This is a genomic window from Metabacillus niabensis (assembly GCF_020524345.1).
Taxonomy (GTDB): domain Bacteria; phylum Bacillota; class Bacilli; order Bacillales; family Bacillaceae; genus Metabacillus; species Metabacillus niabensis_B.
The window spans coordinates 57,672-173,014 of sequence record NZ_JAIVLH010000004.1 but is presented as its reverse complement, the minus strand read 5'-3'; the positions used below and the strand labels follow the sequence as shown (position 1 = coordinate 173,014).

Annotated in this window: 114 protein-coding genes, 3 pseudogenes and 1 riboswitch (1 of these 118 only partly in view); of the genes and pseudogenes, 25 read left to right on the top strand and 92 right to left on the bottom strand. The window is 35.8% G+C overall.

Going from position 1 to position 115,343, the window contains the following annotated elements; all coding sequences use genetic code 11:
• The 4 genes from LC095_RS07095 to LC095_RS07080 form a co-directional block, all read right to left on the bottom strand.
• Nucleotides 1-577, bottom strand: the beginning of a protein-coding gene (locus LC095_RS07095; protein ID WP_226527501.1) for a sugar efflux transporter. It extends 632 nt beyond the left edge of the window; the window shows 577 of its 1,209 coding nt (coding positions 1-577); the start codon lies at nt 575-577; its stop codon lies beyond the left edge, outside the window.
• Between the two features lie 228 nt (nt 578-805).
• Nucleotides 806-1,468: a DUF421 domain-containing protein gene (locus tag LC095_RS07090; protein WP_226527500.1), complete on the bottom strand. Its 663-nt coding sequence runs from the start codon at nt 1,466-1,468 to the stop codon at nt 806-808.
• 176 nt (nt 1,469-1,644) lie between these two features.
• The gene (locus LC095_RS07085; RefSeq protein ID WP_226527499.1) at nt 1,645-2,646 is read right to left on the bottom strand and encodes an LLM class flavin-dependent oxidoreductase; all 1,002 of its coding nucleotides are present in this window, start codon (nt 2,644-2,646) and stop codon (nt 1,645-1,647) included.
• A 167-nt stretch (nt 2,647-2,813) separates the two neighbouring features.
• Nucleotides 2,814-4,013: a phosphoglycerate dehydrogenase gene (locus tag LC095_RS07080; RefSeq protein ID WP_226527498.1), complete on the bottom strand. Its 1,200-nt coding sequence runs from the start codon at nt 4,011-4,013 to the stop codon at nt 2,814-2,816.
• Between the two features lie 132 nt (nt 4,014-4,145).
• Nucleotides 4,146-4,224, bottom strand: a riboswitch (ZMP/ZTP riboswitch).
• A 419-nt stretch (nt 4,225-4,643) separates the two neighbouring features.
• On the opposite strand from LC095_RS07080, the gene LC095_RS07075 reads away from it, so the two are divergent.
• Nucleotides 4,644-5,372: a DsbA family oxidoreductase gene (locus LC095_RS07075; protein ID WP_226527497.1), complete on the top strand. Its 729-nt coding sequence runs from the start codon at nt 4,644-4,646 to the stop codon at nt 5,370-5,372.
• Nucleotides 5,373-5,405: 33 nt separating this feature from the next.
• Here LC095_RS07075 and LC095_RS07070 read toward each other — a convergent pair whose 3' ends face one another.
• Both LC095_RS07070 and LC095_RS07065 read right to left on the bottom strand, forming a co-directional pair.
• Nucleotides 5,406-5,864 carry a hypothetical protein gene (locus LC095_RS07070; protein ID WP_226527496.1) on the bottom strand — a complete coding sequence of 153 codons (459 nt, stop codon included), beginning with the start codon at nt 5,862-5,864 and terminating at the stop codon, nt 5,406-5,408.
• Nucleotides 5,865-6,086: 222 nt separating this feature from the next.
• Nucleotides 6,087-7,193 (bottom strand): HD-GYP domain-containing protein, encoded by a 1,107-nt coding sequence (locus tag LC095_RS07065; protein ID WP_226527495.1) that lies wholly within the window; start codon nt 7,191-7,193, stop codon nt 6,087-6,089.
• 314 nt (nt 7,194-7,507) lie between these two features.
• Here LC095_RS07065 and LC095_RS07060 point away from each other — a divergent pair, with 314 nt between their 5' ends.
• On the top strand, nt 7,508-7,732 hold the full coding sequence (locus tag LC095_RS07060) for an HPr family phosphocarrier protein (RefSeq protein ID WP_026560063.1): 225 nt from the start codon (nt 7,508-7,510) through the stop codon (nt 7,730-7,732).
• Between the two features lie 80 nt (nt 7,733-7,812).
• Here the strand turns inward: LC095_RS07060 and LC095_RS07055 are convergent, their stop codons facing one another.
• The 5 genes and pseudogenes from LC095_RS07055 to LC095_RS07035 form a co-directional block, all read right to left on the bottom strand.
• Nucleotides 7,813-7,962, bottom strand: coding sequence for a hypothetical protein (locus LC095_RS07055; RefSeq protein ID WP_226527494.1), 150 nt, complete (start codon nt 7,960-7,962; stop codon nt 7,813-7,815).
• A 79-nt stretch (nt 7,963-8,041) separates the two neighbouring features.
• A pseudogene (locus tag LC095_RS07050) lies at nt 8,042-8,904 on the bottom strand (manganese catalase family protein).
• Nucleotides 8,905-9,045: 141 nt separating this feature from the next.
• Entirely contained in the window at nt 9,046-9,258 is a 213-nt protein-coding gene (locus LC095_RS07045) for a YozQ family protein (RefSeq protein WP_226527493.1), read from the bottom strand.
• A 116-nt stretch (nt 9,259-9,374) separates the two neighbouring features.
• A complete protein-coding gene (locus LC095_RS07040) occupies nt 9,375-9,668 on the bottom strand; it encodes a spore coat protein (RefSeq protein WP_226527492.1) in 294 nt (97 codons plus the stop codon).
• Between the two features lie 19 nt (nt 9,669-9,687).
• Nucleotides 9,688-9,891 (bottom strand): hypothetical protein, encoded by a 204-nt coding sequence (locus tag LC095_RS07035; protein WP_078431131.1) that lies wholly within the window; start codon nt 9,889-9,891, stop codon nt 9,688-9,690.
• Nucleotides 9,892-10,033: 142 nt separating this feature from the next.
• Here LC095_RS07035 and LC095_RS07030 point away from each other — a divergent pair, with 142 nt between their 5' ends.
• Entirely contained in the window at nt 10,034-10,477 is a 444-nt protein-coding gene (locus LC095_RS07030; RefSeq protein WP_226527491.1) for a DUF2512 family protein, read from the top strand.
• A 34-nt stretch (nt 10,478-10,511) separates the two neighbouring features.
• Here the strand turns inward: LC095_RS07030 and LC095_RS07025 are convergent, their stop codons facing one another.
• Nucleotides 10,512-10,706 carry a spore germination protein gene (locus tag LC095_RS07025; protein WP_226527490.1) on the bottom strand — a complete coding sequence of 65 codons (195 nt, stop codon included), beginning with the start codon at nt 10,704-10,706 and terminating at the stop codon, nt 10,512-10,514.
• A gap of 310 nt (nt 10,707-11,016) precedes the next feature.
• On the opposite strand from LC095_RS07025, the gene cyoE reads away from it, so the two are divergent.
• Complete coding sequence (cyoE, locus tag LC095_RS07020; RefSeq protein WP_226527489.1) at nt 11,017-11,928, top strand: heme o synthase; 912 nt, start codon at nt 11,017-11,019, stop codon at nt 11,926-11,928.
• 100 nt (nt 11,929-12,028) lie between these two features.
• Here cyoE and LC095_RS07015 read toward each other — a convergent pair whose 3' ends face one another.
• The 5 genes from LC095_RS07015 to LC095_RS06995 form a co-directional block, all read right to left on the bottom strand.
• On the bottom strand, nt 12,029-12,595 hold the full coding sequence (locus tag LC095_RS07015; protein ID WP_226527488.1) for a histidine phosphatase family protein: 567 nt from the start codon (nt 12,593-12,595) through the stop codon (nt 12,029-12,031).
• Between the two features lie 119 nt (nt 12,596-12,714).
• Entirely contained in the window at nt 12,715-13,128 is a 414-nt protein-coding gene (locus LC095_RS07010) for a GNAT family N-acetyltransferase (RefSeq protein WP_226527487.1), read from the bottom strand.
• Between the two features lie 144 nt (nt 13,129-13,272).
• Complete coding sequence (locus LC095_RS07005) at nt 13,273-13,470, bottom strand: hypothetical protein (RefSeq protein ID WP_226527486.1); 198 nt, start codon at nt 13,468-13,470, stop codon at nt 13,273-13,275.
• 98 nt (nt 13,471-13,568) lie between these two features.
• Nucleotides 13,569-14,393, bottom strand: coding sequence for a sugar phosphate isomerase/epimerase family protein (locus LC095_RS07000; RefSeq protein ID WP_226527485.1), 825 nt, complete (start codon nt 14,391-14,393; stop codon nt 13,569-13,571).
• A gap of 95 nt (nt 14,394-14,488) precedes the next feature.
• On the bottom strand, nt 14,489-14,938 hold the full coding sequence (locus LC095_RS06995; protein ID WP_226527484.1) for a hypothetical protein: 450 nt from the start codon (nt 14,936-14,938) through the stop codon (nt 14,489-14,491).
• 233 nt (nt 14,939-15,171) lie between these two features.
• On the opposite strand from LC095_RS06995, the gene LC095_RS06990 reads away from it, so the two are divergent.
• On the top strand, nt 15,172-16,011 hold the full coding sequence (locus LC095_RS06990; RefSeq protein WP_226527483.1) for a DUF2935 domain-containing protein: 840 nt from the start codon (nt 15,172-15,174) through the stop codon (nt 16,009-16,011).
• 67 nt (nt 16,012-16,078) lie between these two features.
• Here LC095_RS06990 and gntK read toward each other — a convergent pair whose 3' ends face one another.
• The 3 genes from gntK to gnd all read right to left on the bottom strand — a co-directional run bounded on the left by gntK (nt 16,079) and on the right by gnd (nt 20,022).
• Complete coding sequence (gntK, locus tag LC095_RS06985; RefSeq protein ID WP_226527599.1) at nt 16,079-17,620, bottom strand: gluconokinase; 1,542 nt, start codon at nt 17,618-17,620, stop codon at nt 16,079-16,081.
• Between the two features lie 56 nt (nt 17,621-17,676).
• Entirely contained in the window at nt 17,677-19,020 is a 1,344-nt protein-coding gene (locus LC095_RS06980; RefSeq protein WP_216773962.1) for a GntP family permease, read from the bottom strand.
• Nucleotides 19,021-19,125: 105 nt separating this feature from the next.
• Entirely contained in the window at nt 19,126-20,022 is an 897-nt protein-coding gene (gnd, locus tag LC095_RS06975) for a phosphogluconate dehydrogenase (NAD(+)-dependent, decarboxylating) (RefSeq protein WP_226527482.1), read from the bottom strand.
• A gap of 151 nt (nt 20,023-20,173) precedes the next feature.
• Between gnd and LC095_RS06970 the strand changes: the two genes are divergently transcribed.
• The gene (locus tag LC095_RS06970; protein WP_226527481.1) at nt 20,174-21,028 is read left to right on the top strand and encodes a MurR/RpiR family transcriptional regulator; all 855 of its coding nucleotides are present in this window, start codon (nt 20,174-20,176) and stop codon (nt 21,026-21,028) included.
• 43 nt (nt 21,029-21,071) lie between these two features.
• Here the strand turns inward: LC095_RS06970 and pepF are convergent, their stop codons facing one another.
• Nucleotides 21,072-22,868, bottom strand: coding sequence for an oligoendopeptidase F (gene pepF / locus LC095_RS06965; RefSeq protein WP_226527480.1), 1,797 nt, complete (start codon nt 22,866-22,868; stop codon nt 21,072-21,074).
• A gap of 346 nt (nt 22,869-23,214) precedes the next feature.
• Between pepF and LC095_RS06960 the strand changes: the two genes are divergently transcribed.
• The gene (locus tag LC095_RS06960) at nt 23,215-24,579 is read left to right on the top strand and encodes an MATE family efflux transporter (protein WP_226527479.1); all 1,365 of its coding nucleotides are present in this window, start codon (nt 23,215-23,217) and stop codon (nt 24,577-24,579) included.
• 454 nt (nt 24,580-25,033) lie between these two features.
• Here the strand turns inward: LC095_RS06960 and LC095_RS06955 are convergent, their stop codons facing one another.
• The 7 genes from LC095_RS06955 to LC095_RS06925 form a co-directional block, all read right to left on the bottom strand.
• Nucleotides 25,034-25,816, bottom strand: coding sequence for an enoyl-CoA hydratase (locus tag LC095_RS06955; protein ID WP_226527478.1), 783 nt, complete (start codon nt 25,814-25,816; stop codon nt 25,034-25,036).
• Nucleotides 25,817-25,830: 14 nt separating this feature from the next.
• Nucleotides 25,831-27,171 (bottom strand): acetyl-CoA carboxylase biotin carboxylase subunit, encoded by a 1,341-nt coding sequence (locus tag LC095_RS06950; protein WP_226527477.1) that lies wholly within the window; start codon nt 27,169-27,171, stop codon nt 25,831-25,833.
• Nucleotides 27,172-27,200: 29 nt separating this feature from the next.
• Nucleotides 27,201-28,340, bottom strand: coding sequence for an acyl-CoA dehydrogenase (locus tag LC095_RS06945; protein ID WP_226527476.1), 1,140 nt, complete (start codon nt 28,338-28,340; stop codon nt 27,201-27,203).
• A gap of 30 nt (nt 28,341-28,370) precedes the next feature.
• Entirely contained in the window at nt 28,371-29,900 is a 1,530-nt protein-coding gene (locus LC095_RS06940) for an acyl-CoA carboxylase subunit beta (protein ID WP_226527475.1), read from the bottom strand.
• 30 nt (nt 29,901-29,930) lie between these two features.
• Entirely contained in the window at nt 29,931-30,827 is an 897-nt protein-coding gene (locus LC095_RS06935; protein ID WP_226527474.1) for a hydroxymethylglutaryl-CoA lyase, read from the bottom strand.
• 15 nt (nt 30,828-30,842) lie between these two features.
• Nucleotides 30,843-31,055, bottom strand: a complete 213-nt coding sequence (locus tag LC095_RS06930) for an acetyl-CoA carboxylase biotin carboxyl carrier protein subunit (RefSeq protein ID WP_226527473.1) — start codon at nt 31,053-31,055, stop codon at nt 30,843-30,845.
• A 400-nt stretch (nt 31,056-31,455) separates the two neighbouring features.
• A complete protein-coding gene (locus tag LC095_RS06925) occupies nt 31,456-31,908 on the bottom strand; it encodes a YueI family protein (RefSeq protein WP_226527472.1) in 453 nt (150 codons plus the stop codon).
• A gap of 196 nt (nt 31,909-32,104) precedes the next feature.
• Here LC095_RS06925 and LC095_RS06920 point away from each other — a divergent pair, with 196 nt between their 5' ends.
• Nucleotides 32,105-32,809: a DUF421 domain-containing protein gene (locus LC095_RS06920; RefSeq protein ID WP_226527471.1), complete on the top strand. Its 705-nt coding sequence runs from the start codon at nt 32,105-32,107 to the stop codon at nt 32,807-32,809.
• A 211-nt stretch (nt 32,810-33,020) separates the two neighbouring features.
• Here LC095_RS06920 and LC095_RS06915 read toward each other — a convergent pair whose 3' ends face one another.
• The 5 genes from LC095_RS06915 to LC095_RS06895 form a co-directional block, all read right to left on the bottom strand.
• Nucleotides 33,021-34,040 (bottom strand): MupG family TIM beta-alpha barrel fold protein, encoded by a 1,020-nt coding sequence (locus LC095_RS06915; protein WP_226527470.1) that lies wholly within the window; start codon nt 34,038-34,040, stop codon nt 33,021-33,023.
• Nucleotides 34,037-35,398, bottom strand: coding sequence for a PTS transporter subunit EIIC (locus LC095_RS06910; RefSeq protein ID WP_226527469.1), 1,362 nt, complete (start codon nt 35,396-35,398; stop codon nt 34,037-34,039). The genes LC095_RS06915 and LC095_RS06910 overlap by 4 nt, the downstream gene beginning before the upstream one ends.
• A gap of 100 nt (nt 35,399-35,498) precedes the next feature.
• The gene (locus LC095_RS06905) at nt 35,499-36,353 is read right to left on the bottom strand and encodes a MurR/RpiR family transcriptional regulator (RefSeq protein ID WP_226527468.1); all 855 of its coding nucleotides are present in this window, start codon (nt 36,351-36,353) and stop codon (nt 35,499-35,501) included.
• A 15-nt stretch (nt 36,354-36,368) separates the two neighbouring features.
• Nucleotides 36,369-37,274 carry an N-acetylmuramic acid 6-phosphate etherase gene (gene murQ, locus LC095_RS06900; protein WP_413467465.1) on the bottom strand — a complete coding sequence of 302 codons (906 nt, stop codon included), beginning with the start codon at nt 37,272-37,274 and terminating at the stop codon, nt 36,369-36,371.
• A 119-nt stretch (nt 37,275-37,393) separates the two neighbouring features.
• Nucleotides 37,394-38,251 carry a Cof-type HAD-IIB family hydrolase gene (locus tag LC095_RS06895; protein WP_226527466.1) on the bottom strand — a complete coding sequence of 286 codons (858 nt, stop codon included), beginning with the start codon at nt 38,249-38,251 and terminating at the stop codon, nt 37,394-37,396.
• A gap of 171 nt (nt 38,252-38,422) precedes the next feature.
• On the opposite strand from LC095_RS06895, the gene glcD reads away from it, so the two are divergent.
• Nucleotides 38,423-39,835, top strand: a complete 1,413-nt coding sequence (glcD, locus tag LC095_RS06890; RefSeq protein ID WP_226527465.1) for a glycolate oxidase subunit GlcD — start codon at nt 38,423-38,425, stop codon at nt 39,833-39,835.
• Nucleotides 39,832-41,166, top strand: a complete 1,335-nt coding sequence (locus LC095_RS06885) for a (Fe-S)-binding protein (RefSeq protein ID WP_226527464.1) — start codon at nt 39,832-39,834, stop codon at nt 41,164-41,166. The genes glcD and LC095_RS06885 overlap by 4 nt, the downstream gene beginning before the upstream one ends.
• Nucleotides 41,167-41,514: 348 nt before the next feature.
• On the opposite strand, the gene LC095_RS06880 is transcribed toward LC095_RS06885, so the two are convergent.
• The 13 genes from LC095_RS06880 to LC095_RS06820 all read right to left on the bottom strand — a co-directional run bounded on the left by LC095_RS06880 (nt 41,515) and on the right by LC095_RS06820 (nt 55,651).
• Nucleotides 41,515-41,706 carry a hypothetical protein gene (locus LC095_RS06880; RefSeq protein WP_226527463.1) on the bottom strand — a complete coding sequence of 64 codons (192 nt, stop codon included), beginning with the start codon at nt 41,704-41,706 and terminating at the stop codon, nt 41,515-41,517.
• A 168-nt stretch (nt 41,707-41,874) separates the two neighbouring features.
• Nucleotides 41,875-43,113: a multi antimicrobial extrusion protein MatE gene (locus tag LC095_RS06875; RefSeq protein ID WP_226527462.1), complete on the bottom strand. Its 1,239-nt coding sequence runs from the start codon at nt 43,111-43,113 to the stop codon at nt 41,875-41,877.
• 302 nt (nt 43,114-43,415) lie between these two features.
• On the bottom strand, nt 43,416-44,504 hold the full coding sequence (locus LC095_RS06870; protein WP_226527461.1) for a Gfo/Idh/MocA family protein: 1,089 nt from the start codon (nt 44,502-44,504) through the stop codon (nt 43,416-43,418).
• Complete coding sequence (locus tag LC095_RS06865; RefSeq protein ID WP_226527460.1) at nt 44,501-45,487, bottom strand: Gfo/Idh/MocA family protein; 987 nt, start codon at nt 45,485-45,487, stop codon at nt 44,501-44,503. The genes LC095_RS06870 and LC095_RS06865 overlap by 4 nt, the downstream gene beginning before the upstream one ends.
• Nucleotides 45,488-45,502: 15 nt before the next feature.
• A complete protein-coding gene (locus tag LC095_RS06860; RefSeq protein ID WP_226527459.1) occupies nt 45,503-46,612 on the bottom strand; it encodes a Gfo/Idh/MocA family protein in 1,110 nt (369 codons plus the stop codon).
• A 20-nt stretch (nt 46,613-46,632) separates the two neighbouring features.
• Nucleotides 46,633-47,517 (bottom strand): sugar phosphate isomerase/epimerase family protein, encoded by an 885-nt coding sequence (locus LC095_RS06855; RefSeq protein ID WP_226527458.1) that lies wholly within the window; start codon nt 47,515-47,517, stop codon nt 46,633-46,635.
• Between the two features lie 25 nt (nt 47,518-47,542).
• On the bottom strand, nt 47,543-48,376 hold the full coding sequence (locus LC095_RS06850) for a carbohydrate ABC transporter permease (RefSeq protein WP_226527457.1): 834 nt from the start codon (nt 48,374-48,376) through the stop codon (nt 47,543-47,545).
• Nucleotides 48,377-48,387: 11 nt separating this feature from the next.
• Nucleotides 48,388-49,338, bottom strand: coding sequence for a carbohydrate ABC transporter permease (locus tag LC095_RS06845; protein ID WP_413467464.1), 951 nt, complete (start codon nt 49,336-49,338; stop codon nt 48,388-48,390).
• Between the two features lie 56 nt (nt 49,339-49,394).
• Complete coding sequence (locus LC095_RS06840; RefSeq protein ID WP_226527456.1) at nt 49,395-50,696, bottom strand: ABC transporter substrate-binding protein; 1,302 nt, start codon at nt 50,694-50,696, stop codon at nt 49,395-49,397.
• A gap of 291 nt (nt 50,697-50,987) precedes the next feature.
• Entirely contained in the window at nt 50,988-52,139 is a 1,152-nt protein-coding gene (locus LC095_RS06835; protein WP_226527455.1) for a GntR family transcriptional regulator, read from the bottom strand.
• A gap of 178 nt (nt 52,140-52,317) precedes the next feature.
• Nucleotides 52,318-53,310, bottom strand: coding sequence for a Gfo/Idh/MocA family protein (locus LC095_RS06830; protein WP_226527454.1), 993 nt, complete (start codon nt 53,308-53,310; stop codon nt 52,318-52,320).
• A gap of 210 nt (nt 53,311-53,520) precedes the next feature.
• Entirely contained in the window at nt 53,521-54,666 is a 1,146-nt protein-coding gene (locus LC095_RS06825) for a M20 family metallopeptidase (protein ID WP_226527453.1), read from the bottom strand.
• Between the two features lie 70 nt (nt 54,667-54,736).
• Nucleotides 54,737-55,651 (bottom strand): AEC family transporter, encoded by a 915-nt coding sequence (locus LC095_RS06820; RefSeq protein ID WP_226527452.1) that lies wholly within the window; start codon nt 55,649-55,651, stop codon nt 54,737-54,739.
• A gap of 177 nt (nt 55,652-55,828) precedes the next feature.
• On the opposite strand from LC095_RS06820, the gene LC095_RS06815 reads away from it, so the two are divergent.
• A complete protein-coding gene (locus LC095_RS06815; RefSeq protein WP_226527451.1) occupies nt 55,829-56,143 on the top strand; it encodes a pyrimidine/purine nucleoside phosphorylase in 315 nt (104 codons plus the stop codon).
• 71 nt (nt 56,144-56,214) lie between these two features.
• On the opposite strand, the gene LC095_RS06810 is transcribed toward LC095_RS06815, so the two are convergent.
• The 4 genes from LC095_RS06810 to LC095_RS06795 all read right to left on the bottom strand — a co-directional run bounded on the left by LC095_RS06810 (nt 56,215) and on the right by LC095_RS06795 (nt 59,237).
• Entirely contained in the window at nt 56,215-56,802 is a 588-nt protein-coding gene (locus LC095_RS06810; protein WP_226527450.1) for a branched-chain amino acid aminotransferase, read from the bottom strand.
• A gap of 60 nt (nt 56,803-56,862) precedes the next feature.
• Nucleotides 56,863-57,618, bottom strand: a complete 756-nt coding sequence (locus LC095_RS06805; RefSeq protein ID WP_226527449.1) for an exodeoxyribonuclease III — start codon at nt 57,616-57,618, stop codon at nt 56,863-56,865.
• A 105-nt stretch (nt 57,619-57,723) separates the two neighbouring features.
• Complete coding sequence (locus LC095_RS06800) at nt 57,724-58,287, bottom strand: cysteine dioxygenase (RefSeq protein WP_226527448.1); 564 nt, start codon at nt 58,285-58,287, stop codon at nt 57,724-57,726.
• A 68-nt stretch (nt 58,288-58,355) separates the two neighbouring features.
• Nucleotides 58,356-59,237 carry a DMT family transporter gene (locus LC095_RS06795; protein WP_264195949.1) on the bottom strand — a complete coding sequence of 294 codons (882 nt, stop codon included), beginning with the start codon at nt 59,235-59,237 and terminating at the stop codon, nt 58,356-58,358.
• 186 nt (nt 59,238-59,423) lie between these two features.
• On the opposite strand from LC095_RS06795, the gene LC095_RS06790 reads away from it, so the two are divergent.
• On the top strand, nt 59,424-60,320 hold the full coding sequence (locus tag LC095_RS06790; RefSeq protein WP_226527446.1) for an MBL fold metallo-hydrolase: 897 nt from the start codon (nt 59,424-59,426) through the stop codon (nt 60,318-60,320).
• Between the two features lie 37 nt (nt 60,321-60,357).
• On the opposite strand, the gene LC095_RS06785 is transcribed toward LC095_RS06790, so the two are convergent.
• Nucleotides 60,358-60,627, bottom strand: a complete 270-nt coding sequence (locus tag LC095_RS06785; protein ID WP_216773991.1) for a DUF1292 domain-containing protein — start codon at nt 60,625-60,627, stop codon at nt 60,358-60,360.
• A gap of 144 nt (nt 60,628-60,771) precedes the next feature.
• Between LC095_RS06785 and LC095_RS06780 the strand changes: the two genes are divergently transcribed.
• Nucleotides 60,772-61,458: an SIMPL domain-containing protein gene (locus LC095_RS06780; protein WP_226527445.1), complete on the top strand. Its 687-nt coding sequence runs from the start codon at nt 60,772-60,774 to the stop codon at nt 61,456-61,458.
• A gap of 180 nt (nt 61,459-61,638) precedes the next feature.
• Here LC095_RS06780 and LC095_RS06775 read toward each other — a convergent pair whose 3' ends face one another.
• On the bottom strand, nt 61,639-62,736 hold the full coding sequence (locus LC095_RS06775; protein WP_226527444.1) for a PRK06851 family protein: 1,098 nt from the start codon (nt 62,734-62,736) through the stop codon (nt 61,639-61,641).
• Between the two features lie 145 nt (nt 62,737-62,881).
• Here LC095_RS06775 and LC095_RS06770 point away from each other — a divergent pair, with 145 nt between their 5' ends.
• Complete coding sequence (locus tag LC095_RS06770) at nt 62,882-63,187, top strand: hypothetical protein (protein WP_226527443.1); 306 nt, start codon at nt 62,882-62,884, stop codon at nt 63,185-63,187.
• A 49-nt stretch (nt 63,188-63,236) separates the two neighbouring features.
• Here the strand turns inward: LC095_RS06770 and fabF are convergent, their stop codons facing one another.
• On the bottom strand, nt 63,237-64,478 hold the full coding sequence (gene fabF / locus LC095_RS06765; RefSeq protein ID WP_226527597.1) for a beta-ketoacyl-ACP synthase II: 1,242 nt from the start codon (nt 64,476-64,478) through the stop codon (nt 63,237-63,239).
• Nucleotides 64,479-64,708: 230 nt separating this feature from the next.
• Nucleotides 64,709-65,146 (bottom strand): DUF6376 family protein, encoded by a 438-nt coding sequence (locus tag LC095_RS06760; RefSeq protein WP_226527442.1) that lies wholly within the window; start codon nt 65,144-65,146, stop codon nt 64,709-64,711.
• Nucleotides 65,147-65,922: 776 nt separating this feature from the next.
• On the opposite strand from LC095_RS06760, the gene LC095_RS06755 reads away from it, so the two are divergent.
• Nucleotides 65,923-66,360 carry a MarR family winged helix-turn-helix transcriptional regulator gene (locus LC095_RS06755; protein WP_226527441.1) on the top strand — a complete coding sequence of 146 codons (438 nt, stop codon included), beginning with the start codon at nt 65,923-65,925 and terminating at the stop codon, nt 66,358-66,360.
• A gap of 55 nt (nt 66,361-66,415) precedes the next feature.
• On the opposite strand, the gene LC095_RS06750 is transcribed toward LC095_RS06755, so the two are convergent.
• Nucleotides 66,416-67,366 carry a diguanylate cyclase domain-containing protein gene (locus LC095_RS06750; protein ID WP_226527440.1) on the bottom strand — a complete coding sequence of 317 codons (951 nt, stop codon included), beginning with the start codon at nt 67,364-67,366 and terminating at the stop codon, nt 66,416-66,418.
• Nucleotides 67,367-67,513: 147 nt separating this feature from the next.
• Nucleotides 67,514-69,589: a glycosyl hydrolase 115 family protein gene (locus tag LC095_RS06745; protein ID WP_226527439.1), complete on the bottom strand. Its 2,076-nt coding sequence runs from the start codon at nt 69,587-69,589 to the stop codon at nt 67,514-67,516.
• A gap of 367 nt (nt 69,590-69,956) precedes the next feature.
• Between LC095_RS06745 and LC095_RS06740 the strand changes: the two genes are divergently transcribed.
• Nucleotides 69,957-70,175 (top strand): hypothetical protein, encoded by a 219-nt coding sequence (locus LC095_RS06740; RefSeq protein WP_078431178.1) that lies wholly within the window; start codon nt 69,957-69,959, stop codon nt 70,173-70,175.
• Between the two features lie 37 nt (nt 70,176-70,212).
• Here LC095_RS06740 and LC095_RS06735 read toward each other — a convergent pair whose 3' ends face one another.
• The 3 genes from LC095_RS06735 to LC095_RS06725 all read right to left on the bottom strand — a co-directional run bounded on the left by LC095_RS06735 (nt 70,213) and on the right by LC095_RS06725 (nt 74,624).
• On the bottom strand, nt 70,213-72,573 hold the full coding sequence (locus tag LC095_RS06735) for an FdhF/YdeP family oxidoreductase (protein WP_226527438.1): 2,361 nt from the start codon (nt 72,571-72,573) through the stop codon (nt 70,213-70,215).
• A gap of 350 nt (nt 72,574-72,923) precedes the next feature.
• Complete coding sequence (locus tag LC095_RS06730) at nt 72,924-73,283, bottom strand: DUF2294 domain-containing protein (protein ID WP_026560116.1); 360 nt, start codon at nt 73,281-73,283, stop codon at nt 72,924-72,926.
• Nucleotides 73,284-73,355: 72 nt separating this feature from the next.
• Nucleotides 73,356-74,624, bottom strand: a complete 1,269-nt coding sequence (locus LC095_RS06725; protein ID WP_226527437.1) for an OFA family MFS transporter — start codon at nt 74,622-74,624, stop codon at nt 73,356-73,358.
• A gap of 487 nt (nt 74,625-75,111) precedes the next feature.
• Here LC095_RS06725 and fdhD point away from each other — a divergent pair, with 487 nt between their 5' ends.
• From fdhD to LC095_RS06710, 3 genes are read left to right on the top strand one after another with little or no spacing between them, the layout of a single operon-like run.
• Complete coding sequence (fdhD, locus tag LC095_RS06720; protein WP_226527436.1) at nt 75,112-75,903, top strand: formate dehydrogenase accessory sulfurtransferase FdhD; 792 nt, start codon at nt 75,112-75,114, stop codon at nt 75,901-75,903.
• On the top strand, nt 75,866-76,942 hold the full coding sequence (gene moaA / locus LC095_RS06715) for a GTP 3',8-cyclase MoaA (RefSeq protein WP_413467463.1): 1,077 nt from the start codon (nt 75,866-75,868) through the stop codon (nt 76,940-76,942). Before fdhD ends, moaA begins: the two co-directional genes overlap by 38 nt.
• Before the next feature lie 9 nt (nt 76,943-76,951).
• Nucleotides 76,952-77,182, top strand: a complete 231-nt coding sequence (locus LC095_RS06710) for a group-specific protein (protein ID WP_226527434.1) — start codon at nt 76,952-76,954, stop codon at nt 77,180-77,182.
• Between the two features lie 64 nt (nt 77,183-77,246).
• Here LC095_RS06710 and LC095_RS06705 read toward each other — a convergent pair whose 3' ends face one another.
• Complete coding sequence (locus tag LC095_RS06705) at nt 77,247-77,765, bottom strand: DoxX family protein (protein WP_226527433.1); 519 nt, start codon at nt 77,763-77,765, stop codon at nt 77,247-77,249.
• A 293-nt stretch (nt 77,766-78,058) separates the two neighbouring features.
• Here LC095_RS06705 and LC095_RS06700 point away from each other — a divergent pair, with 293 nt between their 5' ends.
• The gene (locus LC095_RS06700; RefSeq protein ID WP_226527432.1) at nt 78,059-78,592 is read left to right on the top strand and encodes a YceI family protein; all 534 of its coding nucleotides are present in this window, start codon (nt 78,059-78,061) and stop codon (nt 78,590-78,592) included.
• A 37-nt stretch (nt 78,593-78,629) separates the two neighbouring features.
• Here LC095_RS06700 and speD read toward each other — a convergent pair whose 3' ends face one another.
• The 4 genes from speD to LC095_RS06680 all read right to left on the bottom strand — a co-directional run bounded on the left by speD (nt 78,630) and on the right by LC095_RS06680 (nt 81,980).
• Nucleotides 78,630-79,436 carry an adenosylmethionine decarboxylase gene (gene speD, locus LC095_RS06695; protein WP_226527431.1) on the bottom strand — a complete coding sequence of 269 codons (807 nt, stop codon included), beginning with the start codon at nt 79,434-79,436 and terminating at the stop codon, nt 78,630-78,632.
• Nucleotides 79,437-79,562: 126 nt separating this feature from the next.
• The gene (locus LC095_RS06690) at nt 79,563-80,207 is read right to left on the bottom strand and encodes an SDR family oxidoreductase (protein WP_226527430.1); all 645 of its coding nucleotides are present in this window, start codon (nt 80,205-80,207) and stop codon (nt 79,563-79,565) included.
• A 66-nt stretch (nt 80,208-80,273) separates the two neighbouring features.
• The gene (gene dacB / locus LC095_RS06685) at nt 80,274-81,749 is read right to left on the bottom strand and encodes a D-alanyl-D-alanine carboxypeptidase/D-alanyl-D-alanine-endopeptidase (protein ID WP_226527429.1); all 1,476 of its coding nucleotides are present in this window, start codon (nt 81,747-81,749) and stop codon (nt 80,274-80,276) included.
• A 129-nt stretch (nt 81,750-81,878) separates the two neighbouring features.
• Complete coding sequence (locus LC095_RS06680; RefSeq protein WP_084042975.1) at nt 81,879-81,980, bottom strand: YjcZ family sporulation protein; 102 nt, start codon at nt 81,978-81,980, stop codon at nt 81,879-81,881.
• A gap of 142 nt (nt 81,981-82,122) precedes the next feature.
• Between LC095_RS06680 and LC095_RS06675 the strand changes: the two genes are divergently transcribed.
• The gene (locus LC095_RS06675; RefSeq protein ID WP_226527428.1) at nt 82,123-82,791 is read left to right on the top strand and encodes an SOS response-associated peptidase; all 669 of its coding nucleotides are present in this window, start codon (nt 82,123-82,125) and stop codon (nt 82,789-82,791) included.
• Between the two features lie 63 nt (nt 82,792-82,854).
• Here LC095_RS06675 and LC095_RS06670 read toward each other — a convergent pair whose 3' ends face one another.
• The 7 genes and pseudogenes from LC095_RS06670 to LC095_RS06640 form a co-directional block, all read right to left on the bottom strand.
• Nucleotides 82,855-83,466, bottom strand: coding sequence for an alpha/beta hydrolase (locus LC095_RS06670; RefSeq protein WP_226527427.1), 612 nt, complete (start codon nt 83,464-83,466; stop codon nt 82,855-82,857).
• 18 nt (nt 83,467-83,484) lie between these two features.
• Nucleotides 83,485-84,465 (bottom strand): ring-cleaving dioxygenase, encoded by a 981-nt coding sequence (locus LC095_RS06665; protein WP_226527426.1) that lies wholly within the window; start codon nt 84,463-84,465, stop codon nt 83,485-83,487.
• 141 nt (nt 84,466-84,606) lie between these two features.
• On the bottom strand, nt 84,607-84,999 hold the full coding sequence (locus LC095_RS06660) for a hypothetical protein (protein WP_226527425.1): 393 nt from the start codon (nt 84,997-84,999) through the stop codon (nt 84,607-84,609).
• A gap of 19 nt (nt 85,000-85,018) precedes the next feature.
• Nucleotides 85,019-85,609 (bottom strand): spore coat protein, encoded by a 591-nt coding sequence (locus LC095_RS06655; protein ID WP_226527424.1) that lies wholly within the window; start codon nt 85,607-85,609, stop codon nt 85,019-85,021.
• 197 nt (nt 85,610-85,806) lie between these two features.
• On the bottom strand, nt 85,807-86,091 hold the full coding sequence (locus LC095_RS06650; RefSeq protein WP_226527423.1) for a hypothetical protein: 285 nt from the start codon (nt 86,089-86,091) through the stop codon (nt 85,807-85,809).
• A gap of 73 nt (nt 86,092-86,164) precedes the next feature.
• Nucleotides 86,165-86,776 carry a YitT family protein gene (locus tag LC095_RS06645; protein WP_226527422.1) on the bottom strand — a complete coding sequence of 204 codons (612 nt, stop codon included), beginning with the start codon at nt 86,774-86,776 and terminating at the stop codon, nt 86,165-86,167.
• Between the two features lie 188 nt (nt 86,777-86,964).
• A pseudogene (locus tag LC095_RS06640) lies at nt 86,965-87,595 on the bottom strand (peptidylprolyl isomerase).
• Nucleotides 87,596-87,711: 116 nt separating this feature from the next.
• Between LC095_RS06640 and LC095_RS06635 the strand changes: the two are divergent.
• Together LC095_RS06635 and LC095_RS06630 are read left to right on the top strand one after the other, a co-directional pair.
• Nucleotides 87,712-89,622: a DUF294 nucleotidyltransferase-like domain-containing protein gene (locus LC095_RS06635; protein WP_226527596.1), complete on the top strand. Its 1,911-nt coding sequence runs from the start codon at nt 87,712-87,714 to the stop codon at nt 89,620-89,622.
• Nucleotides 89,623-89,627: 5 nt separating this feature from the next.
• The gene (locus LC095_RS06630) at nt 89,628-90,329 is read left to right on the top strand and encodes a PolC-type DNA polymerase III (RefSeq protein ID WP_226527421.1); all 702 of its coding nucleotides are present in this window, start codon (nt 89,628-89,630) and stop codon (nt 90,327-90,329) included.
• 33 nt (nt 90,330-90,362) lie between these two features.
• On the opposite strand, the gene LC095_RS06625 is transcribed toward LC095_RS06630, so the two are convergent.
• Nucleotides 90,363-90,617, bottom strand: a complete 255-nt coding sequence (locus tag LC095_RS06625; protein ID WP_226527420.1) for a hypothetical protein — start codon at nt 90,615-90,617, stop codon at nt 90,363-90,365.
• Nucleotides 90,618-90,860: 243 nt separating this feature from the next.
• On the opposite strand from LC095_RS06625, the gene LC095_RS06620 reads away from it, so the two are divergent.
• Nucleotides 90,861-91,853 carry a hypothetical protein gene (locus LC095_RS06620; protein WP_226527419.1) on the top strand — a complete coding sequence of 331 codons (993 nt, stop codon included), beginning with the start codon at nt 90,861-90,863 and terminating at the stop codon, nt 91,851-91,853.
• 56 nt (nt 91,854-91,909) lie between these two features.
• On the opposite strand, the gene LC095_RS06615 is transcribed toward LC095_RS06620, so the two are convergent.
• The 19 genes and pseudogenes from LC095_RS06615 to LC095_RS06525 form a co-directional block, all read right to left on the bottom strand.
• A complete protein-coding gene (locus LC095_RS06615) occupies nt 91,910-93,970 on the bottom strand; it encodes a heavy metal translocating P-type ATPase (RefSeq protein ID WP_226527595.1) in 2,061 nt (686 codons plus the stop codon).
• Between the two features lie 22 nt (nt 93,971-93,992).
• Nucleotides 93,993-94,319, bottom strand: a complete 327-nt coding sequence (locus tag LC095_RS06610; protein ID WP_226527418.1) for an ArsR/SmtB family transcription factor — start codon at nt 94,317-94,319, stop codon at nt 93,993-93,995.
• Between the two features lie 120 nt (nt 94,320-94,439).
• Complete coding sequence (locus LC095_RS06605; protein ID WP_226527417.1) at nt 94,440-96,683, bottom strand: DEAD/DEAH box helicase; 2,244 nt, start codon at nt 96,681-96,683, stop codon at nt 94,440-94,442.
• Nucleotides 96,684-96,818: 135 nt separating this feature from the next.
• On the bottom strand, nt 96,819-97,187 hold the full coding sequence (locus LC095_RS06600; protein WP_226527416.1) for a hypothetical protein: 369 nt from the start codon (nt 97,185-97,187) through the stop codon (nt 96,819-96,821).
• Between the two features lie 142 nt (nt 97,188-97,329).
• Nucleotides 97,330-98,121, bottom strand: a complete 792-nt coding sequence (locus LC095_RS06595; protein WP_226527415.1) for an HAD family hydrolase — start codon at nt 98,119-98,121, stop codon at nt 97,330-97,332.
• A gap of 199 nt (nt 98,122-98,320) precedes the next feature.
• Nucleotides 98,321-98,827 carry a 2-oxo-4-hydroxy-4-carboxy-5-ureidoimidazoline decarboxylase gene (uraD, locus tag LC095_RS06590; RefSeq protein WP_226527414.1) on the bottom strand — a complete coding sequence of 169 codons (507 nt, stop codon included), beginning with the start codon at nt 98,825-98,827 and terminating at the stop codon, nt 98,321-98,323.
• 40 nt (nt 98,828-98,867) lie between these two features.
• Nucleotides 98,868-99,356, bottom strand: coding sequence for a (2Fe-2S)-binding protein (locus LC095_RS06585; RefSeq protein ID WP_226527594.1), 489 nt, complete (start codon nt 99,354-99,356; stop codon nt 98,868-98,870).
• A 22-nt stretch (nt 99,357-99,378) separates the two neighbouring features.
• The gene (pucD, locus tag LC095_RS06580; protein ID WP_226527413.1) at nt 99,379-101,664 is read right to left on the bottom strand and encodes a xanthine dehydrogenase subunit D; all 2,286 of its coding nucleotides are present in this window, start codon (nt 101,662-101,664) and stop codon (nt 99,379-99,381) included.
• Nucleotides 101,651-102,538: an FAD binding domain-containing protein gene (locus LC095_RS06575; protein WP_226527412.1), complete on the bottom strand. Its 888-nt coding sequence runs from the start codon at nt 102,536-102,538 to the stop codon at nt 101,651-101,653. Before LC095_RS06575 ends, pucD begins: the two co-directional genes overlap by 14 nt.
• Nucleotides 102,535-103,161, bottom strand: coding sequence for a nucleotidyltransferase family protein (locus tag LC095_RS06570; protein ID WP_226527411.1), 627 nt, complete (start codon nt 103,159-103,161; stop codon nt 102,535-102,537). Before LC095_RS06570 ends, LC095_RS06575 begins: the two co-directional genes overlap by 4 nt.
• Entirely contained in the window at nt 103,148-104,158 is a 1,011-nt protein-coding gene (locus LC095_RS06565; RefSeq protein WP_226527410.1) for an XdhC family protein, read from the bottom strand. The genes LC095_RS06570 and LC095_RS06565 overlap by 14 nt, the downstream gene beginning before the upstream one ends.
• Before the next feature lie 279 nt (nt 104,159-104,437).
• Nucleotides 104,438-105,262, bottom strand: coding sequence for a Cof-type HAD-IIB family hydrolase (locus LC095_RS06560; protein ID WP_226527409.1), 825 nt, complete (start codon nt 105,260-105,262; stop codon nt 104,438-104,440).
• Between the two features lie 149 nt (nt 105,263-105,411).
• Nucleotides 105,412-106,329 (bottom strand): VanW family protein, encoded by a 918-nt coding sequence (locus LC095_RS06555; RefSeq protein ID WP_226527408.1) that lies wholly within the window; start codon nt 106,327-106,329, stop codon nt 105,412-105,414.
• A gap of 395 nt (nt 106,330-106,724) precedes the next feature.
• Entirely contained in the window at nt 106,725-107,798 is a 1,074-nt protein-coding gene (locus LC095_RS06550; protein ID WP_226527407.1) for a branched-chain amino acid aminotransferase, read from the bottom strand.
• Between the two features lie 304 nt (nt 107,799-108,102).
• On the bottom strand, nt 108,103-109,848 hold the full coding sequence (locus LC095_RS06545; protein ID WP_226527593.1) for a choice-of-anchor I family protein: 1,746 nt from the start codon (nt 109,846-109,848) through the stop codon (nt 108,103-108,105).
• A gap of 5 nt (nt 109,849-109,853) precedes the next feature.
• Complete coding sequence (locus tag LC095_RS06540; RefSeq protein ID WP_226527406.1) at nt 109,854-110,156, bottom strand: hypothetical protein; 303 nt, start codon at nt 110,154-110,156, stop codon at nt 109,854-109,856.
• Nucleotides 110,157-110,822: 666 nt separating this feature from the next.
• Nucleotides 110,823-111,252, bottom strand: a pseudogene (locus LC095_RS06535) (cell wall hydrolase).
• Between the two features lie 133 nt (nt 111,253-111,385).
• Nucleotides 111,386-111,706: a MerR family transcriptional regulator gene (locus LC095_RS06530; RefSeq protein ID WP_026560788.1), complete on the bottom strand. Its 321-nt coding sequence runs from the start codon at nt 111,704-111,706 to the stop codon at nt 111,386-111,388.
• Between the two features lie 510 nt (nt 111,707-112,216).
• Nucleotides 112,217-113,398: an MFS transporter gene (locus tag LC095_RS06525; protein ID WP_226527405.1), complete on the bottom strand. Its 1,182-nt coding sequence runs from the start codon at nt 113,396-113,398 to the stop codon at nt 112,217-112,219.
• A gap of 174 nt (nt 113,399-113,572) precedes the next feature.
• Here LC095_RS06525 and LC095_RS06520 point away from each other — a divergent pair, with 174 nt between their 5' ends.
• On the top strand, nt 113,573-114,415 hold the full coding sequence (locus LC095_RS06520; protein WP_226527404.1) for a deoxyribonuclease IV: 843 nt from the start codon (nt 113,573-113,575) through the stop codon (nt 114,413-114,415).
• A gap of 126 nt (nt 114,416-114,541) precedes the next feature.
• Here the strand turns inward: LC095_RS06520 and LC095_RS06515 are convergent, their stop codons facing one another.
• Nucleotides 114,542-115,261 (bottom strand): metallophosphoesterase family protein, encoded by a 720-nt coding sequence (locus LC095_RS06515; RefSeq protein WP_226527403.1) that lies wholly within the window; start codon nt 115,259-115,261, stop codon nt 114,542-114,544.
• Between the last annotated feature and the right edge of the window lie 82 nt (nt 115,262-115,343).

Sequence of the window (115,343 nt, the reverse complement as noted above, 5' to 3'; positions counted from 1 at the left end):
GAAGAAACAGAAAAACCAAAGTGGCCACAGTAAGGAAAATAAAGGCTGTTACCATAAAGAGTCCATCATATCCAAAAGCAGATAAAAGAACGGTCCCCCCTAATGGGCCTATAAGAAATCCAAGTGATACAAGAGAACGCAATGTTGACATTGCGAATGTTTTGTCTTCGGATTTACTGGAATTAGCCGATTCCTGTGCATAAGCATAGATTTGCGGCATCGCTGCTGCCCCAATCCCATTAAAGGTCGTCATAACAAGTAACAATACAAGGAAATGGTTGAAAACTAAGTAAGAAGCATAACCTAATGCAGACGATAACATAGCTATAATAATAATCATTTTACGATCCAAACCGCTATCTGAGCGTTTGGCTATAAACGAGTTTACCAGTATACCTCCTAACGATGTTATCGCCATAAAAACACCAAATGCTCCGGCACTAATGCCTACATCTTCTGTTAAATACAAAGATACATATGGTAAAGTAATAGAAATTCCTATACCAACTAACAGCATGCAAATAACGAATAAACGATACCCTTTGATTTCGAAGAGTTTGATCATTCTGGACAACACAATATACGGCCTCCTTCATAACATAAAAATTTTGTATGTATAAGTCTTACCTATTCACTTATTCAATTTAACTATCTTCATTATGGGCCAATTGATAAACTAACTGTTATCTCATTCCTATCAAATCATTGCCTTTTTCTGCTAATCTAAATAGTTAAACTGAAATGAAAAAAGCATGGAAATGACCATAGATTCCATGCTTAAATATCCTATATTCATTTCCATTCATTACATAATTCGTTTCTTAATGATCAACTTTTTTGTCTTCTCATTCACATAAGCATAAAAAATATCTTTTTCTGTTAGGTTTTGCTCTTTTAATTTATTTTTCAACCATTCCTTGGTTTTTCCCAATAATTTTAAATTACGTACCTGGATTCTCCTATCGACAATGACGGAAATCGGTAATCCTTCATCTTCAATTGGTAGGTTCATGTGTCGCACCGTTAATGGTGTATTTTCTGGTTTTGCTATGACACTAATTTCTCCGATCGGCTCCAATATTGCATAATCGATATCGGAAACCTTTGGGAAACCCTGACTTCTTAAGATAGATAATATTTGCGCAATGGATAGTCTTGATTTTTCAATATTGTCCTCCACAAACTCACCATGCTTAATTAAAATGGTAGGTTCACCTAAAAAAAATCGGTTTCCCCATTGCCATAATGTAAGCTTTGAGAATAAGATATGAATCAAAACCAGAATCGCCAGAGCATAAACTGTCGGAAGAAACTCTGTGCTTATAAGAGGTTCTGATGCTACTGTACCAACAATAATGATTGCCACTAAATCATAAGGTGTCATTTGAATAATCGTTGATTTTCCCATTAACCTCATGATCATTATCGTTAGAAGATAGAGAACAAAAATCTTGAGGAGCAATCCCATTCTGTTCACCTCAACCTATTTTTTTCTATTTTCCCCACTTCTTTCCCATTTATGCTGGATTGGAATTACACAATATAAATAATAGTGAAATTCATTATGTCTATTATTCACGAAAAAAACCCTTAAATGTACGGGGTTTGTCCAACATTTAAGGGAAAGATCAATTATGTTCTATTTTATTTTCCATCTACAACTTCTTTTAATATTTCGTAAGATCGTTTTTGTTTTTCCGGATCATAAATGTATGATACTGCCATAATTTCATCAACGTTATATTTTTCTTGGAAACTTGTTAACTGGTCTTTAATTGATTCTTTGGAACCTAATAATGTAACACTTGACATTGAAAGTGACATTTCTTTTTCATGTGGTTGCCAAATCCCCTCCATGCTTTCTACTGGAGGACGTAATGGACTTTGTGTTCCCCTTACGACATTTAAGAAGAATTGCTGCATGGTTGTTTGTTCTCTTCTTGCTTCTTCATCACTTTCAGCCGCAATGACATTTAGGCAAACCATCATATATGGTTTTTCTAGATATTCAGATGGTTGGAAGCGGCTACGGTAAATTGAGATCGCTTCTTCCATATATCGTGGAGCAAAATGGGAAGCAAACACATACGGTAAGCCCAACTTTGCCGCTAAATATGCTGAGTCTGTTGATGAGCCGAGAATATAAATTGGTATATTTGTTCCAACTCCAGGAAATGCCTTCACATATTCTTGTTTTTCGATCGGTCCGAAAAATGTGAGCAATGCATTCACATCGTCAGGAAATGTGTAAACAGAATCGTTCTGTGTACGTCTTAATGCACTTGCCGTCATCATATCAGTACCCGGTGCACGACCAAGTCCAAGGTCCAGACGATTTGGATAGATTGTTGCCATTGTTCCGAATTGCTCGGCCACAACTAATGGTGAATGATTTGGCAGCATAATTCCACCAGATCCCACCCGAATTTTATTTGTATGCTCTAACGTATGTTTCATTAAAATTGAGGTTGCTGAACTTACCAAAGTTGATGTATTATGATGCTCAGCAATCCAATAACGAGAATACCCCATTGCTTCAGTAGCTTGAGCTAAATCAACCATTGAATCAATCGCTTCCTTAGCATCCTGCCCTTGACGAATTGGCACTAAATTTAAGACTGAAACAGGAATTTGTATATTCGACATTTCTACTTTCCTTTCTTCATTAAGTTACGATTCTATAGTAACAAGTTCAACGACAGAAACAAACTTTTATGCTTAGCTTTCACTTCTATTTGCATTCCATTCTTTTAAAAAGAACGAAAAAAGCTGCTGTTCACAAGAACAGCAGCCTTATCCTAATTTCATTAACTTTAAATTAAACGAGTTGTAACAATTCCTTCAATATTTGTAATTTGTGCTTCTAGTTGAGGGATAATATCACCATTTACTTCATTGTCAATGTCAATCATTGTGTATGCATACTCTCCACGGCTTCTATTCACCATGTCTGCGATATTTAAGTTATAACTTGAGATCGCTTGAGTGATTTGACCAACCATGTTTGGAACATTTTTATGGAATGTTGCAACACGACGCTTCCCAGTATATGGTAGTGATGCATTCGGGAAGTTTACAGAGTTTTTAATATTACCAGTTTCTAAAAAGTCCTTTACTTGACGAGCAGCCATAATCGCACAGTTTTCTTCAGATTCTTTCGTAGATGCACCTAAATGTGGAATCGGTACAACATTATTCATTTTCAATACATTTTCATTTGGGAAATCTGTTACATATTTGCCTACTTTTCCACTTTCAAGTGCTTCTTTCATATTCTCTTCATTTACTAACTCACCACGAGAGAAGTTTAAGATGTGTACACCCGTCTTCATAATCGCAAATGTTTCTTCATTGAACATACCTTTAGTATCAGGTGTTAATGGAACGTGAACAGTGATATAATCAGAATTTGCATATAATTGCTCAAGACTCATTGCACGCTGTACTTTACGAGATAAATTCCATGCTGTATCAACAGAGATGAATGGGTCAAAACCTATTACGTCCATATCTAATCCAAGTGCATCGTTTGCCACAAGTGCACCAATTGCACCTAACCCGATTACTCCAAGAGTTTTTCCTTTGATCTCTTTACCAACGAATTGTTTTTTACCTGCTTCAACAAGCTTCGGTATTTGATCTCCTTCAGCTTCCAGTGATTTCGTCCATTGAACACCTGCAAATAAATTACGAGAAGATGCCATTAATGTTGTCAAAACCATTTCTTTTACTGCATTTGCATTCGCACCAGGTGTATTAAATACAACAATTCCTTGATCAGTGCATTTATCAACAGGAATATTATTTACACCTGCACCGGCACGTGCGATAGCTTTTAAATTGTTCGCAAATTCCATAGAGTGCATATTGTAGCTTCGTAAAACAATGGCATCAGGATTTTCGCTATCATTGTCAATTGTGTAGTTGCCTTTACTAAAAACATTTAAACCAACTTCTGCGATATTGTTTAACGTTTTAATTGTTTTTACTTTTTCTAGAGTTGTTGTACTCATTGAAATCTCCTCTTTTCAGGTATTTTTAAAATTTTATGAATATTTTCATTTTAATAAGATAATGGGATTATATCATAATTCGACATAAACGTCCTCCTTATTAAACAGAAAAAGGCAAGGGATTTAATCCCTTACCTTTGCCCAGGCGAACGGCTTCGACACTATGTGCTCCCTCACGGTAATCCGTGTTTCGCCAGTTACACATAGCCTTTTCAATTACCTATATGATACCATATTTTGAATGAACTTCAACCCTAATTTGAAGAATATTCTATCTAAATGCTATTACCGAATTGTTTTGAAAGTTCTTTTAGGTTGTAATAAGAAGTTCGTTCCACTGCGCTCCAGACACAAGATTTGTTTGTGAAGTCTAGTGTCTTCCTCTACATTCCACTATAGGTTTTCTATAATTTTCTGTAGAATATACTTTACGAAGATAGTCTATTAAACTCAAATCCACTAAAAAATAAGACTAAATCATTAGACATTTCCCGGGTAAGCGCAGGAGTTGACTTTTTTCATGGTGTTGTGTCGATTTTTAGAAGGTTGGCGGTGTGTAAGTTCAAGTGTTTGCAACTGGAATGAACAAATTGCTAAAATAGCTTCATTAATAACATAGAGGTGACATTTATGAAAATTGAGATTTGGTCAGATTTTGTTTGTCCATTTTGTTATATAGGAAAACGAAGATTGGAGTTGGCACTTGAGCAATTTCCACATAAAGATCACGTTCAAATTGAGTATAAGAGCTTTGAATTAGACCCTCACGCACCTTCTGATTCAGAGCAAGGTATATATGAAGCACTGGCTGCTAAATATGGCTCAACCGTAGAACAAATGAAACAAATGAATAAAGGACTGATCCAACAGGCTGCTGAACTTGGATTATCTTTTGAATTTGAAGGGATGAAGCCAACAAACACTTTTGATGCCCATCGGTTATCAAAATACGCTAAAACCATTGGAAAAGATAAAGAAATAACAGAAAAGCTATTATCTGCATATTTTACAAAGTCTAAAAATGTTGGAGATAAAAACACATTAGTTGAGGTCGCTATAGAGGCTGGAATTGAAAAAGAAAAAGCGTTGGAAGTTTTATCAAACAAAACATCTTATGAACAAGAAGTACGAAATGATCAAAGCCTGGCAAAGCAATATGGAATTCAAGGTGTACCATTCTTCTTACTTAATCAAAAGTACGCCATCTCTGGTGCACAGTCTCCTGAAACATTTGCAGGTGCACTTCAAAAAGTTTGGGATGAGGAACATCAAAAGCCAATGTTTCAAAACCTAACAGCTTCTGATCAGGATGTATGTACAGATGATGGTTGCATAGTACCGCAAAACACTGAAAAATAACAGACCAATAAAAAGAATGACTAAAACGATAAGTCATTCTTTTTCTATTTTTAAAATCCATTTATAATACCCAACCAAAATAAACAGTAGAATTGGATTAATAATGGCTGAAATGCCTAGATTCCACCACCCATACCGAAAATACCCCCAGGGTGAAGGTGAATTAGCTAACCATTCATAAAATAGTAAAAATAATTCCCAAACGAAAATATACCGCGCAATTTTAAAGAACCCTTTTTTAAAAGGAAACCAGTTAAGAAACATAATATTAACAGGGGGAATTAATGCTGTATATGCAGGAAATGCAAGCCAATCTATTCCTTTTGTTATATACCAATAGCCATGGTATTTTAAGTCGACAAAAATATCGAAAAACAACTGAAAAGCTATAGTAAAGACCCAAATATGGACAATATGGTTTTTCGTCAGTCTCTCATTCGTTTTAAAGGCTAAATAATTAAAAATAATCACTGATAGAAGTAATATAATCAACTGATTACTCCTTCCTGTATGCCATTACCAAGTCTTAAAGAAAGAATCATGAAATCAACGTTACTAACAAAGAATTGAACCATATTATGTCTCCGTTCTAGTTAATAATCTCTCCCTGTATTCTTCTCCTTAATGAAAATCTTTATCCTCGATTTGAAAATTTTGGAAAATAAAAAAATGACTTATAAGCATACTTTTTCAGTAGCTTGATAAGTCATTTCATTACAATAGTGCATCTGCTTCAACAATTTCTAATGTTAAATTTCCCCGTGCTGATAAGTCGACTTCATAAGGTGTTATGCTTTGGCCGGCCTCATCTTTAATAATTCGAATCGTAGGACGGCCTACCGAATGGAAATGATATTTCGTTACTATTCCAAGCCTGCCATCATTTAATTTAACAGTTAATCCTTGTGGATAGATTGCTATACAATTTTTAAACAACTTTAACTGCTTTGTATCGAATTGGGTTCCACTCCCTGAAAATAGTAGTTCCATTCCTTGATGTGGCAGCATTGCCGGCCGATAGACTCTATGACTGGTAACCGCATCAAAAACATCGGCTACACTCAAGATTTTTGCATACGGATGAATTTTGTCACCTTTTATGCCCCTGGGATATCCTCTACCATCGATTCTTTCATGATGCTGCAGGGCACAATGTGCTACAACCAAGGGGATTTCATGTACCTTTCGAAGAATATCAAACCCTAACTGAGAATGTGCCTTCATTTGTTGGTACTCTTCTCCATTAAGTCTTCCTGGTTTATTTAATATTTCAGGTGCCACAAATATTTTCCCTAAATCATGTAATAGAGCACCTAAACCAATTTCCTCTATTTCTTTTGTAGACATTCCATTTTTAATCGCAAGCTGACAGGAATAGATTGTAACATTTAGACTATGTGTATAAACATGACTTTCATGAATCTTTGTTGTTGCAAGCAGATTTAGCACACTTGGTTTTTCGGTTAAGCATGTCATGATATCTCTAAAGATTTTTTGAAAGGTCCGAACTGTTTTTTCTGTTTCGATCATGGCCTGAAATGTAGGCTTTGTTCCATTCAATTCGGCGATTGTTTCTATTCCTTCTGTGATGACATTTGTTGCTTCATTTAACAGTTCTATGGGAATCGACTCAACAATGTCTATCCCTTCAGAGGCTTTATCGTCTATGTAAACTGTATTGATATTTAAGTTTTTCAATCTTTTAATAAAACTATCAGTAAGCTCCGTCCCCTTAGTTAAAAGAATTTTACCCTTTTCACTATATATGGATCTACCTAATTTGATTCCTGATTGGCAATGATCTAATTTAACTAAACGCATTTTCTTTCCCCTGTCTCTTTTATATTTCTTTATTAAGTGACGTAAAAATGCGTTCACATCATTGTGTTGCATTTTTGACCTTTATGTCTATAAAAGGCGGATGCAGAAATTTGTCTCTTACTGTCGATTATAGTCAACTTTCCCTTGAATTTCAATGAAATATACACCCTAAAAGAACCGGGTTTTATTGAAAATATGACAATTGAACCATAATAATGCTTTTGATCGCTGAAAAGTATGTTCAAAAATATCGCGTTATTTATCTTGCAATTTCGAATTATTAAACTATAATTCTAAAAGAGGGAGGTTGATTTATGGTCATTCATTTTAAATTATCCGATAAAGATCAAGTACCAAAGTTAAACAAAATTGCGTCAAAGTATCCTTTCGATATATGGATTCATAGTGAAGATCGAAAGTATGACGCAACTTCTATCCTTTCATTGTATACCCTACCTTTTAAGACAGAGTTAAAACTCGTCGTTGAAGAAGACGTTAACTCTACAGCATTACTTGAGGATATGAAAGCCTTTCGATAATCCTCTATCAGGTGTAACTATTTTACATAAACATTACTTGCTCCCCTTCTCTTTAATATGGTGGAGCAACACTTCTTTTTCTATTTCTGATTAAATTGTCTTTTATCGTCCTGTGTTGAAGTTGAGGATGTCACAGATTCCAATCCATATCCAGTAGAACTTATTTCCAGATGTTCTTCTTTTTTATTTCCGTTTAAATGGACCATATCATCGTATTGATCTTTTCTCATCTTTTATTCTCCTTTCTTAAATAAGTGAACAGCCCGTTAAGGCTGTCCTTCCACATTTACTTTGTTACTGTATGGTGAGTTATTGCATTGGTTCCATTTTGCCTAACCCTTGTTTAACTCTCAACTCTTCAGGATTCGTTCCGTGTAAAGAAGCAGGACCCGGTTGCAGAGATGGTTTCTGCCCCATTGGTTGAGGATGTTGAACATATTGGAAATTAGCTTGTCCATCCAAAGTTGGTCCATTTGCCCAGCTACCGTTGCTGCTATCTTCACCTTCAGAGAAGTTCATAAACGAATAGGACACATCTTGTTTCTCATACTCTTGATTAAAATTACTCGGAACAATGGAACCTTGTGTTTGCTCAATTTCTTCGATTGCAGCCATCCATTGGTTTTGATGCATTGTATCACGGGCAATCAAGAAAGACAGCATATCTCTTACACCAGGGTCTGTTGTCATTTCGTACAATCGACATACTTGTAACCTTCCTTGAGATTCTGCATTTAAATTTGCCCGAAAGTCAGCTAATAAGTTTCCGCTTGCAATCGTATATCGTGCATTCCATGGATAACCTGTACTATCGTTAGGCTGAGCCCCAAGACCATTTACGATAGCATGTTGGGGATTCATCCCACCTAAAACTGCTTCAATAACAGGATCTTTTGCTGCCTCCTGCTGATCTTGAACAGGTGCACCATCTAATAATTGAGCAATCATTGTTGCAAGCATTTCAACATGACCAATTTCTTCTGTACCAATGTCTAGAAGCATATCACGATATTTTCCTTCTGCTCGACAGTTCCATCCTTGAAAAAGATATTGCATCATAACCGATATCTCCCCAAACTGTCCACCAGGACCTCTTGCAATTTCTTGGCATAAACAGGATCTGGTTGGCTTGGTTTTGCTGTATATTGTAATTCTTTAACATGATAAAACATCTAATTTCCCCCTCGATAATTAACTCTCTTACTTTCCTAGTATGAGGAACCTGCCAAATGATATAGTGACCAAATGTCACCATTTAGAGTTCCAGGACAAAAAAAGTTCAGAACGCTACTTGTTCTGAACCTTCAGGTATCTTATTGATTTTTATAGCCCTCTTGCTTTACTTGCATATCTTCACCCTCAACGTTATCAATAACTGCATTGACTTCACCTTCCATATAAGCATCTGACGCTTGCTCATGTGTGGTTGCTAAGCCTGATGATAATGTGCTATTTGATTTGTAATCTTCCACTTCATACGTTTTACCTGCAAGTTGAGATGAATGACTATTATTCGTTTTTTTCATGATCGCACTTCCCTTTTATCTAGAATTGTGAGAATCTTATTTCATTATGTCCATTGTCGATAAAACCATGTATGAAAAGTAATTGAGCGCATTGCTATTTTGAGAATAGCCTTTTGTCAAAATTGATGATCTGGATGTAAGTTGTTTTGCATATATTCCTGCACCTTCTCCATTTGATCTGATGAAGCAAGTTCAGTTTTGTACCAGCCGTTTTGTTCCATTAGTTCAATAAGTCGAAAATGATTGTTTGTTGCTTTTTCAAGACATTGTTGATAGATGTCTCGAAGATCTTTATGTGATGCCTCTAACATCGTACTACTAATGTTCTGACATCTTCCCTTTTCCAACTCCAAACAAAGCTGTATCATCTCCCGATCTGTTAAACCGCGTCCTTCCATATTGTTCGGCATAAACTTGTCCCCTTTTATCTTATTGGATCATTTTTGATTGGTTAAAGTATTGCGATAGAGCGGCAACATTTAATTGATGTTGTTCCGCTAATTGTTCTAACTCATTTTTTAAAGTTTGATCATCACATAATGATGCACACCAGTTCATAGTCTTTCCTAAGATTTCTTCCGCCCTTATTTCATCTTCTATAAAGGAAAGTTCTTTCATTGTGAGCTGTTTCATCTTCCTCACCTCCAAAAATCTCACCCTTTTCTAAACTAGTATTGATTAGTACAAGAGCTTTTATCCAATTGGATATATTTTCTTACATAAGCCTTATTTATAGAGTAAATAGTAAGGATGTAAAAGTGAGGAGGAATAGTAGGTGAACCATATTCAAGCTTTTTTGATAAAAGCAGTCGCTACTTTCTTATTACTAATGATTATTTTAGGTTTATTGTTTCGATATTCAATTGGAGATGTTTTTATCTTAACGTTAATGATCGGAGTTGTATCTTATCTACTTGGGGATCTTATGCTATTGCCAAGAACAACAAACATGACAGCATCTATTTCCGATTTCGCCATTACGATGCTTATTACATGGTTTTACTTAGCAAACATTACCACTTCAACTACAAATGTATTTCTAGCTTCACTCTTTACCGCACTGGTTGTAGCTTTATTTGAAATGTTCTTCCATCGATATCTGATTAACCATACCCTCCAGCATAAAGATGAATTCGAAAGACTTGGTCACTTGCGATACAATACTGAAATATCAGAAGAAATCACACCAGATCGATCTAAAATTAGAGATCAAGAATAAAGAAGAAGGCACCTAAACTGTGCCTTCCATTTGTTTATTTATTATTTGGATCAGAGCAATTTGTTATACTTTTCCCATTAATTACTAGCTGAAAATCTCCTATTCCTCCTCCACCCGAACCAGAAGTTGACGATTCAACATTTTTGGGAGAAATGCAATGCGAATCTCCAAAATTCACCACACCACCATTAACACTTTCTATGGTTACTTTTTTAATAAAACATGGCATTGTTTTAACTCCTTTTCACCTGAGACTTTGTTGTATATTATGTACGGAATGTCCATTGTTGTGGACATGACTACTAATAAAGGAGAAAATGGACTATAAAAGGTATAATAATGAAAAAGGAAACATTTATAGTTCAATCATTTGCCATTGTTTCACTCTATACCCCTGCTCGTTTCCTTGACAATCATACCTCTTAGAATTAATATACCAAGTAGTATATTCATTACGATAATATATCTATTTCATATTTCATAGGTAATAGAACGATCGAGATAGAAAGAAAATGATGTAGATAGAAGGGGAAGAAAAAATGGACCAAGGAGATATACGACAAAGACAGCCTTTGTCAAAAATCTTGGCATTGACGATTAAAACAGGAATAATAAAATCTAACTTGATTCCAATGTTTGCCGGATTAACATTATCACTTTATACCTATCAATACGGGCTTTTAGAAAAATTACCAGATATTATTTTTGCATTGATTGGTTCTATTTTAGTCATTGGGGCTGCTGGTGCTTTTAATAACCTCTATGATCGGGACATTGATGCAATCATGCAAAGAACCAAAAACCGTCCAACTGTTACTGGGGAAATTAACCCTAGAGTGGTTTTATGGCTTGCAATCTTCATGTCTATTTTTGGAATACTGGCACTTTCATTAACAACTATGTTAGCTGCATTCCTGGGATTTCTAGGTTTGTTTTTTTATGTTATCCCCTACACAATGTGGAGTAAAAGGAAAACCGTTTACAATACCGAAATTGGAAGTATTTCAGGTGCAATGCCTCCACTCATAGGGTGGGCAGCTATACATCCTGATATCACACACCCAGCAATACTAGGACTATTCGTCATCTCCATTATTTGGCAAATGCCGCATTTCTATGCGATAGCCATAAGAAAACACGATGAGTATAAGGCAGCTAATGTACCTATGTTGCCAGTTGTAAAAGGGGTTAAGAGAACATATATCCAAACAAATATATACTTAATCATCTTAATTGGAAGTAGTTTTCTTTTTAGCTCTTTAAGCATTGGACTTATGTTAGTTGCCCTTCTTTTAAGTGTAATTTGGCTTTTAATAAGTATTTACGGTTATAAAAGAATGGATTCAGAGAAATGGGCAAAATCACTGTTTATTTATTCTTTAATACACATGACCATACTCTTTTCAACCGTTATTATCTATTCTCTTATGGGCATTATCTTTGATCTATAAGAAAATGGGTAAACATAATCTCCATTTGAAAACGAGCGGTGCACATGATCAACGCCGCTCTTTAACACAATTTTTATGTGTAATTGAATACAAGTTTCCTTCATTGTAATGTATAACTTGAAACACTCCAATGCTTCGAGTTTTTTATTTTCTTACCTTCCCACCCTCTAGCAAGAAGCTCTTTTGCGATTAACATATTAAAAAATCCGTGACCAACGATAACAACTGAGTGATATCTTTCAGCATATTCAATAAGTTGATTCGCTGCTTGTTTTGATCTGAGCTTTGCATGCTTATATGATTCACAGTTGCTCGAATAACCACTAAACCACAAACATCTAAATAAGACAGACCACATCTGCGGGGACACTTTTATATTCAGTAATCTTGTAGAAGGTATTGGCATATCTACTTCCCGAAATAATGGATCTGTTATCATATATGGATTATTTCGCAGTAGTCGAGCTGAGTCTATCGATCTTTTTAAATCACTTGTAATAAAAACTTTAGCATGAGCTACCTTCTGTTGCGTAGTATGAGGAAAATCTTTTTCCTCAATAACTCCATTTGAATTATAATCATTAACCCATTCCTTAAATTCTTCACAAGTTTTCCGTTGGTTGTCATTCAATAATGACCTACCGTGTCTAATCAACGAGATTTCCATTCTTTTTTCACCCTTATTTTACAAAAAACTATTTTCTTTTATTTTATCACTAGTCATTAGTACTTGGTACTAATTTTGATAAAAATAAAAGCTCAGTGTTTTTGTCATCACTGAGCTTTCTATAGAATTAGAGACATTCCCGGTGCATCTTGTTCTCTTTCCTCAAAACCTAATTTTTTATAAAAATGTTGTTTGCCCTTCGCCGAAAAAAGTTGAATCGATTGGATACCTGACTCTTTGCATTTTTTTAGAAGCTGTTCAATAATTTGTTTGCCAAGTCCTTGATTTTGATAGGTTGGATCTACCATTACATCACAGATGAGTGCCTGATACACACCATCTGAAATCATTCTTCCAAACGCAATTAATTGGTCTTGATCATAAATCGATATATGAAACCAGCTGTTCTCTGCAGCTTGGTACAGTTGTTCACGTGTATAGGTTCCTTTTTTATTTTTTATTAATCCACTCGCTTCATGTAGCTGAACAAATTGTTCAAAAGAAGGAAGTACATTTGAATACGTATAGTTCATTCTTTTCACCTTCTATATAAATCATGTATTTCTATGTATCTATACATATATTTATACAGTAAGTTGAATAAAAATTCAATTATATTTTCTACATTTTTTAAATGGAATTTAAAAAAGACGAGTTTCCCCGTCTAATTTGCTCCATTATTTGTCGTCTCTATCCTCTTCACGATCTTCATCTGGTCTTCTACCCCAAAGAAGTCCCCATGGATCTCTTCTTCTTTCATGATGATGATGGTCCTCATCGTGATCATGTTTTTTTTCTGTAATAATTTTCACTTCTTTTGCATGAATAACTAAATTGTCGACTTTAATGACTTGTTCTTTTTTAGGCTTTGACATAATTCCTCTCCCCCATTCTCTTTAAATCGTTACATTTTATTCAAATCCGAAAAAAGGGTATAGGCAGTCGCCGCTTTTCTTTGTATTAAACCATTTCTTTATTCACAATAATCACTAGCCACCTTTTTCACTTGTTGAATACCGTCCCAAAGACTTCCAGGACCATCATAAACTAACGTAATCGGGCCATTATACCCGTGAGCCTCTATAATATCTAACGAATGGCGAAACTCTTCTTCATCAATGATGCCGTTTTGGTCATAATTTGCCTTTGCATGTACCGATTCCGCATATGGCATTAAATGCTTAATGGATTCATATTTAACATCCCTGTTAAAATTCCCAAAATCAACTGTGAGCCCTATTTCATTATTCGTTAGTAATTCAATACAGTTTTCCTTTGTTGAAGAAAGCGGTTTAAAATTTTCGGTCACAACACGGACATGTTTTGGAATAGCATATTCGGCCAATTCTTTTAAGCTTTCCTTCGATCGATTTAATGCTTGTATATCTGTAGGAGACGCTTCCCCAGCAACAACACGTATACTTTTAGCACCCACAATTGAAGCAATATCAATCCACTTTTTTATATATTCGGTATCAGCTTTTCGTCTATTATCATTAGGCGAACTCATATCCCCATAATCGACTAGTAAACAATGAAAATTTAACTCTGCTTTTTCAAATGAATGTTTTAGCTGTAACAAATAGTCATTTTCCAAAGATGGAAAATGAAAATGACATACTTCCAGTGACTTAAATTGTTGATTAGCCAAAATCGAGGGTAATTCAAGTAATGTTGTATTTTCCGGTTGCTGTTCGATTTTCGTTTTTTGAGTTCCTTCATTTTCATCCCAATACGTCCATCTTAACGGTCCCAGTTCACGATGAAGACTCCACGTTGTTAGTGACAAATGTGGCATAGTTTAACTCCTCCTAATGGTTTTCTCACTTATAAATTCACCGTGAGAGTGCTGTCTTCCTGCTGTTTAGACAATCCGTTTAGAGGAGTCTTTCATTATTTTGCAGGACCTCGATAAATATATTTTTCATAAACCACTTGGAATCCGTACATCACGATTGATTTCACTAAAAATAATAGGGAAAGTTGAAACTTTGTTAATCGTACAAGTGTCACATACCCAATTTTCTTTAACCAATCTATTGTAAAATATGTAAAAAAAGCGTCAACTACAAGATTAATTAACATGTATAGCGTAAACTTACCAAAGGTATATTTGAGGATCCAAAGTGATCCAACGAAAAATGGTCCAAAAATTAAAGGAAGCTCACCTATTACGTTCGGTTTTACGGAAATTGGGAACCACCACCACTTTTTCTTTTCAGCTAAATAGCCTTCTGCCGTAACATAAAAACTTATAAAAAGCACAGCAGGAAGAAATCTTTTAAATACTTTTGCAGGTAAGAGCGGAACAGATACCCAAGGCAGGAGAGTTATTAAAATCATAAAGAGCTTTACGTTCCTCATTTTTCCAGACATCCTTTTTATTTTTCTCTTAAATCTATCTTTCCAATTTTGGATCATATTATGTGGAGCTTCAGTATAAATTAACTAACTATATCAAGTATTCATTTCTGTCCCTCCTTCATCATAAATATAGAAACAATGACTGTTAACACAATCTTTCATTTTTACATTTAAAGATTCATAAAAAAGGCTAGATATAAAGGTGGGGTAAGATGACATCCAATATGATACCCGTTTGGGATGAACATTTATTTTGGCTGGAGGTTTTGCAAGATCATGCTTATTTTGTGAGGGATCATCTTTCTGTAAGTGAGGCTGAATATGTAAATACAGCACAGCAATATATCCATTTATTTGGTGAACTCCTATCCTTGTTACATTCGATTCCAAGAACAGCTCAATATCATGATGAAGCGATGATTCACTTTGCTAAAAGAGCTTGGCCTGTTGCAAAAGGGTATTACGAATTTGAAGGGAAGCTGCAATCACTTCGTATTGATAATAAAGTAAATTTAAATCTGTCTCCCACATATTTAAATGGAACACTTGGTGAAAATCAGGAGTACCTGCGAATCTTAACGTTTCTAGCACAAGGGAAAAAACCTGTACCTCTACCCTTAGTAGATTTAATGGACTTATGGCTTGAGGATCAATTAGGACATGTCGTTCTTTTCGAAAACATACTTGATCCAATAGAATTGATGGTAACTAGGCAAGCTGAACTCTATAAAAGCCGTTATCAGGCATTTATTATTCAAAATCATCATTTAAAAGGTTATTTACGATTTAAAAAACCTAATTTTGCGAGACAAAAAGAATTTGCTAATGATGTAGGAATAACAACAATTGAAATGAGCAAGTTTATTAATAGTATGATTTTGAAATATAAAGAAAACAAGTTACTTAATAAATCGACTCTTCGTTTCCTTGAACATCATTTTCCCGAAACATGCTATTTTATTAAAAAGTTAAGCTATTACGCTCCAGGTTTACATGAAGAAGCAAGGAAGTGTTCCCTGAAAAGACCATCATATTCGAACGAATCTTTTTAAAGAGATCACTAAAAAACGTCGAGTAGCCATTGACTCGACGTTTTCATGTTATGGCTCGTTAAGTTAATTAAAGAAATTTCTGTTGAAATGCACTAATCGCACTATATTCATTTTCTAAAAGTCTTGGAAGACGAATAAATATTGGCATAAGTTCACGGTAGGCAGCTGTTGCCTCTTTATTTGGTGTATGAGAATGGATAGAGCCGACCATTTTTTCGACTTCACTTAATGAGTCAATTTCTCCTAAGCCGTACATGCCCAGAACAATTGCCCCTAAACATGAGCTTTCAAAACTTTCAGGAATGGTTACTTCTTGATCAAATACATCTGCAAGCATTTGTCTCCAAAGCTCTGATCTTGCAAATCCTCCCGTTGCTTGTACGCGTGTTGGCGTTCCAATCAGTTCTTCAAGTGCGAGCAGCACACTATATAAATTCAGCATAACTCCTTCCAGAACTGCACGAATCATATGTTCTTTTTTATGGTGCATTCCTAAGCCGAAGAACGAGCCTCTTGCATTTGCATTCCATAATGGAGCCCTTTCACCTGCCAAATATGGATGAAATAATAATCCATTCGATCCTGGTGGAACTTTCGAAGCTATTTTTGTTAACACCTCATATGGATCAATTCCTAAACGTTTAGCCGTTTCCACTTCGGCATTTGCTAATTCATCACGTACCCAGCGGAAAATCATTCCACCATTATTAACTGGTCCACCAATCACCCAATGTTTTTCCGTTAAGGCATAACAAAAAATACGGCCCTTTGGATCTGTCACCGGACGGTCTGTGACAGCCCGAATCGCACCACTTGTCCCTATCGTCACGGCCACAACCCCAGGTTCAATAGCATTCACCCCAAGGTTGGAAAGTACACCATCACTTGCCCCAACGATGAAAGGGATATCTTCAGGAAGTCCGGTTATTCTTGCAAATTCCGGTGACAAGCCTTTTAGACTCTCAGTCGTGCTAACAGGCTTTGATAGTTGATCTTTACTCACACCAGCAATCTCAAGTGCCTCATCATCCCAATCTAAGTTTTCCAAATGGAACATCCCTGTTGCTGAAGCAATTGAATAATCGATCACGTATTCACCGAATAAACGATAAAAAACATATTCCTTAATAGAAATAAATTTATTCTTAGGCTGAAGTAATTCTGGATGTTCATTTTTCAACCATAATAACTTAACCATTGGAGACATCGGATGAATGGGAGTCCCTGTACGTAAATAAATATCATGGCCATTAAATTCATTTTTTAATTTTTCCGCATAATTGGCACTTCTGTTATCAGCCCATGTAATAGAAGGAGTTATCGGCATTCCTTTATCGTCCATGACAATTAAACTGTGCATAGCTGAACTAAAGGATACAAATTGAACATCACGTCCAGTAATGTTTGCCTCTAGTAAACTATTCTTCATAACCGTTAAAACGGCTTGGAAAATTTCCTCCGGATCCTGTACTGCCGTTACAGGAGTTGGTGTATGAAGTGGGTACTCCACACCATAGCGGCTGATTGCTTTCCCTTCTTTATTAAAAATTACAGCTTTTGTGCTCGTTGTTCCTATGTCTACACCCATCATGTACTTGCTCATCAATATTCCTCCTAAATGTGAGAAAAGGGAAAACCATTACAGGTTGTCCCCTTCTCAACTAATTATCCAATAAAGACTCCTAAAATTAATGCCACTGCGACACCTACTAAACCAATGAGCGTTTCCATCACAGTCCAAGATTTTAATGTGTCTTTTACACTTAATCCAAAATAGCGTCCAACTAACCAGAAACCTGAATCGTTTACATGTGATAATACAGTTGCACCTGAAGCGATTGCAATAACAAGTAAACCTAAAACTGGACCTTCTAGATTTAGCATTTCAATAAGTGGTGCCATTAGCCCTGCAGCTGTTACCATGGAAACTGTTGCTGAACCTTGTGCAACACGAACAGCCGCCGCAATTAAAAACGCTAACAAAATTGGTGGTAAAGGAGAACCAGCCATCATTTCACCAAGTACCTCACCAACACCGGAGTCAATTAAGACCTGTTTAAACACACCACCGGCACCAGTAACTAAAATAATAATTCCTGCCGGTTCTAATGCTTTTGTTGCGATATCCTGTACTTCTTGACGAGAATAACCTCTTTTTGTTCCCAAGAAAACAAATGTTAAGATTGTTGCGATTGTTAATGCCACAAATGGGTGACCTAAGAAGGTTAAAATTTGACGAATGATATTTCCTTCTTCTAATAATACTCCTGAAACCGTGTTCAGTAAAATCAGTACTAACGGAATCATAATTAATGAAGCAATTAATTTAAAACTTGGTAATTCTTTATCATACTCTATTTCTTCAAGATTCATATAATCCGGAACAACAACATGTAGTTTCTTTGAAATATATTTTGCAAAAAGTGGTCCTGCGATAATCATTGCCGGAATACCTGCAATTGTACCGAATAAAATAACCCAACCAAGATCTGCTCCAATTAAATCAGCTACCGCAATTGGTCCTGGAGTTGGTGGTATAAAACTGTGGGTAACAGCTAAACCAGCAAGCAACGGAATTCCATAATATAAAAGGGATTTTCCTGTTTTCTTTGCTAAACCGTATACAATTGGAACTAAAATAATAAAACCTACGTCAAAGAAAACTGGAATTGCAACTAAAAACCCTGTAATACCTAATGCCCATTGTGATTTATCTTCACCAAATTTTTTCACAAGTGTTTGAGCTAAACGTTCAGCACCGCCTGATACTTCAAGCATTTGACCAAACATAGCACCTAAACCTACGACGACAGCTACAAATCCAAGCGTTCCACCCATACCGTTTTGCATGGAGGTAACGACATCATTTAAAGGCATTCCAGCTAAAATACCTACGATTAAACTGACTAATAACAATGAAACGAATGCATGTAATTTTGTACGAATAACTAAAAATAATAGAAGAAAAATTCCGGCTAATGCCACTAAAATCAACATTTGATCTGACATTTTATTTCACTACCTCTCTATGATGTAACAAATCATTTTGGAAATAAGAAGAAAAAAGCCATTTTAAACTCTGTCTTCTTATTCTTTCTTATTTATTGAAAATAATCATTTTTTCTCTACAGCGTGACCGCCAAATTCATTTCGCAAAGCTGCCACAACTTTTCCGGTAAATGTGTCATCTTCAAGAGAACGATAACGCATCATTAACGCAAGAGTTATAACCGGTGCAGCTGTTTGAAGATCCAAAGCTGTTTCAACTGTCCATTTCCCCTCACCTGATGAATGCATGATCCCTTTAATACTTTCAAGCTTTTCATCTTTTGAAAAAGCATTTTCAGTTAATTCCATTAACCAAGATCGTATGACAGATCCGTTGTTCCATACTCTTGCTACCTTCTCATAATCATAGTCAAACGGACTTTTTTCCAAGAGATCAAATCCTTCAGCAATCGCTTGCATCATCCCGTACTCAATACCGTTATGAACCATTTTTAAAAAATGTCCGCTTCCGGCTTTTCCAGAATAAAGGTAACCGTTTTCAACTGTGATATCTTGAAATAGCGGTTCTATCTCTTTGAAGACCTCTTCATTTCCACCGATCATTGTACAAGCACCATTACGAGCACCGTCTACTCCACCACTTGTACCACAATCAAAGAAATAAATTCCCTTTTCTTCACATTTCTCATTACGCTTAAGTGAATCTTTGTAATGAGCATTTCCACCATCTATAATCCGATCTCCCTCTTCTAAAAATGAAAGCAATTGTTCAAAAACAGATTGAGTTGCATCACCTGCAGGTATCATCATCCATACTGTCCTTGGCTTTGAAAGGTTGCTAACAAGTTGTTTAATCGTGTCAGCAGTTTGAACTCCCATAGAAGAAATTTTTTTCATAGATTCATGATTTACATCAAAGGCTACAACATCGTACTCTTTATCTACTAAATTAAGAGATAGCTGATATCCCATCTTTCCTAAGCCTATCATTCCAATTTGCATGTTTAAATCATCCTAACTGTTACGGAATTAATTTTCTTGATATCTTCATTATAAGAAAAAAAATTCTTTTTGCAAGCGTAATCAGAAAAATATTTTTTCTTTTTGCGAAATTTAGTATAATAAAAGAAAGCCCTATCAGGAGTGAAACATGATGAAAAAGTCTCAAGAACCATGTCTCGTCACCATTCGAAAGCTTTATCCAAAGTTTAGTGTGACAGAAAGAAAAATTGCCGATTTTATTTTAAAAAATCCCAATAAGATTATTCATTCTTCAATTAATCAATTAGCTGAGGACTTAGAGGTAGCTGATTCTACTGTTTTCCGTTTTTGCAAACGAGTAGGTTATAAAGGATATCAAGCGATGAAAATTGCGCTCGCTTCAGAAATTGTTTCCCCTCTGCAAGATATACATGAAAAAGTCACTGAAGGTGATACAGTTGATACCATCGCCACAAAAGTCGTTCGTTCTAATATGCAAACACTCGAAGATACACTCTCGATCTTAAATGAAGAACAGATTCAATTAGCTGTGGACAGTATGATCGGAGCAAATACGATTGAATTCTTTGGAAGCGGCGGTTCAAGCATTATTGCACTTGATGCCTATCATAAGTTAGTTCGAACAGGATTAAAAGTACACGCTGTTATCGATACACATTTTCAGCTTATGGCAGCATCGCAAATGACAGAAAAAGATTGTGCGGTCTTTATCTCCCATTCTGGATCATCAAAAGATATTCTTCATATTTTGAATATTGTCAAATCAACCGGAGCAAAGATGATTGCTATTACAAACTATGCAAAATCACCATTAAGCGCAGCAGTTGATATCCCCCTTTATACCGTGTCTGATGAAACAGAGTATCGTTCTGAGGCATTATCATCACGAATTGCACAGTTAACAATAATTGATGTGTTATATGTAAATATCTTGATGAAGCGCGGCAAGGAAGGAAAAGAAGCGTTAAAGAAAATGCGTGAGGCGATCCTGGTTAAAAGAATTTAAACAAAAAGCAGAGACGAATCTAAACATCGTCTCTGCTTTTTGTTTAATTTAATAATTGCGAAAGTTCATCTACCAATTCTGTAAACTTTCTAAGTGAATTATCAATAGGCTCTGATGATCTTAAGTCTACACCAGTTCTCTTTAATAACTCTAAAGGATAATCAGAGCTTCCGCTTTTCAGGAACTCTAAATAGGATGTTAGTGTTTCTTGATCACCTTCAAGTAGTTTTGTGGCAATATGAATGGCTGATGCAAAACCTGTTGCATACTTATACACATAAAACGGACGATAGAAATGTGGAATTCTTGACCAACCGTATTTTACCTCTTCATCGAATACAACTTCATCACCATAATACTCTCTAAACAACGATTCATATGTTTCATTAAACACATCAACATTTAATGGACGGCCTTGTTCAGCTAATTCATGTGTTTTCATTTCAAACTCTGCAAACATAACTTGTGTAAAAAAGGTCCCTTTAAATTGATCAATAAAATGATTGACCAAATGTTTGCGAATTTCTACATCTGATTCAGTGTTTAATAAGTAATTGATCAGAAGCACTTCGTTTACGGTAGATGCTACTTCAGCGACAAAAATACTATAACTTGCAGTAATTTGCGGCTGATGCAAAGAGCTTAATTTACTATGTACACCATGTCCGCATTCATGTGCCAATGTAAACAAGCTATCAAGATCATCCTGATGATTCAAAAGAATGAACGGATGAACTCCGTAAACACCTAAATTATATGCGCCTGAACGTTTACCAGGTGTTTCTCTTACATCGAGATAACGTGATTGCTTAAATTCCTTTAAGGTGTTGAGATAGTCTTCTCCTAAAGGCGACAGTGCCTTACACATGATCTCATAAGCTTCATCATAGGTAATAATTTGCTTGACACCACTTACGAGTGGAACACTCATATCATATTGTCTTAATTCATCCAGCTTCAATATTTGTTTACGAACTTTTGAATATTGATGCAAGGATGATAGGTTTGCCTTCGTTGACTTTATCAGGTTGACATAGACTTCTTTCGGCACATTATCTCCAAATAGCGCTTTTTCCAAGGCCGAAGGATAATGACGCAGCTTTGACATTGTCACATTGTTCTTGATCGCAGCTGAAAGTGTGGAAGCTATCGAGTTTTTCAACTGAACATATGGTTGGTAATATGCTTTATATGCTTCTTTTCGCTTGTTTCGGTCTTCATCTTCAATTAATTTTGCATACATTCCTCTTGTTAGTTCAATTGGCTCTCCATCATCATTTGTAATATCACCAAACTTAATATCTGCATTATTTAACATACCAAATGTGTTACTTGGAGCAGAAAGTGCCTCCCCCAGTTTAGAGACAATTTCTTCTTGCTCTTTACTTAATACATGTTTTTTATAGCGAAAAGCTTCCCATAAATCTTCTTCAAAGTAATGAAGTTTCTCCTCTGATGTGATGTATTCTTTTAATATGTCTTCTTTCAAACTTAAAAGAAACGGCATAAAAAACGAGGTAGCGGCTCCAACCTTAACACTTAGTTGTTTTGCTTGATCTAATAATGATTGTGAACTAGTCTGTCTTGTATCTTCATCTACTTTTAACATTGCATATGCATACAATTTATTAAACGTAAAAGACAATTCTTCCTTTTGTTTTAAAAAGGAATATAAAGAGGCACCATCATAGATGTTACCATCAAAGTTTTTTAATTCTTCAGCTTTTATGGACACTGTTTCCAGATCTCTTTCCCAATCTTGTATATTTGGATAAAGGTCTGATAAATCCCATTTTTCATGATCTGGCACTTCTTTTCTAGATTTATATGTAGTTGTCATGTCACTCTCCCCTTTCCTTACGTGTACTTCTATCTTTACACTATATTCGATAAAATTTCCATTAAGCCTTCTTTAAAGTGACTTGTTAGTTAATTTTCAATTCAGAAAAAAGTTCATTCCATTGTCCTCTGCTATTGTTTTAGAATTGTAATCCTTAATAACAATCAACACGAAACATACATAATCGGTACTTAAATTATGTCCTTAATATATAGTTTTGTCATCTTATTATTTACTATGGTAGCAAGAATACAGAACTTTAGAAATCGCTTTCATAATTTGATAGACATTGCTCGCTTTCGTCATTAAAATAAAGGAGATACCTTCTGAAAGCAGGGATATATGTATGATGAAAGATTGGAAAAAGATTTTGCTGTTAGCTATACCTTCGATTGCGTCGTTTGCTTCTATGACGCTGACAGGAACAATCAATCTAATTATGGTTGGGCAATTAGGCGCACTTGCCATTGCCATTGTCGGGGTTTCCAACATTATTATGTATAATGCTTGGGCGATTTTCTCAGGAATAGGCCACACCGTCAATTATTTGGTTGCACAAAACTATGGTTCCAATCAGATGAAAAAAGGTGTAGAACGAACTTATATTGCATTTTATTTATGTATTCTAGCCAGTGTGTTTCTCCTATTAGTAGGATTTTTGTTTCCTGCTGACATATTTCGGGTGATGGGAAGTTCTGCTGACATGATTACTGAAGGAGAAAACTATTTGCAAATCCGCTTTTTTGCAATGATTTTTTCTGTTTTTGTCTTTGTTTTTCATGGTTTTTTACGAGGAATTGGTGATACGAAAACCCCGATGGTTAGTGCAATTATAGGTAATCTCATGATGATCTTTCTTACATATGGATTAACATATGGCCATCTTGGTATGCCGGATTTAGGACTGACAGGTGCTGGTATTGCCTTTTTAACCGGGGAAGTTGTGACATTTCTTATTTGTGCGTATTTTTATTTTGTTAAGTTGCATGCAAAATTTGGAACACGGACGATTGTCCCTTTTAACCGTTTGGAGTCTAAATTGATTTTTAAAGAAAGCTCAAAGCTGGGTATTCAAGAGTTTTCGATGAGTATGGCTATGTTTGTGTTTACAGCATTTGTCACCAGATTAGGAACTCATGCTCTTGCAGCAAATGAAGTAGCTCTTAGTGTCATGAGTCTCGGGTTTATGCCGGCCTTTGCTTTTGGATCTACCGCCACCATTTTAGTCGGTCAAGAAATTGGTAGAGGTGATCCAACGGCCGGTAGAAAAGCAGGTACAAACACCGCTATTTTAGGTAGTATTTTTCTTCTGATACTTGGTGTAGTACAGTTTTTTCTTTCTGAGCCAATCGCAAGAGTTTATTCGGGAGATCCAATGGTGTATGAACTTGCCGGAAAGCTCATCATGATTTCCGCTTTTCTTCAATTGTTCGACGGACTGCTGAACTTCTATGCTGGAGGTTTAAGAGGAATCGGTGATACGTCATTCTTATTAAAAACATCACTTGTGTTAGGCTGGGTATTTTTTATTCCTTTAAGCTATATCCTTACCTTTACCCTTCAATTATCAAGTGTAGGTGCTTGGATTTCGTTGTATTCATATTTAGCTTTATTTGGAATTACGGTGATGATTCGTTTTTATCGCACAAACTGGTCAACAATAAAGATAAAAGTTGTTTCAGATGAAGTAAAGCATAGTATTAGCTCCTAATAGAAAAAGGTGAATGTGAAATGTGAGTTACACCATTTCCATTCACCTTATTTTTTATTAACGAGCTACTAGTTAACTAGATTTTAGCCATTTAAAAAAACCAACTTTTCCCTGTCCCTCACAAGTCGCACATGCGATAACCCCTTGACCGTCACATGTAATACAAGGTTGGTTACCTATAAGCCTAAACCCCTCTCCGGAACAGTCTTTGCAATTGAAATGTTTACTACCATCACAGCTTTTACACTTCATATGATTGCCCTCCTGTTTCAATATTGGAGCTTGATAAGATATAAATCTACAGCTACAGGGATATGCTTCCACCATTAGTTTGTAAGATTTGCTCTCAGTTATAATATATTTCAATCATTGAGGGCTTATGATTGTGTAGGAATACAAAAAGATATCCTTTTTATGACACATATTACAGTTTATCTACAAATCCTGTTACGTTTTATTCTCCCTTATAAGAGGGAGCTCGCTTTTCTTTAAAAGCTTTTAATCCCTCTTGCCGATCTTTTGTTGGAATCGTTATTTCATAAGCTTTTCGTTCAAGAGCCAGTCCTGTTAATAAATCAACTTCGCTACCTTTGTCGATAGCGAATTTTGCTTGTGTTACAGCAATTGGAGCATTTTTCACAATTTTTCCTGCTAAATGAACGGCAGCTATTTCGAGTTCTTCTGCCTTTGAGACATACTCAATTAAACCAATTTTTAGTGCTTCTTGCGCTGTTACTTTTCTCGCCGTATAAATTAGTTCTTTAGCTCTTCCCTTTCCGACCAACCGTGGTAATCGCTGGGTTCCTCCAGCTCCGGGAATAATTCCAAGAGATGTTTCTGTTAGCCCAAGATACGCGTATTCTGACGCAATTCTTAAGTCACAAGCTAAAGCAAGCTCTGTCCCGCCTCCAAGTGCTGCACCATTAATGGCAGCTATGACCGGTTGAGGTAATGATGCAATACGTTCTATCATCTGTCTAATTCCATCCAGGGTTTGCCTCACCTCTTTTTCATTCATTGAGGCCCGCTCCTTCAAATCAGCTCCGGCACAAAATGCTTTTGTCCCTTGTCCAGTAATAATCACACATCGTACAGTTGGGTCGTTCTTTATTTCAGAAACTATGTGATCCAGTTCCCTTACCATTTGTATAGAAAAGGAGTTAGCTGCATTCGGCCGTTTTAGTGTAATTTTTGTAATATATTCTTCAATTTTTTCGAATGAAGCAGCATGAACCATTTTATAAAATCCTCCTACTTTTTTATATGTCTATCAATAAAATCTGTCGTTGTCTCACCTATATGAAAGGCAGTATGTGTTGTTATTTTTCTTAATAACGGGATATTTGTTTTGATTCCTTCTACTATATAATTGGAAAGGGCAATTTCAAGCTTTGTAAGGGCCTCTTCTCTACTCTTTCCCTTCACTATAAGCTTGGCAATCATAGGGTCATAAAATGGTGATACAATTGACTCTTCATGAACCCCAAGCTCATGTCTAACCCCTTCCCCTTCAGGTAGACGAAGCTTTGAAATCTTTCCTGGTGAAGGAAAAAATGTAATTGGATCTTCCGCGTAAATCCTTGTTTCTATGGCATGACCGTTACACTTTATATCACTTTGATCATATGGTAGTGGTTCTCCTGCTGCAATCCTAAGCTGCTGTTCCACTAAATCAATTCCAGTAGTCTCCTCAGTCACAGGGTGCTCCACTTGTAATCTTGTGTTCATTTCTAAAAAAAAGAATGTTTCATTTTCATCAACTAAATACTCAATTGTTCCCGCATTTGTATATCCAATCGCCTTAGCAGCTTGAATGGATGCTTCCCCCATTTTTCTTCGGAGATGATCATCAAGAAATGGTGATGGTGCTTCTTCGACTATTTTTTGATGTCTTCGTTGTACGGAACATTCCCTTTCTCCTAAGTACACGATATGACCATATGAATCGGCCAAAATCTGAACCTCAATATGTCTTGGCCTTTCAATATATTTTTCAAGATACATCTCTTCATTTCCAAAAAAAGATTTTGCCCGCTTTTGATTTCCCTCAAATGCTTTTATCATGTCCTGATCAGATCTTACAATTTGCATTCCAATTCCCCCACCACCTGCTGAAGCTTTTAACATAATCGGGTACCCGATTTTATTCGCAATGGCTACAGCCTCATCAGTATTATTGATAGAAGTTTGGATACCCGGTACAATCGGAACTCCAGCTCGTTCCATGGTAAGTCGAGCTTCAATTTTACTTCCCATCGAGGAAATGACTTCAGGTGAGGGGCCAATAAACACTAGTCCCTCCTCTTGACACCTACTAGCAAATTGAGGATTTTCAGATAGGAAGCCATACCCGGGATGGATGGCTTCTACTTTGGAGTATTTTGCAATTTCTATTATTTTATCAATTTTCAAATAACTGTCTGTTACACGGGGACCTCCAACAAGATAAGCTTCATCTGCCAGTTTTACATGTGGTGCATCTTGATCGGCTTCTGAAAAAATCGCAACCGTCTTAATGTCCAACTTTTTACATGTCCTGATGACTCGTACGGCAATTTCGCCTCGGTTGGCGACAAGAATTTTTTTGAACATAACATCAGCTCACTTTCACTATCACTTTGCTAACAACCTATTTGGCGGGCAATAACCATTCTTTGTACTTCTGAAGTCCCTTCCCCAATTTCTAATAATTTGGCATCTCGGAAAAATCTTTCTACTTGATATTCCTTCATATATCCATATCCGCCATGAATTTGAATGGCCTGGTCACAAACTCTCATACACATTTCAGAAGCAAATAATTTGGCCATGGCAGCTTCCTTTTTAAAGTTCTTTCCTTGATCTTTCAGCCAGGCAGCTTTGTATACCATATTTCTTGCTACTTCAATATTCATCGCCATATCGGCAAGCTTAAATTGAATCGCTTGAAATGTTGATAGACTTTTCCCAAACTGTTTCCGCTCTTTCGCATATTGAAGTGACTTATCATAAGCACCTTGCGCAATACCGACGGCCATCGCTGCAATTCCAATTCTTCCGCCATCAAGTGTAGCTAAAAATTGCTTATAACCCTTTCCTTCCTCCCCAAGAAGATTTTCCTTTGGAATCGTCACCTCTTCTAAAATAAGTTCCGTTGTATTTGATGCATTCAAGCCCATCTTTTCGTAATTTGCCTTAACGGTAAATCCAGTTGCATCGGTTGGTACTAAAAAGGCACTTATACCATTTGTCCCTTTGGATTGCTCTGTCACAGCTGTAATAGCTAAATGTTTAGCGAAGCTTCCATTAGTAATAAAACATTTGGATCCGGTTAACACCCATTGATCTTCTTTTAATCTAGCTGCCGTTTGGGTCCCACCTGCATCAGACCCCGCATTTGGTTCGGTTAATCCAAAAGCCCCTAAATATTCCCCTTTACATAAAGGTTTGAGAAACATTTCTTTTTGCTTTTCCGTCCCAAATAAGTAAATTGGTGCTGCTCCTAACGAAATATGTGCAGAATATGTAATGCCTGTAGAACCACAAACCCTGCTCAATTCTTCAACAACAATCGCAAAACAAATTGAATCTGCATCAGCTCCTCCGTACTTCTCTGGAAAAGGCAGCCCCAGCATACCAAGTTCAGCTAATTTTGCAAAAACATCTGCAGGAAATGCACCCGTTTTATCTCTTTCATTTGCACCCGGTGCAACTTCAGCATCAGCAAAATCACGTATGACTTTTCGAATCATGGCTTGTTCCTTTGTTAATTGAAAATCCATCCTCTCAAACCCTTTCTTTACAAATGTTTTTTACACAGGGTGAACAGGGTGTTTTTTTTCAGAAAAGATTACGTACTTGGACATATACGCTTGGAACCGGACTTGTAATTCCTTTCTTAAAGAATTTGCGGGAATGACCCCGTCGATAATCATTTCAGATGCTAGCCGGTATATATCAATATCTTCCCGATATTCTTCCCGCATTTTTTGAATAAAACGAGGACGCTCTTCAGCTGGAAGCTCTGCAATTTTATTTGCATAAACTGCATTCACAGCTGCTTCCGGACCCATAACGGCAATTGATGCACTTGGCAAAGCTAAGCAACAATCCGGCTCAAATGCAGGACCTGCCATAGCATATAAGCCTGCGCCATACGCCTTTCTGACAATTATCGATATTTTTGGCACAGTCGCTTCTGCCATGCTTGAGATCATCTTAGCTCCATGACGGATAATCCCAGCACGTTCCACTTTTGTCCCAATCATAAAGCCCGGAATGTCTGCCAAAAACAGCAATGGAATATGGAATGCATCACATAATGAAATGAATTTCGCTGCTTTATCGGCTGAATCGTGAAAAAGCACTCCACCTTTGACTCGAGGCTGATTGGCGATAATCCCAATCGATTGACCGTTTATCCGACTAAGTCCGGTAATAAGCTCTTGGGCAAATAATGATTTGATTTCAAAAAAAGAATGTTCATCTACGACTCTCTCAATGAGGTCGTACATATTAAAAGGTGCATTTTGGTTTTTTGGAATGATTTTTTCGATTGATTGATCAACTATTTTAGGAGAAACGGCTTCAATGATTGGTGGTTTATCTAGATAACTTGCAGGAAAATATGAGAGGTATTGTTGTGCGAAAGAGATTGCCTCAGCTTCAGATGTTGCTAAAATATCTCCACATCCTGAGACAGAACAATGCATTCTTGCGCCCCCCATTTCTTCAAGGGAGACTTTCTCACCAATAACCATTTCTGCCATTCGCGGAGACCCCAAATACATGGAAGAGTTTCCATCAACCATGATTACGATGTCACAAAAAGCAGGAATATAGGCACCGCCAGCCGCAGAAGGACCAAACAACAAACAGATTTGAGGTACTTTTCCTGATAGCTTTACTTGATTATAAAAAATTCTCCCTGCTCCGCGACGCCCGGGAAACATTTCAACCTGATCTGTAATTCTTGCACCTGCAGAATCAACAAGATAAAGCATTGGTACAAGAAGCTTTTCTGCAGTTTCTTGAATTCGTATGATTTTTTCAACTGTTTTAGCTCCCCATGATCCTGCTTTAATTGTAGAATCATTCGCCATGACACAAACGGTTTGCCCGTTGATTTTTCCGATTCCTGTCACAACACCATCAGCAGGGAAGTTTTCTTGTTGACAGTTGGCCAATAAACCATCTTCCATCTCTAACCCTTGGTCAAGCAATAATTGTAGTCGTTCCCTCACAAATAGTTTTCCCTTGTCTTGGTTTTTTTCATGATACTTGCTTGATCCGCCTTTTTTTATTTGGTGAATGCGTTCATGTAATGTATCATCAGTAGACAATGACCATCCCTCCTTTAATGTCCTGATTTTTCATTTTGATTGAACTAGTAAACTATGACTTGATAATAGCCTCCCGATTCTTTCTTGAATAAATGCAGCGGCTTTGTGGAGTTCTTTTATGTCAACTCCTGTATGAATATCCATCTTATGGAGCATATATAAAAGGTCGTCTGTAGCGACATTTCCTGATGCTCCTGGTGCATACGGGCAGCCACCAAGTCCACCTAGAGAACTGTCAAAAATGGTGATCCCCGCTTCTAAGGAAGCGATTACATTTGCAAGCGCCATTCCTCTTGTATTATGAAAATGCATGGCAAATTGCCCAGCAGAAAAACGCTTAAGTAATAGAGTTAATAAGTCATCCACCTGTTTTGGTGTTGCTACACCGATAGTGTCACCTAATGAAAGTTCATAGACTCCCATATCAAATAACTCATCACACAGTTTCAGTACATCCCCATAAGATATATCTCCCTCATATGGACAACCAAATACAGTAGAAAGATACCCACGAACCGATTTTCCTGAACATTTCGCATCATCGATGACAGATTTCAAGATTGGCAGAGTGTCTTGAATTGATTTATTGATATTTTTCTTATTATGAGTCTCACTTACAGAAAGAAAAACAGACACTTCATCAATGTTTGATTCTACGGCCTTTTCCAATCCCTTTTGATTTGGTACCAGTGCTGCATATGTGACACCCTTTTTTCGCGTTATATTTTTGGCAACCTGTTCTGAATCTGCTAAGGCTGGTATCCACTCCGGATGAACAAATGAGGTAACTTCAATATACGATAAACCTGTAAGTGACAATTGATCAATCCATTTTACTTTATCTTTTGTGGATATAAATGTTTTTTCATTTTGTAATCCATCACGTGGCCCAACCTCTTTAATCGATACAGCTTGCGGCCATTTCAAACCTTCTCCTCCCTTCTAGTCAATTTCAATTAAATTGTCTCCTTCATTCACAAAATCTCCTTCATTGAATAGAATCTTTTTGACACAACCTTTTGTATCCGCTGTAATTGGAATCTCCATCTTCATTGATTCCAGTATGACAACCTCTTGACCAGCCTCTACTTTATCATCAATATCCACAAGAATCTTCCATATACTTCCTGCCATATTTGCTTGTATATAGCTCATGATTTCCCCCTCACTTTCTTCAAACTAAGCATTTATTGCTTATTACTATCTTATTCGAGGAAATGCTCGTTATAATCGAAATATAGTATTTTGATTATTTAGAAAATAAAGTTGCAGGAATAAATAAAGAAAACCCGCCAAGTAGCGAGTTTTCTTTATTTATTCCTGCAAAATTTACAAACCTTTATTAGCTCACTTGTTTCTGTTCGATGCGGATATACGAGCTTAATTCTTGTTTTTCCGCATAAGGGACATGTTCCTCTCCCTTTTGATGGCAGTGACTTTAATGTTTTACCTCGATATCTTTTTGCCAATTCATTCCATCTCCATCCATAGGTTGTTTCCATATATTACGGATGGATCGGACGAAATGATCTGGGACAAACGTGGGTTTTTGATTTCATTTTATAACTTTCCTAAAATAATTTTTTAAAAAACGAATAACACTATTTTCGTTGTGCTCTTCTTTTTTCTTTTGTTCTGTTTTCTCCTGTTTTGATATGTATATGTCCTCAATGTTTATGGCATGATCATATGCTAATACAAGCCCCAAGTCACTATCATGTTCTTTATTTGTTGAAAGTGAAAATTTGTTTCCAACTTTATTGGCTAGTTTAATATAGTCGGAAAGATAGGAGTAGTTCATATTTCCATTGAGAAAAAGTGTGGCCTGCCTGTTTTTTTGCATTAGGTCTTCCACTTCTTTATATGTACCAGGCTCTCTGACTTGTGATTTCGTAAGAACGACGACAACTCTTTCACGCAACGTCCCTAAAAACTTTCTTCGCTCATCGGGATTTATTTCTCGTGGTCCGTGAATTCCTTGTTGAATATACTCATCTAAACGATCCATATTCTCCCTCCAATCATTTATAGTCTATCCCTTTTTAAAAATTTTTTACAGAAATACGCACTTCACTATTCTCAATTGGTATTAATAATTAAATTATTTAACTAATTATTGATCATAAGTTACTCAAATAATGGTTTTTTGCTCCATTACAAGGAACAATAAAAGTAAAGTTTCTGTGAATAGGATGTGTAGGAAGTTGGATTTTTTCAGCAGCCAAGACAGTCTTGCCTGGTTCGAATGGGTTTTACGTGCCGTAATAGGTTTTATTTTTTTACTAATCCTCGCAAGAGCTTTAGGTCAGCGAACGATATCACAATTAAGAATTCTGGATTTTGTAATCGCTCTTGTTATAGGAAACATCATTGCACATCCCTTATCAGATGAGCATCTTGGGCTAAATGGATCGATCATCACAACAACTGTCTTAATGGTATTGTATATTAGCGGAGTTTTTATGATTTTGAAGTGGCCATGGTTTCGAAAATTAGTGAATAATCCACCTGTTACGATAGTAAAAGACGGTGAAATAATCTATGAAGGATTAAAAAAGGCAAGAATCTCCCTGGATGTTCTACTGGAAGAGTTACGAGAAAATCAGATTAACGATGTTAAAAAAGTCGTGTTAGCAACATGGGAGGCAGATGGTAAAGTTTCCTATTTCCTTGATCCCAAGTTTCAAAGCGTAACTCATGAAACTTTAGGAATTAAAACAGAACCGTTTACACATCCAAGAACTGTCATTAAAGAAGGGACCATTCTAACTGCTGAGTTAAAAGAAATGCAAAAGGATGAAAAGTGGATTACGAGTCAATTAGAGAACCTTTATCAAACAAATGTAAAAGAGGTACTCTTGGCAACGCTTGATAATAAGGATACATTAAATGTATTTTTCTATAAATAATGGTTCTTCATTGGGCGCAACAAAAACATGACTAATACTGGGGTAATGTTGGTATGTGGATACAATAAGTAGTTGAGAGTAATAAACGATAAAAGCAGTCAATCTACATATTACTTTGTAGATTAACTGCTTTATCAATAGATTAATTCGGCTTTCGACAATTTCCTTGTTTTAAATTATGCACACAAACCACTTGTAAATACCAAGCTTTTTATGTTCTAATATGTTTCAATTCCATGAATTGACCTGGCTTCAGAAGTGATAATAGTGGAATATCTTCCGAATGGACATGACCAATTACATTCACTCGATCGTCAGCAGGAAGGTCCCGTAACGTAATGTGTACTTCACCACAATAACGTCCATATCCACTATTATCCATCGTAATTGATCCTCGAGGTCGTTCCACTGTGTTGTACTGAGGTACAGGCTCTTCCTTTCTTGTATCCATAAGCCTAATCACATCTCTTGCAAAGTCAGGTCGTGGACGATATATTCCTTCTTGAAAAACAGACGAATGAAATCGCACCGGAACTATCTTATCCTCATCATATTTTACTAATTCTTCCAAAAGATCTTCTCCTGCATCTGGGTCACCAATATAAACATCGAATATTCCATGAGAGTATAATTCGACAGCGGATACGAATGGATCAATATCACGATGACGCTCTAACGTTGGAAGTCCATCAAATATTGGACCTCTCTTCTCACCTCTTCCCGGTACAAATGAATATACAGGAATATTGAATCTTTGAAATAAAGTCATTTGTTGCAGGAAAAAAGCGTCATCAAGTCCTGTTTCACGTCGTGGGTAAAAGTTATGCCATGCAATCAATCTTTCACATTCAATACCGTTTGCCACTAAAGCTTTTATGTCTTCTTCAAGAATAATGCTAGCGTTTAGAGCAATATGAAATTGCTTTGACAACTCTATGATCATATCGAAATCAAAGTAGTCATCCAATCGAACACCTATAACACCAAGTGTAGATAAATCGTGTAGACTTTGAATGCCTAAATGTTTTGGTGTGTTCATTGACACGTCGGCAAAAACTTCCATTCCATGATCCCGTGCTACTTTCAGCAATTTTTTTGCCCTACTCACAAGATCCCCCTTTTCTTCAGGGATGTGAAGCGAAGTAAATGCTCGCCTTACACCTTTGGTACACGCTTCAACAATTCGTTGTTCTGCTAATGGATCATTTAAATAAAAGGAGATGCCAATCAATCAAATTCACCTGCCATCTTATCATTGAAACCAACTAAATACGTAAAGATAAATCCAGCTACATAAGCAATGAGTAAGCCAATCAAGTATAAAACAATTTGATGTGCATGCACTAGGAATGTCAGCGGTAATCCGGAAACACCAACTGCGATCGTTGCAATGTTAAAGTAAGCCTGAAATGCTCCTCCAATTCCTGCTCCTAAACACGCAGTTAAGAATGGACGGCCAAGCGGCAGTGTTACACCGAAAATAAGTGGTTCACCAATACCCAGCATGCCAGAAGGAAGCGAGCCGCCTATTGCTCGTTTTAAACGGGCTTTTTTCGTTTTCATATAAATCGCAAATGCTGCACCAACTTGACCAGCACCACCCATCGCTAAGATCGGAAGAAGCGGATCATCGCCAATTGAGTTAATAAGCTCTAAATGAACAGGTGTTAAACCTTGATGTAAACCGGTAACAACAAGAGGAAGGAAGGTCGCGCCTAATACAAATCCAGCTACAATTCCCCCCATATCTAATACTGCAAGCAATCCTTTAGTTATTCCATCAGAGATTATTCCACCAATCGGCATAAATACAATATAAGTGACAATACCTGTAATCAATAAAGCAATTGTTGGTGTAAGGATAATATCAAGTGACTGAGGAATAAATCGTCTAACACGCTTTTCCACCATTGCAATGAAAATAGCAGCAAATAAAACACCAATTAATCCACCTCGGCCAGGCACTAATTCTGTACCAAAGAGACTAATACCTGCAACTGCAGGATTAATAATCAATATTCCTGCTAAACCACCCAACGCTGGTGATCCACCGAATTCCTTCGCAGCATTAATACCGACTAAAATTCCGAGGTAAGCGAAAAGACCTCCCCCGATTGTAGATAGAATGGTAGCTATTTGTGATTCTGCCGGCAACCAACCCGCCTGAACAATCGCCTTAGTTATACCCGTTATTAAACCAGATGCAACAAGGGCTGGAATAAGCGGAATAAAAATACTTGCGATTCGTCTTAAGAACATTTTAAATGGAGTTGTATTTTTCTCTTTCAACTCTGATTTTTTCTGGGCTGCACGTTCTTTTAAGTCGATTCCCCCAGAACCTTCAATTAACTTTCCAAACTCTTCTGTTACTTTGTTAACCTTCCCTGGACCCAAAATGATTTGTAATGTTTCTTGTTCAACTAGACCCATTACACCATCAATCTTTTTAAGCGATTCTTTATTAACCAGTGAACCATCTATTGGTGTGACACGAAGACGAGTCATACAATGAGTATATGATTCAATATTCTCAGCCCCACCAAGTTGTTCTAATAGTTTCTTAGCTAACATCTGATTTTCCCCAGACATTTCAAATCCCCCTTTTTCCTTTACAAGCTATCCAATAAATGAAAACGTTATTATTTTTTATGTTGAGAACCTAGTCTAACAAGAGACTAGTGAATAAGTTTTATTTGCTTTCTTTTAAAAATTTTATAGCTTCTCTCGTTTTGTCAATATAATTGACGGTATCTTGATATTGTTTAGTTGCCATACATAAAAACAGCATATCTATCACGTATAACTGAGCAAGCCGTGAAGATGTAGCAGCACTTCGAAACGGTGCTTCATTTGAATAGGATGTATATAAGCAAATATCCACTAATGATGAAACAGTTGATTGTCCATATTTTGTTAAACCAATTGTGTTGACGCCGCTTTCTTTCGCTAATGAAAGGACGTTCATCACCTCTTTTGTTTCACCTGAAAAAGAGATGCCGAACACAACATCATTTTTATCCGCATTTGCGATTAATGTTGCAACAAGATGAGCGTCTGTAAACGCTGTTGATCCTTTATTAATTCGCAGAAACTTTTGCTGAGCATCCATTGCAATAATATGTGATGCACCAATGCCAAAGAAATGTACGTTCTTTGCTTCAAGGAGCATAGCGACAGCACGCTCAAGCTCTTCATAGTTAATAATTTCAGACGTATCACTCAAGCTTTGAATACTATTGCTTGTCGTCTTTTGAACGATGGATTGGATTGTTTCATCTGGTTCAATATCCCGATATCCTTGTTCAACTGGCTTGACTAAGTCTCCAGCAACTCTAACCTTCAATTCCTGAAATCCTTTCACCCCTAGTGATTTACACAGCCTAATAACTGCTGCACTACTGGAATTTGCCATAGCTCCTAGTTCACCAGCAGTACAATTTAAGATATCATCGGGATGCTCTAAAATATAAGTAGCAATTTTCCGCTCGGATTCAGGAAGCTGAGGTATAACATTTTTAATCATATTTAATCCGCCTGTTGCCATGATGACTCTCCTTTTCTATTTGCTCAGTTCAATGGCTGTCCGAACATATCCATTCGCTTGTTTAAGAAGGTTTGTAGCTTTTTCATAATCTGTCTCAACCATTAGCATAACAATGGCAGTTTTCACTTCATTGTTTGCAAGTTCCAATGTCTCCTTCGCTTTCTCGTATGAGACATTCGTTATTTTTTTGATAATATTTGTTGCGCGTTCTTTTAACTTAAAGTTACTTACATGAACATCTACCATTAAGTTTTCATATGCTTTTCCAAGATGAACCATTGTTGTTGTCGAGATCATATTTAAGACCATTTTGTGAGCAGTTGCTGCTTTTAATCTCGTTGATCCTGTTAACACCTCAGGTCCAACAACGACTTCAATGCTATGATCAGCAACCATGCTAATTGGTGAATTTTCATTGCATGACAATGCAACAGCCTTCGCTCCAATGCTTTTTGCATATTTAAGTGCACCGATAACATATGGTGTACGTCCACTTGCAGCAATACCAATCACGGTATCTTTTGATTGAAGTTCGATCGCTCTTAAATCCTGCTCACCAAGCTCCTCTTTATCTTCTGCACCCTCAACAGCTTTTACAAACGCTTTCTCTCCTCCAGCCATAATCCCTTGTACTAAATCAGGAGCGGTACTAAATGTTGGAGGACATTCAACCGCGTCTAAAACACCGAGTCTTCCGCTAGTGCCAGCTCCAATGTAAATAAGACGCCCTCCATTTTTTAAAGATTCAAAGGAATATTTTATTGCAACTTCAACATCCGGAAGGACTTTTTGAACAGCTATTGCAACTTTTTGATCCTCTTCATTCATAATTCGTAGTATTTCTGATGTATCCGCTGTATCTATATGCATGGTTTGATCGTTACGAGATTCTGTTGTTAATAAAGTAAGTTTATGATCCATTAATTTTGCCTCCATTTATCGTGATGTACGCTCTAGCTTCAGTATACAAAGTTTGAAATTTAATTTCAACTCATTTTTTTATTCCTAAAATTAAATTTTAATTTTAGGCACACTTTCTTCTATAATAGGTATTTTTTAATCGCTTTAGCTACTCCAGCTTGTTGGTTTGTATCAGTTATGACGTCTGCAGCTCCTTTAACCTTTTCAGGAGCATTCCCCATTGCAATTCCAAGTCCTGCTGTTTTTAGCATTTTATAATCATTATAATTATCTCCAATCGCAGCAACTTTTGATAAAGGCACATGTAAATGAGATGCTACTATTGCTAAAGATTGTGCTTTTGAAACACCAAAAGGCGAAATTTCTAGATTTGCATAATCAAGACTTGTGGAAATCTCATAATCTTCCGTTTGATCCTCTAGCTTCTTTGCAAATTCATAAAGTGAATCTTGCTCATGAAACACCGCAATCTTCATTATTTCAGGCTTATTTACTTCAATATGTTGATTTAAATCGGTAACCAATTTTACACCACATTGATCCCGGTACGTTTGGCACACATTCTGTTTTCCTCCTGATCTGGCCAAAGGTAAAATGTTTTTCTCGACCCAGCTATCATTCCAACGATTTTTTTCAGGAATGAGAATCGTGTCTCCTTCATAAAAATGTGCATATACTCCGAATGACTGACAAAAATCCAAAAAAGCACTTATGACATCTTTATTGAAAAGAAATTTCTCAATGATATCCCCATTATTTGACTGAATAACTGCACCATTATAGGCTATAATCGGATCTGTTAAACCTATTGTTTCAGCAATCCACCTTGTTGAAAGAGCAGTTCTGCCACTACAAATAACAACTTTTCCACCTTTGGCGCGAAACTCATGAATAGCTTCAATGGTTTCCAAATCTATTTCATGTTCTTTATTTAATAAAGTACCGTCAAGATCTACTGCTAATATGGAATATTTCATTGACTAAACACCTCACACAATATTTTCTGTTTTGATTTTTTATTTTAATTATACTATAATACTTTTGAAATATTATTTCAAATTTCTATATGAGTTTGAACACATTTACAAAGAATCATATTTTAGTAGAAATAGTAAAGAAAACAAAACGGTTAAAGGTGTGAAAAATAGATGATAACTCCACAATTCAAAACAAAACTAATTCAAATCGTAGGTGCAGACTACTATGATGATTCAAACGCAGAGAGACTTGTTTACTCATATGATGCTACTCCACAGTTTCAATCAATGCCAGACGGGGTGATTTCTCCCCGTAATACAAGAGAGGTTTCTGAGATAGTGAAACTTTGTAACGAGTATAAAGTCCCGATTGTCCCACGAGGTTCTGGTACAAATCTTTGTGCAGGAACCTGTCCCACTGAAGGTGGCCTTGTCATCTTGTTTAAACATATGAACAACATTTTAGAAATCGATGAAGATAACTTGACAGTTACCGTTCAACCTGGAGTTGTTACACTCGATATGATCACTGAGGTAGAGGCAAAAGGCTTATTCTATCCACCTGATCCAAGCTCGATGAAAATTTCAACAATAGGTGGAAACATTAACGAAAATTCAGGTGGTTTACGCGGGTTAAAATACGGGGTCACACGTGATTATGTAATGGCACTTGAAATTGTATTAGCAAACGGAGATATTATTCGGACTGGAGGAAAACTAGCAAAGGATGTAGCAGGGTATGATTTAACACGTTTATTTGTTGGATCTGAGGGAACATTAGGCATCATTACTGAAGCAACTCTAAAATTAATTCCTATGCCAGAAACGAAGAAAACAATTCTTGCTTTATACCAAGATCTTGAAGCAGCTGCACGTTCTGTTTCTAACATTATAGCAAGCAAAATTATTCCTACTACACTGGAATTTCTTGACCAACCTACCCTTCAGGTTGTGGAAGACTTTGCAAAAATAGGCTTACCAACAAATGTACAAGCTGTTCTATTAATCGAACAAGATGGACCTGAAAAGGAAGTTGAACGTGATATAAAACGTATTTCTGACATTTGTTCAATGGAAAATGCCGTATCTGTTCAAGTAGCTGAATCGGAGGAACAAGCAATGGCCCTTCGTACAGCGCGACGTTCTGCCCTTTCTGCTCTTGCTCGTTTGAAGCCAACAACCATTTTAGAAGATGCAACTGTACCACGTTCTGAAATAGCTAAGATGGTACGAGCGATTAACGAAATTGCAGAAACCTACCAAGTCAACATTTGTACATTTGGGCATGCTGGTGATGGAAACCTCCACCCTACATGTCTTACTGATTCAAGAAACCATGAAGAAATTGAACGTGTTGAACGAGCATTTGAAGAAATATTTAAAAAAGCCGTTGAATTTGGCGGAACAATTACAGGAGAACATGGTGTTGGGGTTATGAAAGCACCTTATCTTGAACTTAAACTTGGAAAAGAAGGAATTGCAGCAATGAAAGCAATAAAAGATGCATTTGACCCCAATAACATTATGAATCCTGGTAAAGTATTTGCAAAAGAATCTCGTAAACGAGTGGTGGTATCAAAATGACAACAACGAAAGAACGCAATCTAATTCAACAACAATTTAAAGAACGCATGGATGAGGATGAACTACTAAATTGTATGCGATGCGGATTTTGTTTACCCTCATGCCCGACTTACGTGGAGTCAGGTTTTAAAGAGTCCCATTCACCACGCGGACGCATCGCACTTATGAAGGCTGTTGCAGATGGACTAATTGAACCTGATGAAGATGTTGAACGATCATTAGAACTTTGCCTTGGCTGTAGAGCATGTGAGCCTGTTTGCCCATCAGGGGTGAATTATGGACGTTTACTCGAAGAAGCCCGGGATATCATCAACCAAAATAAAAAACATTCCCTACCTATTCGAGCAGTACGGAAAGTTGTATTTAATGAGCTTTTTCCTTACCAAAACAGAATGATCATGGCAACTGGCTTTCTTGGTTTGTACCAGCGTTCAGGTTTACAGACGATAGCTCGTAAAACAGGAATCTTAAACTTACTGCCCGATCATCTTGCTACAATGGAAAAAGTACTTCCTAATGTGCCAACGAAAAAGGAAATGAAAAACCGTCCCACCCATCTTCAAGCAAAAGGCTCTCTTAAAAAACGTGTAGCATTCTTCTCTGGTTGCTTGATGGATACGATGTTCTTAGACACAAACAATGGAACAATGAAGCTTTTGCAATTAGCTGGCTGTGAGATTGTTATTCCTAAGAACCAAGCCTGTTGTGGAGCACTCCACGGTCATAGCGGGGAAAAAGACGGAGCAAAGGTATTAGCAAAACGGAATATTCAAGCGTTTGAAGATTTAAATGCAGACTATATTATTACAAATGCAGGTGGGTGTGGTGCCTTCCTTATTGATTATGATCATCTGTTAAAAGATGATCATGATTGGAAGGATCGCTCTCAAACCTTTGTTAGCAAGCTGAAGGATATTTCCTCTATCCTTGTCGACCTAGAGTTTCATAAAAAGCCACTACAGCTGCCGACACAAGTTATCACATACCAAGATTCTTGTCATTTACGAAATGTTATGAGAACTTCTTTCGAACCCCGCCTTTTACTAAAATCAATTGAAGGAGTCGAATTCCGGGAAATGAAGGACGCAGACCGATGCTGTGGTTCAGCTGGTATTTACAACATTGTGGAATCAGAAATGTCCATGCAAATTTTAGATCATAAAATGGAAGAAGCACAAGCAACACAAGCGACAACAATTGTCACCGCCAATCCCGGCTGCTTACTGCAGATGAAGCTCGGTATTGAACGTGAAGGAATTTCAGACCAAGTACGTGCTATGCATATTGTCGATTTGTTAATAGAAGCTGTGGAATATTCTAGAGAAATATAGTGAAGGACCATTCGTTCCAAATATAAAAATCAGGCCTTAGCAAAGACAAAAGCTAAGGCTGTTAACCCTTTCACTAGGCTGTAATCACTCAAATTTCCCATTTCTCTTTCCCCCTAAAAACTGAAATAAGGGAAATTGAAAAGGTTGAAGAGTGGTTTTCTTTTCAATTAGAAATACAATTTCAATCAAAGAGAAGAATCCTTTTGGCTTGTTGATAATTAAAAAGAATGAATGATTTACAATGAATGAACTGTATCTTGGGAATTTACTCAGTTGTCAAGCTTTTACTGGAGAAATATTACCTCCCCCAACAACTGAGTGTAAATTATAATTGTCCAATTTCACTTATTATCTTTCTATAGATGTATTGTATTTAAACCAATCAAAGTCTGCTGCAATAGCATCTCCAGTCATATCTTGACAACAAATACCAACCATTGCACCTGTAAACCATCCTTGTTCACATGCTTCATCCGATAAACTGCTGTCTTCAATTTCCGGTCCTATCTTCTCAAAACTTAAAACGTCAAGAGAATACAAAAATTGTAGTTTTCAAATTCCACCTTCACTTTTAAATACAAGACTTTTTCACTGACTGGAATTGGAAGTGTATACCTTCTCTTTCCGGGAAGTTTTGCACCACAAGCCCTTTATTATCACAAAGGATTTGTGGTGTTTCTATTACAAAATATTGATTTTGAAAAAGATTCATCCATTCACAAAATTCTTTTCCGTGTGACGAAGCTGATTTTTCTTTCCTCTGCTGAACAAAATAAAAGCTAATATACCAAGTTCAGAAAGCATTCCGACAGATTGAGCTATAGCACCGATTCTTCCGTTCCAGTGCGGAAAAACGGTTGAGATAATAAGAAGGACGAGGAATGTAAAAATAAGATTTGTAGATTGTGAGTAAACCATTATTTTAGTCTGTTTTTTTACCATTAGTAAACCATTACAATAATCAATAAACGGAAAAGCCAGTGTCATCAGCATAAAGACATAAAGACAGTCAAGACTTGATGTAACAAGACGATCATTTGCTCCTAAAACATGTTCAATAAAAAATGGACCGATTGGTGAAAAACAAAAAACAGCTAATATTAATGTCGGAATAAATCCAATCATAAACGTAAACTGCTGCACCTTTTGAGGATGGTCTTTGTGAAAAGTCAAAACAATTTGATGTGTATATGTAAAAAAGCTTAAAAATAATTGCGTAATGCTTAGGGCAATCGCATAAGACGCAATGGCTAATTCAATTTCATTCGTTTTCCCTAAAAAGGAATTGATCACCGGTCCAACCATGACGATAATTAACGAAGAAAGAATAAGAGGATGATAAAATTGAAATATCTGTTTCTTTGTTCGGATCGAATGTGTTGGGTCTTTATCGACCATTTTTTTCACAAGTACTCTTCCTTCCAGAAAACTGATTAAACTCTCTACCATCATTCCTGATAAAAAGATAATCGCCCCTGTTCGGGCATTGATATTCCCCGTTTCTATAAAATATAAAGACAAAAGATACATAACAACCAAACGGATGATCATCCCAATCGTTAACCATTTTGTTTGTCTATTCAAAATAATAACACCCTGAAATAAGCACCTTATTGCAGAAAAAAACGTGACAAAGATGAGAACTTGGTACACACTAATTATTTCCGATATCATGCTTTGATCTGCTCCGAAAAATGTTGAGAATATCCACTTTCCTATAGGAGTAAAAGCAATGGAAGCAGCAGCCAGCATTAACCCTAATACAACATAAGCACTTACAGTCGACATAGCATGAAACGAAACTTTGTCGCGCACTAAGGCAGAGCAGGCATTACGCAGCAATACTCCCAACCGTTCTGTAATGCCAAACAAGCTCATCGCTACGACATAACTTGCGATAATAATTTCTGCGTTATTCCCTCTCGTTAATGTTCCGTTGATAATCATGTGGGAAAACGTAACTAAACTCGCTGACAATCCTAAAGGTACAAAGAACATGAGAATCTTCTTGGTCGATAACGTGTCATCTTGAGAATTAATAATGGTTCATCTCCCTTTTTAATGGTTCGATCATTTTATCTTCGATTTTTTAGATTTATCTTCGATTTTACCATTATATCAACGATTATAAAGATTTATTTTCGATTTCCGAAATATATTTTCGATTAGACATTTTTCGACATTAACACTCCGACCAACGTACTACAATAACAAAGAGAGAAAGATCCCTCTTTCTCTCTTTGGTCCATCTATTTGAAATTGGGAATATCGACAGAAACTTCTCTACCTTCATCTGAAGATCGTAGAATTCCATCAATAATCGCTTGATTAATGACAATCTGTTCACCAGGTATTGGGGCAGACCTGCTTTCTTTTATGCTCACAACAAAATCCCGGACTTTTTCATAAAAAATGTCAAGCTGATGTTGTTTAACTGGAATCTCTGTTTCAACGTGGTGACCTTTTATATCATGAAACATGCTAATTTCACCAATTCCACCGTCCCAAACTCCGCTCCATGGTCCACTTCCGGCTGGTGTTAATTTTAAACCGGCATCTGTTCCTAAAAATAGAGTTGGTCCAAGAGAATCCATATGCATGGCCCAGGATATTTTAAAGTTCAGTACAATTCCACCTTCTAATCGAATAAAGGCGGTACCAAAATCTTCTACATCGAACCGATCTGCCTCTTGATGATAAAGAGGATTTGTACCAAAATGATTCGACGTGTACGCAGAAACGGTAAGTGGCTTTGGATAACCAAGTGTATTTAATGCTAAATCCAACGAATAGCACCCTATGTCTGCCATTGCCCCTGCGCCTGCAAGCTCTTTATTAATAAACGTTCCACGAGGCATACCGCGGCGACGCCCTCCACCAGCTTGAACATAATAAACATTTCCTAGTTGACCTGATTGAACAAGCTCTTTTACCGCTTGCATATTAGGGTCATATCTTGGTTGAAATCCAACCGATAACATACGGTCAGCTTTTTTAGATGCTTCTACCATTTCGATTGCCTGTTGTAATGTAACAGCCATCGGTTTTTCTACTAAGACATGTTTACCAGCTGATAAAGAATCAACTGTTGTTGGATGATGGGCAACATTTGGAGTACAAATACTGACTCCATCAAGATCTAACTGTAAAAGTTCCCGATGATCATCAAATGCTTTTGCATCTTTTAATTCAAGTTTTTCAATGAATTCCTTTGCTTTACCTGGAATCACATCTGCAACTGCAACGATCTTCACATCTGGCATTTTCTTATAGGCTCGTGCATGTGCTGCTGCAATCCCACCGCTCCCGATGATACCAATTTGAATAGCTTGTGTCATAGAGATCCCTCTTTCTGAGCTGAATGAGGTTGGTAGCCAGAAGATTGATAGATTTTTTCTGTTAATCCTACAACTTCTTTCGCAAAATCTCCCGGCACCATTACTTCATGTTCTCCTAATATTGAACGAATAAAACTTTGATCGGAATTTGTTGTTTGTTCTGGAAGTACAGGTAGGATCGGCTCTTCTCCTAATTTTCGAATCCATAACTTCCCATTATCAAAAAAGATCGCTCCCTGTTCTCCACAAAATACATAGGTTTCATGCCAACTAGGTGCATTACCAATTATAGTGAGACCTGCAATAACATTATTTTCGAACCTTATTGTTGAAATCGAATCCAATTCAACTGAACGTCCATGTGTTTCTATTGTTGACTTTATCTCCAGCGGTTTTAATCCTGTTGTCCATAATAAGACATCAATAATGTGACTACCAGAATCCATCAGCATCCCTCCACCGGATAGATCAGGATTCTGTCTCCATGTATTTTTCGAAAGATGTCCCCACTCTTGATAAAGGTTGGCAGATACAGAGGTAAGCTTCCCAATGACACCATCTGAGATAGCATTTCGTATATACAAGAATGCAGGTTCAAAATGCCTTTGATAGGATACTTGCAGGATTTTCCCTTTCTCTTTTGCCAAATCAATCAAAAGAGTTGATTCTTCCACAGAACAGGCCATTGGCTTTTCTACTAACACATGACACTGATGCTCTAATGCATCAACAACATGCTGCTTATGAAGTGTATGTGGAGAGCATATGATAACAGCATCCAATGCACTGTTCTCTAACATTTCTTGATGATCGGAAAACTGTTCCACCTCTAATAGATTAAATGTTTTAAGAAAGAGTTCTCTATTATGAGCACTTGGATCAGCTATTGCTTCAATTTCTACATTTTTTTCGGCTAGCATTTGCTTTGCATGCAAATGTGCGATACCACCTGTACCGATAAAACCGAGTTTGATTTGTTTCATAAGATTTCTCCTTTCTTATGAGTTTGACAAAAGAGCTGCTTTTTCATCAAAATATACCGCTTTTCCCGTTTTAGCAGATTCATAGATTGCTTCCAAAATCTGTGTAACAACATATGCCTCTTCCGGCTTTACAACGGGTTCTGTATCATGAAGAATATTATCAATCCACATCCGTGCTTCTAAATCTGCATCAGATTCAACGCTTCCATCATAAAACGCTACTCCACCAGGTCCAAGATCCACATTTGTCGTATATAGCTTCCCGAAGTTTTCTCCATTTATCCTTAAGCCATCCTTCATATCTGCTCCACCTTCTGTTCCACTTAATGAACATTTGGCTTCATCCACATCTAAGGAATTTAGTGCCCAGCTAGCCTCTAATACGATCGTAGCCCCATTTTCCATTGTGATAAAACCAAAAGCAGAATCTTCAACTGTAAATTTCTCAGGATCCCAAGGTCCCCAAGCATTTGCTGCATTTCTTTTTTGGCTTAACTTATGAAATGATGAGCCCATAACAGACTTCGGTTTATAGTTATTCATCATCCATAATGTTAAATCAAGTGCATGTGTACCAATGTCAATTAAAGGACCACCACCTTGCTTCTCTTCATCGAGGAATACCCCCCATGTAGGAACTGCGCGACGGCGAATGGCATGTGCCTTTGCATAGTAAACTTCTCCAAGATCTCCACGTTCACATAGTTTATGTAAGTGCTGGCTATCAGGGCGGAATCGGTTATTATACCCGATTGTAAGTTTCTTACCTGAACGTTTTGCCGCTTCCAGCATCGCACGTGCCTCTTGGGACGTTTTTGCCATCGGCTTTTCACACATTACATGCTTTCCAGCATCTAAAGCCGCGATCGAAATTACTGCATGTGAATCATTAGGTGTTAACACGTGAACTACTTCAATCGTTCCATCTTCAAGCAAATCTTGATAATTTTCATACACTTTTGCATCCTTTATTCCATATTCTTGTGCCGCTTTTTCAGCTCGTTCAACAATCACATCACAAAAGGCAACAAGCTCAACTGCCTCTATTTTTTTCAAACTTGGCATATGCTTTCCATTTGCAATACCACCACAACCAATAATCGCTACTTTAACTGTTTTTGACATGTTAAAATCCTCCTCAAATTTTATTTAAAATAGATAGATAGATGTTCTTTTGCTTTTATAATTCCTTGACGTTCTGCTTCAAGCGATCCCCAATATCGATGATCTTCCAACTCAATACTTACTGGACCTTGGTAACCAATTTTATCCAAACGAACAGCAACCTTCCCCCAATCAACCTCTCCTTGGCCAGGTATTGTGTAGCGCCATGATCCTTCAGAGAAATCATATTTTGCACCAAATGTTGCAGGTAAAATACCATGTTCGTAGAGATCATCATGAAGGATTTCTGTGTCTTTCCCATGACAATAATTCACTCGATCACCAAACTCGGTTAATACTCGCAAGTGATCAATACCAAGTCTTACCAGGTGTGAAGGATCATAGTTTAGCCCGAAATGCTTGGACGGAATTTCATTAAACATGGCTCTTAACATTTCTGGTGTTGTACCTAATGTTGGATAATACGGGGCAGGTCCAGGCCATCCTTCAAGGGCAATATAAAGATTTTCATTTTCAGCTTGTTTAACAATGGATGGAAATGTTTCTTTCCAAATTGAGAACGCTTCCTTTCGATCCATCGCGATATCTTCAGGAACCAAACACATAAAGATAACACGGCCACCTAAGCTTGCAATCTCGCTAAATTGTGCATTTATTGACTCGACTGCTTGCAAGCGCACCTTTTCATCTGTGCTTAATAGTTTTGTTTGTCCAACCGCTCCAAGACCATCAACAGAACCTACTTCTAGCCCGTTTGTTTCTAGAGCTGTTTTAACCTCTTCATTGAAATATGGCACATCAATCACATCGATCCCTATTTTTGATGCCCATTTTGCTAATGATTCAATACCATCTGCTCCAAGTTTTGGTGGAATCCTCATTCCGATTTGTCTGTTCAATTTCATCGCCTCCAACTGAGTCTCTATTATTTTATTTAATACCACTGAATGTAATGCCTTTAATAAATGTCTTCTGTAAAAAGAAGAATAATATAATAACCGGAACGGTCATCATGGTTGAAACTGCCATCATTAATCCCCACTCAGAACCTTTTTGACTTTGGAATTGCTGAAGCCCAAGTGATAACGTATACTGAATCGAATCAGTTAAATAGAGTAATGGACCGATAAAATCTGTCCAACTGGCCATAAATTGAAATAAGCCAACTGCCAAGACAGCAGGTTTTGCTAGCGGCAGCATAATTTGCCAATAGATTCTAAATTCCCCTGCTCCATCTATTTTCGCCGCTTCTCTTAAACTATCAGGCAAACCCATAAAGAATTGTCTTAATAGAAAGATATAAAACGGAATGCCAAAAAATGCAGGTATGATTAAAGGATAAGGGGTTCCAACTAATCCTAATTTCTCAAATAATAAGAAAAGCGGGATCATTGTAACCTGCCCTGGTATCATCATGACACCAATTGTGATAATAAATAGAAGGTTTCTGCCCGGCCACTTTAGTTTTGCAAAACTATAGGCAACAAGCGGACAAGATAATACAGCACCAAGTGTACTGAATAATGTGATGATGATCGTGTTTTTCAAATAGGTGAAGAACGGAATATAGTTCATTGCATCAATATAATTACTCCATTGAAAAGGCTTTGGAATCCACTCAGGCGGAAACGTAAACACTTGGTCCAACGGCTTTAATGAGGTTGATACCATCCAAATAAACGGAATTAAAAAAAAGAAAGATGCGACAATTAAGATTATATGTGCCAGACTTCTGGAAACAGTTTTTTTTGTTGTTCCATCCATATTCTTCCCCCCTATTTTCCTTGATAATGAACCCAGCGCTTAGATGTAATAAATACAACCGCTGTTAACGCCATGATAATGATAAACAAAATCCAAGCCATGGCTGATGCGTAGCCCATCTTAAAGAATTTAAATCCATTGTCATATAAATACATTACATAGAAAGTTAATGAATTTGCTGGTGTCCCTTGACCTTGAGTTAATGTGTAAGGTAAGGTAAATTGCTGGAACGCCCCAATAATTCCCATAACCAAGTTAAAAAAGATTACAGGCGTTAATAGAGGCAGGGTAATATGAAAGGTCTTCTGAAACCAATTTGCCCCGTCTACATCTGCCGCATCATAATAATCATCAGGTATATCACCTAGCCCGGCAAGATAAATAACCACCGCCTGCCCAATTCCCCATAAAGACATGAGTATAAGGGAAGGTTTTGACCATGTTTCACTCCCAAGCCATGCCGGTCCTTCAATTCCAATTGTATTTAATAATCCATTTACAAGTCCGAACCCAGGATTTAGGAGCCACATCCATAACACAGCAAGTGCTACGTGCGGAACAAGTGTAGGTAAGAAAAAGATTGTTCTGTAAACAGCCATACCCTTTACTTTCATATTCAACATCATTGCTAATGCAACACCAAAGATAATACTTAATGGAACAAAAAAGACGGTAAAATAGATCGTATTGTATACTGATTTCCAGAACAAAGGATCATGAAATAAATCTTTATAATTTTGAAGTCCAATAAACTCACCGGGTTGAAGAATACTATATGTTGTAAAACTAAAGTAAATTGATGAAAATAACGGAATTGCGTAAAAGATAATAAGTCCCAGAATCCACGGTAAGGCAAATAAAATTCCATATTTATATTCTGATAAATTAGTAAATAAGTTTTTACGCTTTGGACGAATTTGAACATGTTGTGATGTAGCTTCATTAATTGGATTGCTTTTCACCTGTAATTACCTCCTGTCATTTTAAAGGCAAGGGAGAAAAACATCTCCCCTGCTTCTTATTTATTGAGCTCTTTGTTAACCTTGTCTGTGACTTTTGTTAACAGCTCTTCAGGAGTTCCATTTCCTCTTGTTGCGTTTTCCACTGCACTTGCTAATTCATTCCAATATAGAGATCCTTGTGTCATAACAGGTCGATGATGTGAAACAGGTAAAATGTCAACAAATTCCTTTAAGATAGGGTCTTCTTTATATCCAAGTTCTTCATTGACTGAATCGATAACTGAAAAGTCTCTTGAAATGCCGCTGAATATTTTTTGACCTTCTTCACCACTAAAGAACTTGAGAAATTCCCAGGCTGCGTCTTTATTTTTCGCACCTTTTGGAATGACTACCGACCAGCCGCCTGACCATGTTGTATGATTTTCTCCAGTTGGCGTTGGCATTGGAAATACACCATAGTTTAAGTCCGGTTTAAACTTTTTGATCGCGGAAACTTCCCAAGGACCACTAACTTTCATACTTAGTTGCCCAGTTAAGAACGGATCCATTGCACCTGTCCCTTGTGAATCTGTGAAGCCGGCAATATCTTCTACATCATATTTTTGAGCGTAATCAGTCATCCATTGTAATGCTTCCACTACTTTTGGATCGTTTGCAGTTGCTGTATTTGTTTCAGGATTGAAAAACTCTCCACCAAATGCCCAGCCCCATCCATATAGCCATCCTTGGCCAAACCAAGGGATAAATCCGATTCGTTGAAATCTGCTTCCCTCTTTAATGGTTAACTTTTCAGCTGCCGCCTCAAGTTCTGCGATCGTTTTAGGCGGGTTATTTGGATCTAAGCCTACTTCTTCAAAATGGTCAACGTTAAAATAGACTAAACGTGAATCAGTGGAAGTTGGTAAGCCATATAGCTTCCCTTCATAACTTGCTTCTTCCCATGCAAATGGATAATACATATCTTTCGTTACTCCGCTTCCTTCAGCAAGTTCAGTCAAGTCCTCTAATGATCCTTGAGCAGCCCAAGATCCAATTTCAAATCTATCAAAATAAGCAACATCTGGCGGATTTCCTCCAGACACAGCTGTTAATAATTTTTCGTTCTGTCCTTCCCCTTGATTCGCTGTATAGACTGCATTAATTTTAATATCCGGATGCTTTTCTTCAAAAGCTTTTATAACTTCGTCAACAGCCTCACCTGTAACATCTGTCATGGAGTGCCAGAATGTCACCGTTGTTTTTCCATCGCTTTCTTTACCATCAGATGAACTAGAGTTTGATGAACAGCCTGAGATAATAAGTGAAATAGTCATCAATAAGATCAATGTTAAAAATCCAACTTTTCTTTTCTTTTTCATTCCAATCCCCCTCAAAATTGTGATGAAAATGCTTAATCAATAGAAAAACATCGGTCCTCCCTTCCCCTTCACATTTCTGTGCTGCAGAACAAGGCTGTATGTACCACCAATAAATAATAGCGCTTACATTATTATGTAAAAAAATATCTTTAAATGTTATAACAAGTAAAGCAACATATTATTAATGGTATGTTGTTAGATTAACAAGTTAATATTAGTATGTCAATACGATTCTTAAAGATTTTCAAATTAAAATAAGGAGCTGTCCCAGGTTCAGGCAGCTCCTTATCTCTATCTATCGTATGTGTTTACTGGGGTTTGAGTTGAATTACCTTCTAAAAATGTGAAATCAATAACAGTATGTTTAGGTTCCTTTTCTCCCTTTAAAATATGCTCAGATAATATATCAACTGCTTTATTTGCTATATCTACTTCATTCTGTTTGATATGAGTGTAATCCGGGCGTTTATAAGGATGTGTTGGTGAATCAAAACATACAATTGAATAATCTTCAGGTATTTTATGACCTAAGTCCTGTAATACTTTTGATATCAATAAAGCCCAGTCATACTCACATGCTACAAATGCTGAAATTGTTGGGTTAGATTGAACAAACTTTTTTATGATTTCATAGTTTGTTTCGAATAGACTTTGCTCTACTTGTGTTTGTTCAAGGCTATTCAGTAAAGTTAACAACATAAATTCTTGTTTTAATTGAATCCCCTGTTTTGAATAAGCCAGTTGAAATCCTTGCACTCTTTCTTCAATCGCAGAAGTCCCAACAGGTGAGGATGAAATAAAGCCTATGTTTTGGTGACCTAATGTAAATAAATAATTAGTGAGTTGCTCACCGGCTAGTCGATTATCTGTACAAACCGAGCTTGCAGGAATTCCTCTTAAATAGCGGTCTACCAAGACAAGTGGAAAGTTTTTTAGACTTAATTTAAGCAGTTCAACATTGTAGTTTTCACCATGGACAGGAAAAATAATGAGACCGTCAACTGAGTCATTAACTAATTGTTTGATTGCCTTTTCTTCCTCTTCTATTTTTCCATGTGTTTGCCTAATAATTAGATTTGTATTCTTTTGTGCACATGCTTTTTCAATCGCTTTTACTAAAGTTGTGCCAAAGTTGTCAGAAAAACCGGGTATAATAAGAGCAAATGTATACCTTTTTTCACTGCCAATAGTCACGGTTGTATTTTTTGATTCACGATCTTTCTCGTTATATTGCTTAGAAACAAATGAACCTTTTCCTCTTATTCTTTCTATGATCATATTTTGTGCCAGTAAGTCCAATGCTTTTTTAGAGGTAATTCGACTAACGTCAAATTTATCTGAAAGCTCTTTTTCTGAAGGAACTCGATCACCATGGTTTAATAAACCCTTATTTACTTGATCAATAATATACTCATAAATTTGCTCATAAAGTGGAGTCTTCATATGTTATTCACCTTTTAGTATAGTTGTTATGTCTAATATATCATCCTGTGAATGATAAAACAATAAATAAGTCCTATGTATTTTTCAGGAGACTTGGTTGGGAATAGTTCTTGAAACAATTCGAACTACAAGAATAAAAAGCCTAAACATCCCAAAAAGATGTTTAGGCTACAGTCAACTATTCTACTTCAATCTTAGCCTTATTATGATTGGATAATGCTGAGAGCTGGTTTATTAACGTTAAGCTTTCCATATCCTCTAAAGTAATGGAAGGTAATTTGTCATAAAGAATATATTCCACCCATTGTTCTAACGGCATTGGCAATGATGCGGGCATATCTTCTACACTGATTTGTCTTTCACCTAGCTTCTTACAATTAATATATGCTTTTGATTCTTCAAGCAATAAACACCCTTCCGTCCCATACAATTCAAGTTTGAATGGTGAACCATATGAAACGAAACTCGTTTCAATTATCCCTAAGGCACCTGATACATATTCAACTAGAACAACTGCATTGTCATCAACCTCATGTCCTAATGTCTTTTGCAATCTTGCTGTCACTGCTTTTGCTTCTCCCGCTAATCTATTTGTTAAGTAAATAGGATGTGCTCCCAAATCGATCAATGCGCCTCCGCCACATTGCTCTTTATTAAAGAAATGTTCAGGTAACCAGCCATGAGGATGTTCATCAAATGGAACGGCTCCATTATGTGCACATCGACATCTGATTGAAGTTAATTGTCCTAATAACCCCTGGTCTATTACCTGTTGTGCATATAAATAATAATTTGTTGTAAGTCTAGGAAGTGAAAGCATCAACTTAACTTTATGTTCCTTTACTGCCGCAAACATATCACGGCAATCATCTACACTAAGAGCTAATACTTTTTCAGAAAAAATATGTTTTTTATGTTGAGCTGCAAGGATAATCACTTCTTTATGTAAGTTTGTCGGTGTATCAACAATAACTGCGTCTATAGTCTCATCCTTTAGAATTCTACTTAAATCAGGTTCAAAAGCAACTCCTAATTCTTCTGCCCATTGTTCACCTCTTTCAGGTTTTTCATCCCAAACTACTTTTATATTTATATGTTTATTTTCTCTTGCTTCTCTTGCATAATCTACCGCATGAACATGCCATTTACTTAACATTGCTACATTTATCATAAATAACTCCTCCTTATAACCCGAGTGATACCGCTTACATTATAAACGTGTATTATTCTATCAATCAATTATATTGTTTATTTTTTTGTATTATTCTTTTCAATCAAGTAAACATAGCTTTTCTTTAAGTTCTTATTAACACCTTTTAATATCTTACACTATTTTCTGGTGTATAAAGTAAAAAGACAAACCCTCTATAGTTTGTCTCTTCTACATATTTTGTTTTTCAACCAATCGTTTTATAATCGTTGCCAGTAAATGAGTTCTTTCCACAAGACTTGGAATTTCCAAATATTCTTTGTTACTATGTGCGTTTCCACCTATCGGACCCAAACCATCAATTGTGGCAATTCCCAGAGAAGATGTAAAGGAAGCATCAGAGCCGCCGCCTGTGGCTGTATCCTCTATTTCGATACCAATTTCATCTCCAACAGCTTGTATTAATCTTAGCAAAGCCCGTGTTTTTTTGTTTTTTTCCATTGGGGGACGATTCATTTCCCCTTCTAGAACGATCTTTGTACCCGCTACTTCTGTGGTTGAACAAATTTCCTCAAGCTTTTCTTCAATTAATTCCACTTGCTCGATTTCCTTCATCCTTACATCGATCTGTGCTTCTGCATGGTCTGAAACTGTATTGGCACTTGAACCACCCTCAATTAAACCTACATTAACACTAATTCCATTTTCATGGTCAGAAAGCTCGTGCAATTGAATAATTTTATGGGCTAATTCTTCAATTGCACTTCTGCCCTTCTCCGGTTCAATACCAGAATGTGCTGCTTTGCCCTCTACAATAAGCGTGTAGTTTCCTTTTCCTCTTCGTGCCGAGACTAAAGAACCATCCTTGCGAGCCGGTTCCATCACAAGTGCATATTTTGTGTTTTTTGCTTCTTTTTCGATAAGAGATTTTGAGGTGGGTGAGCCAATTTCTTCTTCACTGTTAAGGATAATTTTTAAATGCTTGTACGCATCATTTCTCTCGTTTATTAAAGCTTTTATCGCAAATAAAACCACAGCATGACTTGATTTCATATCGATAACACCTGGTCCATATGCACGCTGCCCCTCAATTCTAAACGATCTTTCCAGAACTGTCCCTTTTGGAAAGACGGTATCCATATGGGCAAGAATAACAATACTTGGATTCATCGACTCTTTATGTTCAATCACTAAATGATTTCCATACTCTTTTTGAGGAATGACCTTGACTTGAAATCCTAAACTTTCATAGCAATTTCTTAAAATCTCCCCTATTTGATCTACACCTTTTTTATCGTATGATCCACTATCAATATTGACCAGTTTTTCTATAAAGTTTAGCATTTTCTTACTATTCTGTTGTAAAAATGATTCCATGGAGCCTTTCCTTCTTTCTCTCTTACAGTTCCCTAAAAAGATTTTACCAAAATAAAGTACTAAAGGTAAGTCATCCTATAAAAAGATTCGCTAATAACCAAAGCAAAATAAAGCTAATAATAATCGTCAAATTAGACAAAGTTCCAACAAATTTTTGATTATACTCAAATTCTACTGAATATGGTAATACAGACATAGATGTTGGCAATAAAAAGCCTAGCAATACTGTGTATTTAAACATTTCATCAAAAGGAAAAACGAAGAAACACAGAACACCTAATAGCAAACCAACACCATATCTCAGTCCAAGATATTGCAACATTAGTTTTACATAACTTTTGTCAAAAGAAAAATTCAAATAGATTCCTAAAAGCAATAATGATAATGGCATATTAGCACCAGAAATTATATCTGCAACATCTACAATGACAGATGGTAAAGATAAACCTATCAAATTGATAATAACCACTATAATATAGGTCATAAGAGGGATCGACTTTGACATCTTTGTTACAACTGTCTTAAAGTCTAATTTTACCTCTTCTTTTGAGTAAAAGCTGCCAATTAAATAACTTAGACCAAAAACAATAAAGGCATTACCTACATCAAGCATACCAAAATAAGTGATCCCCTCTTTTCCAAAAATGGCTTCAACAAGCGGATACGCAAAAAGACCGATATTCAAGCCCGGTACCATCATACCGAGCATTCCCTTTACATTTCTTTGCTTTTTCCGAAAGACAAAAAGACCGAAAAACCCGATTAGGACACCATAAAGAAAACCTATAAATATGAGTAAAAATAGTGATGATTCTAATGTTATATCAGAAAAAGTAACAATGATAATTGAAGGTAGTGTGAGATTGAATATAATTCTTGATAAACCTTCCCCATCCTTCTCCTTAATAATATTACCTCTTTTTAGGATATAACCTAGTGAAATAATTAAAATACAATACAAAAATTGCATATTGAAACTATCCAACTTTACCTTCTCCTAACCGCGCAATTCTTCACCTAATTAACAATACTGTTCATTTTACCTAATATCTATCTCTTAAGCAAACTGGTACATTCCTATTCTCCATAAATACAAAACTCTATTCCACTATTCTAAATTTTGTGATAAATTAGATTAAATGATCTTGAGAGGATGTAGTGTATGTCAACATTTGAAAATATTACGATTGAAAAGAAAGCAAACCTTTATTTTGAAGGAAAAGTTTCTAGTCGAACAATTTTATTTAGTAATGGTACGAAGAAAACACTTGGGGTCATGCAGCCTGGTGAATATGAATTTTCAACAAGTGTAAAAGAAGAAATGGATATTGTATCTGGACAGTTAGAATATAAATTAGCTGGCGAAGATTGGAAATCAATTGATGGACAAGGTGTTTTTTATGTGCCGGCAAACGAATCGTTCCAAGTAAAAGCACATACAGTTGTTGATTATTGTTGTTCATATTTAAGTGAATAACTAACAAAAAAGACTTTATTTGCAAAAAATGAAAAGGAAATGCTCAGATACAAGAACATTTCCTTTAACATCTACTTTTTTTCTATTTTTTCAACTAAATTAAATAGATACTTATATATAAATCGAAGTACTTCTCCAATTGACATGTTTTCTTCAAAACCTTTGATATCATTTAGGGTAAGATTCATATCCCATAACCCATCTTGTTGATTAAACATGAGATTATATTTGGGTGTTTCCCCTAAACCCTTTTCTTTAACATATTCTCTAATCTTTGTTTCTTCATTTTTCTTAAGTTTAAGACCAAACATTGCTTCATAGGTGCCAAATACATCATCTACTTCCAAAGAAATAGCATCTATTCCGATCACATCAAACCATTTTGATTCTATATATAGAAATTCAGCCATGTTTTCTTTAAGAATGTTTACGGACTTGTCCAAAAAGCTCTCTGTCTCAGTGCTGATCAGTTCATCGGTTTCCTTCAGACTTCTCTCCATATACACATCCGAAAATCTAGCCGACGGTTCATTTACCTTTAAATCTAAAATCTGTTTATTGTTAGGAAGTAATCCGTTTTTTTCGATATAATCTATTTCTTCCTCAAATATTTCGCCATCTATTTGTTCTAGTAATTTCTGTATTTGTTCCTTTAACAATGCTCTTCCTCCATTTACATCATTCTCTATGACAATAGTATAACCAAATTACATCGGTTTCTACAGATTTATCTCTATACAAACAGGACAATGATCACTTCCTAATATGTCACAATGCACTTGTGAATCGATCAATCGATCCTTCAGCATATCCGATATGATAAAGTAGTCAATTCTCCAGCCAATATTTCTTTCCCTAACCTTACTCATGTATGACCACCATGAATAGACATCAATTTTATCCGGATACAAATGTCTAAAACTATCAACGAAACCGTCCTTTAATAGAAGGGACATTTTTTCTCTTTCTTCATCTGTAAATCCTGAATTACCTTTATTTGGTTTCGGATTTTTCAAATCAATTTCTTGATGTGCAACATTTAAATCACCACATAAGATAACAGGTTTTACTCGATCTAGCTTGGTAATATATGCTCGAACATCATCTTCCCAAACCAGTCTTTCGCCAAGTCTTGAAAGATCACGTTTGGAATTTGGGGTATACATAGTGATTAGATAAAACTCTTCAAACTCTAACGTAATGATTCTTCCTTCAGCTTCTTCTACGTTTTCTCCGACACCATAAGAAACACTCAAAGGTTTTTTCTTTGTAAAAACAGCTGTGCCAGAGTATCCTTTACGGATGGCATAATTCCAGTATTGATCATATCCTTCAAGTTCTAAAGCTAATTGCCCTTCTTGCATTTTTGTTTCTTGAATACAAAATATGTCTGCATCAACTTCTTGAAAATAATCTAAAAACCCTTTTTTTACGCAAGCTCTAATTCCATTTACATTCCATGATACAAGTTTCATAGGAAATAAAAACTCCTTATTTCAGTTTATCTTATAAATAATTATCATATATTATTTCTCTGAAATAATCTAAGGATTTGCGTAAAGTAAAAGCTGCAGAACGTCTCATTCTGCAGCTTTTGACAGTTTAATCTCTTTCACCTTCTCTCTTGTTTCCTCCGGCCACCACGCCCCACAGTCGTCAGAAACAATACAGGCAGCACATTTTTCCAAATCATAGACCTTCATCCCGGTAATTGGCGGAGAATAAAGATGTAGTGTCACTAATTTGTATTCATCTGAAACAGACATTTTATGAACACCATTTTTAGGTGCAAAAAAAACATTTCCCTTTTTTTGAAACTCAGTAAAAAGTTCGTTAGGGAGTGTATCACCTTTTACTTCATACACAGTGTTTTGAGCTGTTCCATCAATAACTTGAATCCATCCAAAAGAGTGTCCATGATCATGTGGAGCACATTCCAATTCAGACCAATTCATAACCAGTAGTTCTACATGTTTATTTTGAAAAATTAATTTCCGAAAATATGGTTTCCCCTTTGAAGTTTTCAGGTCAGGTAGTAATTCTGTAAGCTGTACATTAGCCTTCAACAATGCTTCTTTTAACTGTTCACTTGAAGGATTTTGTAACTTACCTAATATTCCTTCAAGTCGTTTTTGATAATGCATCACGCTAACCTCCTTATGCTGAAACGTCCAATTCTGTTTGATCATTACTAAGGAGTGTGGATGAATAATTAATGTTTATTTCTACCATTGAACCAATTCAAGACATAGTGCAGCTGACCATTTACAAATACAACTCCAATAATAATTATGATGCCTCCTATAACACTTATGAGAATAATTTTTTCATGAAGTAAAACCACTGCAGCAATTAATGTTGCTAACGGCTCTAAATAGAGAAATACAGACACTTGTGTTGCCTCTAACACGTGAAGTGCTTTTGCCCAATACCAATAAGCTACTCCCGAGACAAAGATTCCTAAAAAAAATAAATGAGCCCATTCTTCTGTTTGTAAATGCGAAAATGATTCCCACCCTTTATTTCTTATTAAAAATGGAAAAGTTAGTATAAACCCGATTGTACTCATATAAAACGTAATCACAAGAGGAGATAATGGTATACTTAACTTCTTAAGGAGAACCGAATAGATCGCCCAATTTAAAGTGCTTAATAACATGAGTAAATAACCTATATTTAAAACAGGTTCAAATGTTTGTTCACTTCCAGCGGTTGTCACCAAGAATACACCGAATAGGGCCAGTATCATCCCGATACCTTTGAATAGCGTCATTCTTTCATGAAGAAAAAACATTGATAAAATGACGGTAAAAATGGGTGACAATGAAATCATCCACCCGGCAGACGAAGCATCTATTGTGAGAAGTGCACTTGCTTGTATAACTTGATGAATAAAAACTCCTAATATACCTAAAACAATTAAATGAGGAATATATGTAAAATTGATGAGCAATTTCTCATTCAAAATCATCAAAAGAAGGAAAAGAAACACAGCACCAATCCCAAATCTAATGACTAAGAGTGTAAAAGGATCTAGCTTGTCTAACACAGCTTTTGTTGAAACAAATGATACACCCCAAAACGTTATTGACATGGTCGCATATAATGACGCAGCATACCTATTCCCACTAGTTATCATATAATTTAACTCACATCCTTTTGTCCTCTTCTTATCATATGCTTGTCCTTTTTAGTAAATGTATAAAAGTTATTTCTCATTTTCTTTTAGATGTGGTAGAATGAATGAGTATTCATTCATAACTTGTCAGAGGTGATGTTTGTGGAACAACTCGGTCCTGTAAAAATAATCGAAGGTCCTAACAATAGTAAGGTTCCTTTTTCAAGAAGTCTGTACATTGATGGTTCAAGTGAAAAGGTATTAATTGATACTGGTGCAGATCCGTCTCTTTTAAGGCAGCTTCAACTTGATTCGGGTATTGATTTGATCATCAATACACACTATCATCCTGATCATACTTGTCATAATACCCTTTTTTCTGATACTGAAAAATGGATAAATCAAATTGAATATCATATGCCCTTAACTATTGAAGGGATTTCAAAAGCTAATGGGATTTTTCAAGAATGGGGTCCTGAAGGTGTAAAGAAATGGGAAAAAGAAATCCCTGAAGAATGGATAAAAAGTTTAACGGAGATTAATGGATATTATGATTATGAAAAACAATATTCATTTGGAAATGTTCATGTTCACTTCTTACATACCCCTGGCCACACCAAAGGGCTTAGCTGTCCTTTTTTCCCTGACTTAGGAATTGTGTTTACCAGTGATTATGATATGACCTCTTTTGGTCCTTGGTATAATGGTACAGATGGATGTATCGAAGAATTTATTTGTTCAGCTAAGCGACTTCTCTCACTAGATGCAAAATACTATATAACAGGACATCAAAAAGGAATATTCAATAAGAAGCAATTCCATGCGGCTATGATCAATTATCTTGATATAATTGATCAACGTGATGAAATGATTGAAAATTATGTCCAAAAAGGATTATCATTTGACGAGTTAACAACAATTGGGATTTTTTATCCGAAACACTCATTAACGCAATCACTTTTTCTAACATGGGAACGTAGTGGTATTCGAAAACATCTTCATCGACTTGGCTATACGGTTGTCGATTCTGATATGTCACGGATAATGGTGAAAAAATAACTGGAATAGAGAGATCCCTTCTCCCTATTCCGAGTCATTACTCCTCTTCGTCCAGAATATCATCGAAAACAGACGAGATTTTCTCAAACTCTTCATCACTTTCTATTGGAGCTAAATCTCCCTCTTGGTCCAACTTCATAAAAAAAACATCAATATCTTCATCCGTTTCATCACGAATATCATCGACAAACCCTACGGCAACATAGTCAGTGCCCTCTATTGTAATGGCAGCAAGCACCTCAACCTCATTTTCTTCATTGTTTTCATCTGTAATAGAAAATATTTCTCCAACTTCAATCTTGTCCATGAATAAATGCCCCTTTCACGCGTACATATATTACGATTACTTCTTTATCTTACCAATAATAGGTAACTTCATACAAATTTTAAATGAAAATTTATTGATTTAGTTGTCTCTCATAAGTACCTTTTAAATGAAAGGTTGATAAACATGTCCTATTATACACCTCATTACTTTCAATCCCCTGTTTCAATGACTAGAATGACATCAACAGAGCGTGGAAGGATGACAGTTGAAGGCAATGGAAAAAAAACTGTTTCACCCGACCAGGCAATTATTCAAATTGGAATTGTAACGGAATCAAAAGATGCAGAGTCTGCTCAATCGCAAAATGCCCTTATTTCAAACAAAGTCATTTCAAACTTAAATAAAATAAATATTTCTAGTGATGATATCAATACCATTTCTTATACAATCCAGCCAGTCTATGATTTTACTGAAGGAGCTTCAATCCTGACTGGATATAGGGTTCAACATATTCTGGAAATAACAGTAAATAATTTAGAAAAACTTGGATCTGTCTTTAAAGCTGCTGTTGCAGCAGGAGCAAATATTGCGGAAAACATTCGCTTTGATGTTTCAAATCGTGAAATTCTATATCAGGAAGCTTTACAACAAGCGATGAAAAACGCAACAGAAAAAGCGATAAAGTTGGGAGAACAAATTGGTGTAACAATAAATAAGATTCCTGTTAAAGTAACAGAAATATCAGGTACATTCTCACCTCGGCCACTATCAATTGCATTTTCAACAGAATCTATATCACAAGGAGCTCCACCTATCCAAAGCAACAAAATTGAAATCGAAGCAAAAGTATCGGCAGTGTTTCAATACTAAGAAAGGCGCATGCGCCTTGGTCAGCCTCAGGTAAATAATAAGCAAATGAATTGAAGACGTATTTTGTCTTCTATTCATTTGTGGCTAGATCCTAGAAGTGCTAGGCGCTGGAGCTAAACATTAAAACAAAGTAACAAACTCAATACGTTCTTACTTTTTAAAGAGGCTTTCCCTATCAGATTATTTATCTGAAATAAATAACTCTATTTTATTTATAATTTCCCTTGTGATTTGGATAACTTTATTAAAATCCATCGCGTCAATATAGTAGGCTTCCAATTGATCGCGTAATTGTTTGGCTTCAGCTAAATAAGAAATCGCTTCTTTCATTTTATCTTTATATGCTTGTGTTGTTCTTTCAATATCTGCCGCATATTTTTCATCCGTCCCTGGTGTTATACATGTTTCATACATATCAATGACTTCATCTGTTTCCCGATCAGGAAAATATTCATGAGGAGCCGTACTATCAAAAATAGCTATACCTAATTCACGAAGTATGACCATATCAAGGCTATTAGGATCAAAACCGCAATGGTAGACTTCGACATCAAATCCACGCTCTTCACCTGCAGCGACAATTTTTTTCAACATAGTTGACTTTCCAGAACCTGCTCTCCCTTTAATAAAATACCGTTTTTTAATATCAGCAGTTAAATTTTGAATAAAATCAACAGCTCCATCCGGTGTTGCTGCTCCTAAAAAACGATGCTGTATTTTTGGTTCCTTTTCAAGTGATTGCTCTTCATAAAAATTTGAAATAATATCTTCTGTTAATTGATTTGCTTTTGAAAAGTCCATATTGGAAATATAAATCTCTTCTATGTCATCATGTGCACGTAATGAAGCAGCAAATGTATCATATGCTTTGTTAAATTTATCAGAGATTTTTTTGTTAAGAGCTAAAATTTCATCCTTATGTTCGACTAATTTCCTCGAGTCCCACGCAACACCTAGGTTTACGTATTCTTCAATCACACCTGGTGCTTTTGGTTCTATGACGTGTGGTGCAGTTCCATCAACGATTCCAATCTTCAATTCCGGTAAAATAACTCCATCAATTGAATTGTTATCTGAAGCACAATGCAAATAGTCTACATCAATCTTTTTGCCTTCCATAAGTCGACCTATCTTCTTCATCAAAGAAGATTTACCTGTTCCAGGACCACCTTTTAAGATATAGATCCGCTCTAATCCTTCTAAAACAGAATCATATAAACTATAGAAGCCTTTTGCAGTATTTCCGCCTGCATAATAATGACGAACTGTACTTGTCATCTAACCACCCTTTCACACACCTTTACCCTTACTTTATGTAGATAATCTCACAGGGGTGAATGCCTATTTTAAAAAGAATTGAAAGTAGGAATTCAGCCGTCAATTCGTTATAATGTTTGTATATCTGACAAGGGAGTTTTATATAGTGAATTCTAAAGAAATAGAACAGAAAATGATTGAAAACTATCAAAAAGATGAACAAATGATGATCCTCATCTTTGCTCAATGGTGTGTGAACCATGATCTTGATCCAACAGAAGTCTATTCCAGGGCATATCCTCATCAAAGTGCGAATTATGCATTAAAGCAAACGATTGATTTAACGGTACCTAAGAGCGAATCTGAACATATTCCAGATCAAACACTTCTGAATGTATTATCTTTATACGGCAATGAGGAACTTGCTTTTGTAGTAACAGAAGAAATAAAGAAAAGGAAAAAGGATCGTTAGAATTAAAAACGAGCACGCCATTTTTTATGGCGTACTCTAATATAGGGATTTATTCATATTTCTTAAACAATAATGTTGCATTATGTCCGCCGAATCCAAGTGAGTTTGATAAAACAACATCAACATTGGCTTTTTTAGCATGATTAGGTACATAATCTAAGTCTAACTCAGGGTCAGGTGTTGTATAGTTTATTGTTGGCGGGATGATTCCATCTCTCATAGATAATAGAGAAAAAATGGCTTCTACAGCTCCAGCCGCACCTAATAGATGTCCTGTCATAGATTTGGTGGAACTAACTGAAAGACGATGCGAATGATCACCAAAAACGGCCTTTATCGCTTTTGTTTCATACAAATCATTATAATACGTGCTCGTACCATGTGCATTGATATAATCCACTTGATCTGGTGAAAGATTCGCATCTTCTAATGCCAGGTTCATCGCTCGTTGCCCGCCTTCTCCTTCCGGCGCTGGCGTAGTGATATGATATGCATCGCCTGTTGCACCATATCCTATTATTTCACCATATATGTTAGCACCACGTGCTAGTGCATGTTCCAGCTCTTCTAAAATAAGGATTCCCGAACCTTCTCCAATAACAAATCCATCACGGTTTTGATCAAATGGACGACTTGCGCTAGCTGGATCATGATTAGTTGATAATGCTGTCATATTTGAAAAACCTGCAATTGTCATCTCTGTAATTGATGCTTCAGAACCTCCTGTCACCATCATATCGGCTCCACCATTTTGTATGACCCTGAAGGCATCCCCAATAGAGTTTGCACCTGAAGCACATGCGGTAACGGAACAGTTATTAATTCCTTTTGCACCTAACTCAATTGAAACTCGGCCAGAAGCCATATCAGGTATAAACATAGGAATAATAAATGGGCTAACTCGTTTGGGTCCTTTACTTAAATAACGCTTATGCTGCTCCTCAAATTCATCAAGTCCCCCAATACCTGAACCGATCCATACTCCTACTCTTTCAGCTGATACATCCTTCCCAATATTTACCCCTGCATCTTTAATAGCCATTTTACTGGCTGCAATAGCAAGATGCGTAAATCTGGCCATTCTGCGAACCTCTTTATGATCAATAAAGTCCTGTGGTGAAAAATCCTTTACTTCAGCAGCTACTTTTACATTGAAAGGTTCCGAATTAACTCTTGTCAATTCTGCAATTCCTGAAACTCCTTTTTTGGCATGGTCCCAGGTTGTTTGAACATCATTGCCTAATGGAGTAACAGCCCCAATTCCAGTTATAACTACTCTTTTTCTCATGATAAGTTTCTCCCCTTGTGAAAAAATAGTCTCTGTATATATGAATGCTTTTATTTAATGGTAAGAAATTATATTAATTATGACTTGGTCATAGTATCACATGAATATATCTTATACTAAAAATAAAAAAAAGAAAAGTTAAGCTACCTCCTAAAATTCAAGAGAAAAAGATAGAGCTAGGCCTCCTGCTCATAAACAATGCGCATAAGACCCAGCCCCGGAACATCATTTTATTATAATTCTAAGCTTTGTACTGTATTCATAAGAGAACTTATGTCTTCTAGCGTTTGGACTATTTCAGAGTTTTGCAGCTCTTCCACCACAAGCTCTCCATCCTTGTAAAGTTGATCAATCTTCTCTAAAGCAGCTTCATTTTGAGTCACGATATCTTGATGGACATCCTCAGCAATCGTTGGAGCTTCAAGGTTATTAAATTCTACCATTTGTTGACGTAACGACTGAAGTTGTTTTTCAAGTTCATCTCTTGAAGTTTCATCTGTCACCGCAGTCTGTATTAAGTCTGGTGCTTGTTCGGCAAAATCACTAACTGATGTTAAATAACTAGTGGATTCATCAACATAATTCACCGATTTATTTACCTCATCTACTACAGAACAAGCTGAACTAATCAATAATGTAAAAATGGCAAACATCATAAAAAATCTTTTCAAAAATCTCCCTCCAAATATACCAGTGTATATCATCTTATACGGATGAAGTGTAAAAAGGTTTCAATTTACGTTTAATAGTCCATAGTAAAAAGGCTAACACCTTGTATTGTTAACCCTCTCATTTTAGAGCTTATTCATTTGATACAAGCCATCTTAAAAATTCCTGTTCAGGCTCAGTTAGAAACCTGCCTAAGTCTTCAGAAAAACAAAGATATAATTCTATGTATCTTTTGGCTAGAGCGTCCATTCTCTTCCTCCTGTTATGTATAAGAACTTCTTTATTTTATCATGGTAGGCGATAAATGCATATCAAAATATATAAGCATTCACAATATGAAAACCAAAAAAATACATAAACAAAACCACTCAAGGAAAAAATAATAGTTGATTATTTAAGTCATTGTGAAATGAGGTGAATCACAAAATGAAAAAGCTTTTTGCAATTTTACTAGCAGCTCTTCTTGCTACATCTGTTGTTGCATGTGACGATGCACCAGGTGAAGATGAGATTGGTGATGGTGAAATAAATGATGAAGAATAAAAATAAGTAGAAGTATGTGCCGTTCAGCACGGTTTTATGATCCTATTTGGATGTAAGACGATCTGAACGGTCTTTGTATTTTCTTGACCAATTTGCCTCTTACTTTCCCAACTGCTGACTGTCAAATCCCTTTAGATTTGAGACAACTCCTCAATTTAATTGCCTACAATTTTTTTGAAAACATTCATATTGTGTACTATAATACTGGTATAAACTTTGAAAGGAACCATTGTAAATGAGTGAAATGTTAAAATTAGAAAATCAAATTTGTTTTAAAATATATACAGCTGAAAGAGAAATCACCAGACTTTACCGTGATTTACTTGCAGACTTGGACATTACTTATCCTCAATACCTTGTTTTATTAGTTTTATGGGAATCTGATTCCATAACCGTTAAGGAGCTCGGCAAGAAATTATTCTTAGATTCCGGTACTCTAACCCCGATGCTAAAAAGGATGGAAGCAAATCATATTATTAGACGCCAAAGGTCTCTAGAAGATGAAAGAAGTGTTATTATCTCTCTTACAGATAAAGGGAAAGAAATGAAAGAAAAAGCAACATGCATTCCATCAAAATTACTTGAGAATTTATCTATGAATACAGATGAGTTAATAAGTTTTGACAAAGCTTTGCAGACTATATTAATTCGGCTTAGAAACGAAAATAGTTAAAAAAGACTTCTTTAAAAAAGGAGTCTTTTCTGTCATGTTATTTTTAATCGCCATCTTAACTGAAAAATTGATATCTATTCTTTCCTTTTGATTTTGCGCGATATAAGGCTTGGTCAGCATTTTTCAAAAGGGAATTTACATCGACCTTCTCTTTTGAGGTGTAGGTATCAATTCCAATACTAACGGATAATTGAGACTCATGCATATTTTTATCCCATGTAGATAAAAGTGTTAGTATGCTTTCTGAAATTTCTGTTAAATCCTCTTTTGAAGTCACATCTTCTATCACAATGATGTATTCGTCACCACCTAATCTTACCGCATAACCTGTTTGCTCCTTTAAGAATAATTCAAGCCTTGAAGCAGCCTCTTTTAATATAAGGTCACCTTTCTCATGACCATATTTGTCGTTAATCGTTTTAAATCCATCTAAGTCCAAAAAGAAAATAGCTCCATCCTTGACTGGATAATGATCAAAATATTTATATAAAAAATATCGATTATAAAGCCCTGTTAAAGAATCGCGAAATGCGAGACGCTCTAATTCAAAATAGTATGAAAACATTCGGGCGATTCGTTGTAGCATTTTAACACTTTTATTTGAAAACTCACTTTCATGATGATGAACAGCACATAATGTCCCAAACGCCTCGCCAGTTCCTACAGTAATAGGGACTCCAACATATGAATGAATATTGGCTTCCTCAAGCATATTTTTTAAATCAACAAGAACTGGTTCATTCTTTACATCCTCAATCATTAGTGGTTTGTTTTGTTTAAAATCAATCTTATTACAAACAGTTTGGTTAAGTTCGATAGACATCCCTTCACTTAGAGAGATATCTGTATCTTTATCAGAAAGCTTAAGGATAATTTGTTTGTTATGAGAAAAATTCGAGAGAAAGAGCAACTTACCAGGAAAAAACTCCTGAGCCATCTCTAAGATATCCTGTGCTAACTCATCAAAATTTTCATACAAATTTATTTCCTTTAAACTAATCCCCATAAAAAACACTCCATTTTAATAAAAGAATCCTGCCCAACCTTTTTCTCTAAAAATACATCTTATATTTATCTTTCATTATATCTTATCCTGAAAAATATAAAAGAAGCCCTTTTCGAAAGAAAAGAGGCTTACAGCCATATAAACGTATTAAAATTCCATTATTCCCTGAAACTTCTCAGATAATTTTCTGGCTAGTTCATCATCAGATAAAGGCTTGCGATGTGTATTTTCTAAATAAATGTATTTTTCAGTTTCAGGCATCACATATTCTTTATACCATAAGAAGAAGTCAGGGCTATCTTCTTGCATTCTAATATATTTTCGCAATGCTTCAAGTGAATATAGTGTGCTTTTTACATTTGTCAGCCAATCAGCACGATAAAAATGGTTCCACTTTCCATGTTCTGACTTTTTAAATGCCAGCAAACTTTCTTGATAAGCCCAAATGGATTCCGACACCTGGACAAATGCAAGTGGATAGTGCTGGTTAGTGAAACTTTTGTACCCCTTACACAACGAAATGAAACCTTTGCAGCCAGTTACATGCAATTCTACTTGAGAAACAAAAAGATCATAAAACCTTTGCTTATCAGAGGTTGAAAGTTTTAATGAAAGTTTATGACATTTATTTAATAGATTTTCCCAGCCAATTAACCCATCTTGACATTTTTCAAGAAACCAATTTACTTGATCAATAAATGGAATTTCACCCGTTGCCCAAAATAACTTTTCATTAGCAGAGTTCTCTCTATCTTGCAGCCAATGACCCATGATTTTTCTTGCATTGTGATGATAAAATTCCTCACCTGCTCGATCATCCTCATTTTGACCATACTTAATTGTTTTTTCAAAGTAGCTTCTGTAGAGCTTGGTCATTTCATCATGATAGCTTGAATAAAATCGGTTTACAAACTGTTGAAGATGTACTTCAACATCAACAGTACCATATCTCCATAATTGACTGACTAGATCTAAAGGATAAAGATGTTGACGGATATTACCACTGTTTAATAAAAGATAAGATGTAGCTCCTGAAGCAAATGATTTTTCAATTTCCTCTTTTATTAATTGAGGTGGAGATGAAAACATGGTTAAATGATTTGAAGCTTGAAGATCATGAAATGTAACATGATAATAAATTCCGTGTTCTCCTGAATCATTTTCAGTCGGCAAAGAAGGAATCCGATAATTTTCGTTCCCCTGTCTCCTTGAAACCATCTTTCCATATCCATTATCTGCCCATATTTTCATTATTTCATCAGGCACATCAATATGTCCTTGTTTATATAACTCCGCGATCTCACCATAAAGAGCCATACTGCAAACCGGCTGTTCGATTGCATCACATAACATTTCATATTGCCTGTGAACGACTTTAGAAATCATCGCTCCTCTTTTTTCCGGTGTATCGAATTCCGGGTCATACTGCCAAAAAGGTGCATCTCCTTGCCCCCGAAAGGAAAGTACCCAAACGATGTTTTGGTCCTTTTGTTTTTGAATTGCTTCAGTCCATAATGCTTCAAACAAATCAGGATGTTCTTTATAGCTTGGTTTTTTACCGGTATATGCACGTAAAAACATTTCTGCGCCTAGTGGCTCAGCATGATGATGTGTGACCCATAAACCCATCTCTGCAGCTAACTCTGCATGAATTCCTGCTTTAGGAAGATCAGTTCCGGGTATCACCATATTCCCTCCACATCGTAATAAGGCTTCAAATACGGGATACCAAACCTCTTTAGAAGGTGGGTATTCTTCTTTCCATCCAATTAAACAGACCTCATCATTTACAAACCAGCCTCTATATTTTACTAGTTGATCCTTAGATACATAATCTATGGTAGGAATAAGGACTTGCGATTTTTGCTCAACATCCAAATCTCCCCAAAACCAAAAAGGATCTATATCTAAATATTGTTGGCTATAATGTAGTAAGCCATAAACTAGTCCAAGATCGTCATACCCGATTATGTTTAGTATCCATTTTTCATTAATTTGTTGGAAGCGGAAACAAAATGCTTCAGGTCTTGTAGGACACTCTTTTCCACCTTTTGCATAGTTAATAATAATTGTTGCCTCTTGTTCTGCTGCTGTTTTTAGTATTGGCTGACAGCCAAATATCTTTTTGTGATCTCTTTTGATCATATCAAGGGCATGTTGGACAGGAGTTGATATTTTCTGAGGAACAGAAATAATACAATTCGCTTTCACGACTACATGCATAAATTCACCTTCTCCTTTCCTCTGTTAGGAACTTTGAACTAAACTCAACCTTGCTTTTCATTTCTTTCCTATTTTAATTGAAATTTTGCAGATTCCATATCTAATAAACAGTGTCTTTGTGTTAGAAAACAGATGTAAAGCTAAATAACTGTTTAATATAGGTATTTAAGAGTATTCGAATAATATGAAAAGGAGTTAAAGGATATTTTATCCAAATGTAGAATGATAGGGATAGAGGATAATTGACAAAAAATGTCTCATATTGTGTTAAAGACATTGTCTCTTTGAATGGTTGATATAGGATTTATATCATTTTGTGTTACAAAGTAATGTCATACTTTAAACTTTTACATTTAAAGGAGAACAAATGAATAGCCAACAAAAGTTCGATAAAATTAATCTAATTCTAAAACATAATGAAGTGACACAATTATTTATTTCTGTTCTTCAAGAACTGGATAAGTTAAAAACAACTGATGTTGAAGATCAACTCCTTAAAGTTAAAATGAGACAAAACTTGCTTATTATCCAAGAAAAGTTAATCTCACTTCAACTATCGATCCTTGGTGATGAGCATGAATCATGAAAACAGGCAGAACAAGATCGTTCTGCCTGTATGTTCCTTATAATGGTGCATTTACTTCTAAATCATCTATTTGTTTTTCTACATATTGAACATCTTTACGCGCATTATATCGATCTGCTTTTTCAACTGTTACAGTAATATTATAATCCGGTATGCCGGCATATTTTTCATATCTTCCTCTTGGGAGTAAAAAGTTCCCTTCTGGAAAGTGTACTTCAAGGTTTCCTCTAGCAATTTCAACAAATTTCGCTCTACCTTGAAAAACACCAAATCCATTGTAGACAACAATGCCTTCTCCTTCTGCAATACTTAATTGTTTTGCATCTTCAGCATTCATTAAGACATCATAACGATCAGCTCCGTTGAATGGATCTGTTTCTTTATAAACCATTGAGTTAAATTGTTTACCACGTCTTGAAGTAACAATAAATTGTCCTTCTTTCTTTCCTAATTCAGGGATCTCCACAGAAATCAAGTTCCCTTTTCCATCAGACGTTGGACACACTCCACCTTCACAAAGCCAAGCTCCACCCCATTGGAATACATCACCTTGTTTTTTTAAGTGTTGAATTCCATCATAGTCACGATTTGCGATTGCAATTTCACTTCTAATTTCCTGTCCTGATGTAAATTCTACAAGATGAGCTGTTTCAGGCTTAACCCGCTTCGCTAAATCAATATAAATCTTCCATTCTGCACGCGCTTCTTCAATTTCATTTTTGTTTCCTTCAATTTGTGGTGAAAAATACACCATACGTTCTGTCGAGGTTGATGTTCCCCCTCCTTCTTGCTCATACCTCGTTTTTGCAGGGAGAACAATAACAGCTTCTTTCGCATCAACAAGTGTAGATGTATTCAAAATAATATCCTGGTGCACACGTATATCCAGTTCAGATAAAGCTTTTTCTACAAAATCCGGATCAGGCATTGTTTCTAAGAAATTACCTCCTGATAAATAATAGAGCTTAATTTTCCGTTCGTGATCATCAGGCAGTATTATGTTTTCTAACGTAACTCCTACAATATCTCCCTGCCATTTTGGTAATTCAAAACCCCAAATTTGTTCCATACGTTTTGTATTCTCTTCGTCGAACCCGCTTCCTGGCAGAACAAATGGGTCTGCCCCCATCTCTCCAGATCCTTGTACAGAAGAGTGGCCTCGGAATGGCATTAATCCACTGTTTTTACGTCCAAGATATCCGCGTAAAAGGGCGAGATTTGCTACTTGTGAAATATTATCTGTTGCAAACGAATGCATGGTTAGTCCTAAAGCCCAAGCGAAGACTGCATTTTTACTTCTTGCTAATAAGTCTGACAGCTCTATGATTCTCTCTTTTGAAATTCCAGAAGACTTGATGATGTCATCCCATGTTTGTTGTTTCACATGGTTTACTAAATCTTCATATCCATTTACATGCTGTTGAACAAACTCATGGTTAATGGCTGATCCATAATGTCTATCTTCCATCTCAAACCAATGCTTCATAATTCCATGCATAAAGGCAATGTCTCCGCCAATATTGACTTGATAGAAATCATCAGCTAATTTGGTACCGAAAAGGGCTGATTCCATATTTGATGGGATCCAATACTTATCCATTGCCGGTTCGCTATATGGGTTAACCACAATAATTTTCGTTCCTCTTTTTTTGGCTTCCAGCATATATTTTGTTGAAACTGGTGAAGCATTTGAGGCTACACTTCCCCAGAACAGTAATACATCAGTGCCAAACCAATCTTGATAATTTGCTGTTGAAGCTCCTACACCAATTGAACGCTTTAACGCTGTTTTACTTGGTGAGTGACAAATGCGTGAAGCATTGTCAATATTATTAGTGCCAAGGAATCTCGCTACTTTCCCTGCAACATAATATGATTCATTCGTAATTCCTCTTGAGGTTAAATAAAATGCATATTGCTTTGGGTCCAATTGCTTCATTTTATTTGCAATGATCTCCATCGCTTCGTCCCATGTTAGCCGAGAGAACTTACTCTCACCTTTTCGACGAATAAGCGGGTATGGAATTCGTCCCAATTTTCTTAAGTCTGTGCTACTATATTTTCGTAGTTCATCGATGTCAGCATGAACAACTTCTTCTTTTAAAGCTGGCATGGTGTTGAGTCTTAATACATTCATTCTCGTTGTACACATATGCGGACCTTTTAACGTCTGATCTTGTAGCCCTGAAACGCCTAAGGCACAGCCATCACAAACACCCTGTGTTAGAATACGTGTTGCATATCCAATATTGTCTTTGTTATCCCAAGCCACTTTCATTGTATCTCTAAAATGATGAGGCTTTACCTTGCCTAGGCCAAATGGAATTGGACTAACCCAGTGCTTTGGCTGAGGTGTTTTTGTTGCTTTTATTGGTCCTTGATGTTTGGTCTCTCCCATTTGAAATCACTCCTTGTAATAAAATTCATTTAATAGGTTACATTCTTAAATCTGTTATGTTGTAATAAAGGGTTGGAAAGATCCACTATGCAAAATTTATTCATTAATTGATTTTAGTTTGTATAAAGAAAAAACCACCGTAGACTCTTATCTTAAAAAGGTGCAGAGTTTCACGGTGGTTAGTCTTTTGCAGGATCGCTACCAAGTGCCATACCAGTTATTTTAATTTAATACATCCTTAAGGTTGGTCATATTATTCGGCTCTTAATCTATTTTTTTATGGTTAGATTAGCTTACGTCGATTATTTAGAAAACTGTTATAATAGCTTCTAACACATTCCTTATGACCCTTATTTAATAAACTTTTGCTGCAGGTCTTCATCAAAAACAAAGATGGACATCCCAAAGTCTCTGTCAATATCGATATCTACAAATAAGTCAACGAATTTACAACCTAAAAACTCTTCCATCTCTAGAGGAGGGTTCTTTCTGTAAATTTGTTTTACCATTTCAGTTCTTGCAGATCGTAACGCCTGTTTCCCTTCATCTGCACTAGCAATAAATCTTTCAACTGGAGATAGATTGCCTTCCATTTCACAGATTGCCCAGTTTTTACAAAATGTTGTTGTAATTTTACTAGGACCTTTTCCCATGTGCTTTTTTCGGAAAGAGCGAACGATATTACTAAATTCTGCTTCGTACTTGTTCATAATATCCTCCTACCCACTAGAGGTTTTAGCATGAGGTATTTTACCATACCTTATGCATTTGTGGAAGTATTATTATCCTGCAATGGAGTTTTTGGCGTTTGTGTTTTGTTTCTGACGAAGCCGGTTTATATCTTTACGAATCACAATAGATACAAGTAAGGCAATGACAAACAATCCTGAGAAAAATGTTAAACTTGTTCCATAACTTCCCGTTGTATCCTTCATCCAAGCAGCGAACATTGGACCAGCTAAACCTGCTGCAGCCCATGCAGTAAGGATATAACCATGTATAGCTCCTAATTGCTTAGTACCAAATATATCTCCGATAAAAGCAGGAATTGCAGAGAATCCTCCACCGTAACAAGTATAAACAACCGCTAACATAACCTGGAATAAAAATGCTTCTGTTGTATGTGGTAATAGAGCAAATAACACAATTTGCAAGACGAAGAATGTTGTATACGTATTTGGTCGGCCAATATAATCTGAAATGGAAGCCCAACCTAAACGACCTAAACCATTAAAAATCCCTAAAATACCAACAAGTGTTGCTGCTTCTGCTGTAGTAAGTCCAATACTTTCTTCCGCTAGAGGCTTTGCAGCAGATAAGATAGCTATTCCACATGTTACATTAATGAATAACATCACCCATAAATAATAGAATCGAGATGTTTTAATCGCTTCATTTGCGGTTAATTGTGCTAAATCTTCTTTAATTCGAGAATTTCCCGATTTCAATTTAGCTTCAAATCCCTTAGGAACCCAATCAGCAGCAGGCTTTTCTAAATAAAGGGAAGACAAGGTCATAATAATTAAGTAAGATATCCCAAGAATATAAAATGTGTTTGCTGTTCCTACAGAATTAATTAACCATTCCATCACAGGGCTGGCGATTGCAGCAGCAAATCCAAATCCCATTATCGCAAGACCTGTAGCAAGTCCCCTCCTATCCGGAAACCACTTAACTAAGGTTGATACAGGTGCAATATATCCTACACCAAGCCCAATACCTCCAAGGACTCCATATGTAACATAAAGAAAAGGAAGCGATCCTAAATTAATAGCTAATCCCGATCCAATGACCCCTAATCCAAAGAATCCTGCTGCGAGTAAACCAGCTGCTCTTGGACCGTATTTTTCAACAAAATGTCCCAAAAATGCTGCAGATAATCCTAGAAATAATATTGCAATACTAAATGTTAATTGTACTTGAGAAGCACTCCATCCAAACTCCTCCATTAATGGATTTGTAAAATTACTCCATGCATAAACAGATCCTATGGAAATGTGGATCCCAACTGCCGAAGCAGCAATTAACCAGCGATTTTTTGTTTTTTTCATGTAGACATCCCCTCATTTTTTAAAGCCTTATCTAAAAATTTTAATAAAGCTGCGTTTTCACTATTTAAAGATTATTTCAATAATTAGAATTTAGTTCTTAACATGCATTAAGCCATCTGAACATATCATGTACATCATAAAAAAAGAAAACCGTCAATCCCCTAAATAGATAGTAAACAAGGTAACTTGCCTATCTAAATGGTGATTGACGGTTAGTTTCAAGCAGGATTCGCTACTATCGGACCAACAGTTAATCGCTTTCAATTTTTGAACAATTTAAATCGACGACAGGGTCGCTATCTCGAATTCAAAATGTTACAATATCATGAACTTTGTATCGAAATAGTAACATGTATTCTATTATTCTGCAACAATAATTTTCGATTTTTTAAGCTTATACTGTCATAATTGACAAACTTTCATACTTGTTAATGACACCATAATATGATTATATGTTATGTATCTTATAATTTAGGTGAGATGATAAATGGACAAGAAAATGAGCATCAATAAAAAAATACGTAAATACTCAAATGGAAATTTATTTGATACAACCGACAACATTGTAACCGAATATCCATTAACAATATTCGTCAACAATGTGGAGTTTGCAACAATGGTTTGCACCCCTACCCACATTAAAGAAATGGTCGTTGGTTTTTTAGCATCTGAGGGTGTTATTCGATTTTATCGTGAAGTGGAATCTATATCCATTGATGAAGCTGCCGGATATGCCTATGTAAAACTTTATGCGGAAGTAACAACAAACCAACAATATTACTCTAAAAGATTTATCGGATCGTGCTGTGGTAAAAGCAGACAGTTTTATTTTCAAAATGATGTTAAAACATCAAAAACCTCAATGAGCAAACAAACTCTTACACCTTCACAATGCATCTCTCTCATGAAAGAAATGCAGGAAAACAGCATAGTTTTTCAGGAAACAGGTGGCGTTCATAATGCATCTTTATGTACACCTGAAAAAATGATTATTTGCAGGTCTGACATAGGTAGACATAACGCATTAGATAAATTATACGGATATAGCATTTTGAACGATATCCCTGTACGTGATAAAATTATCGTATTCAGTGGTAGAATTTCTTCTGAAGTCCTAGTAAAAACGTCAAAAATTGGTGTTGGTATCGTCTTATCAAAATCTGCTCCAACTGACCTTGCCATCAAACTTGCAGATGATTTAAACATCACAGCAGTTGGCTTTATTAGAGGAACTTCATTTAATGTCTATTCCCATCCAGAACGGATTATTGAAAGATAAATGTAAGGGAGGAATCGTATTGAGCAATAGTCATACTACTTATGATTACTTTGATCGCCCCCTGCGCGACTTGCGTATTTCTGTTACAGATAAATGTAATTTCCGCTGTACTTATTGTATGCCGGCTGAAATATTCGGACCGGACTATCCTTTTTTAAAGAGAAAGGAATTGCTTTCTTATGAAGAAATAGAACGTGTAACGTCTATTTTTGTTCAATCTCTAGGTGTAAAAAAAATTCGGATTACTGGTGGAGAACCGCTAATGAGGAAGGATTTATCTACTCTTATTGATCGGATAAGCCAAATAAACGGTGTTGAAGATATCGCGATGACAACAAATGGTTATTTTTTACCTAAATATGCAAAGGAGTTAAAAGCTGCGGGGTTAAAACGTGTATCAATCAGTCTTGATTCCCTTGATGACGAAGTATTTGGAAAAATTAACGGACGTGGTGTCTCAGTTCAATCTGTGATCGACGGTATCGACGCCGCAGCAGAGGCTGGAATAAAGGTCAAAATTAATATGGTTGTTAAACGTGGGATGAACGACCAGGAAATTATCCCTATGGCCAAGTTTTTCAGAGAAAAAGGCCATATTTTAAGATTTATTGAATTTATGGATGTTGGAAATACGAATCAATGGAATTTGAAAGATGTTTATTCTAAAAAACAAATCATTAAAGATATTCATGAGGTAATGCCACTCGAGTCAATTGATCCAAATTATACTGGTGAGGTAGCAAGTCGATACCGCTATATTGGTTCTGACATAGAAATTGGTGTAATTTCATCTGTTTCAGATGCGTTTTGTTCAACGTGTAATCGAGCTCGGTTATCAGCAAGCGGTTCTTTATATACATGTTTGTTTGCGTCTATTGGTCATGATTTGCGAGAACAGATACGTTCAGAAAAAACAGACGCAGAGCTTGCGGAGCATATTCAGGCAATCTGGCGTGGACGTAAAGACCAATATTCAGTTGAACGAGGAGAAGCAACATCGACTAGGAAAAAAATCGAGATGTCACATATTGGAGGTTAACGAACAACCATGAGTAATTGTAAAATTGATCACTCTTCTGAAGATGTGAAGAAAAAATTGCAAGATCAATCACCTTTTCTTAATACTCAATTAGTGGAAAAATGCTTACTATTTTTATCTACAGATACTAGTCAAACTGAACTAAATGAATTATTCCATCTACTAAAGAAGTATGATTTATCAACTGATGAAGAGAAAAATGTTCGAAACCGAAAAATCGAAGCATTGATCTCAAATTAAAATAAACAGGATAGCCTGAGCTATCCTGTTTATTTGATGCTGTCAAAATTTTATTACATTTGTCTTAATGAGCCGGAAGGTGTTCATGATGATGTTTTTCTTTTTTATTGTGTCTTTTCCGGTTAATAACTTGTTTTAGTGCTGGTAGAATCCATCTGTCAGCTCCGTAGTAGTAACCAGCTGTACCAGCTATTATTAATATAAATGCAGCAGTATAGAGAATTGGGTTTGTGCTAATTGTTCCTGCCATCATAAAATTGAAGTTCATGAAAGCACCTGCTAATAGTGCTGGGATTGTTGCCGCTCCTATTATTAACCCGATACCGACTAAAACTTCCCCCCAAGGTATTAACACATTAAATAATGGTATATTCGGAAGGGCAAATTCTTCAAGAAATGCAGCATACCACCCTTGTACAGCAGGATTTTCTCCACCCGCTTTAACAATAGCCCCTTGTATAAATCCTGTTGCATCAAATCCATCCATTACTTTATGAATCCCTGCTTCAAGCCACTGTACTCCTAACCAAACTCTTAAAACTGTCCAAATAATAGCCATTTTCGGTCCCTTTAACCAATTCATGGTCAACAGCTCCTCTTTGTGAAGTATTTCACATAAATTTTTAAAATTTTTTAAGCTATCTAGCTTTTCCTGCGAAAGTTTGTGAAGTATTTCACTAACTTTCTACACTTTTATAATACTCCTTTTTTCTTCAAGTAACAATAGACTTCACATTTTGTTCAATAAAGAAATTCAGGTGTAACTTAAACTTTTCACGTTGACTTTCGCTTTATTCCATTATATAATTTATCTCGAAGTTATAAATCTTTAAATTGAGATATTTTAAACTAAGTTATTTTATTGGAGGAGAAAAAATGACAAAATCTAAATGGAATCTTGACCCAACACACAGTGGAGTAGATTTTTCAGTTAAACACATGATGTTTGCAACAGTTAAAGGTGGCTTTACAAGCTTTGATGCTGAAATTGAAACTGATCCAACAGATTTAACAACAGCTGATATTACATTTACTGTTGATTTAGCAAGTGTTGATACCCGTAACGAAGATCGTGATAATCACTTACGCTCTGCTGACTTTTTCGATGTTGAAAACCATCCTAAAATGACATTCACATCAACGGCTATTGAAAAAACGGATGAAAATGAATATAACGTTACTGGTAACTTAACATTACATGGAGTAACAAAATCAGAAACATTTGTGGTTACTTTTGAAGGAACTGGTATTGACCCATGGGGAAATGAAAAAGTAGGATTCGGTGTTGAAGGAAAACTAAAACGCAGCGATTATGGCTTAACTTGGAATGCAACATTAGAAGCAGGCGGAGTTCTTGTTGGCGATCAAATCAAAGTTTCTTTACAACTACAAGCTGCTAAAGCGAAATAGAACGATAAAAGGGATTGAAGGCAAAAACTTCAATCCCTTATTTCATGTTCTTGCCATAAAAAATTTCGTCCATTTCTTTTGTCAGACTTGTCGTAATTTGCTCTTGCTCTTCTTTACTAAGCTTATCTTTCGTATATCCAAACAAATAATTATTTAAGTCAAATTGTTTAAGCTTACATTTCGTATGGAAGATATTTTCTTGATATATGTTCACATCAATCATATCAAATTCTTCCTTCACCTCATCAGGTATATAATTTTGAATAGAGCTAATATCATGATCAATAAATAGTTTATTTCCATTAATATCTCTAGTAAACCCACGGACTTTGTAGTCCATTGTGAGGATGTCCGTATCAAAAGAATGAATCAAATAATTTAATGCCTTTAGTGGCGATATTTCACCACATGTTGAAACATCTATATCAGCACGAAATGTGCTAATCCCCTCATTTGGATGGTATTCGGGATATGTATGAACGGTAATGTGACTTTTATCCAATCCCATCACTACTGCTTCTGGTAATGGACCCGGAGATTCATCATAAGACTCTGTTGGTACTTCTACAACAGGACCTTCTGAAACTAAAATAGTTACGCTGGCCCCTTGTGGAACATAATCTTGTTTTGCAATATTCAACACATGTGCTCCAATGATTTCAGTCACATTTTTTAAAATATTTGTTAACCGTTCAGCATTATATTGCTCATCTATATATTCAATATATGCCTCTCTTTCTTCTCTTGTTTTTGTGTAGCATACATCATACATATTAAAACTTAAAGACTTTGTTAAATTATTAAAACCATGCAGCTGAATTCGTTGTTCTGGAGTCAGTTTCATCCTTCTTCCCCCTTTATTTTCAATTAACCGAGACACCATTACACTTTTATAATACCCATTTTTCACAAACGCAATCATTAGACCGAATTTACCCATTGAATAGAAAAAGCACCTCAATCGAGATGCTTAAAGTTTGTTTAATGCAACTGAGATTTGATCATCTCCTGCAATTAGATCAAAAGAACGTTTTTTTGTATGATCATTCGATAAGGCATCTACAATCGTTTGTGCTACATCCTCACGTGGTATATATCCTCTTTCCAGTTGATCACCTACAGAAATTTTCCCTGTTCCTTTTTCATTTAATAGTCCACCTGGACGAATAATGGTATATGTTAGATTTGACTGCATTAGTAACCGATCAGCATAATGCTTTGCAACATAATAAGGCTTTATTGCTTCATACCAATTTTCACGATTATCAGCCTGAAGGGCACTGACCATAATAAATCGATCAACACCAGCTGCTTCTGCCGCTTCCATCGTTTTTACAGCTCCATCAAGATCAATTAATAATGTTTTATCCGCACCTGTGCTGCCTCCTGATCCAGCTGTAAAAACAATAGCGTCACATCCATTCATCGCCTGTTTTAATTGAGCAACACTTCCTTCTAAATCGGCAATAACTGTTTCAATTCCTTTCTTAGAAAATGCTTCTCTTTGCTCCTGCTTTCTAATCATCGCTAATACAGAGTGCTCATCATGGCTATGTAGCATTTCCGTCAGCTTTTGTCCAATTTGTCCACTTGCTCCTACAACTAATACTTTCATACTATTTCTCCTCCTTTATTAATACAATTATTTCAAAGAATCAAGATAAGTTCAAAAATTTCGCTTTTATTCAAGCCAATTTTGCAGGACAGAAAGGATTTTTTCTTCGATTATTTTACCTTTTTCTTCATCATCCATATGATTTAATATGATTGAAAAGATTACGACTTCTCCACTCTTCGTTTCCAAAAACCCTGATAAAGAACTTACATTTGTCAATGTGCCTGTTTTTGCTACTACCTTTTGTTTGAGAGGGGAGTTTTTCATTCTTTTACGCAGTGTTCCCCCTGTTAATTTATCCTCCTCACCTGAAACAGGCAATGCTTTGTATAATTGTGAGAACCATTCTTTGGATTGGGCTTTGTATAATAACTGTGTAATGGTATTTACCTGTGTCGTATTTATATGTGATAATCCTGAACCATCTCTAAGGACTGTATTGTTCACGTCGATTCCTAATTGATCCAATGTATTTATTTCAGTTTCTAACCCTTTTTCCCACGTACCTTGATTATGGGTGACCTTCCCCATCTCCTTTACAAGCATTTCTGCTATCGTATTATTACTTAATTTTAAAAATGGAATAAGAATCTCAGACAATGCCTCTGATTCATGTAAAACGAGATTTTGAGTTTTGGTCGGTGTTATATCAGAATAACATTTCCCTGTGATATGTATCCCCTGTTGAGCAAATTCCTTCTGAAAGAGCGCAAGTGTATATTTTGTAGGATTCCAAATTGAAATCCATTCTTTTATCATATTTTTATCTTCGGGAATTGATCCTTCTATTATCACTTCGTTTTTACCATGAACGCGTGTAATATTTATAGTTTCTTCACTTTCTGCATCTGTTGTTTTGGCTTTATTTTGAATGGTCACATAATCTGTAGCAGGTATTAATGTGATCTTAGGTTCTATATCTTTTTGACTTGGCGTAATTTGAATTTGTATCGTTCCTGCATCAAAATCTTCATCAGGTGAGGCTGTTAAGGCTGAAATTTGTGCTCCATAATATGCTGTTTCATCTGTCCATGGTAAATCAACAGAATAACGAACCGTATCGTATCTGCTATCATCTCCTATTACATCTCCATCAATTTTTTTGATTCCTTTTTGTCTTAATTGTTTTGCCATCATCTTAATGTCTTTTATTGTAAGTGTTGGGTCTCCTCCGCCTAATATGTATACATTTCCTTTTAATACACCTTTTTTCTCCCATTTTCCATCTGTTTTTATTTTAGTGTTAAAGGTATAATCTGAACCTAGTATCGTTAATGCTGCTATGGCTGTGAATAGTTTTAAACTGGACGCTGGAGTTAAACTTGTTTCCCCATTAAGAGAATACAAAATTTCACCTGTAGAAGCTGACCTTACACTTAAACCAGAAATAGCTCCTCTCATCATTGGATCATTCGTTAAAATAGATTCAAGCTGGGTTACTCCTTCTGCTTTCAGCTCCAATGAATATATTGTGCTGCTTTTTAGGATTGATGCTATCAGAGTTGTTGTCACAAAAAGCATAAGAAAAAAAGTTTTCTTCATCATTATTCGACCAATCTCCCTTTTAAAGATCTAAACTTTAATTTCTTCAACCTAATGGTTTTTATCCAATGTAGTTGTAAAAAAGAAAATCCGAGAACATGTTGTTCTCGGATTGCCCTTTTCTACATTTTAGTAACCAATATAAGAAGCTCCAATGATGATTAAAAGAATAAACAATACTACGATTAGAGCAAATCCTGCTCCATAACCATATCCGCCTGCGCCGCCCATACTATCACCTCCAGAACTGTTTATATACTATATGTAAAAATCCCATTACAGGTTATAGGCAAAATGATTAAGATCTTTGTTATTTCCTTTTTTAAATTCTTCAGATACACTGTATGTATCAACTTTTATGGAGGATATGACCATGTGCGGACGATTCTCGTTAGCAACAAAGCAATCAATTATTGAGGAACAGTTTGATGTATTGATTCAAGAAGAACTTTCATATCGTTATAATATTGCTCCTTCACAAGATGTTTTTGTGATCGGTTCGAATGGACAGGATCGAATTGGGAGATTTATGCGTTGGGGACTTGTGCCTCCTTGGTCAAAGGATTTAAAAATAGGTTATAAAATGATTAATGCCCGTTCAGAAACCATTGAAGAGAAAGTAAGTTTTAAAACTCCCTTTTTAAAAAAGAGATGCCTGATTATTAGCGATGGGTTTTATGAATGGAAAAGGAATGGAAAAGAAAAACATCCTTATAGATTTGTCATGAAAGATAGGCAGCCTTTTGCACTTGCAGGTCTTTGGGAATGCTGGAAAAAGGGGGACCAACACTTGTTCACATGCACGATTCTGACAACAGAAGCTAATAAAGTTACGGAAGAGATTCATAATAGAATGCCTGTAATTCTTCGAAAAGATGATTTTCATATGTGGCTGAATCCTAATTACCATAATGTAAAAGAACTAAAATCATTACTTGTACCTTTTGACGAAGGATTAATGAAATCTTATGAAGTTTCAAATCTTGTGAATTCCCCATCCAATGATGTAAAAGAATGCTTGGAACCTATTAATAGTAAATAAAGAGGAGCTGTCTCTCCACTTCTCTAAAAGTTGAAGTGAAACGAGATAACTCCTTTTCGTTGTTTACGACTTAAAATTCTTTTCGTACCATGTTTTTGCCTGCTCAATTTCTTCTCTTGTTAATTGGTGACCTGCCTGCCCCCAATGTTCGGTAATATTTGCTTGAGCATTTTGTAAAGCTTCTACTAATTCCTTCGTTTCTTCAATAGGAATGATAGGGTCATTTACACCAGCTCCTATAAAGATCGGTGTTCCATCTAAGTTAGGAATTTCAACCTTTCTTCTAGGTACCATAGCATGAAGTAATATGGCTCCTTGTAACGCATTTTTATGATGATACATAAGACTTGCTGCAATATTTGCGCCATTTGAATAACCAATTGCTAAGATTCGATCACGATCAAAATGATATTTTTTTGCACTATCCTCTAAAAACTCGTTTAACTCGCTTGTTCGAAAAATAAGATCTTCTTCATCGAATACTCCTTCTGATAAACGACGGAAAAATCGGGGCATTCCGTTTTCAGAGACATTTCCTTTCACTCCAAGCACTGAAGCGTCTGGAGCAATCATTTCAGCAATTGGTAATAAATCTTTTTCATTTCCTCCTGTACCATGTAATAAAAGCAATGTAGGAGCTTGCTTGTCTTTTCCTTCAATAAAAATATGTTTCATTCCTTTTACCTCCTATTTTTAAAATTCTTTCGTATCTAACGGCTTTAACTTCGCTTCGATTTCTTCTCGTTGATGTTCAAAATAAGGAGGCAAAGCTAAATTTTCACCCAGATGTTCGAAGTCTTCATCACCTTCAAATCCCGGACCATCTGTAGCCAGCTCAAAAAGAATGCCATTAGGTTCTCTAAAGTATAACGAGCGGAAATAATAACGTTCTACAAATCCTGAGTTAGGTAAGTGATTATTTTTTAAGAGTTCTACCCATTTCTTTAACTCTTCTTCATCCTCAACGCGGAATGCAACATGATGCACACTACCTCTTCCAGGTCGCTCGCGGTTATTTTCAGCATCTTCGATAATATGAACCTCGGCACCTGTTCCACCCTCACCTGTTTCAAAGACCCGAACTTCTTTATGATCAATATTTCTTGTATATCCCTGCTTTTCTCTAAAGCCCATTAAATTTGTTAATACATTTATTGTTCGTTCGGGACGTGATACTGTTAACTCCACAGGTCCTAGCCCTACAATTCCATTTTCGGAAGGCACAGTACTTTTCTCCCAAGGTTTTCCACCCTCAACACCGAAATTTGTTTCATCAGAAACAAGAATCAATCGTTGACCTTCGTGATCTCGAAATGAAAGAGTAGCGCGTCCCATTTCTACTTGTATTTCATCATGATCTACTTCCAACGTTTCAAAACGATTTTTCCAATAGTGTAGTGCTACATCATTTTTCACACGAAGAAATGTTGCTGAAATACTATTTGTTCCCGGGTAAGTTCGTCCTGCACGGGGAATTTCAAAAAAGGTTAAATCTGTTCCAGGATTTCCTCTCTCATCTGCGTAAAATAAATGGTAAACAGATGTATCATCTTGATTTACTGTTTTCTTTACTAACCTAAGTCCCAACACCTTTGTATAAAATTGATAATTTTCATTAGCATTTGCAGTAAGGGCAGAGACATGATGTATTCCTTTTAAAGGTTTAATAGACATATAAATCGTCCTCTCTAACAATTCAGAATCACTTATATCAAATATCTTGAATTCAAGATAATTATATACGAACTTCGTTTATCCGTCAAGATACGAATCATTTGTAAAAGGGGTTAACGATATGTTCGCTAACCCCATGTTTTACTGTTGAATAAATTGTCTTTGCTGTTGGAAATGACGGTAGGTTGGAATTTGTTGGTGTTCTTGGCTTTGTGTGTGTAATGGTTCATTTTGCATGAATGCGTGAGAAGAGTTGTATCCTGCACCGGATATGTCCTGCTGCATTTGATTGCAAATATTTAGGATTTGCTGACATTGTTGTAATGCTTGATTATGTCCTTGCAAGCTTTGTTGTATCACTTGTGTAGCTTGCTGTTCTTTTTGCATGAGTTGTTGTAGCACTTGTGCATTTTGTTGTTCTTGTTGCAACATTTGTTTATATAATTGTGTACCTTGCTGTGTTTGCTGAATTAACTGTTGAACAATTTGTCGACATTCATTAATTTGTTGCATCGCATGTTGTGGTGTATGCATGTTAAATCCCTCCAAAGTATTAGTATGTTTGTTGTTGGTTGCTATAAAGCGCATTTGGTTGGTAGCTATTAATCATAGCGTTAGTTGTTGCCTGATCAAATGTAGGCACTTGATAATATCCTTTTTGATTCATATACATCCATGTTTCATATGCTTGATCCGCACAGTTTTTTGCACTTTGAGTCATCATTTCTCTCATTTGTGAATCTGTTAATTCCAAAGCAGCATGCATTTTCATAACCGCTCCTGATTTGTGTGTGCCCAGCATTAATGATGCTACATCACGGTCATTCAACTGGTTAAGTGATGCATTAGGAGATTCAGGTACCCCATTCATTTTTATTCCATATGTTGGTGTTGTTTTCATCGATGTTTGTACAGATTGAAGCTGACCTTGGTTTCCTTTTTGCTGTAAAGTGTTAACAAAAGCTGTATACTCGTTCGTCATAAATGAAAGCTGGTTTTGAAGAATATTTCTTAAATTTTGGTCTTGACAATGTTGTTGTAAAAGCTGGAATTGATTTATCCCATTTATCATACAACTTAACACTTCATGACACTCCATAATTTCATGAGCACCTATGTTTACTTGGTTCATTTGTCTTTGCAAGAAAATACCCCCTTAAGTCATTTTTTAAAGCCAAATTTAAAATCCCACTAACAAATATGAATTATTCATTTGTTCCTTATTCATGAAAAATTAGAAAAACACGACTTACGGCCAGAATTGTGGAAGTCGATGTCTTAACCTTTCATATAAGTAAATTTTCTTAAAGTACAAAAAAACCTAGAATAAATCCTAGGTTTTTAAGAAAAATAATATTGTATTGAACCGTTTGGTTTTAATGTCATGGTTATTTTTGCATGATGTTCAATATCTTTTGTTAATGTGAAATAGATACCATTCCATCCAAGCAGCCAATCTTTTGGTGCACAAGCTTGCAAGTGTAACAATTGATATTTATACATTTTATAACGAAGAGATATGGCGAAGTGTCCTTCAACACTTGCATACCATAATTCTTTTAGATAAGCTTTGGCCTCTTTAATAGCTTCAGATTGTGAAATTTGATTTACCGTAAGATAATTCATTTGTCTCCCTCACCCTCTTTTTACTAGATTAGTTGAGTTCGACTAATATTACTAGTTTTAAATGTTTCCAATCTTAAGCATGGCTGTTAATTGTATTTTCTTGATCCATTTCTTTTATTGGAGATTTCTTATATCTTCCAATTATATTGCTCGCAATAAAGATGCATAAAATTGAGAATAAAGCACTTAGCCAGCCTACCAATGTCAGAGCCAATAAAATAATCATAGAGTCACATACGAACAATACAATCCCTCTATTGATCCTATATTTTTTGTCCATATATAATCCTAAAATATGAATCCCGCCTAATGAAGAACCGTTATTTAATACAAACGTTACACCTATTCCAATGAGTAAACCTGAAAGGATAGAAGCAAATAACATGTTTAATTCCAAAACCGGAATGATTTGGTCAAACCATTCACGAAGTAAGGAGATACCTGTTATTGATAATAAGCTTGAGATCGTAAACCATTTCCCAAGCTCACGAATAGATATAAGAAAAAAAGGAAGATTCACGATAAAAAAGAGTGTACCCCAGGATAGAGGAGATAGAAATGAGAAGACTGTTGAAATACCTGCTGTTCCGCCAAATGTTAGGTGATGATCTGATAATATTTTTATACCTAATGAAGTTAAAATAAGTCCAATTAAGACAAGAGAGAGTTTTTTTATAAAATCCATATAAAGCCCCCGATCATTGTTATCCTATTATAACTTATCTCATAGAGTAACCCTGGTCAATATAATGGAAATTATTCGGAATTTTTTATTTATTACGAACAAAGAGACTTTATCACAAAAACTTTATAACGCTGGGTTTCATGTGATAAAGTCTTTTTACTTAATAATAACAAAGTTTATTTAGAATCTCATTTAACCTTTTCTGGTTCAGCATATTCAATGCCAAATGTTTCAACTGTTATTTCTTTTATCTTTTGTTCTTCTAACGGCTTGTCCTGTTCATCCGTTTCTACTTCTACGATTTTATCAACAGCTTCCATTCCTTCGGTTACTTTTCCGAAAGCTGCATAATCTCCGTCCAGTTGAGTAGACTCAGCAACCATAATAAAAAACTGTGACCCGGCTGAATTAGGGTCCTGTGCTCGTGCCATCGATATGACACCTCTTTCGTGCTTCACCTCATTTTCAAAACCATTTGAAGAAAATTCACCTTCTATACTATAAGTCAGGTCCACCCATTCCTGTCCCCTCAGGATCTCCACCTTGTATCATAAAGCCAGGAATGACACGATGAAAAATAAGTCCATCATAAAACCCAGATTTGGCTAATGTAATAAAGTTACTAACCGTATTGGGAGCTACATTAGGATATAGCTCAACTTTTATGACATCACCATTTTCCATTGTAATTGTTGCAATTGGATTTTCCTCAATGTTTTGAAGTGGCTTTTTACTAGTTCCTTCCTCCTCGTTTGCTCCACAACCCGCTAACAAGATAAGGAACAAGGATAAGATTAGTAGATTAACCCTTTTTTTCATATATTACTCCTTTCTGAACTAGAATGTACGAATACTTCTCATTGCCTTCATAAATGCTGTTATGTATGTTACCGTTAAAGTATACAAGATTTATATAGGTGGTGTCTAACTTGTCAATGTCTGAACTTAAACATCTTTTGAAGGATTACTACCCTTTTTCACTGTTAACTGAATTTCAACTTCAAGAATTAACTGATAAGGCCTCTCAAAAGCAATTTTCGAAGAACGAATTTATCTTTCATGAAGATGAGGCTGTTGATGATATTGATCTTTACTTTCTTGTTTCCGGTTTAGCTAAAAATATACTACATCAATCAAATGGAAAACAATTATCTTTAAGATATTATTATCCGGGGGACATTATCGGGTTAATGGTGATGTTTACGAGCGGTGAATTAAATTTTTCTGTTCAAGCACTGGAAAATTGCACGGTATTCAAATTAAATAAACGACATTTTTTTGAAATTATGACACGTAATAATGATTTTTCAAAGGTTATTTGGGGAAGTATTGGTGAGCGAACAAAGTCCTTATATGATGAAATGAAAAATAAAGCAACTCAAGATGATGATGAAGAAAATGTACATCTCTTAAAGACGCGAGTAAAACTCCTCATGGATCCGCCAATCTTTGTTCCGCCCCATTATACGATGAGTGATGCTGCAAAAATTCTAAAGGATCAAAACGCATCAGGATTAATTGTAAGCAAAGATTCTTCAAAGATGCTCGGCATGATTACTTATGATGAGATATTAACATTTGCTTCAACATCTCCTCCAACAAATTTAGTTAGCGATTGGATGAATCCAATTCCGGCATATGTTGATGCAGATGCTTTTGCGTTCGAGGCTTTATCATTTATAAAAAATAAGTTGAGTAAATGTATTCCTGTTCTGAATAACCAAAAAGTGATCGGTATGTTAACTTCCCGTTCATTTTTAAATCTAGAAAATTCCAGCTATTTAGATCTAACCTATAATGTAAAAAAATCAACATCACTTGAAGACTTAGTCATGCATGGACCTCTAGTGAACAAAACGTTACATGCTTTTGTCCAAGAGCTTGTTGAAAAAGAAAGCTATGCTTATGAAGTATCGGAAATGATCACAAACCATAATGACAATCTTCACAGACACATGATTAAGCTAACTGAAAACGAAATGAAACAACAAGGATATGGTACACCTCCCATTAACTTCTGTTTTATTATAATGGGAAGTCAAGCTAGAAATGAACAAGGCTTCCGCACTGACCAAGATAACGGTATGATTCTAGCTGATTATGAGCATCTATCAAATCGGGATGAAATTGAAAAGTATTTTAACACTTTTACTCAAAAGTTGAATACATCCCTCCGTCAACTAGGGTTTCCGGAATGTACGGGCGGAATTATGGCAAAAGAAGAAAAATGGAGAAAGTCGGTATCACAATGGAAAATAGACATTCAGACCTGGAAAGAAGAACTAGACGCTCAGGAAATCCAAAATTTTACGATGTTCTACGATTTCAGACCTATTTATGGAGATTTTTCGTTAGCAGGTGAAGTAAGAACATTTTTAAATGAAAAAGCACAGTATTCTAAAACGTTACAGCAATTATTAATGAAGGATGCTTTGCGTTTTAAAATTTCAGCTCATCCTTTTGGACTAATAAATATAAAACAAAAAAACAAAAAAATAAATGTCAAAAAAACAGGTCTAACCCAGATTATATATTCGACAAGAATTAACGCGATAAAATATGGAATTAATGAAGTAAGTACTATAAAAAGGCTTAATGCTTTAAAAAATATACAAGCAATGCATCCTCGAGATGTTGAAAATGCTAAAACAGCCCTTCATTATTTACATTATTTTAGACTTAGACAAAATCTGAAAGAATTAGCAAACAATAATCATGTTTCTAACGAAATCCCCATTCATGACCTAACTAAAGAAGACCGAATGAAGCTCAAAGAAGCATTACAGGTTGCTCATCGTATGCAACAAGTAACAAAAATCAGCTTTAACAGAAACCGGGTGGTGTAACCAGTTTGCCAGATGATATAAAGATCATAAAGTATTTTCTTTGGGATCATTACTTTCTAAAATACCATATAAAAAAAATGACGCAATTACCTTCCTTTTCAACAGCGCGACAATCAATCGAGGAATTCCTATCTAGTCAGCAAGGACTGATGAAACAATCGCTGTCATCTTGCACGTTTACGATTTTTGATTTAGAAACTACGGGATTTTTCCCCACTATGGGTGATGAAATCATTTCAATAGGTGCCATAAAAGTAAAAGATCTCCAAATACAATATAATGAAGCATTTTATACAATCGTCAAACCTATTGGAAGAATACCAAAAGGAATCCAAGAACTTACAGGTTTGCCAGAAGAGATCCTTAACAAGGCAGAACCTTTTCCAGTTGGTTTGTTCAAATTTCTTGACTTTAGTAAAGGAAGTATATTAGTCGCACATCCTGCTACCTTCGATATTGAATTTTTAAAATCGACAATCAAACTATGGAGCCTTCCTCATTTTCCTGTTGAATATTTAGATTCACATCTACTTGCAAATGAAAAGTTCCAAGGAATGCGCAATTACTTAGATGAACTAGTTGAACGTTTAGGCATACCAGAACGAGAAAGGCATCATGCATTAAATGACGCGATTATGACTGCAGAAGTTTTTATAAAGCTAATTGAGAAGTTTGATCCGTCCAAAATGATTTCTGATTTAAAGTAAAAAGGAGTGACTTTTGTATGTCACTCCATAATTTTATACTTTTTTAAAGACTGCAGCCTGTATAGCCATTTCTCCTTGTTTATGATTTGTAATATGTGAGAAAGTGTAAACACACCCACATCCATCTATATCAAATAATGTCATTTCCATAAAATCCTGTGGCAACTCGTGCAAATGCTTTAAAATAATTTCGTTTTCAGATGTGTAATAAAGATCTCCTTTCTGTAAGTAGTGAACGAAAGGATTTGTTTCTAGTAGATTTTCTGACGGAATGTTGAAATAATTCATTTAAAGCACCTCACCTTTTTCTTTTAATTCAGTATTTTCTGATTATTTATATAATACACGAATCTTTGTACTTTGAAAACTATTTTTTAAAAATTTTTTCAAGATTAATCTTCTGCCTTTTTCTACAAAAATATCTTTTTTTCTCACAGCTGTTTCTCCTGCATTCCTCTTTCATGACAAGCAAATGATACCAATTACCTAATCTACTTTTCATGATAAAATAAGCTGAAGGATGTGATAAAGTTGATACGTTTTAACCAAATTTTCATTATATTACTATTATCATTCCCTTTTTTAGTCAGCTTTGAAACCACTGATATAGATGATAAGACATTTGCATCTTTTCAATCACCTGAGGGAATAGATTTTACAAGTTATACGCCGTCTTGGGATGAAGATAAATTAAAAGATTTATATAAAGAATTGTTATTAAATAAACATGGGCAAGAGATATCAGAATTAAATGAAGTTAGGGTTTTAGGTGGCACCCATTCCAGCACAAACACAAAAGGAAGTTATCATTCTCTTACGAAAACAATTGTCTTATACCAAGGCAATCAATATGAAACACCTGTTGATTACCGTGAAACACTTTCACATGAATATGGGCATCATTTTGCCTATCATTATTTTCCAACACATCATCTACCATTCTCAGAGTGGCAAAGAATACGTGGAATTAGTGTTGCTGACATGAGGTGGGACGCTTTTTGGAATTATGATGAACGGTATCACGCATTCTACCCGCAAGAAATTTTAGCGGATGATTATGTTCTTTTATATGGTGCCACGAGTGAAGTAGAATCTGAAGATGTAATGTCAAATGAGATCTTCTATCTGCGTACACAGCATGAAAATCAAGATATTCCAAATGTACTTGAAAACAAGAAGTTACATTCTTTTTTGGAAGAAAAAACAGGCCTATCTATTGATTCAACACGGATCATTGAATCACCAACTTTAATCGATTGGAATGATCAAACCATTCGTTTCTCAGTTTCCTCAAGAGATCATATTGCATACCGCCTAAACCTTGAGCTAATTAATCAAAATGTAAAGCAATTAATTGAATTGTATGAAGTTACCACATATGATACGAACACATTGACTTTTAATTTACAGGGTCAGGATAAAATTAATTTGGCCGACTATGATTATGCATTAATTTCGATTGATATTGTTGACTTAACAACATCAATTGGGTTTGAAACGGATGAAACTCGCGTTTCACTTTAGTACTTTTTTCAAAAAAGGATTGAATAACCTAATCAGGTTACTCAATCCTTTTTATGTTACTTTTTCTCATATAAAACTGTTAAGCTAATCAATGTGACGAGAATGGTAGCACCCATATCTGAAAGAATCGCAATCCAGAGGGTTAATAGTCCCGGAATTGTAAGGAGCAGTGCAATTAGTTTTAAACCTAATGCTAATCCAATGTTTAATTTAATAATTGAATTTACCTTCTTTGCTGATTTAATTGCATTAGGTAATTTCCCGAGATGATTTTGCATTAACACGATATCAGCTGTTTCAATGGCACTATCTGTTCCTTTTCCCATCGCAATTCCTAAATCAGCTGTTGCAAGTGCAGGCGCATCGTTTATTCCATCCCCAACCATCGCCACTTTTTCTCGATTTGATAGCTCTTTTATTTTGGCCACTTTTTGATCCGGAAGCAAACTAGCAAAATAAGATTTTACCCCTACTTTACCTGCTACCTTTTCGGCTGTTTTTTCATGATCACCTGTTAGCATGACCGTATGTTGAATTCCTGCTGCATGAAGATTTTTTATCACATTAATACTTTCTTCTCTTATTTCATCAGATATTCCCATAATTCCAAGAACATCCTCGTCTGTTGCTAAAATGACAATGGTCATTCCTCTTTCTTTGTATTGCTTAATTTGTTCCATCACATTTTGTTGAAAAGTGAAATCTTTCATATGTGATTCATTTCCAAGAAAATACGTTACTCCCTCAATCTGAGCCACCAATCCGCTACCTGTCACTGTTTTCAACTCTGCTACAGGTAGATATGATAGTCCTTCTGCCTTTTTTACGATCGCTTTCGCAATTGGATGTGTAGAGTTTTTCTCAATGGAAGCTGCTATTTGCAGAAAGCCGGGATGATATTCAATATAATCTTCTACATAAGGCTCACCTTTTGTTAATGTCCCGGTTTTATCAAAAGCAATTGTCGTAACCTTACCTAATTGTTCTAGGAAGACTCCACCTTTTATGAGAATTCCATTGCGGGCATTCTTTGTTATGCCAGACACGATCGCAATTGGTGAGGAAAGGACTAATGCACATGGACAACCAACAATTAAAACAGCTAATCCCTGATAAAACCAATCGCTCCAGCTACCATCCAATAGTAGTGGAGGGATCAGCATAACAAATGCTGCAATAATCATAATGAGAGGGGTATAATATTTTGCAAATTTATTAATAAATAATTCCGTTGGTGTCTTTGTTTCCTGTGCCTCTTCTACAAGATGAAGGATCTTAGCCAGTGATGAGTCTTCATATGCTTTTGTTATTTTAATTTTTAAGATTCCTTCATTATTTATACTTCCTCCAAAAACGGGTTCATTAATTGCTTTCTCAACAGGCATTGCTTCACCAGTAATGGCAGCCTCGTTAACAGAACTTTTCCCTTCAATCACAATTCCATCAGAAGGAATTTTTTCTCCTGCTCGAACAAGTACAATGTGACCTACACCCAATGAGGAGATACTGACTACCCGTTCTTCATTGTTTTCGATTACAGTCGCTTCTTTTGGTGCAATTTCAAGAAGCTTTTCCATGGATTTTCTCGCCTTTTGCATGCCGAGGCCCTCTAAGTACTCGTTAAGCCCAAACAGTATAGCGACTAATGCACCTTCTTTCCATTCACCAATACCTAATGCACCAATCAAGGCAATTGTCATTAATGTTTCAATATTAAATTTAAATTTGCTTAAATTTTTTAGCCCCTTTAAAAAAGTTTGATAACCACTTAATACCGTTGCCGCGAGGAACATACCGATTGCGAAATATTCATTTAATAAATTTTCTGTGATAAACCCAGCGACATAGAGCAAAGCAGATATGGACAGAAGAACAATCCAGTTGATACCTGATTGATGTTGATGATCATGGTGGTCATCATTTCCATCTTCTATAAAAGCACCGTCAGAAGATAAGATCTTTTTGACCTTGTTTAAATCTACAGAATGATCTACCTTCAGCTTTCCTGTATTATAACTTAATGAGGCTGATTCACCTGATGGTAATTTATTAATTTCTTCCTGGAGCTCTCTTGTACAATTGGCACAAGTTAATCCTTTTACTTTGTATTCATTCATTTCTCTCAACTCCAATGAGTAGTTAATGATGTTGCGCATGGTGAATGGTTTGCTGCAGGACATTCATGACATGATTATCATCCGGAGAATAAAATAATGTTGTACCTTCTCGTCTATATTTAACCAATCTAAGGTTTTTCAAAAACCTTAATTGATGAGAAACTGTTGATTGAAGAAGAGAAAGCTTCTCAGCTATATCATTTACTGAATGCTCGTTTTGGGACAATAAGTGAAGAATTCTAATTCTCGTTGGATCTCCTAAAGCTTTAAAAGTTTGTGAAACAATAAATAGTGTTTCCTCATCAAGTTGCTCTTGATCCTTTTGTTCATGATTTACTGATTCATCCATTACATTCACCTCTTACTTTTATTATATATTCAAATATGTATATATGTTCATATTATATAACTAAATGATAAAAAAAGAATTGGAAGCTGTCAAGCACACCAATTCTTTTTTTGAGAATTATTATTCAATTAATTGTTCATGAACGTATTCAACCAGCTTTATAGAGGCAACACGAACCGCTACATAGGGAGGTTTGCTATTTTTTGATAGTTCATATGGCATTCCCAGCCACAGATATTTCTGATCAATGATGATAAATGGAAATGGTACATTTCTTTTTATCAATCTGTCATATTTAACTCCTGAAACAGAATGACTTGCAACTATAGAGAATGTGACAGTTGACTTTCTTTCATCACACATTGTCCTCCATTCCACAGGCAGGTCCTTCTCCATTGGCATTCCTATTATGATTGAACTTCTTGCTTGTTGTATTTCTTTCATAAGGAATGCTAATTTCATTGCATGTAACCATGTTACCCGTGAATGTTGGTTTTTAATCCATGTACCAATCTGATGTGGAGAAACCTCTTGTTTCCTCGCTATTTGATGTTCTACAAGCTTGCGAATAATTTTGCCGCTATAGACCTTTGATTGGACAAAATGCTTATCTGCAAGAAGAATAAACTTACCTCTTGTTCGAGTCATGGCTACATTAACTAACCTTTCACTATTCTTTCCAATTAATAGCATACCCGGACGCTCTTGCGGAAAGCTATCCACTGTATCAAATACCATAACGTCACGTTCACTTCCTTGAAATTTATGAACAGTCCCCGATATAATATCTGCTTCAATCAATTCTTCGGAATATATTTCGTTTAACAATGTCTCCATCAATACTGCTTGAGCTCGATAAGGAGTGACAAAACCAATTGACCTTGACCCTGAAATATATGCTTCATGAATGACTTGGAATGATAACAATAAATGCCATAAATTATATCTGGAATTAGAAGCTTTTTCGCTTACACAGTACATTCCAGTATAACTACTATCTAATAAAACAGATGCGGAATTTGCAAATGGTTTACGCTCAACAATCTCATGTCTTGCCGTTCTCACACTTTCATGGTCACCTACAAGAGAATTGTACACGTATTTATTTGTAAACGAAGAGATATTAGGATGCATTCTTCTCTGCTCTTTTAAAAGAAACAGATGCGGGTGCATAGGTTGGCTATCATTTCTGTCTAACCATTCAACTACACCAGCTTTATGAAAGATATCCTCTCTTAACCATTCATCAACAAGTGGATGTTTGGCTGATGCAATCGGTGGTAATTGCTTAAAGTCTCCACAAATAATAATACGTTTCCCTAACGAAGCGGCAAATGCAATTTGTGGAACATAAGCCATACTAGCTTCATCAACCATGACTACATCGAAGTTTTTTTCATAAATAGTAGGATCGGTGGCTGCTTTAGCCAATGTTGTTCCTACAATATCGGCATCATGAACAAGTTCTATTTCCTTATGGCGGATTTTTTCTGAAACATTTGATAATTTACGTTCAATCTCCAGAAGTTGCTCTGAGTCTCTTCGACTGTATGATTCCGCTAAGGATACTTTCATTAACCTTCTATCTTCGTAGAGCTCTGCTCTTTCGTTTGCTAAATCAGGGTGTCTTTTTTGGAACAGTTCATTTGTTGTTAAGTATGTATCTGTATGTGTCACCGATTGTGATCCATAGCGTACAAGATCACCTTCTCTGTATAAACCTTTCTTATGGATGAAGCGTGTTATCTCCATCATAAGAACATCAACAGCTTGATTACTTTGCGATAAAACTAATACCGAATCTTTTTTGTTGTATTTATTTGCAGCAACCCGGCTTAGTGTATATGTTTTTCCTGTACCAGGTGGACCCCAAACGAATGTTACCGGGTTATATTTACTCCTTAACACAAGTTCGTGAACAGGTGATTTAATGTTAGCAGAGGGATGCTTTGCTTCATTAGAAGGATTCATTAACCTTTTTACTCTTGCACGTTTCCTCTTACTTTCCTTTATCTCATCAAGCCGATCATGAAGTTGATCTAATAACTCCCAAGGGTCATGAAGCAAGTATAAATCAAAAAGTTGATGACCTAATGATTGTTCCAAAGAAAGAATAACACTTTTGCCTTCAGATGATAAAATCCTACCATTCACCACCAACTTACCAGATTCTACCTTTATCGAGGAGCCAACTGGTACCTTTAGAGGCATAAGTGATTCAAAATAATACGTAAAGCCATCCGTATTTGACATTAGTTGCCCATTTTTTAGGGCGTATTTTGTACTTCCATATTTTTTAAGGTGCATAATTTCTGCTCGCAATGCTTTTTGCCATAATTTAATGTATAGATTTGTGGATTTCATTCATTCATTTCCTCGCAAAATTCAGCTTATCTCTAAATCGTTTATAACGAACCATACTATAACATGTTAAAAGGTAAAAAGCCATGTAAACAAAAAAAGTGGAAACTTAATAGCTCCCACTCACTTAAAACACATTTATAAAACCATATTTTTGGTATGACTTGAACATGTGCATTCTGCAAGACTGTATCCAGTCACATCGAAACCGTTTTTTTGTAAAAACCGAATACCTATGTTTTTTTCAAGTTGGCTTCCTGCTATTACATGAACTTTTTTTGAAGGAATCTCATGATAATAACGCTTTAAATAAGGTATTGGTATAACAATTGCGCCGGATATAGTCATTGTTGATAAATTATTATAATCACGCACATCAACAATTTGACTTGCTTGATCATGATTCTTTACGTCAACACATGGAACATTTTTGATCCATCTGCTCCTCTGTACAATAAAGTAACAAATTAGTAAAAAAAGTGCTAATCCCCCAATAAATAATAACAATTACTTTCCCCCTTTTTGCCGGCCATGTTGGAATACAATCTTACTATAAATGGATTAGTTTGTATAAATCAAGAAATTAGATTTAATGGAAACTTCATTACATAGAAAAGGAAACGAATCTCATATTATCTTAAAAAGAATCTTAATTATTATTTAATTTATTTAAAATTGGGTAAAGTTCTTCCAGATGAGTGATTTCATAATCGGGTTTTACTTCGTTTTTTTCTTTATCATGACGATTAATCCAAACTGATTTCATCCCGATTCTTGATGCTCCGAGGATATCAGTCATTAAATTATCTCCTACCATTATGGCTTCATCTTTGGAAAGATTCATTTTTTCTAATGCATGCTCAAAAATAGTTGGATCTGGTTTCCCTTTTCCAAATGCTCCGGAAATAATAATTTGTTCAAAGTATGGTACAAGCTCCGGAGTAATCTCTAATTTTGTATTTTGTAAATCCGGTGATCCATTTGTTAATAATAACAAACGGTAATTTTCTTTTAGTTTATCTAATACTGAGAACGATTCCTCATACACAAATGGGCTTTTTCGTCTTTGAGCAGGAAATTCCTCAGCCAACTTTTGACCAAATTCAGGATCATCAATTCCACAAGCTTTTAACCCTCTAGTCCAAGCATCTTTTCGATATGTTGGAACAATTTCACTCATTTTTTTAAAATTTTCTTCATCGTCAAGGAAATTTCCCCAAAGACCTTCAAACGGGTTAATTCCAATCATTTGGGTAAATGAATAGGTTTCATATGAGGAATAAAGCTCCCCGGCTTCTTTTCTAACAGCTTCCTCTAGTTCGACAGGATCAATTCCGTATCGTTGCTTCGCTACTTCACATGTAGCAACAAATGCTTCCTTTACACTTTTTTGATCCCAAAGTAGCGTATCATCTAAATCAAAGAAAATGGCTTTAATCAAATTTTATTCCCCCAATAATATCTTTACCTTATTTAAAAACTCTTACTATTCAAACAATAGCTTACAGAGATTTAAACAAGTTGTAAATAGCTTAGAGAAAATCCTTATTAAAAATTACTGTGTCTTTCATTTTTATCTATCAAAAAACCGTTCAGCAGCTGAACGGTAACAAATATTAATATTCTTATTCATTTTCTTTTTACATCGACTGTCGACCCAAATGGTAATTTTCTTCATTTTGGATTGTTTCTCTTAATCGATAAAAATAAATCCGTAAAAGCTCGTCAAGAGAGTTTAGTATTTCCTCAGTTTCTGATTGTTTTACTCTTTTTTTTAGGGCATCATAAATGGATTGTTTATTGTGCCCTCGAACTGAAATGACAAAAGGAAATCCAAATTTCTTTTCATATTTATTATTTAACAAAACAAATTTTTTGTATTCGCGTGAAGAGAGCGATTGAAGCCCTGCTAACTTACTATCAGCTTTTTGTGAACTTCCATGTGTTATCATGTCAACAAAACCTGGAAAAGCTTGCAATAGCAAAAGTTTCTGTTCAATTGGAGATTTTTTCACCAGCTTTTTTACAGCAAGATGAAGAAATTGATAGCTTGGAAATGGACGTAAATCTGATACTTGTTCAACAATCTTTTCATCAAAAATCCAGCAAAACATGAAAACGAAGTCCTTTTTAGAAAGCTCATTCACTTTTTGTATTGTTATCACAAGTCCCCACTCTCCCCTTCTATCATATAGTGCTCTTTTTTACCATCTTCACTTTATAATTTTTAATAGCACGAAGAATGCCCGTGTAACCCGTGCACCTGCACAAATTTCCTGATAAATGCTCCAATACCTCTTCATCAGTTGGATCAGGGTTATTTTCCAGCAAATCGGAGAGTGCTACAATCATTCCGGGAGTACAATACCCGCATTGTAGACCCCCTTCTTCAAGAAATGCCTGCTGAATGGGATGTAAACTGTTTTTGGAAATAGATTCAATTGTCTCTACTTTGACATTTTGAAGCTGATAAGCCATCACTAAACAAGAGTTTACAACCTGACCATTGATCAATACTGAACAAGCACCACATCGACCTATTTCGCATGATATTTTAGTGCCGGTTAAATTCAGATCTTTCCTGAGGATATCAACTAATCGATAAGTAGGAGGTACGATTAAATCCACTTTTTCACCATTTAATTCGAAGGTTACTTCTCTTTTAGTTTCGTCCATTCTATTTTTTAATTCAACATTCTCAGCCACTTGAAGCACCTCCTGCTTTGCAGGGTAATATTTCCTGCAAAGCATTCAATATTTCTTCGGAAGAAACGGGAAGTTTTTTCACCCATATCCCGCAAGCTTGATGAATCGCTGCTGTTATAGCAGGTGCAATTGCGACCGTTCCAATTTCACCGACACCTCTAGGACCAAACACATCTCCTTCCATTAAAGATTCATCAACCATAACGGTCGTTTCGTTTGGAATATCCTTAATTGTTGGTATTAAATAAGAATCGAAGTTTTCTGTATGATAACGTCCATTTTCCATCACTGAGTCTTCAAATAAAGTAAACCCTAAACCCATGACAGCTCCACCTTCAATTTGTCCCAAATAACCAAGAGGATTGACGACAGGCCCTGCTGCAACGGCATGATCCAATTTTATCACTTTTACTTGTCCTGTTAACAAATCAACTTCAACCGCAGCTGCTACTGCGGCAAAGCTATATAAATAATGTCCGCCGATTACAGGATCTGGTGTTGTCGGAAAATGAAAATGTGTTTGAAACGTAATATGGGAAAGATCTGCAAAGTTTGCAAGCTCACGATAACTTAACACAAATTGATTTCGCTTGCCTTTTCTCCATATTCCATTCTCACCTAAATAGAGAAGTTTCCTTGTAGTATTCGTATAGTCGGCAACCAAATCTAATACTTTATCTATAAATGGTTCCTTTAATTTCTGAATTCCGTTCCATATCATATTAGTTGACCGAGATGCTGTGGATGAGCCTGACGAAGGAACAAGATCAGTATCTCCAATCACGATTTTTATATCTTCTTTACTACAATTCAGTGCTTCCATTAACATGATCTCAATCGAAGCGATTAAGCCTTGACCAAACTCTTCAAATCCAAATGCAATTTCGATTTGTCCATCCTTTGTTAATGAAAGCCTTGCGCCTGAAGGATCAGGCCTTCCGAATCCAAGGCCCCCTCCGTGCATCGTGATAGCTACTCCCTTTCCTGTTAATTTATTAGGATGTTTCTTCGGCTGATCCATCAATACAGATGATGTCTTTATCATCGTAAGCACTGATTTTGCTCCATCATTTTTAACAATTCGTTGACCTAGTGGACCTGGGTCATCTGCTTTGCGGAGGTTCTTCTCGCGGAATTGAATCGAATCAATTTTCAGTAACTCTGCTAACCTTTCAATCTGTGTCTCTAAAGCGAAGGTCACTTGATTTCCTCCAAATCCTCGATACTCACCTGCTACTCCATTATTTGTAAAAACAGATACACCTTCAACATCAATATATGGAATAATATATGGACCTGCAGCATGCTCTACCGCAAAGTCTAAAACCGCTGGTCCAAGGGTCGCATATGCTCCGGTATCCGCTGTAATCCTGACATAATGACCAACAAGCTTCCCATCCTTATTTGCACCAGTAATCATTTTCATTTTCATTGGATGACGTTTAATACCTGCTCTAACCGATTCACTTCGTTTATTATGAAGTTTGACAGGTAGCTTTGTTTTTAAAGCAAGTAACGCTGCATATGGTTGAATATTCAGCTCATCTTTACCTCCAAATGAACCACCAATCGGACTTGAAACGACACGTATTTTACTTTCTGGTATGGATAAAATTCTCGCTAACTGCATTCGATCTTTGAACCCATGTTGGGTTGCTGCATAAACAGTCACTTTCCCATCTTCTTCTGGAACGACTACACCTCCCTCTGTTTCCATATAGGCGTGCATTTGCCTAGGAGTTTCATATGTGTCTTCTACAACATACGGACAATTCTTTAGCTCTACTAAAACTTGTTCACTATTTTTATAGCTTGCCCGATGAAGAATGTTTCCTGACGGATGTAACGATATACAGGAACTGCTTAGTGATTTTTCAGGACTATCCATTACTTCAAGCGGTTCATATTCTAGATGGATTAGAGAAAGAGCTTTTTCTGAGATCTCTTCACTTATTGCCGCAACTGCTGCAACTGCATCACCTACATAACGGACTACATCCTCACAAAACACAGGCTGATCCGGAAAAATTAGTCCAAACCGATTCATTCCCGGAACATCTTTATACGTTATTACTGCTTTTACACCCTCCAATTTCTCTGCTTCTTCTGTAACAATAGATTTTATTTTCGCGTGTGGATAGGAGCTTCTAAGCACCTTACCGTATAACATGTTCGGAAAGGTATAGTCGGTTAAATATTTTAAGGAACCTGTCACCTTGTCATATCCATCTGGTCTAACTCTCCATTTTTCCTGATAATTATCTCTATTTAATTCCATCTTTCCTCACCTCACCTAAGATGTTGGTTAATTCTGTCATAAGGATGTTTGCTGCAACCTTTTTTCGGTACGCTTCAGACACAAACGGATCTGAATATGATTGGAATTCATGCAATATCGTCTTATAGAAAATCTCTTTTTTCGTTATTCCCTCTTGTAGAAGCAGCTCTACGTTTTTAAGTCTGATAGGTCGATGATTTCCTCCACCAACTGCTATTCGGACAAATTGAAGTTTACCATCGTTGTTTTGTTGCCATTGACCACTTGTTGTAAGGATAGAAGGGATAAATGCCTCTCTTCTACCAACCTTTCGATAAAAGTGCTTTGTATCTTTTGGAGAAAAAGGAATCACAATCTCTAACAAAATAAATGGTGATTGGTTTTCATTAGCTAACCATTTCCAGAGAGTCATAACATGAATTTCGTCTTTTACTGCCAGTTTTACCTCTGCGTTTAAAGCTAATAGTGCCGGTATCGTATCACCTACAAAGCTTGCAATATTTCCTCCTATCGTTGCTCTGTTGCGAACGGCAGGGGCAGCAATGTTTCGGCAAGCCTTTACAAGTAATGGTACATGTTCGACCAATACAGGATGTGTAATACATTCTGCAATAGTTGTCAAAGCACCTATTATTATTTTTGAAGACGTACTCGAATCTTGGTAAGTAATCCCCTTTAGATCTTGAAGTAACGAAAGATTTATTAACGTTTTTGGAATAGGGCTTCCCGACTCCCAATGCACTTGAAGTAATGTGCCTCCTGCAACAAATACATCTAAGGGTTCTTTCTGTTGAGTAAATGCTTCTTCCAGAAATAATGGATGCTTCACAATCATGTCAGATTTTAATATCGCAACTTCTTGTTCATGACTCAAATGATCACCCCATTATAAAGACTTTTGGAATATTCATACTGTTCTTTCGTATCAATATCTATTAATTTTGAAGGATCTACATGTATTTTTACTCCCTTTAATATCCCTTTCTTCAATAGGCTTCTTGCCCCCTGATCACCAGTAGTTGACAAAAGAAATGGAAATGCTTTTTTCTGAAATAATATAGGAGGTTTCATATGTTCACCATCAAATGCTGCCACAAAATCCTTCTCTTTGTTTGATTGATGGATGAGGCGGTTAATCATATGTGAGGTAATAAAGGGTTGATCAGCTAAAAAAATGACAACAGAATCTGCTCCAATTTGTATAGCTCGTTGAATACCAGCTTGAAGAGAATAGGATTGACCTAAGTGTGCCTGCAAACTTATGATATTTTCCCAATGTACAGTGTTAGTTAGTAACTTTTCGACTGAACTTAGCCATGATGTTTGAATATCTTTTGTAACAATTAGTAAAGAATTGATTTTTGATTGAACGATTTCTTTTAATGCCATTGCTCCAAGTGGGACACCGGCAAATGGTAATGATAATTTACAGGTCTCCATTCTTGAGCTATGACCAGCTGCTAAATAGATACCGACTATATGTTCATACGAGGACACTGGCATCCCTCCTCTTTTTAGTCAGTTGAATTAGTTCTGCCATTATACTGATGGCAATTTCATGAGGTCCTTCGGCACCAATATCTAATCCAACAGGAAAGTGAACCCAACCAGGAGGATTTAACCCATTAAATAATCTGCGTGCACGATCTTTTGAACCTAATATTCCTAAATAACGAATTCGTGTTTTTATTAATAACCTAATTAACTCAACATCTTTTTGAAAATGATGGGTCATTACCACAATCGAATCAACGTCGGAAAAAGAAAAGGTACTCGCAAATTCACCTGGGGTAACGACATAAGTTTTTGAAGAGGGAAAATTGTCTTTATGACAAAGTCCTGCTCTCCAATCTGCAACAATTACTTGATAGCCTGATAAAGAGGCCAGGTTGGCAAGTGGTCTAGCATCTGTTCCAGCACCATAAATAAAGAGCCTCGGCCTTGCAGGTATTGTCTGTTTAAAGAAAAGGCAACTTCCTGAAAACGTTAGTTTATTTAATGTTAATTCATTTATATTTGGAATATCTCCATTCCATTGGCCAAAATACTCTGAGGCTGCTGTAAAAAAGAGATAGCCTGTTACAAAACCTTCCGGCGTCATCTTCTTTAAGCATGTGACAGTTTGACCATTATCAATATAGTCTTTTACCTTTTTCAAGTGGGTAGATAATTGAGATGATATTGTCTCAATTAATACGGTGATTTTGCCGTTACATCCAATCCCCTGGCCCCATGATAGGTCATCTTCAGCCGATAAATCATACGTCACAGTAGTTGAAGCTTGTGCTTCTATTAAATCTTTAGATCTTGCATGAAGGTCTTCTTCCAGACAACCACCACTTAATAAGCCTGTTTGCTCGCCATTTTCATCTATTAGCATCATGGATCCGGCTTTTTGATAGGCAGAACCTTTAACATTTACAATTGTGGCTAGTACCTTCTTGACTTTTGTTTGTGAGATCGTCTCAAGTATTTCATAAACATCTGATCGCATCCTCTCCCACCTTTTCACATATCGGCAATTCTCTTCTTGACATAAGTTGTATTCCCATCAGAATGTCACATACTGAGTATTTAGCATTTCTTTTTGCGAAATGTCACAAAATATAACAACCTTATACTTTTTTGTAAATGATTTCTACAATATATTAAACAAGATTATACACTTGAAGAGGATTGAACGTTATAAATGCGTTAGTTTTTCTAACATAGTTTTAATCAACAAAAGAAAAAGACCAACAGATTGACTGTTAGTCTTTGAGATTTCAGTAATTTATGCTTCTATATGATATGCTAATAAAATAAATTCTTCCACCACTTTTGCAACACCATCATTCATGTTCGTATCTGTTACAAAATTAGCTATTTCTTTGATGTCATCAGGAGCATTCCCCATTGCTACTCCTAGGCCCGCAAACTCAATCATTGATAAATCATTGTAACTATCGCCAATGGCAATTATTTCCTCACGCTTGATTCCACAAGCTTGTATTAATTGATCTAAACTTGTCCCTTTTGTAACCCCTTTTTCCGTAAACTCTAAGAAATAAGGCTTGGACCGCATGATACTAAATTCATCTGCAAGTTCTGTTTGTAACTTTCTTTCAACTTCCTTTAATTGTTCAGGGGGTCCAACCATTAAGCTTTTTACAACAGGTTCATTCACAGCCTTCACAAAATTAGGAACAATCTTTATTGGTAAGCCCGTTAAATTTGCTTCTATGTCAGTGTAAGGATTTTCCTCTTGGGTAATAATTTCGTCCCCCATATACGTGTGAATAAAAACGCCCTCTCTTACACTTACTTCATACAACTTATGGATAGCTTCAGGACTTAGTGTACTGCTGAACATTTCTTCCTCGGTTGAGCAGTTTATTATTTTCCCACCGTTAAATGAAAGAATAAAGCTTCCATAATGATCCAAATTTAATTCTTGAGCAATATGTCTCATCCCAAATGTAGGACGTCCTGAAGCCAGGACAACTTTCACTCCAAGCTCTTGTGCTTTCATCAACGCATCTTTTGTTCGAACGGAAATGGAATGATCATCACGAAGTAAGGTATCATCTAAATCTAATACAATCATTTTATATGACATTTTATTCGTTCCTTTCTTTCAAGCAATCTTCTACTATCATACTATAAAATGTCCTTTTATAGGAGTGTGATGAAAAGGAAGATTATCTATATTTACAAAAATAAAAAAACTGGTGGTACCAGTTTTTTTATTCACAATATTCTATTTCCTTATACCTTTGCAGCATTTTGTTTTGATGCTAAAATTTGAACCTCAATTGAACCGGATTGTTTATCTACGATTGTTTTGATCATCACAGGGTAATCTTTGTTATTCATAAATTTAAAGTCCGGACCTCCCCAGGATACAGTTGCATCTTTACCAGCCGGAACATATCCAACAGATCTTGAATGAGAGTGAAGTTCAATAATTTCCAAACCTGCCTCTGCGACAGCATTATATAAGGTAGAAGAAGTTTGGCATATTCCTCCACCAATTCCTTCAACAAATTCTTTATTGACTATTTCCTTTGCTTTTTGATAACCTCTCGCAGTTGTTCGTTCGCCAACAACCAGATTAAAATAAAAGCGATCCCCAGGTCCAAGTACAATTTGGTTAATTTCATTTGCTGACAAGAAAATATTTTGAGATCGTCCGATCACACTTGGATCAAACGAAGTTTTATAGCTTCCGATGACTACTTCATTTACCCCTTTAACCGTTTCCGCTGTTACATTAGGTTCCGCGACTTCTAATGGCAGATCTAACGTTTTATCCAACGGCCTGACATTCAGAAGCATATCAACTAATTTACTTTCATCCAAAATCACACGGCTCTTGCCTTCTGTTAATTGACCATTGCCGGTGTATTTTGCAGGGACCATCGCCTGATCCAGGCTGTTTGCTAATTCATCTGCAATTTGGGCAATTTCTTTTTTATACTCATCTTGATTCTCATGAACAGTTGGAATAAAGGAATATAGGATATCTTTTGTCTTAGGATGTAATAAATTTACTGCATACTCTACTTTTTTCTCAGATAATTGTGACAGATGAGTGGTCATTTGACTGACTGGTAATGGCCCTTCTTCTTGACTACCGTTTGCCACATTCGAACTACAGCCTGCCATCATCAATAAGAGAATCATTGTCGATACACACTTTTTTCTCATAGTACTCCCACATTTCCCAATAAATTTTCTAAAACTATAACAATATTATAAAAACATAATAATTTTTACAATCATTACAATTATATTTCATATTTTATCAAAATATCCTTCTTTATTGTTAAAAATTCCCTTGAAAGAGTGAAATTTTTTTCTTTATAAGAATCAATAGCAAATATATATGTAAGACGAGTAAACGACACAATATGTTTCAAATTTATTACAACTTTTCAAAAAGATTTATATGTTTTTTGAATTAGAGAATCTATGTATGACAGGATATGATTTTTTATGAAGGAGTATGTATGAGAAATGAACTTATAGAGATAAAGAGGCAGTAAAAAGACCGCCCTACACGTGCGGTCTTTTCAAAATCAGTTTACTTCTACTACCCAATTAAATGGATCCTGCATTGTTCCTCTTTGAATACCTGATAATGTATCATATAGTTTTTTAGATAGTTGGCCGGTTAAACCATCGTTAATAACCATTTTTTGTTCATTATATAGGAACTCACCAACTGGAGAGATAACTGCTGCTGTTCCAGTACCGAACACTTCCTCAAGTTCACCTTTTTTATAGGTTTCATAAACTTCTTCCATAGATATTTTTCGTTCTGACACTGGAATATCCCAAGATTTTAATAATTCAATGATTGAATTTCTTGTTACACCTTCTAAAATACTACCATTTAACTCAGGTGTAACAACCTCACCATTAATTTTGAAAAAAATATTCATACTTCCTACTTCTTCGATATATTTCTTCTCCACTCCATCCAACCATAATACCTGTGAGTATCCTTTTTTCGCTGCTTCTTCCTGAGCTTTTAAACTCGCAGCGTAGTTTGCGCCGGTTTTCGCCTTACCTGTACCGCCATCAACTGCACGTACATAATGATTTTCAACAAAGATTTTTACAGGATGGATTCCTTCCTTATAATATGAACCTACTGGAGAAAGAATGATCATAAAACGATAGAAATTAGATGGTGCGACACCTAAAAAATATTCTGTCGGAATAATAAATGGACGAATATATAATGAAGTTCCTTCCGCTGTAGGGATCCATTCTTTTTCAATCGAAACCAATTGTTTTAAAGCTTCAATGACAAATTCACCATCAATTTGTGGAATACACAGGCGTTCGTTCGATAAATTCAGTCTGTGCATATTTTTTTCCGGTCTAAATAGCAATACTTTATCATCTTGTGTACGATAAGCCTTTAATCCTTCAAAAACTGTTTGCCCATAATGAAAAACCATTGAGGCAGGACTTAACGAAATAGGTTCATACGGAACGATTCTCGCATCATGCCATCCTTTAGTTGGGCTATAATCCATTGCAAACATATGATCTGTAAATACACGTCCAAATTCTAATTGATCTGATTGTGGTTTTTCCTTCTTTGTTTTGCTTAATGTTACATCGATCTTAGTTTTCGTCATCATGTCTTAACTCTCCCACTCAAATAATTTATCTTCATTAACACTTCTGAGCATATTAAGTTATGTTCATTCAAGTTTCTATATTTCTCTATTTTATAACTTTCATAAGGTAATTAACAACTGTTTTTCGACAAAAGATTCAAAATAATCAATAAAAATATTATATTAAACCAATTTTAACGTTATTTTTGAATATTAAAATACCTAAACATACCAATTTCCCCATTTAACTTGACCTAGACCAAATATCTCCCCATCGTAAATAAAAAAGAGCAGGAGTATACCCGCTCTCACATTATATCTTTTATTCTTTTACCATTAATCTTTTCTTTACTATCAACCCTATACCCACAACTACACTTACCATTCCCAGTAAAAGCATCGTAAAGTTATTCGTAGCTGTATTAGGTAAGAAATAACCGTTTTCACTTTTTGATTTTTCCGAATCATCTAATGCATTTGTGACTATTTGTTGATCTGATAATACCTGTTTATTTTGTCTACCTTCTTCTTTATCTTCTGTTACTTCTTGCTCCTGATGATCATTGTTGTCAACTTTTTCATCATCACTATGCTCTAATTGGTCCTCATCAGTTGATGGTTGCTGGTTTTCATCAGGAACTTCGGTTTCAGGTTGCTCGTCATCAACCGGCTCGTTCGGATTCTCACTTTCCTCTTCTTTAACTTCAATCCCAATTTGATAAGCAGCAATTGTTCCGGAAACTTCATGTGCTGCTAAAAGAATATTTTGACCAGTTGGACTTTCATCTGCCGGAATAAAAGTTAAACCTTCCGGAGCTGTATCGCCATTAGCACCTGTTACCTTTTCCTCGCCATTAAAGATTCGTGATGAAAAGTATCTATTAAATACCGGTTTTTCAGGGTTGTCTATATCGTAAACCATGATTCCACCAACACGCTCTAAGCCTATAAAAGCGTAATTCTCACCTTGAACATGACCAATTGTTACTGTCTCAGGCTCCGGCCCTTTATCATCACTGCGGGAGTCAAAATTATTTTCATCATTATTAGAATTAAAGTTATCTTCACCATATACTTGCATTGTGATTTCCTCAAAATCAGAGCCACTATCATATGTCAAATCTAATGAATTAGCATTCCATATGGAAAATGACCTGGCTCCATATCCATAAATCGCTTCATATTTGCCTTTATCATTCTTTGGTGCAGATATTGTTGTATTTAGCCTTCCTACTTGTTCTTCATTAAAAAGTCCATTTTCTATAAGGTGATTCAATTGTTCTTGAGTATATCCCTCATATAACTCAGCATTTAATTCATAGGACTCTTTAAGATCCGATACTCTTTCTTCCTCTGAAAAGCCAGCATAATCCTGTGCATCACCTTCATTAGCAGATAATATGTATGTTTGTCCATTCACTTTGTATGATGCCATTCCATCAGGTTGGTACATTGATAAAACAGGCCAGTTAGTGATGTTCATCTCATTGTCCTCATTTGAAGCATCTAACTTATTTCTCCCTACAGAAAAATCTTTATATCCAAGACTTTTTACTTGGACAAATCTTTTTGCAGGAATATCCAGTTTTGCCAACGCATTATTTTCCTGAAGTGCACCAAAAGCAAATTTACTCTCTTCGTCCACCACAATATATTCCGGTTCAAGATCTTGGGCAAATGTAGAAGTTTCTGAAACCTTCCTGACTCCTTCTTCGATTACACCCTCTTCAAATTTAATAGGCGTGACACTTTCATTTGTTATTCCTTCCACACCATTTGAAACATTAATCATACTAACAGAACCCTCTGGATTGGTTTGATAATCATCACTTGGCTCCCCTTCATTGGCAACAAGCACATAGGAACCATCCGGTGTAAATGTCAGCATATCCGGTAAGGCTCCAACTGTCACATGTGATAGATAGTCACCTTCTGTCGACAAAAATACAACAAATCCGGGGTCAACTTTATTTGCAGCAGGTGCCGAAACAGCAATATACCCGCCTTTTGGATGAATCGCTACACTTGTTACATCAGAAGCAGCTACACCTAAATCTTTTAAATTGATCTGTTTTAGACGAGGATCTCTTGAGAGTCTTTAAGAACATTTAAATCAATAATATCTACTGCCTTCGCTGAACCATTTACTGAAAAAGCATGTTTGGAAATTGAATCATACGCAACAATCTCTGTTCCTCCTTCACCAATTCCCGCTCCACTGGAGTATCTCCCAAGTAATTGAACATGGACACCTTGTCCATGTTCTCCATCAAATTTCATTACATGATTAGCAGCCGATGTTTGAACAGGAGAAGTAAGCAGTACATATGAAGCAGCAGCAAAAATGGTTTTGCTCATAAAATGCTGAAATTTCAACCTAGCAACCTCCCAAATTTTTTTATTATAAAAATCTTACTAGGTTTTGGTAAAGATTGATTAAGAGTTTTGTAATATTTTTGTTAATTTTATATAAATTCGTCGGTAAATGTTAAATACGAATATAAATTATGTCGATAATAATCTGTATAGAGCCTTTTCAGAAAGCATTTCTTTAAGAAAAAACATTTGCTTAATCTTAAATCCAATTATTGATTTTCCCTCTGCTATTTTCTTCCATTATGGTTATTATAACTGAATATTATACGGAAATAACTAGGATTACTTTGTATTATCTTTAAGTATTATAAGTTGTATTTCTGCAATGGACACTCGATGAACAAAAGTAAAGACGTTAATATACGCCTTTAAAATGAAAGTGAATTTTTTGTCTATTTTTGTTTTAAATTTAGATAGATTGGACAAAATTTTACAATTTTCCACCTTATTCGAACACTCAATTTATCATTTCATTCAGATACATCTAGTATTGTCGAAATAAAGCTCGTCTATCTTGAAATAATGAAAAACCAGATGAGAACATATGTTCAGGATCATATGAGAATGGGACAAACAGCCAAGGGTGCATTAAAAGAAATGGAGAATGAATTTAAAAAAGGAAAACGAACAGGAGGAGTAGAAATGTCGTTTTCCTTTTTAACACCATCAAAATGTATTGTAGATATTTTCACATTCTTCAGCAATAGGTTCATAAAAACAATGAAGTTTGAATCTCCCCACCAGCGGCTGGTTGTACCATTGTGGAAGGGCAATCACCCTGAGGACGAAAATACCATAGGCTAAATTTTGCCGGCCAAAACCTTTCACCGTTAACAACTCTACGAGCAAGTCTTTTTTCACTTTCTCTAGCCCTTTGAAAAAAATAACCTTTGGTTGTGGCTTCAAAAGCATGTGGTTGAAAAATCATATTCGGAATTGTACGTAATCCCTTAAAATCCGAACAGTTGGAACGAATCCGATTTATCCCTACATTTCCGACTAAAAGCATCCCTTGAATTCCTTCTCCTTCAGCTTCTGCACGAAGCAACCTAGCTAATAAGGCAATATCTGCTTCGGTCGTTTTTACAACGGCCATGCATTCACCTCCATTTCAATCCTCTTTTTATCATATTTTATAGAAAGCTAGGCACATGACTATTTATATACATATCTGGATATAAAAAAAGAATGCAAATGTTTTCGCATTCCCTTCTATAATTTATTATCATTTACTTAAATCCGCTTCTCTGGAAGTGTGAGTTTAATTGTCCTCTAATCATTTTTTTCTTTAATTCAGCATCTGTTTCCTTTTTTCTATAGTCTCTCCGTATTTCATCTGTTTGAACACCTTCTTCAACCTTTTCTGCAATGTCCATTAGTTTTTCAATATCTGAAAAAGAATATTTACGGAAACCAGTTGAAGTACGCTCAGGAAAAATTAGTTTTCTTTCTTCATAGTAGCGGATTCTTCTTTCCGATAATCCCGTCATTTCACAAACTGTTCCCATTGACATTACTTTTTTATCACGGTATGACATACTCTTCTCCATATGTATCCCCTCTTATGCATGATAAATTTTCGTTCAATTATCTCTTTTTTACTTTAGCAACAGTAACCGTTTTCTAACAAGAATTATTTGTTAAATTTTTGGTTTATTTATAATATTCCGTCTTTTTGTTTTGTTTTGTGCTAAGAAATACTTTACTTCTAAACTTTTACGTAAGATAAGTTAACACACAAAAATGCCCATAATAATGAAGAGACATCCTTTTTAGATGCCTCTTTTTCTTATTTATCATAAGACCACCAGAAAACTTACTGTTCACTCTGGTTCACCTATCTCAAAACTACTATTAATAAGTTCTATTGCTTGTTCAGGAGTAATCTTAAACTCATCCGCTACTTTTTTAATCATATTTTCTCTTATTTCTCTAATTGTCATAAGAACACAACCCTTTCTCTTTGATCTGTTACTATCATATTATCAGAAAATTCATATACTAAAAGTCGTTTGTAAGATTATCTTACATTGTTTTTTTGAGTATTATGACAGAATATCTTACAACTCTTTTTTATCGTTGTTGATAAGAACTATATATATTACGATTGATACGAAAACAGAAAAAGCTGAAACCAAATAAATCGTATGATATCCAAATAAATGACCGATCTGTCCAAATACTAAAGCGCCCATTCCAACACCTAGATCAAAGGAAGAAAAGAAGGTTGCATTTGCCATACCTCTTCTATGTTTCGGTGCATTCTCAATTGACCATGCTTGTAGAGCTGGCTGTACGGATCCAAAACCTATTCCATATAAAACAGCAGCAATTAACAGAACGGTTGTATTTAATAACCATGCTAATAAAATCATTGCAGCAACAATGAGAATCGTTCCAGGAATAAAAATTGCACGATGTCCTTTTACATCATATATTTTTCCAGCAAACGTTCTGGATGCCATCAAAGCCAGAGCAAAAACAAGGAAATACCATTGTATACCCGAAATTCCTTTTTGAGCTGTATATAATGGTAAGAATGAAGCAATTCCCCCAAAAGTTACTGTAATGAAAAAAAGCAACAGGGACGGTTTGAGTGCTGTTTTCTCATAAATATCCCATTTTTCTTTTTTACCTACTTGTTGGGTTTTCTCTATTGTTTTATAGCGTATTCTTGACGAAAGGAGAAATGCTATTAACCCTAGGGTTGCACAAATCATAAATAATTGTGTATATGATAAAACCCCAGCTAAGGAAAGTCCCAATGATGGTCCAAAGGCTAATGCGATGTTTCCTGATAAGCCATAGTATCCCATTCCTTCTCCACGTCTCTTTGAAGGGATTATATCACTCGCAATTGTTCCAGATGCTGTTGTAGAAAAACCCCAACCAATACCTTGAATAAATCTCATAAAAAATAAAAACCCTATTGCCGGTAGAAAGCCAAAGGATCCAACGGATACAATAAAAATTAGAATACCAGTTAAATACACACTTTTTCTGCCTCTTGTTTCAAGTGCATGCCCTGCATAGGATCTTACTAATAAGGCTGAAAAGGTGAAAATACTAACAACAATCCCAATTAGTTGGTCATTTCCCCCTAACTCTTCTACATAAAGCGGAATCGTTGGCAAGGTCATTTGAAACCCAAGGAAAATAAAAAAGTTTGATATACAAATTAAAATAAAGTCACGTGTCCAAATCTTTTCTTTATGTAATACATTTGATTGCTGAAAATTCAAAAAAGCCCTCCTCTTCCAATGTAATAAGCTATTATTTAATAAGGTTAATATTTATAAGACTAAATAACAAATGATATGTTTTACAATATATACTCAACTACAAGAATAAAGTGTTTTATTTTATAAATAATAAAAAGATGAAAAGCAACTAAATTGACGGTTAGGGTGAGATAAATGAAATTTGGTTGTCATGTGAGTATTAAAAATGGATATTTCGCCGCTGCTAAGCATGCATATACCATAGGCGCTAAAGCATTTCAGTACTTTCCGAAAAATCCAAGGAGCTTGTCAGTTAAAGCGTTTAATCCAGAAGATGCAAATCAATGCTCCGGATTTTGTCATGAACATGATCTTGTATCCATAGCACATACACCTTACCCAACTTCTCTTACTCCATCATTAGAGAAAAAGGAACTTACGATTGCATCATTGTTAAATGATTTAGAGATTGCTGAAAGTTGTGGATCTATTGGAGTAGTTGTCCATTTCGGGCAGCTTATCGATGCAGATCATCCACTGACAAGCTATCAGTTAATGATTGAGATGTTAAATCTTGTTTCATCCCGATGGAACGGAAAATGCAAGTTGTTAATAGAAAATAATGCCGGTACATCAGGTGCACTGGGGACAACATTGGAAGAGCTTGTTCAAATTAGGAGCCTAATAGATAATCCCGAAAAAGTGGGATTTTGTCTCGATACTTGTCATGCTTTTGCAAGCGGTCTATGGAGCGGGCAACAAAATGAGGTATTTTGGCAAAAAGCAATTGAACTAGGTTACCTTGAATATCTGGAAGCTATACATTTAAATAATTCCAAATACCCGCTTGGATCACGTAAAGATAGACATGCAAATATTTTTGGTAATGGATTCATAGAGAGTGAAGAATTTATTAAATTGTTTCAGTTAGATCTTTTATCAGAAATTCCTTTTGTTCTTGAAACACCATCAAATGAAGGTGTAACACACACGGAAGAAATAAACCAGCTCTACCAATTTGTTAAGAACAACCGTTAGAGCCTCATCCTTATCTATTCCAAAAAAAATTCATCCGAGAAATCTCTACATTTCATAAACCAGCATGTTACGACAAAAACCTATCTTTTTGTCAAGTTTTGCGCTTTCCCGAGAAATAAATCTAGTTTATACCCTACCGTTTTTAAGGACCTGTATCATCATATCAGCATTTGGATAACCGACTTCTCTGTACTGTTTCATAACCTTTTCAATATCATAGCCAACTCTTTCAATAGATGTACTATATCCACTCTCATCTATTGTAATAACACCATAAGATGCTTTTGTTACACCATCAAAGGGTAGTCCTACACTCCCAATATTCATTATCACTCTACCATTAATGTACCGAATATAAGGTTTATGAATATGAGCATAAAGATAAATAGTTGCAGCCTTTTTCGATAACACCTTTTCATATAACAGACTATCTTCTACATTTTGGGGTATCACTTCAAATAAACTGGCAGGTGTTGCATGAAAAGCAAAGATTTCAATACCATGTTCATTTAGGTATAACTCTGTAGGTAGCTGTGATAAATAGTCGATATCTGTTGATTCAAGGTTAGAAAATATCCATTCCCGTTCCTTGTTCATCATTTCAAGAGCTCCATCAGGAACTTCTCCCTGCCGAACCCCTCTCACAACCCATTCATCAGCATTTCCTTTTATCACCTCAGCTTGTAAGGATCGAATAAGTTCTAACGATCTTTTTGGTTCAGGTCCTCTATAGCTTATATCACCAAGAACACAAATTTTTTCAATATTTTTCTTTTTAAGATCTTTTAAAACTGCTTCAAGTGCAACAGCATTACCGTGTATATCTGAAATAAATGCAATTTTCACGATCATATCCCTCCAAATTAAACGATTCTTTCTTTAGTATACCAATCCATTGGTTTGGTATCTATTTGTAAAAAATTGTTAG

Coding starts and splice junctions, on each gene's coding strand:
- LC095_RS06815 (WP_226527451.1), top strand. CDS start 55,829: ATGTCAACATTTGAAAATATTACGATTGAAAAGAAAGCAAACCTTTAT.
- LC095_RS06605 (WP_226527417.1), bottom strand. CDS start 96,683: ATGAAATCCACAAATCTATACATTAAATTATGGCAAAAAGCATTGCGA.
- LC095_RS06615 (WP_226527595.1), bottom strand. CDS start 93,970: ATGAATGAATACAAAGTAAAAGGATTAACTTGTGCCAATTGTACAAGA.
- LC095_RS07085 (WP_226527499.1), bottom strand. CDS start 2,646: ATGTCGAATATACAAATTCCTGTTTCAGTCTTAAATTTAGTGCCAATT.
- LC095_RS06635 (WP_226527596.1), top strand. CDS start 87,712: ATGTCTGAACTTAAACATCTTTTGAAGGATTACTACCCTTTTTCACTG.
- LC095_RS06800 (WP_226527448.1), bottom strand. CDS start 58,287: ATGCATTATCAAAAACGACTTGAAGGAATATTAGGTAAGTTACAAAAT.
- LC095_RS06705 (WP_226527433.1), bottom strand. CDS start 77,765: ATGAATTGGTTAAAGGGACCGAAAATGGCTATTATTTGGACAGTTTTA.
- LC095_RS06725 (WP_226527437.1), bottom strand. CDS start 74,624: ATGAAAAAAACAAAAAATCGCTGGTTAATTGCTGCTTCGGCAGTTGGG.
- LC095_RS07045 (WP_226527493.1), bottom strand. CDS start 9,258: ATGAAAAAAACGAATAATAGTCATTCATCTCAACTTGCAGGTAAAACG.
- LC095_RS06785 (WP_216773991.1), bottom strand. CDS start 60,627: ATGGACAAGATTGAAGTTGGAGAAATATTTTCTATTACAGATGAAAAC.
- LC095_RS07055 (WP_226527494.1), bottom strand. CDS start 7,962: ATGAGAAAAGATCAATACGATGATATGGTCCATTTAAACGGAAATAAA.
- LC095_RS06530 (WP_026560788.1), bottom strand. CDS start 111,706: ATGGAGAAGAGTATGTCATACCGTGATAAAAAAGTAATGTCAATGGGA.
- LC095_RS06625 (WP_226527420.1), bottom strand. CDS start 90,617: ATGAATTATTTCAACATTCCGTCAGAAAATCTACTAGAAACAAATCCT.
- LC095_RS06825 (WP_226527453.1), bottom strand. CDS start 54,666: ATGGAATCATTTTTACAACAGAATAGTAAGAAAATGCTAAACTTTATA.
- pucD (WP_226527413.1), bottom strand. CDS start 101,664: ATGGAATTAAATAGAGATAATTATCAGGAAAAATGGAGAGTTAGACCA.
- gnd (WP_226527482.1), bottom strand. CDS start 20,022: ATGCAAATTGGAATGATAGGCTTAGGAAAGATGGGATATCAGCTATCT.
- LC095_RS06780 (WP_226527445.1), top strand. CDS start 60,772: ATGTCCTATTATACACCTCATTACTTTCAATCCCCTGTTTCAATGACT.
- LC095_RS06660 (WP_226527425.1), bottom strand. CDS start 84,999: ATGCATACACCACAACATGCGATGCAACAAATTAATGAATGTCGACAA.
- LC095_RS06710 (WP_226527434.1), top strand. CDS start 76,952: ATGAGTAATTGTAAAATTGATCACTCTTCTGAAGATGTGAAGAAAAAA.
- LC095_RS06775 (WP_226527444.1), bottom strand. CDS start 62,736: ATGACAAGTACAGTTCGTCATTATTATGCAGGCGGAAATACTGCAAAA.
- LC095_RS07080 (WP_226527498.1), bottom strand. CDS start 4,013: ATGAGTACAACAACTCTAGAAAAAGTAAAAACAATTAAAACGTTAAAC.
- LC095_RS07015 (WP_226527488.1), bottom strand. CDS start 12,595: ATGGAAATCTCGTTGATTAGACACGGTAGGTCATTATTGAATGACAAC.
- LC095_RS06755 (WP_226527441.1), top strand. CDS start 65,923: ATGAGTGAAATGTTAAAATTAGAAAATCAAATTTGTTTTAAAATATAT.
- LC095_RS06565 (WP_226527410.1), bottom strand. CDS start 104,158: ATGCGATCAGATGTTTATGAAATACTTGAGACGATCTCACAAACAAAA.
- LC095_RS06585 (WP_226527594.1), bottom strand. CDS start 99,356: ATGGACGAAACTAAAAGAGAAGTAACCTTCGAATTAAATGGTGAAAAA.
- LC095_RS07025 (WP_226527490.1), bottom strand. CDS start 10,706: ATGCCATGTTTTATTAAAAAAGTAACCATAGAAAGTGTTAATGGTGGT.
- LC095_RS06745 (WP_226527439.1), bottom strand. CDS start 69,589: ATGCATGTAGTCGTGAAAGCGAATTGTATTATTTCTGTTCCTCAGAAA.
- LC095_RS06860 (WP_226527459.1), bottom strand. CDS start 46,612: ATGTCAAAAACAGTTAAAGTAGCGATTATTGGTTGTGGTGGTATTGCA.
- LC095_RS06665 (WP_226527426.1), bottom strand. CDS start 84,465: ATGTCTATTAAACCTTTAAAAGGAATACATCATGTCTCTGCCCTTACT.
- LC095_RS06925 (WP_226527472.1), bottom strand. CDS start 31,908: ATGGATCGTTTAGATGAGTATATTCAACAAGGAATTCACGGACCACGA.
- LC095_RS06855 (WP_226527458.1), bottom strand. CDS start 47,517: ATGAAATTGAACAGACAAATCGGAATGAGGATTCCACCAAAACTTGGA.
- LC095_RS06750 (WP_226527440.1), bottom strand. CDS start 67,366: ATGGGGATTAGTTTAAAGGAAATAAATTTGTATGAAAATTTTGATGAG.
- LC095_RS06905 (WP_226527468.1), bottom strand. CDS start 36,353: ATGGCAACAGGCGGATTAAATATGATTAAAAATGTTATACCTCAGCTT.
- dacB (WP_226527429.1), bottom strand. CDS start 81,749: ATGAAGAAAACTTTTTTTCTTATGCTTTTTGTGACAACAACTCTGATA.
- cyoE (WP_226527489.1), top strand. CDS start 11,017: ATGGACCAAGGAGATATACGACAAAGACAGCCTTTGTCAAAAATCTTG.
- LC095_RS06520 (WP_226527404.1), top strand. CDS start 113,573: ATGAAATTTGGTTGTCATGTGAGTATTAAAAATGGATATTTCGCCGCT.
- murQ (WP_413467465.1), bottom strand. CDS start 37,274: ATGGATCATAAACTTACTTTATTAACAACAGAATCTCGTAACGATCAA.
- LC095_RS06865 (WP_226527460.1), bottom strand. CDS start 45,487: ATGAAACAAATCAAACTCGGTTTTATCGGTACAGGTGGTATCGCACAT.
- LC095_RS06970 (WP_226527481.1), top strand. CDS start 20,174: ATGAAAAAGTCTCAAGAACCATGTCTCGTCACCATTCGAAAGCTTTAT.
- LC095_RS06795 (WP_264195949.1), bottom strand. CDS start 59,237: ATGTCAATAACGTTTTGGGGTGTATCATTTGTTTCAACAAAAGCTGTG.
- LC095_RS06680 (WP_084042975.1), bottom strand. CDS start 81,980: ATGGGCGGCGCAGGCGGATATGGTTATGGAGCAGGATTTGCTCTAATC.
- LC095_RS07035 (WP_078431131.1), bottom strand. CDS start 9,891: ATGAAACAGCTCACAATGAAAGAACTTTCCTTTATAGAAGATGAAATA.
- LC095_RS07010 (WP_226527487.1), bottom strand. CDS start 13,128: ATGAACTATACGTATTCAAATGTACTTCCTTCTTTTGAACAATTTGTT.
- LC095_RS06930 (WP_226527473.1), bottom strand. CDS start 31,055: ATGAGCTATATACAAGCAAATATGGCAGGAAGTATATGGAAGATTCTT.
- LC095_RS06875 (WP_226527462.1), bottom strand. CDS start 43,113: ATGATTATCAACGGAACATTAACGAGAGGGAATAACGCAGAAATTATT.
- LC095_RS07040 (WP_226527492.1), bottom strand. CDS start 9,668: ATGCCGAACAATATGGAAGGACGCGGTTTAACAGATCGGGAGATGATA.
- LC095_RS06980 (WP_216773962.1), bottom strand. CDS start 19,020: ATGTCAGATCAAATGTTGATTTTAGTGGCATTAGCCGGAATTTTTCTT.
- LC095_RS06735 (WP_226527438.1), bottom strand. CDS start 72,573: ATGGGAGAGACCAAACATCAAGGACCAATAAAAGCAACAAAAACACCT.
- LC095_RS06945 (WP_226527476.1), bottom strand. CDS start 28,340: ATGGATTTTCAATTAACAAAGGAACAAGCCATGATTCGAAAAGTCATA.
- LC095_RS06895 (WP_226527466.1), bottom strand. CDS start 38,251: ATGAAATATTCCATATTAGCAGTAGATCTTGACGGTACTTTATTAAAT.
- LC095_RS07005 (WP_226527486.1), bottom strand. CDS start 13,470: ATGTCAAAGCCTAAAAAAGAACAAGTCATTAAAGTCGACAATTTAGTT.
- LC095_RS06730 (WP_026560116.1), bottom strand. CDS start 73,283: ATGAACAAGTACGAAGCAGAATTTAGTAATATCGTTCGCTCTTTCCGA.
- LC095_RS07060 (WP_026560063.1), top strand. CDS start 7,508: ATGGTCATTCATTTTAAATTATCCGATAAAGATCAAGTACCAAAGTTA.
- LC095_RS07075 (WP_226527497.1), top strand. CDS start 4,644: ATGAAAATTGAGATTTGGTCAGATTTTGTTTGTCCATTTTGTTATATA.
- LC095_RS07000 (WP_226527485.1), bottom strand. CDS start 14,393: ATGCCACATTTGTCACTAACAACGTGGAGTCTTCATCGTGAACTGGGA.
- LC095_RS06960 (WP_226527479.1), top strand. CDS start 23,215: ATGATGAAAGATTGGAAAAAGATTTTGCTGTTAGCTATACCTTCGATT.
- LC095_RS06675 (WP_226527428.1), top strand. CDS start 82,123: ATGTGCGGACGATTCTCGTTAGCAACAAAGCAATCAATTATTGAGGAA.
- LC095_RS06950 (WP_226527477.1), bottom strand. CDS start 27,171: ATGTTCAAAAAAATTCTTGTCGCCAACCGAGGCGAAATTGCCGTACGA.
- glcD (WP_226527465.1), top strand. CDS start 38,423: ATGATAACTCCACAATTCAAAACAAAACTAATTCAAATCGTAGGTGCA.
- LC095_RS06910 (WP_226527469.1), bottom strand. CDS start 35,398: ATGTCTGGGGAAAATCAGATGTTAGCTAAGAAACTATTAGAACAACTT.
- LC095_RS06740 (WP_078431178.1), top strand. CDS start 69,957: ATGAATAGCCAACAAAAGTTCGATAAAATTAATCTAATTCTAAAACAT.
- LC095_RS06690 (WP_226527430.1), bottom strand. CDS start 80,207: ATGAAAGTATTAGTTGTAGGAGCAAGTGGACAAATTGGACAAAAGCTG.
- LC095_RS06555 (WP_226527408.1), bottom strand. CDS start 106,329: ATGATTCTCTTATTGATGATGGCAGGCTGTAGTTCGAATGTGGCAAAC.
- LC095_RS06670 (WP_226527427.1), bottom strand. CDS start 83,466: ATGAAACATATTTTTATTGAAGGAAAAGACAAGCAAGCTCCTACATTG.
- pepF (WP_226527480.1), bottom strand. CDS start 22,868: ATGACAACTACATATAAATCTAGAAAAGAAGTGCCAGATCATGAAAAA.
- LC095_RS07065 (WP_226527495.1), bottom strand. CDS start 7,193: ATGCGTTTAGTTAAATTAGATCATTGCCAATCAGGAATCAAATTAGGT.
- LC095_RS06990 (WP_226527483.1), top strand. CDS start 15,172: ATGACATCCAATATGATACCCGTTTGGGATGAACATTTATTTTGGCTG.
- LC095_RS06870 (WP_226527461.1), bottom strand. CDS start 44,504: ATGACACAAGCTATTCAAATTGGTATCATCGGGAGCGGTGGGATTGCA.
- LC095_RS06850 (WP_226527457.1), bottom strand. CDS start 48,376: ATGGATGGAACAACAAAAAAAACTGTTTCCAGAAGTCTGGCACATATA.
- LC095_RS06560 (WP_226527409.1), bottom strand. CDS start 105,262: ATGTCATATAAAATGATTGTATTAGATTTAGATGATACCTTACTTCGT.
- LC095_RS06835 (WP_226527455.1), bottom strand. CDS start 52,139: ATGAAGACTCCACTTTATGAGCAAATTTATGAGTATATTATTGATCAA.
- LC095_RS06885 (WP_226527464.1), top strand. CDS start 39,832: ATGACAACAACGAAAGAACGCAATCTAATTCAACAACAATTTAAAGAA.
- moaA (WP_413467463.1), top strand. CDS start 75,866: ATGTCTATTCCCATCCAGAACGGATTATTGAAAGATAAATGTAAGGGA.
- speD (WP_226527431.1), bottom strand. CDS start 79,436: ATGAAACTGACTCCAGAACAACGAATTCAGCTGCATGGTTTTAATAAT.
- fdhD (WP_226527436.1), top strand. CDS start 75,112: ATGGACAAGAAAATGAGCATCAATAAAAAAATACGTAAATACTCAAAT.
- LC095_RS06830 (WP_226527454.1), bottom strand. CDS start 53,310: ATGATAAATGTAGCAATGTTAAGTAAATGGCATGTTCATGCGGTAGAT.
- LC095_RS06700 (WP_226527432.1), top strand. CDS start 78,059: ATGACAAAATCTAAATGGAATCTTGACCCAACACACAGTGGAGTAGAT.
- LC095_RS06995 (WP_226527484.1), bottom strand. CDS start 14,938: ATGATTTTAATAACTCTCCTGCCTTGGGTATCTGTTCCGCTCTTACCT.
- LC095_RS06645 (WP_226527422.1), bottom strand. CDS start 86,776: ATGGATTTTATAAAAAAACTCTCTCTTGTCTTAATTGGACTTATTTTA.
- LC095_RS06610 (WP_226527418.1), bottom strand. CDS start 94,319: ATGGATGAATCAGTAAATCATGAACAAAAGGATCAAGAGCAACTTGAT.
- LC095_RS06550 (WP_226527407.1), bottom strand. CDS start 107,798: ATGACGAAAACTAAGATCGATGTAACATTAAGCAAAACAAAGAAGGAA.
- LC095_RS06805 (WP_226527449.1), bottom strand. CDS start 57,618: ATGAAACTTGTATCATGGAATGTAAATGGAATTAGAGCTTGCGTAAAA.
- LC095_RS07090 (WP_226527500.1), bottom strand. CDS start 1,468: ATGGGATTGCTCCTCAAGATTTTTGTTCTCTATCTTCTAACGATAATG.
- LC095_RS06955 (WP_226527478.1), bottom strand. CDS start 25,816: ATGGTTCATGCTGCTTCATTCGAAAAAATTGAAGAATATATTACAAAA.
- LC095_RS06840 (WP_226527456.1), bottom strand. CDS start 50,696: ATGAAAAAGAAAAGAAAAGTTGGATTTTTAACATTGATCTTATTGATG.
- LC095_RS06650 (WP_226527423.1), bottom strand. CDS start 86,091: ATGAATTATCTTACGGTAAATCAAATTTCACAATCTGAAGCTATTAAA.